This window comes from Streptomyces sp. BV286 (assembly GCF_019090165.1).
Lineage (GTDB): Bacteria > Actinomycetota > Actinomycetes > Streptomycetales > Streptomycetaceae > Streptomyces.
In genome coordinates this window covers 113,773-229,115 of record NZ_JAHRIB010000152.1, presented here as the reverse complement: position 1 = coordinate 229,115, position 115,343 = coordinate 113,773, and the positions used below count along the sequence as shown (strand labels likewise).

At 71.4% G+C, this 115,343-nt stretch carries 93 protein-coding genes and 2 pseudogenes (2 of these 95 only partly in view); 41 read left to right on the top strand and 54 right to left on the bottom strand.

Features of this window, described 5'->3' with window-relative positions:
- The 3 genes from KUF83_RS26865 to KUF83_RS26855 form a co-directional block, all read left to right on the top strand.
- Positions 1–257, top strand: the end of a protein-coding gene (locus tag KUF83_RS26865; RefSeq protein WP_217457500.1) for a glutamine synthetase family protein. 1,108 nt of this gene lie to the left of the window's left edge; 257 of the gene's 1,365 nt are visible here — the last part of the coding sequence; the start codon falls outside the window, past its left edge; it ends in the stop codon at positions 255–257.
- Positions 258–273: 16 nt separating this feature from the next.
- On the top strand, positions 274–1,557 hold the full coding sequence (locus tag KUF83_RS26860; protein ID WP_217457499.1) for a cytochrome P450: 1,284 nt from the start codon (positions 274–276) through the stop codon (positions 1,555–1,557).
- 213 nt (positions 1,558–1,770) lie between these two features.
- On the top strand, positions 1,771–2,886 hold the full coding sequence (locus tag KUF83_RS26855; RefSeq protein ID WP_217457498.1) for an acyltransferase family protein: 1,116 nt from the start codon (positions 1,771–1,773) through the stop codon (positions 2,884–2,886).
- A gap of 195 nt (positions 2,887–3,081) precedes the next feature.
- Here the strand turns inward: KUF83_RS26855 and KUF83_RS26850 are convergent, their stop codons facing one another.
- Complete coding sequence (locus KUF83_RS26850; protein WP_217457497.1) at positions 3,082–3,792, bottom strand: chaplin; 711 nt, start codon at positions 3,790–3,792, stop codon at positions 3,082–3,084.
- A gap of 327 nt (positions 3,793–4,119) precedes the next feature.
- Between KUF83_RS26850 and KUF83_RS26845 the strand changes: the two genes are divergently transcribed.
- Positions 4,120–5,712, top strand: coding sequence for an alpha/beta hydrolase (locus KUF83_RS26845; protein WP_217457496.1), 1,593 nt, complete (start codon positions 4,120–4,122; stop codon positions 5,710–5,712).
- Positions 5,713–5,802: 90 nt separating this feature from the next.
- Here the strand turns inward: KUF83_RS26845 and KUF83_RS26840 are convergent, their stop codons facing one another.
- Together KUF83_RS26840 and KUF83_RS26835 are read right to left on the bottom strand one after the other, a co-directional pair.
- Complete coding sequence (locus KUF83_RS26840) at positions 5,803–7,065, bottom strand: arginine deiminase (RefSeq protein ID WP_217457495.1); 1,263 nt, start codon at positions 7,063–7,065, stop codon at positions 5,803–5,805.
- Between the two features lie 64 nt (positions 7,066–7,129).
- A complete protein-coding gene (locus KUF83_RS26835; RefSeq protein ID WP_217457494.1) occupies positions 7,130–8,563 on the bottom strand; it encodes a basic amino acid/polyamine antiporter in 1,434 nt (477 codons plus the stop codon).
- Between the two features lie 128 nt (positions 8,564–8,691).
- Here KUF83_RS26835 and KUF83_RS26830 point away from each other — a divergent pair, with 128 nt between their 5' ends.
- From KUF83_RS26830 to KUF83_RS26815, 4 genes are all read left to right on the top strand, one after another.
- On the top strand, positions 8,692–9,789 hold the full coding sequence (locus tag KUF83_RS26830; protein ID WP_217457493.1) for a chemotaxis protein: 1,098 nt from the start codon (positions 8,692–8,694) through the stop codon (positions 9,787–9,789).
- A gap of 203 nt (positions 9,790–9,992) precedes the next feature.
- A complete protein-coding gene (locus KUF83_RS26825; protein ID WP_217457492.1) occupies positions 9,993–10,616 on the top strand; it encodes a hypothetical protein in 624 nt (207 codons plus the stop codon).
- A gap of 66 nt (positions 10,617–10,682) precedes the next feature.
- Positions 10,683–11,444: an HAD-IA family hydrolase gene (locus KUF83_RS26820; RefSeq protein ID WP_217457491.1), complete on the top strand. Its 762-nt coding sequence runs from the start codon at positions 10,683–10,685 to the stop codon at positions 11,442–11,444.
- A 400-nt stretch (positions 11,445–11,844) separates the two neighbouring features.
- The gene (locus KUF83_RS26815; protein WP_217457643.1) at positions 11,845–13,293 is read left to right on the top strand and encodes a PP2C family protein-serine/threonine phosphatase; all 1,449 of its coding nucleotides are present in this window, start codon (positions 11,845–11,847) and stop codon (positions 13,291–13,293) included.
- A gap of 224 nt (positions 13,294–13,517) precedes the next feature.
- Here the strand turns inward: KUF83_RS26815 and KUF83_RS26810 are convergent, their stop codons facing one another.
- On the bottom strand, positions 13,518–15,017 hold the full coding sequence (locus KUF83_RS26810; protein WP_217457490.1) for a hypothetical protein: 1,500 nt from the start codon (positions 15,015–15,017) through the stop codon (positions 13,518–13,520).
- 233 nt (positions 15,018–15,250) lie between these two features.
- On the opposite strand from KUF83_RS26810, the gene KUF83_RS26805 reads away from it, so the two are divergent.
- Together KUF83_RS26805 and KUF83_RS26800 are read left to right on the top strand one after the other, a co-directional pair.
- The gene (locus KUF83_RS26805; protein WP_217457489.1) at positions 15,251–16,393 is read left to right on the top strand and encodes an aminoglycoside phosphotransferase family protein; all 1,143 of its coding nucleotides are present in this window, start codon (positions 15,251–15,253) and stop codon (positions 16,391–16,393) included.
- A gap of 365 nt (positions 16,394–16,758) precedes the next feature.
- The gene (locus KUF83_RS26800; protein WP_217457488.1) at positions 16,759–18,750 is read left to right on the top strand and encodes an N-acetylmuramoyl-L-alanine amidase; all 1,992 of its coding nucleotides are present in this window, start codon (positions 16,759–16,761) and stop codon (positions 18,748–18,750) included.
- Positions 18,751–18,790: 40 nt separating this feature from the next.
- Here KUF83_RS26800 and KUF83_RS26795 read toward each other — a convergent pair whose 3' ends face one another.
- The gene (locus KUF83_RS26795) at positions 18,791–19,645 is read right to left on the bottom strand and encodes a (2Fe-2S)-binding protein (protein WP_217457487.1); all 855 of its coding nucleotides are present in this window, start codon (positions 19,643–19,645) and stop codon (positions 18,791–18,793) included.
- A 177-nt stretch (positions 19,646–19,822) separates the two neighbouring features.
- Here KUF83_RS26795 and KUF83_RS26790 point away from each other — a divergent pair, with 177 nt between their 5' ends.
- The 6 genes from KUF83_RS26790 (at position 19,823) to KUF83_RS26765 (ending at position 26,591) form a co-directional block, all read left to right on the top strand.
- Positions 19,823–20,152, top strand: coding sequence for a hypothetical protein (locus tag KUF83_RS26790; RefSeq protein WP_217457486.1), 330 nt, complete (start codon positions 19,823–19,825; stop codon positions 20,150–20,152).
- A gap of 69 nt (positions 20,153–20,221) precedes the next feature.
- A complete protein-coding gene (locus tag KUF83_RS26785) occupies positions 20,222–21,412 on the top strand; it encodes an acetyl-CoA carboxylase biotin carboxylase subunit family protein (RefSeq protein ID WP_217457485.1) in 1,191 nt (396 codons plus the stop codon).
- A gap of 35 nt (positions 21,413–21,447) precedes the next feature.
- Positions 21,448–23,256: an IucA/IucC family siderophore biosynthesis protein gene (locus KUF83_RS26780; protein WP_217457642.1), complete on the top strand. Its 1,809-nt coding sequence runs from the start codon at positions 21,448–21,450 to the stop codon at positions 23,254–23,256.
- The gene (locus KUF83_RS42850) at positions 23,253–23,480 is read left to right on the top strand and encodes a hypothetical protein (RefSeq protein ID WP_308403138.1); all 228 of its coding nucleotides are present in this window, start codon (positions 23,253–23,255) and stop codon (positions 23,478–23,480) included. The genes KUF83_RS26780 and KUF83_RS42850 overlap by 4 nt, the downstream gene beginning before the upstream one ends.
- A gap of 52 nt (positions 23,481–23,532) precedes the next feature.
- Entirely contained in the window at positions 23,533–25,347 is a 1,815-nt protein-coding gene (locus KUF83_RS26770) for an IucA/IucC family protein (RefSeq protein WP_217457484.1), read from the top strand.
- Positions 25,344–26,591, top strand: coding sequence for a type III PLP-dependent enzyme (locus tag KUF83_RS26765; protein ID WP_217457483.1), 1,248 nt, complete (start codon positions 25,344–25,346; stop codon positions 26,589–26,591). Before KUF83_RS26770 ends, KUF83_RS26765 begins: the two co-directional genes overlap by 4 nt.
- Before the next feature lie 199 nt (positions 26,592–26,790).
- Here the strand turns inward: KUF83_RS26765 and KUF83_RS26760 are convergent, their stop codons facing one another.
- The 9 genes from KUF83_RS26760 to KUF83_RS26720 all read right to left on the bottom strand — a co-directional run bounded on the left by KUF83_RS26760 (position 26,791) and on the right by KUF83_RS26720 (position 36,499).
- Positions 26,791–27,288: a hypothetical protein gene (locus KUF83_RS26760; protein WP_217457482.1), complete on the bottom strand. Its 498-nt coding sequence runs from the start codon at positions 27,286–27,288 to the stop codon at positions 26,791–26,793.
- A 334-nt stretch (positions 27,289–27,622) separates the two neighbouring features.
- Entirely contained in the window at positions 27,623–30,649 is a 3,027-nt protein-coding gene (locus KUF83_RS26755) for an AAA family ATPase (RefSeq protein WP_254644404.1), read from the bottom strand.
- Between the two features lie 125 nt (positions 30,650–30,774).
- Complete coding sequence (locus KUF83_RS26750; RefSeq protein ID WP_217457640.1) at positions 30,775–31,179, bottom strand: ACT domain-containing protein; 405 nt, start codon at positions 31,177–31,179, stop codon at positions 30,775–30,777.
- 27 nt (positions 31,180–31,206) lie between these two features.
- Positions 31,207–31,800: an ABATE domain-containing protein gene (locus KUF83_RS26745; protein WP_217457481.1), complete on the bottom strand. Its 594-nt coding sequence runs from the start codon at positions 31,798–31,800 to the stop codon at positions 31,207–31,209.
- Positions 31,801–32,099: 299 nt separating this feature from the next.
- Positions 32,100–32,342 (bottom strand): DUF397 domain-containing protein, encoded by a 243-nt coding sequence (locus KUF83_RS26740; RefSeq protein ID WP_055617755.1) that lies wholly within the window; start codon positions 32,340–32,342, stop codon positions 32,100–32,102.
- 83 nt (positions 32,343–32,425) lie between these two features.
- Positions 32,426–33,592, bottom strand: a complete 1,167-nt coding sequence (locus tag KUF83_RS26735) for a thiolase domain-containing protein (protein ID WP_217457480.1) — start codon at positions 33,590–33,592, stop codon at positions 32,426–32,428.
- Positions 33,589–34,653 carry a thiolase domain-containing protein gene (locus tag KUF83_RS26730; protein WP_217457479.1) on the bottom strand — a complete coding sequence of 355 codons (1,065 nt, stop codon included), beginning with the start codon at positions 34,651–34,653 and terminating at the stop codon, positions 33,589–33,591. Before KUF83_RS26730 ends, KUF83_RS26735 begins: the two co-directional genes overlap by 4 nt.
- Complete coding sequence (locus tag KUF83_RS26725) at positions 34,654–35,595, bottom strand: Zn-ribbon domain-containing OB-fold protein (RefSeq protein ID WP_217457478.1); 942 nt, start codon at positions 35,593–35,595, stop codon at positions 34,654–34,656. It abuts the gene before it with no gap.
- Positions 35,596–35,698: 103 nt separating this feature from the next.
- On the bottom strand, positions 35,699–36,499 hold the full coding sequence (locus tag KUF83_RS26720; protein WP_217457477.1) for a crotonase/enoyl-CoA hydratase family protein: 801 nt from the start codon (positions 36,497–36,499) through the stop codon (positions 35,699–35,701).
- Between the two features lie 187 nt (positions 36,500–36,686).
- Here KUF83_RS26720 and KUF83_RS26715 point away from each other — a divergent pair, with 187 nt between their 5' ends.
- Positions 36,687–38,306: an acyl-CoA synthetase gene (locus tag KUF83_RS26715; RefSeq protein ID WP_217457476.1), complete on the top strand. Its 1,620-nt coding sequence runs from the start codon at positions 36,687–36,689 to the stop codon at positions 38,304–38,306.
- 286 nt (positions 38,307–38,592) lie between these two features.
- Entirely contained in the window at positions 38,593–39,888 is a 1,296-nt protein-coding gene (gene paaK / locus KUF83_RS26710; protein ID WP_217457475.1) for a phenylacetate--CoA ligase PaaK, read from the top strand.
- 40 nt (positions 39,889–39,928) lie between these two features.
- Here the strand turns inward: paaK and KUF83_RS26705 are convergent, their stop codons facing one another.
- From KUF83_RS26705 to KUF83_RS26690, 4 genes are all read right to left on the bottom strand, one after another.
- Entirely contained in the window at positions 39,929–41,941 is a 2,013-nt protein-coding gene (locus KUF83_RS26705; protein ID WP_254644403.1) for a sulfatase, read from the bottom strand.
- 156 nt (positions 41,942–42,097) lie between these two features.
- Positions 42,098–43,624 (bottom strand): acyl-CoA synthetase, encoded by a 1,527-nt coding sequence (locus KUF83_RS26700; RefSeq protein ID WP_217457473.1) that lies wholly within the window; start codon positions 43,622–43,624, stop codon positions 42,098–42,100.
- Positions 43,625–43,817: 193 nt separating this feature from the next.
- Entirely contained in the window at positions 43,818–45,368 is a 1,551-nt protein-coding gene (locus KUF83_RS26695) for an acyl-CoA synthetase (RefSeq protein ID WP_217457472.1), read from the bottom strand.
- Positions 45,365–46,474 carry a nitronate monooxygenase family protein gene (locus tag KUF83_RS26690; RefSeq protein WP_217457471.1) on the bottom strand — a complete coding sequence of 370 codons (1,110 nt, stop codon included), beginning with the start codon at positions 46,472–46,474 and terminating at the stop codon, positions 45,365–45,367. Before KUF83_RS26690 ends, KUF83_RS26695 begins: the two co-directional genes overlap by 4 nt.
- Positions 46,475–46,655: 181 nt before the next feature.
- Between KUF83_RS26690 and KUF83_RS26685 the strand changes: the two genes are divergently transcribed.
- Positions 46,656–48,443, top strand: coding sequence for a serine hydrolase domain-containing protein (locus KUF83_RS26685; RefSeq protein ID WP_217457470.1), 1,788 nt, complete (start codon positions 46,656–46,658; stop codon positions 48,441–48,443).
- Between the two features lie 150 nt (positions 48,444–48,593).
- On the opposite strand, the gene KUF83_RS26680 is transcribed toward KUF83_RS26685, so the two are convergent.
- From KUF83_RS26680 to KUF83_RS26660, 5 genes and pseudogenes are all read right to left on the bottom strand, one after another.
- A complete protein-coding gene (locus KUF83_RS26680) occupies positions 48,594–50,156 on the bottom strand; it encodes an NAD(P)/FAD-dependent oxidoreductase (protein WP_217457469.1) in 1,563 nt (520 codons plus the stop codon).
- Between the two features lie 284 nt (positions 50,157–50,440).
- Entirely contained in the window at positions 50,441–52,681 is a 2,241-nt protein-coding gene (locus tag KUF83_RS26675; RefSeq protein ID WP_217457468.1) for a serine/threonine-protein kinase, read from the bottom strand.
- Positions 52,682–52,740: 59 nt separating this feature from the next.
- Positions 52,741–53,539 (bottom strand): annotated as a pseudogene (locus KUF83_RS26670) (oxygenase MpaB family protein).
- 69 nt (positions 53,540–53,608) lie between these two features.
- Positions 53,609–54,799 (bottom strand): acyl-CoA dehydrogenase family protein, encoded by a 1,191-nt coding sequence (locus tag KUF83_RS26665; protein ID WP_217457467.1) that lies wholly within the window; start codon positions 54,797–54,799, stop codon positions 53,609–53,611.
- A gap of 167 nt (positions 54,800–54,966) precedes the next feature.
- Positions 54,967–55,338: a four-helix bundle copper-binding protein gene (locus KUF83_RS26660; RefSeq protein WP_217457466.1), complete on the bottom strand. Its 372-nt coding sequence runs from the start codon at positions 55,336–55,338 to the stop codon at positions 54,967–54,969.
- A 521-nt stretch (positions 55,339–55,859) separates the two neighbouring features.
- On the opposite strand from KUF83_RS26660, the gene KUF83_RS26655 reads away from it, so the two are divergent.
- On the top strand, positions 55,860–57,200 hold the full coding sequence (locus KUF83_RS26655; protein ID WP_254644440.1) for an AbfB domain-containing protein: 1,341 nt from the start codon (positions 55,860–55,862) through the stop codon (positions 57,198–57,200).
- A 70-nt stretch (positions 57,201–57,270) separates the two neighbouring features.
- On the opposite strand, the gene KUF83_RS26650 is transcribed toward KUF83_RS26655, so the two are convergent.
- Positions 57,271–58,083 (bottom strand): pectate lyase, encoded by an 813-nt coding sequence (locus tag KUF83_RS26650; protein WP_217457465.1) that lies wholly within the window; start codon positions 58,081–58,083, stop codon positions 57,271–57,273.
- Positions 58,084–58,180: 97 nt separating this feature from the next.
- On the bottom strand, positions 58,181–58,378 hold the full coding sequence (locus tag KUF83_RS26645; RefSeq protein ID WP_217457464.1) for a hypothetical protein: 198 nt from the start codon (positions 58,376–58,378) through the stop codon (positions 58,181–58,183).
- Positions 58,379–59,129: 751 nt separating this feature from the next.
- Here KUF83_RS26645 and KUF83_RS26640 point away from each other — a divergent pair.
- The 4 genes from KUF83_RS26640 to KUF83_RS26625 all read left to right on the top strand — a co-directional run bounded on the left by KUF83_RS26640 (position 59,130) and on the right by KUF83_RS26625 (position 62,211).
- Positions 59,130–59,975, top strand: coding sequence for a hypothetical protein (locus KUF83_RS26640; RefSeq protein WP_217457463.1), 846 nt, complete (start codon positions 59,130–59,132; stop codon positions 59,973–59,975).
- Between the two features lie 125 nt (positions 59,976–60,100).
- Positions 60,101–61,093 carry a dihydroxyacetone kinase subunit DhaK gene (gene dhaK, locus KUF83_RS26635; protein ID WP_217457462.1) on the top strand — a complete coding sequence of 331 codons (993 nt, stop codon included), beginning with the start codon at positions 60,101–60,103 and terminating at the stop codon, positions 61,091–61,093.
- A gap of 76 nt (positions 61,094–61,169) precedes the next feature.
- The gene (gene dhaL, locus KUF83_RS26630; RefSeq protein ID WP_217457461.1) at positions 61,170–61,769 is read left to right on the top strand and encodes a dihydroxyacetone kinase subunit DhaL; all 600 of its coding nucleotides are present in this window, start codon (positions 61,170–61,172) and stop codon (positions 61,767–61,769) included.
- The gene (locus KUF83_RS26625) at positions 61,762–62,211 is read left to right on the top strand and encodes a PTS fructose transporter subunit IIA (protein ID WP_308403137.1); all 450 of its coding nucleotides are present in this window, start codon (positions 61,762–61,764) and stop codon (positions 62,209–62,211) included. The genes dhaL and KUF83_RS26625 overlap by 8 nt, the downstream gene beginning before the upstream one ends.
- Before the next feature lie 27 nt (positions 62,212–62,238).
- On the opposite strand, the gene KUF83_RS26620 is transcribed toward KUF83_RS26625, so the two are convergent.
- Positions 62,239–63,120 (bottom strand): glycoside hydrolase family 75 protein, encoded by an 882-nt coding sequence (locus KUF83_RS26620; protein WP_217457460.1) that lies wholly within the window; start codon positions 63,118–63,120, stop codon positions 62,239–62,241.
- A 361-nt stretch (positions 63,121–63,481) separates the two neighbouring features.
- On the opposite strand from KUF83_RS26620, the gene KUF83_RS26615 reads away from it, so the two are divergent.
- The 3 genes from KUF83_RS26615 to KUF83_RS26605 all read left to right on the top strand — a co-directional run bounded on the left by KUF83_RS26615 (position 63,482) and on the right by KUF83_RS26605 (position 66,172).
- Positions 63,482–64,480 carry a fibronectin type III domain-containing protein gene (locus KUF83_RS26615; protein WP_217457459.1) on the top strand — a complete coding sequence of 333 codons (999 nt, stop codon included), beginning with the start codon at positions 63,482–63,484 and terminating at the stop codon, positions 64,478–64,480.
- Between the two features lie 10 nt (positions 64,481–64,490).
- Positions 64,491–65,429 carry a LysR family transcriptional regulator gene (locus tag KUF83_RS26610; protein ID WP_217457458.1) on the top strand — a complete coding sequence of 313 codons (939 nt, stop codon included), beginning with the start codon at positions 64,491–64,493 and terminating at the stop codon, positions 65,427–65,429.
- Between the two features lie 203 nt (positions 65,430–65,632).
- Positions 65,633–66,172: a hypothetical protein gene (locus tag KUF83_RS26605; protein WP_217457457.1), complete on the top strand. Its 540-nt coding sequence runs from the start codon at positions 65,633–65,635 to the stop codon at positions 66,170–66,172.
- Between the two features lie 87 nt (positions 66,173–66,259).
- Here KUF83_RS26605 and KUF83_RS26600 read toward each other — a convergent pair whose 3' ends face one another.
- The 3 genes from KUF83_RS26600 to KUF83_RS26590 all read right to left on the bottom strand — a co-directional run bounded on the left by KUF83_RS26600 (position 66,260) and on the right by KUF83_RS26590 (position 69,830).
- Complete coding sequence (locus KUF83_RS26600; protein ID WP_217457456.1) at positions 66,260–66,814, bottom strand: PadR family transcriptional regulator; 555 nt, start codon at positions 66,812–66,814, stop codon at positions 66,260–66,262.
- Between the two features lie 31 nt (positions 66,815–66,845).
- A complete protein-coding gene (locus tag KUF83_RS26595; RefSeq protein ID WP_217457455.1) occupies positions 66,846–68,861 on the bottom strand; it encodes an NADPH-dependent 2,4-dienoyl-CoA reductase in 2,016 nt (671 codons plus the stop codon).
- A 195-nt stretch (positions 68,862–69,056) separates the two neighbouring features.
- Positions 69,057–69,830 (bottom strand): putative protein N(5)-glutamine methyltransferase, encoded by a 774-nt coding sequence (locus KUF83_RS26590; RefSeq protein WP_217457454.1) that lies wholly within the window; start codon positions 69,828–69,830, stop codon positions 69,057–69,059.
- Between the two features lie 282 nt (positions 69,831–70,112).
- Here KUF83_RS26590 and KUF83_RS26585 point away from each other — a divergent pair, with 282 nt between their 5' ends.
- Positions 70,113–70,568 (top strand): MarR family winged helix-turn-helix transcriptional regulator, encoded by a 456-nt coding sequence (locus KUF83_RS26585; RefSeq protein WP_308403136.1) that lies wholly within the window; start codon positions 70,113–70,115, stop codon positions 70,566–70,568.
- 65 nt (positions 70,569–70,633) lie between these two features.
- On the opposite strand, the gene KUF83_RS26580 is transcribed toward KUF83_RS26585, so the two are convergent.
- Entirely contained in the window at positions 70,634–71,353 is a 720-nt protein-coding gene (locus KUF83_RS26580; RefSeq protein ID WP_217457453.1) for a GNAT family N-acetyltransferase, read from the bottom strand.
- Positions 71,350–72,270 carry an NADP-dependent oxidoreductase gene (locus KUF83_RS26575; protein WP_217457636.1) on the bottom strand — a complete coding sequence of 307 codons (921 nt, stop codon included), beginning with the start codon at positions 72,268–72,270 and terminating at the stop codon, positions 71,350–71,352. Before KUF83_RS26575 ends, KUF83_RS26580 begins: the two co-directional genes overlap by 4 nt.
- A 213-nt stretch (positions 72,271–72,483) precedes the next feature.
- On the opposite strand from KUF83_RS26575, the gene KUF83_RS26570 reads away from it, so the two are divergent.
- Positions 72,484–73,089 carry a sulfite oxidase-like oxidoreductase gene (locus KUF83_RS26570; RefSeq protein ID WP_217457452.1) on the top strand — a complete coding sequence of 202 codons (606 nt, stop codon included), beginning with the start codon at positions 72,484–72,486 and terminating at the stop codon, positions 73,087–73,089.
- A gap of 118 nt (positions 73,090–73,207) precedes the next feature.
- Positions 73,208–73,927 (top strand): ferredoxin reductase, encoded by a 720-nt coding sequence (locus tag KUF83_RS26565; RefSeq protein ID WP_308403150.1) that lies wholly within the window; start codon positions 73,208–73,210, stop codon positions 73,925–73,927.
- A 129-nt stretch (positions 73,928–74,056) separates the two neighbouring features.
- Here the strand turns inward: KUF83_RS26565 and KUF83_RS26560 are convergent, their stop codons facing one another.
- Complete coding sequence (locus tag KUF83_RS26560; RefSeq protein ID WP_217457451.1) at positions 74,057–76,423, bottom strand: phosphoketolase; 2,367 nt, start codon at positions 76,421–76,423, stop codon at positions 74,057–74,059.
- Positions 76,424–76,740: 317 nt separating this feature from the next.
- On the opposite strand from KUF83_RS26560, the gene KUF83_RS26555 reads away from it, so the two are divergent.
- The 4 genes from KUF83_RS26555 (at position 76,741) to KUF83_RS26540 (ending at position 80,789) form a co-directional block, all read left to right on the top strand.
- Complete coding sequence (locus tag KUF83_RS26555) at positions 76,741–77,355, top strand: hypothetical protein (protein ID WP_217457450.1); 615 nt, start codon at positions 76,741–76,743, stop codon at positions 77,353–77,355.
- A gap of 170 nt (positions 77,356–77,525) precedes the next feature.
- Positions 77,526–78,494 carry an acetylxylan esterase gene (locus tag KUF83_RS26550; protein ID WP_217457449.1) on the top strand — a complete coding sequence of 323 codons (969 nt, stop codon included), beginning with the start codon at positions 77,526–77,528 and terminating at the stop codon, positions 78,492–78,494.
- Between the two features lie 156 nt (positions 78,495–78,650).
- Positions 78,651–79,805 (top strand): serine hydrolase domain-containing protein, encoded by a 1,155-nt coding sequence (locus tag KUF83_RS26545; RefSeq protein WP_217457448.1) that lies wholly within the window; start codon positions 78,651–78,653, stop codon positions 79,803–79,805.
- 237 nt (positions 79,806–80,042) lie between these two features.
- The gene (locus KUF83_RS26540; RefSeq protein ID WP_217457447.1) at positions 80,043–80,789 is read left to right on the top strand and encodes a GntR family transcriptional regulator; all 747 of its coding nucleotides are present in this window, start codon (positions 80,043–80,045) and stop codon (positions 80,787–80,789) included.
- Positions 80,790–80,864: 75 nt separating this feature from the next.
- Here KUF83_RS26540 and KUF83_RS26535 read toward each other — a convergent pair whose 3' ends face one another.
- Positions 80,865–83,063, bottom strand: coding sequence for an MMPL family transporter (locus tag KUF83_RS26535; protein WP_217457446.1), 2,199 nt, complete (start codon positions 83,061–83,063; stop codon positions 80,865–80,867).
- 118 nt (positions 83,064–83,181) lie between these two features.
- Between KUF83_RS26535 and KUF83_RS42630 the strand changes: the two genes are divergently transcribed.
- Entirely contained in the window at positions 83,182–83,760 is a 579-nt protein-coding gene (locus KUF83_RS42630) for a TetR/AcrR family transcriptional regulator (protein ID WP_302828546.1), read from the top strand.
- Between the two features lie 132 nt (positions 83,761–83,892).
- Here KUF83_RS42630 and corA read toward each other — a convergent pair whose 3' ends face one another.
- The 7 genes from corA to KUF83_RS26495 form a co-directional block, all read right to left on the bottom strand.
- A complete protein-coding gene (gene corA / locus KUF83_RS26525; protein ID WP_217457445.1) occupies positions 83,893–84,975 on the bottom strand; it encodes a magnesium/cobalt transporter CorA in 1,083 nt (360 codons plus the stop codon).
- A gap of 326 nt (positions 84,976–85,301) precedes the next feature.
- Positions 85,302–85,715 (bottom strand): VOC family protein, encoded by a 414-nt coding sequence (locus KUF83_RS26520; RefSeq protein ID WP_217457444.1) that lies wholly within the window; start codon positions 85,713–85,715, stop codon positions 85,302–85,304.
- A 135-nt stretch (positions 85,716–85,850) separates the two neighbouring features.
- Entirely contained in the window at positions 85,851–86,519 is a 669-nt protein-coding gene (locus KUF83_RS26515; RefSeq protein ID WP_217457443.1) for a potassium-transporting ATPase subunit C, read from the bottom strand.
- Between the two features lie 23 nt (positions 86,520–86,542).
- On the bottom strand, positions 86,543–88,648 hold the full coding sequence (gene kdpB / locus KUF83_RS26510; RefSeq protein ID WP_217457442.1) for a potassium-transporting ATPase subunit KdpB: 2,106 nt from the start codon (positions 88,646–88,648) through the stop codon (positions 86,543–86,545).
- A gap of 80 nt (positions 88,649–88,728) precedes the next feature.
- Positions 88,729–90,429, bottom strand: coding sequence for a potassium-transporting ATPase subunit KdpA (gene kdpA / locus KUF83_RS26505; protein WP_217457441.1), 1,701 nt, complete (start codon positions 90,427–90,429; stop codon positions 88,729–88,731).
- A gap of 7 nt (positions 90,430–90,436) precedes the next feature.
- A complete protein-coding gene (gene kdpF / locus KUF83_RS26500; protein ID WP_073491767.1) occupies positions 90,437–90,526 on the bottom strand; it encodes a K(+)-transporting ATPase subunit F in 90 nt (29 codons plus the stop codon).
- 332 nt (positions 90,527–90,858) lie between these two features.
- Positions 90,859–91,602: a class I SAM-dependent methyltransferase gene (locus tag KUF83_RS26495; protein ID WP_217457440.1), complete on the bottom strand. Its 744-nt coding sequence runs from the start codon at positions 91,600–91,602 to the stop codon at positions 90,859–90,861.
- Positions 91,603–91,869: 267 nt separating this feature from the next.
- Here KUF83_RS26495 and KUF83_RS26490 point away from each other — a divergent pair, with 267 nt between their 5' ends.
- Positions 91,870–93,453 (top strand): alpha-amylase family glycosyl hydrolase, encoded by a 1,584-nt coding sequence (locus KUF83_RS26490; protein ID WP_217457439.1) that lies wholly within the window; start codon positions 91,870–91,872, stop codon positions 93,451–93,453.
- Between the two features lie 52 nt (positions 93,454–93,505).
- On the opposite strand, the gene KUF83_RS26485 is transcribed toward KUF83_RS26490, so the two are convergent.
- Positions 93,506–94,789 carry a cytochrome P450 gene (locus tag KUF83_RS26485; RefSeq protein WP_217457438.1) on the bottom strand — a complete coding sequence of 428 codons (1,284 nt, stop codon included), beginning with the start codon at positions 94,787–94,789 and terminating at the stop codon, positions 93,506–93,508.
- Between the two features lie 543 nt (positions 94,790–95,332).
- On the opposite strand from KUF83_RS26485, the gene rho reads away from it, so the two are divergent.
- Together rho and KUF83_RS26475 are read left to right on the top strand one after the other, a co-directional pair.
- The gene (gene rho, locus KUF83_RS26480) at positions 95,333–96,475 is read left to right on the top strand and encodes a transcription termination factor Rho (RefSeq protein ID WP_217457437.1); all 1,143 of its coding nucleotides are present in this window, start codon (positions 95,333–95,335) and stop codon (positions 96,473–96,475) included.
- Positions 96,476–96,689: 214 nt separating this feature from the next.
- Positions 96,690–97,958, top strand: coding sequence for a D-alanyl-D-alanine carboxypeptidase family protein (locus KUF83_RS26475; RefSeq protein ID WP_254644402.1), 1,269 nt, complete (start codon positions 96,690–96,692; stop codon positions 97,956–97,958).
- A 287-nt stretch (positions 97,959–98,245) separates the two neighbouring features.
- Here KUF83_RS26475 and KUF83_RS42095 read toward each other — a convergent pair.
- The 11 genes and pseudogenes from KUF83_RS42095 to KUF83_RS26420 all read right to left on the bottom strand — a co-directional run.
- Positions 98,246–98,848: pseudogene (locus tag KUF83_RS42095) on the bottom strand (glycosyltransferase family 87 protein); the annotation flags it as partial.
- Positions 98,849–99,078: 230 nt separating this feature from the next.
- Positions 99,079–100,686, bottom strand: coding sequence for a polyprenol phosphomannose-dependent alpha 1,6 mannosyltransferase MptB (mptB, locus tag KUF83_RS26465; RefSeq protein ID WP_217457435.1), 1,608 nt, complete (start codon positions 100,684–100,686; stop codon positions 99,079–99,081).
- The gene (locus KUF83_RS26460; RefSeq protein WP_217457434.1) at positions 100,593–101,525 is read right to left on the bottom strand and encodes a glutaminase; all 933 of its coding nucleotides are present in this window, start codon (positions 101,523–101,525) and stop codon (positions 100,593–100,595) included. The genes mptB and KUF83_RS26460 overlap by 94 nt, the downstream gene beginning before the upstream one ends.
- A 154-nt stretch (positions 101,526–101,679) precedes the next feature.
- On the bottom strand, positions 101,680–103,077 hold the full coding sequence (gene aspA, locus KUF83_RS26455; RefSeq protein WP_217457433.1) for an aspartate ammonia-lyase: 1,398 nt from the start codon (positions 103,075–103,077) through the stop codon (positions 101,680–101,682).
- A 100-nt stretch (positions 103,078–103,177) separates the two neighbouring features.
- Positions 103,178–104,230 (bottom strand): asparaginase, encoded by a 1,053-nt coding sequence (locus tag KUF83_RS26450; protein ID WP_217457432.1) that lies wholly within the window; start codon positions 104,228–104,230, stop codon positions 103,178–103,180.
- The gene (locus KUF83_RS26445; protein WP_217457431.1) at positions 104,227–105,678 is read right to left on the bottom strand and encodes an amino acid permease; all 1,452 of its coding nucleotides are present in this window, start codon (positions 105,676–105,678) and stop codon (positions 104,227–104,229) included. Before KUF83_RS26445 ends, KUF83_RS26450 begins: the two co-directional genes overlap by 4 nt.
- Positions 105,675–106,418, bottom strand: a complete 744-nt coding sequence (locus KUF83_RS26440) for a FadR/GntR family transcriptional regulator (protein WP_217457430.1) — start codon at positions 106,416–106,418, stop codon at positions 105,675–105,677. The genes KUF83_RS26445 and KUF83_RS26440 overlap by 4 nt, the downstream gene beginning before the upstream one ends.
- An 83-nt stretch (positions 106,419–106,501) precedes the next feature.
- Positions 106,502–106,876, bottom strand: coding sequence for a fluoride efflux transporter CrcB (gene crcB, locus KUF83_RS26435; protein ID WP_217457429.1), 375 nt, complete (start codon positions 106,874–106,876; stop codon positions 106,502–106,504).
- A complete protein-coding gene (locus tag KUF83_RS26430) occupies positions 106,873–107,076 on the bottom strand; it encodes a hypothetical protein (protein ID WP_217457428.1) in 204 nt (67 codons plus the stop codon). The genes crcB (KUF83_RS26435) and KUF83_RS26430 overlap by 4 nt, the downstream gene beginning before the upstream one ends.
- Positions 107,073–107,549 carry a fluoride efflux transporter CrcB gene (gene crcB, locus KUF83_RS26425; protein ID WP_217457427.1) on the bottom strand — a complete coding sequence of 159 codons (477 nt, stop codon included), beginning with the start codon at positions 107,547–107,549 and terminating at the stop codon, positions 107,073–107,075. The genes KUF83_RS26430 and crcB (KUF83_RS26425) overlap by 4 nt, the downstream gene beginning before the upstream one ends.
- 48 nt (positions 107,550–107,597) lie before the next feature.
- Positions 107,598–107,993, bottom strand: coding sequence for a nuclear transport factor 2 family protein (locus KUF83_RS26420; RefSeq protein ID WP_217457633.1), 396 nt, complete (start codon positions 107,991–107,993; stop codon positions 107,598–107,600).
- A gap of 143 nt (positions 107,994–108,136) precedes the next feature.
- Here KUF83_RS26420 and KUF83_RS26415 point away from each other — a divergent pair, with 143 nt between their 5' ends.
- Entirely contained in the window at positions 108,137–109,648 is a 1,512-nt protein-coding gene (locus tag KUF83_RS26415) for an AMP-binding protein (RefSeq protein WP_217457426.1), read from the top strand.
- 107 nt (positions 109,649–109,755) lie between these two features.
- On the opposite strand, the gene KUF83_RS26410 is transcribed toward KUF83_RS26415, so the two are convergent.
- Together KUF83_RS26410 and KUF83_RS26405 are read right to left on the bottom strand one after the other, a co-directional pair.
- On the bottom strand, positions 109,756–111,324 hold the full coding sequence (locus KUF83_RS26410; protein ID WP_217457425.1) for an arabinogalactan endo-1,4-beta-galactosidase: 1,569 nt from the start codon (positions 111,322–111,324) through the stop codon (positions 109,756–109,758).
- A 76-nt stretch (positions 111,325–111,400) separates the two neighbouring features.
- Complete coding sequence (locus KUF83_RS26405) at positions 111,401–113,422, bottom strand: beta-galactosidase (RefSeq protein ID WP_217457424.1); 2,022 nt, start codon at positions 113,420–113,422, stop codon at positions 111,401–111,403.
- 186 nt (positions 113,423–113,608) lie between these two features.
- Between KUF83_RS26405 and KUF83_RS26400 the strand changes: the two genes are divergently transcribed.
- Together KUF83_RS26400 and KUF83_RS26395 are read left to right on the top strand one after the other, a co-directional pair.
- A complete protein-coding gene (locus tag KUF83_RS26400) occupies positions 113,609–114,934 on the top strand; it encodes an extracellular solute-binding protein (protein WP_217457423.1) in 1,326 nt (441 codons plus the stop codon).
- On the top strand, positions 114,931–115,343 hold the beginning of the coding sequence (locus KUF83_RS26395; protein ID WP_217457422.1) for a carbohydrate ABC transporter permease. Its footprint extends 559 nt past the window's final position; 413 of the gene's 972 nt are visible here — the first part of the coding sequence; its start codon is at positions 114,931–114,933; its stop codon lies beyond the right edge, outside the window. The genes KUF83_RS26400 and KUF83_RS26395 overlap by 4 nt, the downstream gene beginning before the upstream one ends.

Below are 115,343 nucleotides of genomic sequence, written 5' to 3'. Positions count from 1 at the left end.
CCGCGCTGCTCGGCGTACTGGCGGGCGACGAGCCGCCGGCGCCGCTGGAGGGCTACGGCTACGACACGACCCGCTCCGCGGTGCTGCCCATGGCACTGCCCGACGCACTCGACGCGCTGGAGGCGGACACCGCTCTGACCGAAGTGCTCGGCAAGGGCTTCACCACCTCCTTCCTCTCCTACAAGCGCAACGAGGTCGAGCGCTTCCAACGGCACGTCACCGACTGGGAGTTCACCGAGTACGCGTACCACCTGTGACGCCAAGGAGCCACCGATGACCGACACCCTGACCGCCGCCGCGCACGAGCCCCTGCCACTCGCGGACGTGAACCTCGCCGACCTCGACCACTTCACCGACGGCGTCACACCCTGGCGGATGTTCCACACCCTCCGCCACGAGGACCCGGTCCACTGGCAGCCCGAGGATGCGCCCAACTCCGGTTTCTGGTCGGTGACCCGGCACGAGGACATCTCCCGCGTCGACCGGGACTCCGAGACGTTCACCTCGACCAGGTTCGTGAACCTCGAAGAGGTCGACGACGACCAGATCAAGAAACGCGCCTCCATCCTGGAACTGGACGGCGTACGCCACAGGGCGCTGCGCAGCCTGCTGCAACGGCAGTTCGGCGCGAACGTCATCAGCCAGTACACGGACTTCCTGCGCGGCCTGACCGCGAAGACACTGGACACGGCCCTGGCGAAGGGCCGCTTCGACTTCGTCACCGACGTCTCCGCCGACTTCCCGATCAACGTGCTGGCGCGGCTGCTGGACGTACCGCCCGAGGACAACCAGCAGCTCATCGACTGGGGCAACCGCATCATCGGCAACACCGATCCCGACTACGCGGACGTCCTGCTGAACAGCGCGGAGAGCGAGAAGTACCGCGATCTGCCCTTCCGCTCCCCCGCCTCGCTCGAAGTCTTCGCGTACGGGCGGGAGGTGGCGCGGCAGCGCCGGGGCGGCGAGGGTACGGACCTGGTCTCCAAACTCGTCAACACCACCCCGCGCGACGGCGTCCCGCTGACGGAGCAGGACTTCGACAACTACTTCCTGCTGCTCGTCGTGGCAGGCAACGAGACCACCCGCCACGCCATCTCGCACTCCATGCTGGCCCTCATCCAGCACCCCGAGCAGCTGGCGAAGCTCCAGGAGGACCCTTCCCTGATCCCCACCGCGGTCGAGGAGTTCCTGCGCTGGGCCTCCCCCGTCTACCACTTCCGCCGCACCGCGACCCGCGACGTCGAACTCGGCGGCAAGCGGGTGAAGGAGGGCGACAAGGTCGTCATGTGGTACGCCTCGGGCAACCGCGACGAGGCGGTCTTCGAGGACCCGTACGCTTTCGACGTCACCCGGCAGGACAACGACCACGTCACCTTCGGCAAGGGCAGCCCGCACCTGTGCCTGGGCAATCTGCTGGCCCGCACCGAGATCCGGGTCATGTTCGAGGAGCTGATCCCGCGTCTCGCGGACATCCGGCTGACCGGCGAGGTGCCGCGGGTGCGGTCCAACTTCGTGAACGGCATCAAGAAACTGCCGGTCGAGGTCACTCCGGCCTGACGGACGGGACAGCCGGGCCGGAGTGAGGGCCGGATCGCGCAGGGCCGCGTCGAAGTCGATCACCGCGTCGTACTCGCCGCTCGTACGCAGCCGGTGGTTCGCACGCGGAGAGCCGGCGGAAACGACCCGCGGCGAACGGACGGCACGACTGCGCCGTACGTGAGGGGGCAGGCGGACGAGATCGGCTCACCGCCACCGAGGCCAGGAGATGTGGTGTCGCAAGACCTGTCAGCCCCCGCACCCGCCGCTCCGCGGGAACACCTGATCCCCACTCCGGCCAAGTCGGCGTCCGCGCGCAGAGACCCGTACTTCGACAACGCGAAGTACCTCACCATCGTGCTGGTGGCCTGCGGCCACGCGTGGGAACCGCTGACCCACGGGAGCAGGGCCGCGACGGCCGCGTATCTGACCGTCTACGCCTTCCACATGCCCGCGTTCGCGCTCATCTCCGGATACTTCTCGCGGAGTTTCGACATGGCCCCGGGCCGCGTGCGCCGGCTCCTGACGAGCATCGTCGTGCCGTACCTCGTCTTCGAGACGGCCTACACGCTGTTCTACCGGTGGGCCCAGGACGATCCCGGCTATCCGCTGAGCCTGCTGGACCCCTGGTACGTGATGTGGTTCCTGGTCGCGCTCTTCGTCTGGCGGCTGACCACCCCGATCTGGCTGGCGCTGCGCCACCCGGTGCCGGTCGCGCTGGGATTCGCCGTCCTGGCCGCCGTCTCGCCGGACCTGGGCGGGGACATCTCGATCCAACGGGTCCTGGGATTCCTGCCGTTCTTCGTGCTCGGCCTGACCCTGCGCGCCGAGCACTTCGAACGGCTGCGCACCTGGCGGGTCCGGCTGTGGGCCCTGCCGGTGGTGGCGACGACGCTGGTCACGGCGTACGCGGTGGCGCCCTGGTTCGGCGCCGGGTGGCTCTACCACCGGGGCAGTGTCACGGGCCAGGGCGTGCCGAACTGGGTGGGGCTCTTCACCACTCCGGCACTGTTCTGCCTCGCCCTGGTCCTGACCGCCTGCTTCCTGGCCTGGGTACCGGGACGGCTCCTGTGGTGCACGGCGCTGGGCGCCGGGACGATGTACGGCTACCTGCTGCACGGCTTCGTCATCAAGGCGTCCCGCTTCTGGGACTGGTACGACCACCCCTGGCTGCACACCCCGCTCGGCCAACTGGCCGTCACCGCGGCCGCCGTGGGACTCATCACCGCGCTGTGCTCCCGCCCGGTCCGCACGGTGTTCCGGTCCCTGGTCGAGCCACGACTGGAATGGATGTTCAGCCGCCGCGACGAGAGCACGGCGGCCGACGCACGACCGTCGGACCGGTCCTAGCCGAGTTCGAGCGTGTGGCAGCTCTGCGCTTGTGCCGTCGACGCCCGGACCGCGGCTCGGAAAGAGCGCTGACGGGCGGAGGCCCCGCCGACCGCTGGGCCGGCGGGGCCTTCAGTCCTCGGAGGTGCCGGTCGGCCGAGGACGACGAGCCGCGTACGACCCTGACGCGCGTCGGTGTACGCCCGTCGGTTCGGGTCAGCGCCCGCCCGTGTGCTCGGACCGCTGACCGGCGGCGGACCGGAACCGGCGGTACAGCGCGGCTCCGCCCAGCATCAGCGCGGCGCTCGCGGCGGCCGTCGGGCCCATCAGGTCCGTGCCGGTCTCGGCGAGGGAGGCGCCGGGCTCCTCCGGCACGGTCCGCGGCGCCTCGGGCTCCACCGGAACCGCCGGCTTCACGGGCGGCTTCGACGGCGGGGTCGGCTTCGGAGCGGGCGGCGTGGCCGGGTGGTGCGGCCGCTCGCCGGAGGTGTTGGTGGATTCGTTGCCGACGGCGGGGTTGCCGATGCCGACGACGTTCACCGAGTTGCCGGTGACGTTCACGGGGAGCTGGACCGGCAGGTGCACACCGTTGCCGGAGATCAGACCCGGTGAATCCTTTCCGCCTCCTTCGGCGACCGCCCCCGCGGAGCCGTCGTGTCCGCCGCCCTTGCCGCCCTTGCTGTCGCCGCCCACGTTGGCGCAGCTGTTGCCGGCCGCGGGGTTGAGGAGTCCGACCACATTCACGGTGTTCCCGCACGCGTTCACCGGAACGTGTACGGGGAGCTGAATGGTGTTGCCGGAGATCAGCCCGGGCGAGCGGGTCGTGACGCCGTCGGCCGCGGAGTCCGCGTACACCGGCATCGTCACGGCCACGGCGCCGGAGGCGGCGGCCGCGATGATCAAACCGTTTCGGGCAACCCGGTTCATAGGTTCCCTGCCTTCCAGACATGATGGCGGGCAGTCGCCCGCACCGTTTAAACGCGGGCAAACCACGCAGGTTATGGCCCACCCGTCATTCACCACCCTTCGAGCGGACGCCGGTCGAAGGGTGGTTCGAAGGGTCCGCTGCGGCGACGCGTCGCCACGGCGGGCGGCGCGAGGGCGCCGGGCAGATGGCCGGATCGCCCGCCGGGCGGTGCAGGGTAAGGCCTCCGCCGCCCGCGCGCTCGCCGGGAGGCGTGCTCGAAGGCGCCCCCTTATCGTGTTCGAGGGGGAATCCCCGGCTGCGGGCCGGGGCGTCCCGGGAGGCCTGTGATGCTGTCCACGCACCAACGCCACGCCTTCACCTGCGCCGTGACGCTGGCCCTGTTGGGAGCCGGGCTGCCGTCGGTGGCCGCGGCGGCCACCGACCGGCCCGACCTGTCCCGCTTCTACGACCAGCGGATCAAATGGTCGTCCTGCCCCGGCGACGGTCTGCCCGAGGACCTGCAGTGCGGCAAGGTGACCGTCCCCCTCGACTACGCGAAGCCCGCCGACGGGACGCTGGACCTCGCCATGGCCAGGTTCAGGGCGACGGGCGCGTCCAGAGGGTCGGTGCTGCTCAACTTCGGCGGGCCCGGCGGGCCGGGCGTCGGCGAACTCGCCGCCGGCGGCAAGGACTTCATGGGCCTCACGAACGGCTACGACGTGGTGACCTTCGATCCCCGCGGCGTCGGCCGGAGCTCCCCGGTGAGTTGCGGCGAGGGCACCGACGAGGCCATGGACGCCGCGGATCCCGAGGCGGAGGTGAGCGACGATCCGCGGGCCGCCCTGGAGGTGCTGCGGAAGGTCGCCGCCGAATGCGCCGAGCACTCCGGGCCGGTGCTGCCGCACATAGGCACGGTCAACGCCTCCCGCGACCTCGATGTGATGCGCCAGGCCCTGGGCGACAAGAAGCTCAACTACCTCGGCTTCTCGTACGGGACGCGGCTGGGAGCGGTGTACGCCGCCCAGTTCCCCGGGAAGACGGGACGCCTGGTCCTCGACGGCGTGGACACCCTCACCGAACCGCTGAGCGAGCAGGGCATCGCCGGTGCACGGGGCCAGCAGACGGCCCTTGAGGACTTCCTCGACTGGTGCGTCGAGGACATCAACTGCGCGTTCGGCCAGGATCCGCGCGCGGCCCGGCAGGAGGTGGTCCGGCTCGTCGGCTCGCTGGACGAGAATCCGGTGCCGGCCGACTTCGGCATACCGTTCTCCGGCCAGGACCTGGTGGGCGCCATAGGACAGGCCCTCTACAGCAAGGAACTGTGGCCGACCCTCTCGCAGGCGCTCACCTCGCTGGTCCAGGACGGGGACACCCGGGGCATCATGCGGTTCTCCACCGGGGGCAGCGCCGTCCCCGGCGTCCGCGGCCCCGCCGAGAACGCCGGGCACGCCAAGAATGGGGACACGGACGGGGGTCTCGTCGACGAGGGGGACGTCCCCCTCGACAACCTCCCGGCCGCCCTGATGGCCGTCAACTGCGCCGACGATCCCGACCGGCCCAGCGCCGACCAGGTCACCGAGGACATCCGCCGGCTGCGTGCCGAGTACGAGCAGGCGTCACCAGTCTTCGGCCGGTACCGCCTCGCCCAGGTCCTGATGTGCTTCGGCCGCCCCAGGGGCACCACGTACATCCGCGAGCAGGTGCGTGACGTGGACGCTCCGAAGATGCTCCTCGTGGGTACCCGCGGCGACCCGGCGACCCCGTACCGCTGGACCACGCAGACCGCCCGGCGGCTCGGCCCGTCGGCGGTCGTCCTCGACAACAAGGGCGAGGGGCACACCGGTTACGCCTCGTCGAAGTGCGTGCACCGCAAGGTCGACGACTTCCTGCTGTACGGACGACTGCCGGCCGACGGCAGCTCGTGCGGCTCGGAGGAGTGAGACCCGCCGAACCGCGGGCGGCCTGCCGAGCGGTTGATCCAGCGGGTCTGAGCGGGTTCGAAGCGGGTTCGAAGCGGGTTCGAAGCGGGTTCAGAAGTCGACCGGGTCGCGCACGATCGGGCACGTCATGCAGTGCCCGCCGCCCCGGCCCCGTCCCAGCTCGGCGCCGACGATCGTGATGACCTCGACGCCCGCCTTCCGCAGCAGCGTGTTGGTCTGCGTGTTGCGGTCGTAGGTGAACACCACACCGGGCTCCAGCGCGACGGCGTTGTTCCCGCTGTCCCACTGCTGCCGTTCCGAGGCGTAGACGTCGCCGCCCGTCTCCACGACCCGCAGCGCGGCGAGCCCGAGGGCCTTCGCCACGACATCCACGAAGGGGCGGGAGCCCTCGTCGGTCAGTTCGACGCCGGGCGCCCTGTCGCCGGGGCGCAGGGAGAAGGTGTGGACCGCGTCCATGATGGCCGGGTACAGGGTCACGAGGTCCCGGTCGGCGAAGGTGAACACCGTGTCGAGGTGCATCGCTGAGCGCAGTCTGGGCATGCCCGCGACGATGACGTGCTCGGCCGCCCCCTTTGCGAACAGGGCGGCCGCCACCTGGGTGATCGCCTGGCGGGAAGTGCGTTCGCTCATGCCCATGAGGACCACGCCGTGGCCGACGGGCATGATGTCACCGCCCTCGAACGTGGCCTGTCCCCAGTCGAGTTCGGGGTCCCCCCACCACACCTCGGAGCCCGCGTAGTCCGGGTGGAAGGTGTAGATCGCCTTCATGAGGAGCGTCTCGTCGTGCCGGGCGGGCCAGTACAGCGGGTTGAGCGTGAGGCCCCCGTAGAGCCAGCAGGTGGTGTCCCGGGTGTAGAGGGTGTTGGGAAGCGGCGGCATCAGGTACTCGCGTGCGCCGGTCGATTCGCGGGCCAGGGCCACGTAGCCGTCGCGGAACTCCTCGGGCAGGTCGACGGTGGCCAGGCCGCCGATCAGGTACTCGGCGAGCCTGCGGGGTTCCAGCGACTCCAGGAAGGCCCGGGTGTCGTCGATGAGGCCGAGGCCGACCTCGTTCGCGGTGATCTTGCGGTCGAGCAGCCAGGTTCTCGCCTCCGCGTCGGCCATGGTCCGCGCGAGCAGATCGTGCAGTTCGACGACGTCGACGTCCCGCTCACGCAACTTGCCGACGAAGTCTGCGTGGTCGCGCTGGGCGTTCTCCACCCACATGACGTCGTCGAAGAGCAGGTCGTCGGAGTTGGTGGGCGTGAGTCTGCGGTGGGCGAGCCCGGGTGCGCAGACCAGCACCTTGCGCAGTCTGCCGACCTCGGAGTGGACGCCGTACGCGGGCCGGGGTGGGGTGTCCTGTCTGGTCACGGTCTGCCTTTCGCGGAGTCGGCGGGTGAGGGGGCGGGAGGTCGGCCCCGGTCGGGCAACGGCGTCAGAGGCTGATCCAGCCCCGCGCCAGGGCGACCACCCCCACGACCGCTCCGGCGACCGAGACCGCGAGGATCACGAGTTCGCGGGGCGAGAAGAGCCGTCTGCCCTGCTCGCGGCGGGCCATCACGAACAGGACCGTGGCGGGCGCGTACACGATCAGGGAGACGAGGAGGAATTTCAGGCCGGCGGCGTAGAGGAGGAACGCGGTGTAGAGGGTGGCGAGGGCGGCGATGGGGAGGTCGGCCCGGCCCCCGCCGCCGGACCGCGCGACCTGCACGGCGAAGGCGGCGGCCAGCAAGAAAGGGATGAGGGTCAGTGCGCTGGTCAGGTCGAGCGCGAAGTTGAACGCGTCGTCCGAGAAGAGGGTGACGACGAGCACGACCTGGGTGAGGAGGGTGGTCATCAGCAGCGCGGGCAGGGGCACGTCGGCCGCGGTGGAGCGGCCCAGGAAGCGGGGCATGTCCTCGTCCTTCGCGGCGACGAAGAGAACCTCGGCGGCCATGAGCGTCCACGCGAGGTAGGCGCCGAGGACGGAGACGATCAGGCCGACGCTGACGAACACCTTTCCCCAGGTGCCGACCGCCTCTTCCAGGACGCCTGCCATGGAGGGCTGGCGGAGTTCGGCGATCTCGCTCATCGGCAGGATGCCGTACGAGATGATGGTGACCGAGGCGAAGATGGCGAACACGCTCAGAAAGCCCAGGACGGTCGCACGGCCGACGTCCTCGCGGCGCTTGGCGTGCCGGGAGTAGACACTGGCGCCCTCGACGCCCAGGAACACGAAGACCGTTGCCAGCATGGTGCCCTTGACCTGCTGGAACAGTGACCCGGCGTAGTCGGCGCCGGCGAAGTTCTCGGCGAAGACGTGGGGCTTGAGGCAGAACAGCGCGATGAGGACGAAGACCAGGATGGGCACGATCTTGGCGATGGTGACGATCCTGTTGATGGCCGCCGCTTCCTTGACCCCGCGGCTGATGAGCAGGAAGAACGCCCACAGACCGGCCGAGGAGAGCACCATGGCGAGGACGGTGTCACCGTCGCCGAGCGCCGGGGCGATCGCGCCGACCGTCGACATGATGAGCACCCAGTACGTCACGTTGCCGACGCAGGCACTCGCCCAGTAGCCGAAGGCGGCGAAGAAGCCGAGGTACTCGCCGAAGCCGGCCTTCGCGTAGGCGTAGACGCCGGCGTCGAGGTCGGGCCTGCGAATGGCCAGCCGCTGGAAGACGAAGGCCAGCATCAGCATCCCGGTGCCTGCCACCGCCCACGCGATGAGCGCGCCGGCCACTCCGGTCTCCTGGCCGAAACGCCGGGGCAGCGAGAAGACGCCCGCGCCGACCATGGAGCCGACGACCATCGTGGTCAGTGTGGGCAGGGTGAGTTTGGCTGCGGGCGCCCGGGGCTCGGTCCCGGCTCCGGTCTCGGCCTGGGTCATGTGCGTCCTAGGGCGTTGCAGGGAGTGCGCGGCGCGACTTGTCCGGTGACGTTAACAATCAATTGCCCTTTTTGCCCGATCACCTTCCCCCGAATGCCACACCATCAAATCGGTCATATCGTGCATCTATGGAGCATGTTCTGAGCCCCACCACACTCGTCGAACTGCGTCGGCCGCGGCCCTACCCGGCGGTGTCGGTCCTGACGCCGACCCATCGCAGGGAACCCGACAAGGCGCAGGACCCCGTCCGGCTGCGCAATGTCCTGGCTGAGGCGAAGAAGCAACTCGAGACCGACCCGGCGGTCACCCGTGAGCGGCGGATGGACGTCGTCGGGCAGCTCGAACAGGCGCTGGCGGAGGTCGACCTGAGCCACGCGGAGGACGGACTCGCGATCTTCGCGGCCCCCGGTGAGCACCAGGTGTGGTCGCTGGCCCGGACCGTGCCGGAGCGTGTCGTCCTCTCGGACACGTTCCTGACCCGCAATCTCGTCGCGGCGCAGGCCGCCGAGCGTCCGTTCTGGGTGCTGGCCGTCTCCGCCGACCGGATCTCCCTGTGGAGCGGCGGCGGAGGGCATGTCGTCGAGGCCGGGACCGCGGGGTTCCCGCTGACGCGGAGCCTCGACGATCCGGACGCCGAGCGCAAGGAGCGCGTCGGCGACCTGCCGAGCACCTTCCGCGACGAACGCACGCGACACTTCCTGCGGGACGGCGACACCGCCCTCGCCGGGGTCCTGCGCTCCGCCCCGAGGCCCGTGTACGTCGCCGGCGAACAGGCCGCGCTCTCGCTGCTCGACGAGGTCGGCACCGTCACCAAGGACGCCGTCCACGTCCCGCACGGCGGCCTCGGGCACGCCGGAGCCGACGCGGTGTGGCAGGCGGTCGGCCCGCTGGTCACCGCCGAGGACCTCAAGAGCGTCGACACCGTGACCCGCGAGCTCGAAACCGCCAAGGGCCGCCGGGAGTTCGCGGCGGGCGTCGACGAGGTCTGGCAGAACGCGACCGCCGGCCGGGTGCGCCTGCTGGCCGTCGAGGAGAACTACCGCGTGACGGTACGCGACGACGGCGGCGACCATCTCGTCCCTGCCGAGAGCGGTGACCTCGACGCCCGGGACGACATCGTGGACGAGATCGTCGAACAGTGCCTCGACACCGGCGCGCAGGTCCGCTTCGTACCGGACGGCGCACTCGCCGAGGCCGACGGCATCGCGGGAGTACTCCGCTACTGAGCACGACCGACGCTTCGTCGCGGGGCCGAGCCGGTCGGACCGGCTCGGCCCCGCGGCGCGACGCCCGGCGCAGGACGTCGGCGCGAACCGAGCGCCGGATGAGCGACCGGGGCCGGCTCGCCCGGAATGCCGCACTGAAATTTCCGGCATAAGGTTCATTTCGGTGACCGTTCCGACGTCCCCGACAGCGAGGACCGCACGCGATGAGCACACCCCAGGGATCCCGCCGACCGGGCCGTTTCCGCTCGGCTCTCCTCACGGCGGCGGTCGTGACCACGGTCGCGAGCGCCGCCGCGTCGTGCAGCACCGACAGCGACCCGGACGGCTCCAGCTCGTCCTTCAGCGAGCGGCCTTCACCGCCCGACACCGCGTCCTTCTCGGGCACGGCTCCCTCCGTGAACGAGTCGGTCGTCGAGTCCGCGCGCGCCGCCGCCTCCGCGGCGGCGTCCTCCGCCTCGGCCGCCGCGTCGGCCTTCGAGGCGTCCGTGTCGGCGGAGGTGTCCCGCGCCAACGAGGCGGCGGAGAACGCCCTCAAGGATGTCGACGGCCGGGGCAACGCGATGTCCGACGTCTCCATGACCGGCAAGCCCAGGTCGGAGACCGGCGGCCTGCTCGTCGTCCTCGTCAACATCACCAACAGGACCGACGACGAGGCCTCGTACGCCGTCCAGGTCGACTTCACCGACTCGTCCGGCAAGACGGTGGAGACCCGGTACGTCGGCGCCGAGGACCTCGCACCCGGCGAGAAGGCCCAGCCGCTCGCCATCAGCCGCAAGCCGGCCGAGCCGGCACTGACGCCGAAGCTGGCCAAGGCCCAGCGGTACTGACCGGCCGCGGACCGCGGGCGGCGCACGGGGCTTGCCCCGCCCGCCCCGTGCGGCTAGGAAGATCGAATGACTCGATCCCCTCTCCCGGTCTGCGGCCCCGAGGGTCCGTTGCGCGCCACACCCTCCGCACCGGGCCCGGCCCCCGTCCGGGCCGTGCTCTTCGACTTCGGCGGCACGCTCCTCCAGATCGCGACGTACGCGGACCGCATCCGCGGTGTCCTCCAACGGCCCGTCGGCGAGCGGGAGATGGACCGGCTGCTGGACGGGCTGGAGAGGGGACTCACCGACCCCGACGTGGTCGAGGCACAGCACGGGCGCGACGTGTCGTCGCGGGCACACCGGCACGCCTTCACCACGTGGTACGCGTCGGTGGGCGAGCTGGCGCCTCACGCGGACGCGCTCTACGCGCAGTTGCGGGCGCCCGAGCACTGGGTGCCGTACGCGGACACCGGGCCCACGCTCGCGCGGCTGGCCGGCGAGGGGATCGCGCTGGGCGTGGTCAGTGACGTGGGCTGGGATCTGCGGGCGACGTTCGCGCACCACGGGCTCGACCAGTACTTCTCGACGTGGGTGCACTCCTACGCGTTCGGTACGGAGAAGCCCGACCCGGTGCTGTTCGGGCACGCCTGCCGTGAACTGGACGTCGCTCCCGCCGAGACGTTGATGGTGGGCGACCATCCGGCGAAGGACGGCGGGGCGGCCGGTGCCGGACTGCGCGCCTATGTGCTGCCCGCCGGGGCCGCACCGGGTTCCCGGCGGGGCCTGGACGCGGTACTGCGACTGACCGGTACAAGCACTTCGGGCGACGGCGAGGTCAACGCCCGTTGATCCGACGGCTGTCGGCCCCGCGCGGGCGGTCACGTTCCGCCCCTTCAGCCACTTCCGCCCCACGTACCGGCGATGGCGACCCGGCAATCTCCGGGCGCCCGATTCCGCAGGAACGAGCGGGGCACAGAACACCCGCACATACGCTCGCCGAACGTATGATTGAAGAGCTCACCCACCACTGGGATCACTCCATCAACTCGCCTATGATTCCTACGACTTGGGCATCCGGTCGAGTACTGAATCCGTCCCACCCAAACCCTCCGTGAGGACTACGGCATATGCCGTGGGCACCACCGCGTCGTGTGTCGCCAAACCACTTACAGCGCGTCGCGGGCTGTGCAACAGTCGTAACGGTCCTTCCCTCTGCCTTGGTCGTACCGTGCCTGTATCGGAGTACGTCATGCCGTCCCACCTCTCGGCGGACCACCCTGCCGCCCAGCCGCCCCCGCGCGGCTCGGTCGACGCGCTCATTTCGCAGACGCGCCGACTGCGGGGCGAAATGGACGCCGTACGACGTGACGCGCCGGCCGACGGCACCGACCCGGAGGGACGCTGGCAGCGCGCCCTGTGCGATCTGGCGATGCATCAGCTCAACGACCTCGACGCGCACTTGGCACAACTGAGGGACGGCCCGCCACCCGTACCCGTCGAAGCCGAGACCGCACCGCCGGCCGCACCCCGCGGCTCACTGCTCAGCCGGGTCGGCAGCGCCGAGTGGAACCTGCTGACGGACGAGGCGAGTTGGTCGGGAGAGCTCTACCAGATCCTCGGCCGCGACCCCGCCGCTCCCCCGCTCACCCTCGACGAACTGCCCTCCGTCGTCGTCGACGAGGACCGCCCGAGACTGACGGCGATGGTCACCGACTGCCTGATCGACGCCAAACCGATCGACGGCGAGTTCCGTGTCATCCGGCCCGACGGCGGCGTACGGACCGTGCACATGATGGGCGAGCCCGTGCTCGACACGGACGGCAGCACCGCCTCGATGTGGGCCGTACTGCGGGACGTCAGCGAACTGCGCCGCAGTCAGCGCACCCTCGGCGAGACCCGGGACTCGCTGCAACGCCAACGGCACCTCGCGCAGACCGAGCACCGCCTCGCGGTCGAGTTGCAGGAAGCCGTACTGCCACCGTGGCGCGGCTCCCTGCTCCTCCCGCAGCAGGGCCCCGGGACACTCGACCTGGCCGCCCGCTATCTGCCCTCCTCGACCAGGGCACTGATCGGCGGCGACTGGTACGACGCGCTCGAACTGCCCAGCGGCGACACGCTGTTGAGCGTGGGCGACCTCACCGGCCACGGAGTCACCGCCACCTCTGGCATGGCGATGCTCCTCGGCGCCCTGCGCGGCATGGCCGTCGCGGGCACCGAGCCCGGCCAACTCATGGCATGGCTCAACCAGTTGCTCGACTCCTCCGTCCAGCCCACTCTGGGCAGCGCGGTGTGCTGCCGCTACCGGCCGCGGAGCCGGACCCTCGTCTGGGCGCAGGCGGGACACCCCGCCCCGCTGCTGTTCCGCAACGGGACGGGGCGCATGCTGACCCCGCCGGACGGCGTCCTGCTCGGCGCCACCTCGGGTGCCTCCTACGGGCAGGCCGAGGAGCCGCTCGAACCGGGCGACGTCCTCCTCCTGCACACCGACGGACTGGTCCCCTGGCGATGGGGCTCCCCTCACCCGGGAGAGACCGGGAGCGGGCAGGGCACCGGGGCCGTCAGCCGTCTCCTCGACCTGGCTCCCCGCTTCGGCGAGGCCCGCACCGCGCAGGACTGCGTACGGACGGTGATGGAGGAGTTCGGCGAGACGGAGCGCGAGGACGACGCCTGCGTACTCGTCGCTAGGGTCGCCACCTGAGTCGTCGCCAGGGTCGCCGCCCTGAACGGCTCAGGTCCGACGGCACTCGGCCCGACCGCAACACGTCGGCCCGCAACGGCCCGCATCAGCCACGACGATTCCGGTGTACCGGTGTACCGGCGTGAGGATCCATGTGACGGTGGCGCACAGCTACCGAGACCACGAGCGTCGTACAGCTGGCGTCTCCACGACCGCGGGGAGCGGTCGCAGCCGCCCAGGCCCCTCTACGCCCGTGCGCTGTTGCCGCCCTTCGCCTTCAAGGCGCCCTTGGGCAGCGACAGTTTGATCTCCTCACGTAGATCGTGGATCTTCGGATAGCTGGAGTACTGCCCCGTCAGTCGGTACATCTCACGAAGCCGGTCCCAGGTGCGGTGGGAGGAGTTCGACCCCATCGACGTCAGGGCGAGACGTGCGTACCGGTCGGCCTGCTCGGGGTCGTCCGCGATGAAGCAGGCGGACGCGAGGGAGATGTGGTCGAAGATCTTCGACCGGTCCCGGCCCTTCTCGCGCAGCTGCAGCGCCTCCTTGGCGTGGCGCTGCGCGACGGCCGCCGCGGAGGGGTCGTGCTCCGCGAGCGTCCGGTAGGCCAGGGCCTGCATCCCGTGCATGTCCGCCTCGTCGAACAGCTGCATCCAGCTCGGCGGCGGCACGTCACCCTTGTCCGAGACGAAGAGGTCCTCCGCCTCCCCGAGGGTGCGCCGCATGGCCTGGCCCTTGCCCATCGACGCCTGCGCCCAGGCCTCGATGGTGTACAGCATGGCCTTCGTGCGGGGCAGGACCTCGTCACCGGAGCCCGACTTGGCGAGCTTCATGAGGTCGAGGGCGTCGTCGGGCCGGCCGAGGTGCACCATCTGACGGGCCGCTCGGGAGAGCGCCTCGCCCGCGCGGGGCCGGTCACCGCTCTCCCGGGCCGCGTGCGCGGCGATGACGAAGTACTTCTGAGCCGTGGGCTCCAGACCGACGTCGTGCGACATCCAGCCCGCGAGGACGGCGAGGTTGGCGGCGACGCCCCACAGGCGCCGCTGCAGATGGTCGGGGTGACGGTAGGAGAGCATGCCCCCCACCTCGTTGAGCTGTCCTACGACAGCCTTGCGTTGCAGGCCTCCACCGCGGGCGGCGTCCCAGGCCCGGAACACCTCGACCGAGCGCTCCAGCTCCTCGATCTCCTGCGACCCGATGGGGGCGGCTTCGTAGCGGTCGAACCCAGCGGGGTCGGCGTGCAGGGGGTCGTCGGTTTCAGGGGCGTCGGCCGCGAGGGCCGGATCGGAATGCAGCCAGTCGTGCATGGAGCTGCTGAGGGCAGATCCTGCCGCGAGCGCGGCGCCCGCGCCCACCAAGCCGCGTCGGTTGAGCATGAGGTCCATTCCCGTGAATTCGGTGAGGACCGCAGCCGTCCGCTCGGGCGCCCACGGCACGCCGTCGGGATGTTCCACACTCCCGCCGCCCTGCCGTTTCCCCGTGCGCCCGTGCCGGACCAGACCGAGATCCTCAATGGTCACGACACGGCCGAGACGCTCGGTGAACAGTGCTGCCAGCACCCGAGGCACCGGATCGCGCGGGATCTCTCCCATGTCGATCCACCGCCGCACCCTCGAGGTGTCGGTCGCCAACTGGGGGTGGCCCATGGCCGCCGCCTGTCGGTTGACCATCCTCGCGAGTTCGCCCTTGGACCAGCCGGCCAGGCCGAACAGGTCCGACAGTCGGGTGTTGGGTTGTCCGCTCACGTCAAGCCCCCAGGTTCTCGGCTGAATCGACAGTAACCGCCTGTCAGTTGCTGAGCGACTATTCGCCAGGGTTCGCCAGGGCACGCCAGATGGTGTGCCAGTGGGCGACGGGTGTCAGGTAGGAACGCGCCACCCCGACCCGGTCGCCGAAGGAACACTCCCCAGGGTGCACCAGGGCGGCCGGGACGGGCGGCGCCGTAACTCTCAGGCACACGAAGGGATCTGTTTCGCCCATGTACACAGCATCGTCCTCCGTGTCCGCCCCACCCCGGTCGCTGCACACCCGCCCGGTCGGCGGCGGCCCCTACCTCGACCCCGCGCGCCCTGCCGCGGCTCCCCTGCTCGGTGGCGGTCGGACGCGGCGTATGCCGGGGCTCGGTACGCAACCGCTCAGCGGGAGACTCGACTTGTCCGGCCCTCAGGGCGCCCAGCTGCGCACGGCGATCGCCTCGGTGCACCGGATCTGTCCGGAGTTCGCTCCGGTGCAGGTACTGCGCCGCAGCGGACGCTCCGTGCTCCTTGTCGGTACCACGGGGCGCAGCACCGCCGTTGCCAAGTGCTTACTGGACCACTCGCCCGTGTGGACCGAGCGGATCCGCCATGAAATAGCGGCATACCGCTCGTTCGTGCGGCACCGGCCGCCGGTGCGAGTGCCCCGCCTGATCGCGGCGGACCCGGACAACTGCACGCTGGTGATCGAGCGGATGCCCGGGCGGGTGGCGGCGCTGAACCGTCACCCGGCGGAGGCACCGCCTCGCGCGGACATCAGGGCGGCACTCGGCGCGATCTGCCGACTGAACGCGTGGCGGCCGCCGGCGGGGACGTTCGACGCCCCGCTGGACTACGCGGCGCGGATCTCCCGGTACCACGAGCTGGGACTGCTCACCGACCGGGACCTGGGCGACCTGCAGAAGCTGGTGCACGGCATCGCGCACTCGGCGGGCCGCCAGGGCATGGGTCAGTTCTGTCACGGCGATTCCCTCCTGTCGAACATCCTCCTTTCACCGGCCGGTCCAGTGCTGGTGGACTGGGAGCACGCGGGTTGGTATCTGCCGGGATACGACCTGGCGACACTCTGGGCAGTCCTCGGGGACGCGCCCGTCGCCCGGAGGCAGATCAGCCAGCTCGCCCAGTCGGCGGGGCCCGCGGCACGCGACGCGTTCCTGGTGAACCTGATGCTCGTCCTCACCAGGGAGATCCGTACCTACGAGATGGCCGTGCAGCGTTCGATGCACGAGACGACCCCGGCGGCACCGGGACCGGCCCAGCCGGGTGCTGCGCCGTCCGGCGAGGAGCAGCGGCTGCTGCTGAGGCGGCTGCACGACGACTGCCAGATGGCCCGCAAGGCCGTTCGCGCGGCGGTCGGCACTCGCTGACGGGGATGGTGGTCCGTGGTGCGCCAGGGACAGCGGCGCACCGCGGACCTTCGTCGTGCCCGGTGGCGGGCGCCCGTTCGCGCCGCACCGCTGCGCCACACCGCTGCTGCTCACTGCTCGCCGCTCGCTGCTCGCTGCTTCTCGTTTTACTGGGTGAAGGACGTTCACCCGATCAGTTCAAAGGTCCACTCCACTGACGCCTCGCAGGCCGGGCCATCGGTGGACCGAGAGCGGCGACACCCGCCGCTGACGTGGGGAATCACCTGTCTCTGGGCATGATTGACGGATCGTCGGAGAGCCGGTACCACTGACGCACACCCGCTCCCGCACGCCCTGTCACGCTCGCTCGTCCCAGGAGGCCTGCCTTGCGAGGATCCCCCACCGGCCCCAGCCCTACCGCCCGGCACAGACGTGCCCGCCGGGCCGCAGGGGCCGCCGCCTCGGCCGCACTGCTGCTGCCCCTGCTCGGCGCCGCCCCCTCCGACAGCGGAGCACGGGAGTCCACGTCGTCCGCACGCCTGCAGAATGCTTTCGCCGACGCGGCCTCCACGTACGGCGTGCCGCAGAGCGTGCTGCTGGCCGTGTCCTACCTGCAGTCCCGCTGGGACGCGCACGGCGGGGCGCCCAGTGTCTCGGGCGGCTACGGTCCGATGCATCTGACCGACGCCCGCACCGCCATCGCCCGGACCGTGGCACCGCATCACAGTGACGGCACCGAGGACCCCCGCGGCGACGACTCGCGCGCGGCCCTCGTCCCCGACACGGAGGTTCCGGCGGACAATCGCTTCCCGGCCCGGCTCAGGACACTGACGAGGGCCGCCGAGCTGAGCGGCATTCCCGCGGAGCGGCTCCGTACGGACGCGGCCGCCAACGTGGCGGGCGGCGCGGCGCTGCTGGCCGCCGCCCAGAAGAAGCTCGGCGCGCCGCTCACCGACGACGCGGCCGACTGGTACGGCGCGGTGGCGCGCTACTCGGGTGCCGACGACACCGCTACGGCGGCGACGTACGCCGACGACGTCTTCGACGTGATCCGCCGCGGCGGGGCACGCACGACGGACGAGGGACAGCGGGTCGCGCTCGCGGCGCACCCACAACTGCGCCCGGCAGCGGCACAGTTGAAGCGGGCGGGACTGCGGGCACCCGTTGCCGGCGCCACCGAGTGTCCGACGACCGTGTCCTGCGAGTGGATTCCGGCTCCGTACAAGGAGTTCGGGGACGGCGACTACGGCAACCACGACCTCGGCGACCGGCCGAAGTCCCAGAGCATCGAGTACATCGTCGTCCATGACACCGAGGGCGCCTGGGAAGGTGTCCTGAACATGGTGCAGGACCCGACCTATGTGTCGTGGCAGTACACCCTGCGCTCCACCGACGGGCACATCGCCCAGCACGTGAAGGCCAAGGACGTGGCCTGGCACGCGGGCAACTGGTACGTCAACGCCAAGTCGATCGGTCTGGAGCACGAGGGGTTCCTGGCCGCGCCGGACTCCTGGTACACGGAGGCGATGTACCGGTCGTCGGCGCGCCTGGTGAAGTACCTGGCCGAGAAGTACGGCATCCCGCTGGACCGGCAGCACATCCTCGGTCATGACACCGTGCCCGGTCCGACCGCCTCGGCCGTCCCGGGAATGCACACCGACCCGGGCCCGTACTGGGACTGGCGGCACTACTTCGCGCTGCTCGGCAAGCCGCTGCGGGCCGAGCCCGGCCCGGCGGGCGGGCTGGTGACCGTGTTGCCGGTGTTCGACGCGAACCGGCCCGAGTTCACGGGCTGCGTCACCAAGGGCAAGCCGTGTGCGGAGCACGGGTCCAGCGCCGTACGGCTGCACACCGAGCCGCGCGGGAGCGCGCCACTCGTCAAGGACATCGGGCTGCGGCCCGCGGGCGGGGACTCCACGACCGACGTGAACGACATCGGCTCGCGCGTGTCCACCGGCCAGCGGTACGCGGTCGCCGGACGCGACGGTGACTGGACGGCGATCTGGTACCTGGGCCAGAAGGCCTGGTTCAAGAACCCGGAGAAGCAGCCGACGGCGGTGAACGCGACCGGTTCCGTCGTCACACCGAAGGCCGGCCTGACCGAGATTCCCGTCTACGGGCGCGCGTACCCGGAGAAGGAGGCCTACCCGGCGGGTGTGCCCGTCCAGGCGGTCTCCCCGCTGCCGTACAAGCTGCTCGCCGGGCAGCGGTACGCGGCCGGTGACAAGGTGCCGGGCGAATACTTCTACGCGCCGACCTTCGACACGAAGCCGCACCGGGTGGTGCGCGGTTCGGACACGTACTACGAGATCCAGTTCGGTCACCGGGTGGCGTTCGTGCGGGCCGCCGATGTGCGGGTGATGCCGTCCAAGTCGTAGAGGGGCGGGAGCCGGAACCGAGGGCGGGAGCCGGGCCCGGTCAGCCCTCGATCCGGCGCAGGCGTTCGGCGTCGCCGGTGCGTGGGCAGGTGGCGCAGGCCTCCGCGGGGCGGATCGTGTAGTAGAGGCAGCAGCCCATGCGCGTGCGGGTGGGGTGCTGCCGGCCGTCGCTGCCGGTGAGGTGGCGGAAGTCCGCCCCGCCGGGGAAGGGCGCGACGGCGGAGGGCAGCAGCGCGGTGGCGGCACGTACGGCGTCCGGTTCCCGGCCGAGCATGCGACCGAGGTACCAGATGCCGGAGACGAGGTCGTCGGTGACCAGGCCCCACAGTGCGCGCGGGCCGCGCCTGACGTGCGGGGCGATCGCGGAGAGCAACGGCTCCATGTGATCGGCGACGGCAACCCTCAACTCCGCACGCAGAGCCTCCTCGTGAGGGACGGTCAGCACGCCCGGGAGCGTGCTTGCCGGGTCCCCCGGGAGGCACGCCAGGTCCGGTCCGGGGCTGATCTCGAACATGCCGGACGCCAGATCGATCCGTACATCCTCCGGGCGGACACGCGGCACCCGGCCCGTGAGGTACCACACGCCACTCATCAGCAGTCCGACCGACCACGCGTAGTCGTGGAGGGCGCGGGACGCGGCGACATCAGGGCGCGGGGTGTGGTCGTAGCGGGTCCTGATGCGGGAGTGCTCCGCCAACAGGTAGGCGTCCAGTGCTCCGTGATCCTTCGTCAACTCCGCACCGCTGAGCCCCGTTCGGGTGAACGGCGCCGTGGGGTCGGCCACCCGCACCGTCAACGCTTCGCACACCTCCGCCAGTTGTCGGTACGCGGTGGTGAGGAGCCCGGACACGGTCGTGGCCGCACCGGTCGACGGAGTCTCCAGGGCCACGGTCATCGGTACTCCTGTGCGCGGGGGCGAAGCAAGAAGCTCAGGTAAGCCTTACCTTAATATAGAGATCACTGACAGCAGCGCGTGACGTCACTCCCCAAGAGACGATCAAGGGAGATACATGTCACGCACTACCACGGCTGGTTGAAACGTAAATCCATGCCTAACTTAAGCTCACGTACCGTGACTGCGATCGAACAGGCTTCCTCCGCGGGTGTGCCCTCGCGCCCCCGGCGCATACCCGTGTCGCCCTACGGCGTCGAGGCCCTCGTACTCCCTGCCTCGCTGAGGCTCTCCCCCGGAACCCGCTCCGCGCCCCCGTCGACCTTGACCGACGAACTGCTCGCCGACGCCCGGCGGCGGAGGCGGGGGCGGGGGCGAGACGCACGCGTGGTGACCGGGTTCCGACTGCCGCTTACCGCCACCGGGATCGTCGCGGGTGCCGCGCTCGAGGTCGCCGGGGTGATCGCCTACGAGGCCGGGGCCACCGGCGTGGCCCTCGCGAAGGTGTAGCTCCCGCTACAAGGGCGGCCCACCTCACGGCCACCCCACCCCCACCCACGAGCGGAAGCCGCTGCCCGCATGCGCATGTACCTGCTTGCCCACAACCCCACCGACTCCGTCACCGAGGGGTTGCTGCCCGCCGCAGCACGGCTCGGCCTCGAGGTCACAGTCCTCACCGACCAGCCGCACGCCCACCGGCGCGTGTATCCGGAGACCGAGATCCTGGAGTGCGACGTACGCGACTTCCGCTCCGTCGTCACCCGGATCTCGACCCTCCCCCGCCCCGACGCGGTCTTCAGCAACAGTGACCATCTGCAGACCCAGGCCGCCCTGGCCGCCGACTACTTCGGCCTGCCCGGCAAGGACTGGCGGGTCACCCTGCGTACCAAGGACAAGGCGGAGATGCGGCGCCATCTCGCCTCCGTCGGCGCGGACACGGTGTGGTCGACCGAAGTGACCGACGCCACCGATGTCGCCGATCTCGCCGTCCTCGACGTGCCGTACCCGTGCGTCGTGAAGCCGCGCGAGGGTGTGGCCAGCGAGGACGTCGTACGCGTCGAGAGCGCAGCCGAACTGGCGGCCTGCTGCGCGGAGATCCGCGGCCGTCGCTCCGGTGCCGCCCTGGTCGTCGAGGAGTACCTGCCCGGGGAGCTCCACACCCTGGAGACACTCGGTGACGGACACGTCCGCCATGTCCTGGGCGGGTTCCACACGCTGGTCTCCCCGCCGCCGTACTTCATAGAGGAGCGTCTGACCTTCGTCGCGGCCCATCCCGAACCGGTCGTCGCCCAGGTGCTGGCCCAACTCGACGCGCTCGGAGTGGGCTTCGGCGCCTGTCACACCGAATTCGTGGTGCACGAGGGCCGGGCGAGGATCATCGAGGTCAACTACCGTGCCATCGGCGACCAGTGCGATCTGCTGCTGGCGCGCCTGCTGGAGATTCCCCTCTTCGAGCACATCCTGCGTACGCACCTCGGTGAGCCGCTGCCCGCGAAGCTCGGGGCGAGCCGCGACCGCGCGGCTCGACTGGACTACCCGTACGCGAAGAGCGCCGGCACGCTGACAGCCGCCCCAGCCGCCACCGAACTGGACGTCGACGGCGTGCGGTTGACCTATCGGCCGCTGCGGGCGGTCGGCGAGCGGCACGAGGTGTACCGCACCAATCGCGACTACCTCGGCGTGCTGCGGGCAACCGGCGACGACCAGGAAACGGTGGACAGGGCGGTGACCGGGTTCCTGGCCGGGCAGCGCTGGGAGATCCAGCCGTGACGGCCCCGACCCTGCCGGCGGACGGCTCCGGACCCATCACCGGCACCGGCACCGGCACGGGCACCGGAAACGACGGCAGGCGACATTCGGACGCCGACGGCACCCGGAGCGAGCTGGTGATCCGGGTGCTCAGCGCGCTGCTGCGTGAGGACGTCGTCGGCCTGCGCTCGGCCGGCACGCTCGTGCACCGGCCGGACGGCGCCTGGCTGCAACGAAGCGCCGGTCAGGGGCGGTTGCTCCTGCTGCCCGTCGTCGAAGACGGGTTCCAGTGCGAGTACGCGGCCCGGCTGCCGTTGCTCGTCGAGGAGTCCGCCGACTCCGCACCCGTCGCCCACGAGACGTGCGACATGATCCTCGCGGCGCTGCGCGTCCTCGCCGACCCCGTCGACCGGGACGGGTTCGACGCCTTCGCCGAGGAGTGCCGCCAGACGCTGGCCACCATGCGGCTGCAGGCCTCGGCCCACGACGAGGTGACCGCCCATCTGGCAGAGCGTCATGGTTCCTCGCCGGCCGACTGGACCGGACTCGCCGAAGGGCTGGCGTTCGACACGCTCGCCGCCCACCTCGATCACCCCGTCTACCCGACCGCGCGGGGACGCTCCGGACTGGACGCGCGCCAACTGCGCGCCTATGCACCGGAGTTCCAGCCGCGTTTCGCGTTGCGCTGGCTCGCCGTGCCCCGGGACGCGGTGATCGGGTCACTTCCGGAGCACTGGCCCACGCCGGCGCTGCTCGGACTCACCGAGCTCGACCGCACGCATGTGGCCCTGCCCGTCCATCCGTTGACCCTCGGCGCACCGCTGGACGGAGCGCTGCGCGCCACCGGGCTGACGGATCGGGCGGTGCTCGCCGACCGCGCCCACCTCGAAGCCGTACCGACCCTTTCGATGCGTACCGTGGCGCTGTCCGCCGACCCGTCCCTGCATGTCAAACTCCCCCTGGCAACCGCCACGTTGGGTCTGCGCAACCGGCGCACCATCAAGCCGGGCACCCTCGTCGACGGAGCCGCAGGGCAGCGCCTGATCGAGCGGATCATCCTCCGTGAACGGCGCTTCCGGAACACGATCCTGCACGCCGACGAGACCGTGTACGCGCACGCCGGGCACGAGTTGCTCGCCGCGCTCTTCCGGCGGTACCCGGTCGGGCTCCAGGACTCCGTCGTCGTCCCCATGGCCGCACTGCTCGCCGAGGCACCGGGCGGACGGCTGGTCGTCGACCACCTCGCGGACCGCTTCTTCGGCGGGGACTGCGTCGCCCTGCTGGACGCCTGCCTCACCCTGCTCCTCGACTGGCAGACCACCCTGTTCGGGTACGGGATCGCGCTCGAATCGCACCAACAGAACGTCTCGCTGGTCCTTGACCTGCGGCCCGACGGCCGTACGCGGCTGCGGCTGCTCCTCAAGGACAACGACGGCCCGCGCATCAACAGCCGCCGCCTGCACGAACGGCTCGGGGCCGACGCTCCCGGAACCGCGGACTTCGACGACCCGCGGACGTTCGTCGAGAGCGACGGGCCGGTCGTCGACCTGTTCACCACCATCACGGTCCATCTCTGCGCGGGCGCCTACGCGTTCGGGCTCGCCCGGCACGGTCGCGCTCCGCTGCCGGTACTGCTGCGGCTCGTCCGCGACCGACTCGCCGAGGCGATCGAGCGGCTCGGGACGGGAGCGGGCGAACCCGGCGCCGTCCTGCGGGCGCAGGTCCTGGACGCGGCACGCCTCCCGGTCAAGGCGATGGTCACCGCGGGAACACTGCTCACCAAGGAACGTTCGGGTGCCTCGGACATCAACAAGCACTACACCACTGGCCCCAACTACCTCCTGGGGGCCGGTGGTTCGGCATGAGTGCCGAGGCCGTGCACGTACCTCGCCCCGGGTTCGGCCCCCGGCAGGTGCACGCTGTCGCGGGCCGCTGCTCGGTGGCGTCGTTCGCGGCGCCGGGTCTGCCGCCGTTCCTGACCGAGATCCTCCCCGAGCCCGGTGCGGTCGCCGCCGGCGTGGCCGCGGCGGCGGGCAGCGCCCGTCACGGTCCGGTCTCCCCCGTACTGATCGGCGCCCCGTCGCCATGATCACCGTATGCGCGACCGTCCTCCGCTCTCTTTGCACCCGCTGGAGCCACACATGCCCTCGCTGACCGAGTCGCTCGGTAGCATCCCCGCCCCCAGCCCCGCTCCCGGCATGACCGCGCGGGCCCAATTTCCCTCCGCGGACGAGGCTGTGGCGCACACGCTCCTCAACTGCCTGGTGCGCGAGGTGTCGGGGCCGGAGCACCAGACCGCGTTCGCCGACGGCCATCTGCTGCTACGGCTTCCCCGCCGCGGTGTACTGCTGCGCGTCGCGTTGCGCCGCACATCCCTGCTCGGGGCACACCGCTTCACCGGCCCGGTGAGCGAACGAAGGACCGACGACGGCTGGAACGTGATCGGCTGGCGGCGGCTTGCCGAACACACCCAAGGCGAGCTGTCATCGCGTAGCGGTGTGCACAACGAGGAGTTCCTGGAGCAGGTCGACTCCAGTCACCGGACCGTCGCCGCATCCCTCGTCGGACGGACCGGGACCGGCACGATCCCTCCGCCCGCGCGCACGAAGGCCGGCCCCGTTCCGGCCGACACGCCCGTCGCCGCCTACCTCGCCTCCGAGCAGTCGCTGCTGTTCGGGCACCGCTTCCACCCCACGCCCAAGGCCCGCACCGGGGACGCGGACTCGTGGCAGGCGTACGCGCCGGAGGCAGGCGCGACGTTCCCGCTGCGTCACCTCGCCGTACGCGAGGAGCTGATCGCGGAGGAGTGGGCGGAGCCCGGCGCACTCGACGCGCTCGACCGTCCGGGCCGGCAGGATGATGCCACCGTCCCCGACGGCTACCGGCTGCTGCCCGCCCACCCCTGGCAGTACGCGATGCTGCGCGGGCGTCCGGCGCTGCGCGCGGCTCTCGGCCGCGGGGACATCATCGACCTCGGCCCGCGGGGCAGGCCCTTCGCCGCCACCGCATCCGTACGGACGCTGTACGACGGCGAGTCGTTCCTGAAGTTCAGCCTGAACGTCCGCATCACCAACTGCCTGCGCAAGAACGCGAGTTACGAACTGTCGGGCGCCGTCGCACTCACCCGCGTGCTCGGTCCGGTGCTCGCCGACCTGGCCGACCGCTTCCCCGGCAGCGCGGTGCTCCGCGAACCGGCCTACCGCAGTCTGGCCCTCCCCGGCCCCGACGGGACACCGGACCGCGAGCTGCTCGAAGGCTTCGGCGTCATCGTCCGGGAGGGCCTGACCCGGCACCTTCTGCCGGGCACCACCCCGCTGCTGGCGGGGGCCGTGGCCGACGAGTACCCGACCGGCCCCGCGCACATCTCCCGGCTTCTCGACGGGGCCGGCCCGCGGGGCGCGCTCGACTGGTGGTCGGCCTACCTCAGGCTGCTCGTACCTCCGGTTCTGGCCGCGTTCTTCGATCACGGTCTGGTGCTGGAACCCCACCTGCAGAACGTGCTGATCTGCGTCGACGGCGACGGCATGCCCGCCCAGGTCCTGTTCCGCGATCTGGAGGGCACCAAGCTCCTGCCGGAGCGCCACGCCGGGACCCTCGCCTCGCTGCCGCCCGACGTCGCGGGCCCGATGACCTACGACGTACAGCGCGGCTGGGACAGGGTGGTCTACTGCCTGCTCGTGAACCACGTCGCGGAGCTGCTCGCCGCCCTCGCCGATCTGCATCCCCACATCGAAGCCGCACTGTGGGCGGAGGTCCGCGTCACCCTGCAGACGTACGCCGACCGGTACGGCTGCCCGCCTCCGCTGGCCGCGCTGCTCGCGGGAGTGCCTCTGCCCGCCAAGGCGAACCTCCTCACCCGCTGGGAGCGCAAGGCCGACCGTGAGGCCGGCTACGTCCGCCTGCCCTCGCCGCTCGGCGAGGACATCCGTCGCCACACGACCCGGAGTGCCCGATGACCAGCTCCCCGACCGACGCCGTACGAGACCGTGTGCTCTCTCTTTCGTCCGGCGAACTCCCCGCCTACGTCTACGACATGGCGGCCCTGCGCGAGCACGCCGCGGCGGTTCGGGCGGCACTTCCCGAGCGCGTCGAGCTCTACTACGCGGCGAAGGCCAACCCTGAGCCGGAGATCCTGGCCGCGCTCGGCCCGTACGTGGACGGCTACGAAGTGGCGTCGGGCGGCGAACTCGCCCACGTCGCCGCAGCGGTGCCGGGTCGCCCGCTGGCCTTCGGCGGTCCGGGCAAGACACCCGCCGAGATCGCGGCGGCGCTGGAGGTGGGTGTCGAGCGCTTCCACGTGGAGAGCGAGTACGAGCTGCACATGCTGGCCGAGCTGGCCCGGCAGGTCACGCCGGATGCCCGGGTGGCGGTGCTGCTCCGCTTCAACCTCCCTGTGGCGACTGGCTCGTTGGCCGCGAGCTCCCTCGCGATGGGCGGCCGCCCCACGCCTTTCGGTCTCGACCCCTCGCAGGCCGACACGGTCGTGGGCCTGCTGACCGACGGCATGTATCCGCAGCTCGAACTCCGAGGCGTGCACGCGCACTTGGCCAGCGGACTCCAGGCCGCCGAACAGCTGGCGATGGCCGGGTCCATCGTGAGCTGGGCCGTCGGTCTCGCGGAGCGGCACGGGGTGCGGCTCACGGAGGTGAACGTCGGCGGGGGCATGACGGTCGACTACGCCGCCCCCGAGGACCGTTTCGACTGGGCCGCATACGGCGCGGGTCTCGCCGAACTCCTGAGCCGGCACCCGGATCTGACGCTGCGTATCGAACCCGGGCGGGCACTCTCGGCGTACTGCGGCTGGTATGCGACCGAGGTGCTGGACGTGAAGAACAGTCATGGAGAGGAGTTCGCCGTGGTGCGCGGCGGCACGCACCACCTGCGCACACCGGCGACCAAGGGCCACGACCAGCCCTGCGCCTTCCTCCCGGTGGAGGGCTGGCCGCATCCGTGGCCCCGCCCTGTCGCCCGACGCGAACTCGTCACGCTGACAGGCCAGTTGTGCACTCCGAAGGACGTTCTGGCCCGCAACGTCCCCGCATCGGGTGTACGGGCCGGCGACCGCGTGGTGTTCGCGCTCGCGGGCGCCTACGCGTGGAACATCTCCCACCACGACTTCCTCATGCACCCACGGCCCGGTTTCCATTTCCTGGACCCCCAGGACGTGAATGCGGCGGGAAGCACGGGGTCGCCGGGCTAGCGATTCTCGTCGGGTACGTACTCCCGGCGCGCCGCGACCGGACCATCACGTCCGTGGTCCCACCGTCCGGCAGCAGATCGCTGCGGACGGTGAGATGCAAGGCGGGGTGCGGGGTGCGGGGTGCGGGAGACGGTCGGCGCGGAAGGAACTTCCGGTGCGAAGCACAGGGAGATACGACTTCCGGATTCCCCCGGCGGGTTCAGCCCTGCTGGAACAGCTCTGCGGGCAGCGGCTTCAGGAGCGCGTACAGGTCGTCGGTGATGGGGCGGTCCCAGGCGGCGATCGTCACCAGGACGTTGTCACTGCGGTCGAACTGCACGCAGGAGATGCGCGTCTCGGAGAGCTTGAGCCGCCGCACGATGAGGAGGTTGTCGCCCTGCATCACCGGCATGTCCTCGGCGCCGACGACCGTGACCTCTTCCTCGTTCTCCAGCGCCAGGAGCAGCTGTGCCACCTCGAACGGGACCTCCCCCTCCGCGATGTCGCGGGCCGGCGAGTTCTCCGGCAGATTGCCGATGATCATCGCGGGACCGCGGCCGCCGAACAGGTCGTAGCGCAGGAAGACACCCTGGCAGCTGCCGTCGGGTGCGGGCAGCAGGCCCGCGCCGAGATTGCCCGGCCAGTCGCCCGGGTCCATGGCCAGGACATCGAAGTCTGGCCCGGCGGGGGTGGCGCTGCGGCGGCGGAGGAAGGACATGCCGCAATGGTACGTGCAACGGAGGGCTGGTCGCCGTGGGGTGGACGGGCGGTTGCCCACGCCCGTGGGCAACCGTGCGTGGGCCACGAGGCATGGGCCACCGGGCGTAGGCCACCGTCCGTGGGCCACCGCGTGTAGGCCACCGCTCGCGGGCCACCGGGCGTAGGCCACGGCCAGCGGGTCGCCAGGCTCATGGCCACCACACGTAGGCCACCGCGCGTGGACCACGGCCCCGCAACCGCCCCCGTCGCTCGCCCCCGTCGCTCACCGCACACCTGCCGCCGCGCACCTGCCACCGCATACCTGCCATCACCTGTTGGCCAACACTCGTTGGCTATGCTCCCGGGCTCTCTCCGGAAACCGCGGCCAGGGCCGGTCCGAGCCCCGCCCGGTCCGTCCCCACCTTGCGGTACACCGCCGACAGCAACCGGACCACCGCCGCCTCCTCCGTGCGGAGCTCCTCGGCGATCGTCGCCATGGCGAGGCCGCGCACGGTCAGCTCGGCGGCCGTGCGTTCCCGGGCGGTGAGCACGTCCGACTCGGTGCTGCGCAGACGGCGCGGCCGCAACCCGGCGGCCGCCAGCTCGTCACGGGCGGACTCGGCCAGACCGTCGGCCCCGCACCGCACGGCCGCGTCGAGTCCGCGGTGGAGGTGCTCGGCCGCCTCCCCGGCTCGCCCGCCCCGGCGCAGCTCCGTGCCGAGGACGACGAGGGCGCAGGCCAGTTCGTACGCCGCCGGGGAGCGCTCCAGATGGTCGACCGACTCTTCGAGGAGCTTGACGCGGGCTGTGCCCGAGGACACGTCGGCCGCCGCGCGCAGCGCCTGGCCGACCGCCGACGGCGCACCGAACAGCTGGGCCCGGCTCACCGCCTCGAGCGCCGTGGCCACCGCGCGTTCCGGGGTTTCGTGGCTCTCGGCCCGGGCGAGATGGAGCTGCCACGGGCACCAGGAGGGATTGCGCATGCCGCGCGGGTCGAGGCGGCGTCCGGCCGCGGCGAGTTCGGCGACGGCGTCCTTCGTCAGCCCTCTGGCCAGGAGCAGTTCGCCGTGCACGGTCTGGGCGTCGGGGAAGACCACGGCGGCGGGGAACGGCTCCCCGAAGGCGTAGTCCTCGGCGGTCTGCGTGGCCTCGGCGAGCCGGCCGCGGGCGAGCAGGACCTCGATGAGGATGCCGACGGCGTACCAGTGGGCGGGGGTGCCGGGGCCGACCCGTTCGGCGAGCCGGAGCCCCATGCGGACGAAGTCCTCGGCCTCGGCGAGCCGGCCGCGGCGGAAGCGCACGTACGCGAGGAGGGTGTAGCCGAAGGAGAGGTGGGCTCCGTGCCAGCCCTGCCGTTCGAAGTCGGCGATCCCGGCGGCGAACAGTTCCTCGGTGCGTCCCGGGCGGTCGGCGTACATGAAGGTGAGGGCGACGAGGACGGGCACCTCGAAGCCACGGTCCGCCTCGGCCCAGCCGAAGCCGCCGGCGAGGGCGCGTTCCGCGTGCTGGACGGCGATGTGGGCGGGTTCGCCGCGCAGGGTGGCGTCCCAGGCGCGCAGGCCGATCACATAGCGCTCGGTGAGGTCGCGGCCGGTGAGCCGGTCGGCGAGCCGGGCCAGGCGGCGGGAACGGGCCGGCGAGTCGGGTTCGTCGGCGCGGAAGGCATCCCACATGAACTGCTCCGACTGCATCCGCAGCCGGACGCGCGCGTCGCCGGTCACCCTGGTCGCGCGGGCGAGCGTGTCGGAGGCCTCACCGAGGCGGTCGCTGTGGGCGAGGACCTGGGAGAGCCGGTAGACGATGTTGTGGCGCAGTCCGGGGTCGGCGATGGGCTCTTCCAGGGCCGCCCGAAGGTGGTTGACGGTGGTCGCCGGTTCGGTGAGCAGGGAGGCGCAGCCCAGTTCGTAGAGGATCGCGGCCCGTTCTCCGAGGGGTGGGGGTTCGCGCAGGGCCCGGGCTAGGTGGCGGCGGGCGGCGTCGGGGGCTCCGGCGCGCAGGGTTTCGCGGGCGGCGGCGCGCAGTTGCTGGACGACCCAGGTGTCGCCGTCGGGGTGGGTCTCCATGAGGTGCCGGGCCGCGGCGGCCGGGCCGAGTCCCGCGTCGATGACGCACCAGGCGGCCTGTCCGTGCAGGGCGACACGGACACTGCCGGGGATGGCGCGGTAGACGGCGGTGGCGATGAGGGGGTGGACGAATTCGAGGGTGTCCGCGTCGCTCGCCGCGCCGGTGAGGATCCGGGCTTCGCGCAGGGCGTCCGCCGCGTCGGCCGCCTCCTCGGAGCCGAGGCCCGCGACGGCCGCGGCGAGTGCCGGGGAGATCTCGGTGCCGAGGAGTGCGCAGGCCCAGGCGAAGCGGACGGTCGAGGTGCCGAGGCGTTCGAGGCGGGCGACGAGTCCGCTGCCCTTGACCGCGGCGGCCAGATCGCGGAGCAGGTGCGCTCCGGGCTCGGTCGGGGCCAGACCCCGGTCGCGTACTTTCGCCGTGAGTTCCACGGCCTCGAACGGATTGCCCGCGGTGACGGCCCAGCACTCGCGGCAGAAAGCGTCGTCGGCCCGGGTGCCGAGGGTCTCGCGTACCAGCCGGGCGACCGCCACGGCACTCAACGGCTCCAGGTCGAGGGGTCGTCCGCCCGCACGGCCGGGCAGGCTTCTGAACGGCTCGGCGTGGTCGGGGAGTTCGTCGGGTCGGTACGCGACGACGATCAGCAGGGGCAGTTGTTCGGCGCGGGGCGCGAACGCGGCGAGCCACTGCAGCGACTCCGGGTCGGCCCAGTGCGCGTCGTCGAGGACGAGCACCATCGGGGCGCGGCGCACGGCGAGGTGGGTGAGGACCCAGTCGAGGCCGTCGCGCAGGCCCTGCTGGTCGGGGGGCGGCCCGTCGGCGGCGGCGCACAGCCCGAGTGCGGGTCCGACGATGGCGTACCAACTGCCCAGCGTGGCGCGGGCTTCCGCTTCGGGGAGGCCCGCGAGCTGGGGCTGGAGGAGTTGGCGTGCGACGTGGAAGGCGACGGCCTGTTCCTGGTCGCCGCCTCGTGCGGACAGGACGGCGCAGCCCTTGGCGGCGGCACGCCGGCGCACTTCGGTGAGGAGGCTGGTCTTGCCGATGCCGGCCCGTCCGGCGAAGACGAGCAGTCCGCCCCGTGGCCGGCCGGGCGGTTCGGCGTCGTCCCCGAGAAGCTCTGTGTCGTCCGTGTGGGACAAGTGGCCCTCGCGGTGGCGGCCGGGGGTGTCCAGAAGTGTCCCGGTGACGACCGCGCGGAGTCCGAGGCTGTCCATGCCGGCTCCGCGGGTGTCCGTGCGCAGGCCGGTGACTTCGCTCAACGCCTCGTCGACAGCGGCGAGTTCGATCTCGCGCTCGAAGAGCGTCCTTCTGCTCCGCATGCCGTTCCGCCCCATGGCGCACCCCCTGCCACGATGGTGCAGCCGCCGCGGGGAGACGGTGCGCACCGTGACCTACAGGCACCTCAGCGTACGCCGGGAGCGAGGGCCGCGGGCCCGTCCGGCGGTTACTGACCCGCGCGTTCGGCCAGCTGTTCCAGCAGGGCAACGGCCTCGGCGGCCCGTGCGTGCGGCACGAAGAGGTGGTCGTGGTGGAAGCCCGCGACGACGTTGCAGCTCAGGCCCGCCTCGGCGAGTGCCTGGGCGACGGCGGCCGTGAGACCGACGGCGTCCAGCGCCGAGTGAATGCGCAGGGTGATCCAGCCGGCCACGTAGTCGTACGTCAGGCGGGCGGCGTCGGCGTCCTCCTGTTCGACGACGAGGGTGAGGCCCTCGTCCTCGAGGACGGTGACGACCGGCGAGAGCCCTGGGGGCGCTGTGCTGCCGGGGACGGTGGTGAAGACGTAGCGGCCGGGATGGAGGGCGGGTTCCATACCGCGCAGCAGCCGACCGAGATCACGTTCCGCGCTCATCTTGCCGCTCATGCTCATGGTCGGAGGCTATGCCGTTTTCTTGTGCCGTTCGTGATGGCGGGCGACACGGGCGCGGTTGCCGCACGAGGGTTTGCACCACTCCTGGCGCGGATGGTCCTTGAGGAAGTAGCGCACGCAGCGCGGCGCGTGGCAGGCCCGCAGCAGCAGCCGGTCGGGGCTCGCGAGGAAGGCGATGGCTGCGCGGGCGAGTGCCGATGCCGGTTCGGTGGCGCCGCGTACCGGTTCCTGGCGCAGGACGGGGTGGGCGTCCTCGGTCCACGAGAGTACGGGGACGGTCGGGGCCATGGCCGCCCGGGCGTTCAGCCGTTCGACGGCGTCCTGTACGGGCATGAGCCGGGCGGCGTCGGCCGGGCTCGGCTCGCCGGGACGCACGGCACGGGCGAACAGGGCGCGCACGGCGGCGCGTACGTCTCGTACGGCGGCCAGGTCGGCGTCGTCGGCGTGGAAGGGGCCGGTGCCGGTCTGCGGGTGCTCGCGCAACCACGCGGTGAGGCCCTCCACGGTGGCGAGGTCGTCGGCCACTCCTCCCTGACCGTCGTGGCGGACGGTCAGGGCCAGGTCCAGGGCGAGCCGTGCTTCGGCACTGATGGTGACGCTCATGAGCTAATGATATGTCTCGATGCAGCCATTAGCGGGCGGGCGGCGATCGCACCGCACGAGCCCGCATCGAACGGAGGGAGAAGTGAGGGAGAACGGAGAAGAGAGGAGGCTCAGGCATCCCACCGGACCACACCGGCAGGAGCGGAGGCAGCCGCGCACCGGGACGCCGCCCGGCCGCCACCCCTGCGAGTGATGGCCGGGCCATAGGCGCCGGTGCTGCTTCCCGCGACGGTCCGCGCGGGGCCGGCCGTCGAGCGGGCCTCACACCTGGGAAGTGGCCGCTGCGGGAACCGACCTTCTCAAGTGAGGTCGAACTCCCCCTCCCGCGCCCCCGACACGAACGCGCCCCACTCCGCGGGCGTGAAGATCAAGGAGGGGCTTTCCGGGCGGCCACTGTTGCGCATCGCGATGAAACCCTCGACAAAGGCGATCTGGACATCACCCTGCCCACGGCTGCTGGAATGCCAGTCGGCGCTGCTGAGGTCCAGCTCCGGCTTGTCCCAGCCCGCGAGCGGGTGCTGCTGGATGGTGCTCTCGGCCACGTCCGTGCTCCTCCCGGTTCGTCGTCCGCGGCCAGCCTAGCTTTCGGTCACTGCCGCGCACAGGCCACGTGAGGGGGACAGCTTCAGGAGGTGGGCGGCTCGGCCCCCACCAGCCACATCGAGAAGAACTGGGACCCGCCGCCGTAGGCATGCCCGAGGACCCGGCGGGCGCCGTCGACCTGGTGCTCTCCGGCCTGCCCCCGTACCTGGAGGGCGGCTTCGGCAAACCGGATCATCCCGGAGGCCCCGATGGGATTGGTGGACAGCACCCCGCCCGACATGTTCACCGGCAGGTCGCCGTCCAGTTCCGTCACCCCGGACTCGGTGAGCTTCCAGCCCTCGCCCTCGTCGGCGAACCCGAGGTTCTCCAGCCACATGGGCTCGTACCAGGAGAACGGGACGTACATCTCGACCGCGTCGATGTCCCGGCGCGGGTCCGCGACGCCCGCCTGCCGGTACACGTCGGCCGCGCAGTCCTTGCCCGCCTGCGGGGAGACGAAGTCCTTCCCCGCGAAGAGAGTCGGCTCGCTGCGCATCGCGCCGCCGTGCATCCAGGCGGGCGGCCGCGGTGAACGGGCCGCTCCCGCACGGTCGGTGAGGATCATCGCGCAGGCGCCGTCGGAGGACGGGCAGGTCTCCGAGTAGCGGATCGGGTCCCAGAGCATGGGCGAGGCCTGGACCTTCTCCAGGGTGATGTCGTGCTCGTGGAGATGCGCGTAGGGGTTCTTGAGCGCGTTGCGGCGGTCCTTGTAGGCGACCAGGGCGCCGACCCCGTCGGGGGCGCCCGTGCGTCGCATGTAGGCGCGCACGTGCGGGGCGAAGAAGCCGCCGGCTCCGGCGAGGAGGGGCTGCTGGAAGGGGATCGGCAGGGACAGGCCCCACATGGCGTTCGACTCGGACTGCTTCTCGTAGGCGAGGGTCAGCACCGTGCCGTGGACGCGGCCCGCGATCAGGTTCGTGGCGACGAGCGCGGTGGAGCCGCCGACGGAGCCCGCGGTGTGGACGCGCAGCATCGGTTTGCCGACCGCGCCGAGGGCGTCGGCGAGGTAGAGCTCGGGCATCATGACGCCCTCGAAGAAGTCGGGGGCCTTGCCGATGACGACGGCGTCGATGTCCGACCACGTCAACTCCGCGTCGGCGAGCGCACGTTGGGCCGCCTCGCGGACGAGTCCCGCGATCGACACGTCCCTGCGGGCCGCGACGTGTTTGGTCTGGCCGATCCCGACGACGGCCACGGGCTCCTTGCTCATCGCGGGTCTCCTTCCAGTACGGCGACCAGGTTCTGTTGCAGACAGGGACCCGAGGTGGCGTGCGCGAGCGCCCGGTCGGAGTCACCGCGCTGGATCCGGGCTGCCGCCTCGCCGATGCGGATGAGGCCCGCGGCCATGATGGGGTTGGCGGCGAGCGGCCCCCCGGACGGGTTGACGTCGACGGCGTCGCCGAGCCGCAGGGCCTTGCGCAGGACCACCTCCTGCGAGGTGAACGGAGCATGCAACTCGGCTGTGTCCACCGGCCGTTCGAACAACCCCGCCCGCTCCGCCGCCAGCCGGGTCGACGGTGAGTCGGTCAGGTCCCGGACGCCCAGGCCGTGGGCCTCGATGCGGTGGTCGATGCCCCGTATCCAGGCGGGGCGCTCGCACAGTTCGCGGGCCCGCTCCCCCGCGGCGAGGATCACGGCGGCCGCTCCGTCGCCGATGGGCGGGCAGTCCCCGGTCCGCAGGGGGCGTACCGCGTAGTCGCCCCGCGGCACCGAACCGCGCAGCTGGGCATGGGAGTTGCCGGTGGCCGAGGTGCGGCTGCGGGCGGCGACCGCGGCGAGCGCCGGCTCGTCCGTGTCGCCGGAGTCGATGAGTGCCTGCGCCTGGAGGGCGGCCAGGGCCACGGAGTCGGGCCACAGGGGCGCGACGTAGTACGGGTCGAGCTGCCGGGTCAGCACGTCCCGCACGGACCCGGGGGACGACTTGCCGTACGCGTACACGAGCGCGGTGTCGGCCTCGCCGGTGAGGAGTTTCGTCCAGGCCTCGTACAGCGCCCAGGCCCCGTCCATCTCCACGTGGGACTCGGAGATCGGCGGCCAGGCTCCCACGCCGTCGAGTGCCATGGTGAAGGAGAAGGCCCGGCCCGCGAGGTAGTCCGTGGAGCCGGAGCAGGTGAAGCCGATGTCACTGGTCCTCAGCCCGGTCTGCGCCAGGACCTGGTGCAGGATCGGCATGAGCATCTCCACCTCGGAGAGCTCGTCGCTGGTGCGCAGGTGGTCGGTCTGGGCGAAGGCGACGACGGCGATGTCCCTCAGCGGCCTCGGTGCGGGCATCTACAACAGCTCCTTGTACGTCTCGTAGTCCGCGTCGGGTTCGCCGGTGGGCCGGTAGTGGTCGGGGTGACCGCCCCCGTCGGGCCACACCGGCTCGACGCGCAGCCCCATGCGCACCTGGTCGTAGGGGATGCCGCCGATGCGTCCGTGCAGGGCGAGGTCGGCGCCGTCGAGGGCGATGTGCGCGTAGACGTACGGCACTTCGATGTCGAGGTTCTTCGCCTTGATGTTGACGATGCAGTAGGTGGTGACGGTGCCGCGCGGGCCCACCTCGACCTGTTCCGATGTGGCCACACCACACGTGGGGCAGGCACCCCTCGGCGGGACGTACACCTTGCGGCACGACGGGCAGCGCTCTCCGACGACCCTGCGATCGCCGAGTGCGTGAAGGTAGCCGGACTGGGCGCGGCCGGGCGAGTAGGTGTAGTCGAGGCGGGCAGGCGCGACGATGCCGGTCACCATGTCCTCGAACCGGCCGTCGCTGCCGGTGGGTTCGGCGCCGGCGCCGTCGTACGGTTCGAAGCAGGCGATGTCGGTGATGGCACCCGACCGTTCCCCGGCCCACCGGACACGGACCCGCATCCCGGTGTGCACGGCGTCGGGGCCCGGGGCGTCGAGGGCGTGCAGGAGGGCGGTGTCGGCCCCGTCCAGACGCACCAGGACCCAGGCGAACGGGGTGTCCAGCGGCTGGCCCCGGCGGGGTTCGTGGTTCCAGGCCCAGGTGCTGACGGTCCCGGTGGGCGCGACCTCGACGAGCTCGCTGAGTTCTTCGGAGGTCTCGGGGTCGTACTCGACGGGTGGCACCAGCACCCGCCCGTCCCCGGTGTGTACTCCGAGCACGACCCTCTCCCGCAGGCCTGTGAGAAAGGCGCTCTGAACGGGGCCGAGGGAGCGGGTGAAGGGAAACTCGACGACCAGGGGAGCTTTGAGGACTTCGGGCACGGGATTCTCCTTGCGGGACGGTGGGGCCGCGCCCTGTCGGGGGCGCGGGCAACGGTGCGGCGGGCCACGACGGCGCCATGACCGCGCGCCGGCCGCAGCGGGCTCACTCCCGCCGGAAGACCGGCGGGCGGTGCTCGGCGAAGGCCCGCGCCCCCTCCTTCGCGTCGGCCGTGTCGAAGATCGGCCACCCCCGCTTCAGCTCGGCCGCGAGCCCGTCGGACTCGGCCATCTCGGCGGTCTCGTACACCGACGCCTTGACGGCCTCGACCGCCAGCGGTCCGCAGGCGTTGATCTGCCCGGCGACGGCGAGGGCCTTCTCCAGGGCCGTCCCGTCGGGGACCACCTGGCCGATCAGCCCGATGCCGGCGGCCTCCCGGGCCGAGTACGCGCGGCCGGTGAGGAGCATCTCCAGCGCGTGCGTCCGCGGTATCTGGCGCTGGAGGCGGACCGTGGAGCCTCCGATCGGGAACAGACCGCGCTTGACCTCGAAGAGCCCGAAGGTGGCCGACTCCCCGGCGACCCGGATGTCGGTCCCCTGGAGGATCTCGGTACCGCCGGCCACGCAGTGGCCCTCGACCGCGGCGATCACGGGTTTGCGTGGTCGGTGATGGCGCAGCATCGCCTTCCAGTGCAGATCGGGGTCGGCCTTGAGGCGGTCCCGGTACTGCTGTCCCTCCATCCCCTTGCCCGCGAGGGCCTTGAGGTCCATGCCCGCGCAGAAGGCGCCGCCCGCGCCGGTCAGGACGATCGAGCGCACGGAGTCGTCCGCGTCGGCCTCGACCCAGCCGTCGTACAGGCCGACCAGCATCGCGAGCGAGAGCGCGTTCTTCGCCTCGGGCCTGTTGAGCGTGAGCACCAGTGTGGCGCCTTCGCGCTGCACGGTGAGGTGTTCCGTCCCACCCATTGCCGTCCTCCCGTCTCAGGAACGAGAACAGGTTGCAGGAGTGGAGGGACCAGTTCAAGGGTTTTCTGACAGGCAGTCAGATTTCTTCTGCGCGGACCCTTCACAGTTGTGGCGGGCTTTGCTCTGATGACCGGCGAAGCGATGACGCACGTCCATTCGTCGATGCTTGCCGGGGTCAGGAGGAGCGGTGGAGTACAACCTTGCCGACCTGTTCGAGTCGGTGGCCGACGTGGTCCCCGACCGTGAGGCCCTCGTCCACATCGACCATCCCGGTACGGGAGCCGAGCGCCGCCTCACGTACGCGGAACTGGACGCGGCGGCGAACCGGATCGCGCACCACCTGATCGACAGCGGTGTCCGCCCCGGCGAGCACCTCGGGCTGCACCTCTACAACGGCATCGAGTACCTGCAGACCGTCCTTGGCTGCCTGAAGGCGCGGATCGTGCCGGTCAACGTCAACTACCGCTATGTCGAGGAGGAGTTGGTCTACCTCTACCGGGACGCGGACCTGGTGGCGCTGGTGTTCGACGCGGAGTTCACCGAGCGGGTCGCGGCGACCCTGCCACGGGCCGCGACCCTGCGGCATCTCGTACGGGTGGGCGTCCCCGCACCGGACGCGCCCGCCCTGCCCGCCGTGGACTTCACCGACGCCGAGGCCGCCGGATCACCCGGGCGCGACTTCCCGCCGCGCTCCGCCGACGACCAGTTCATCATCTACACCGGCGGCACGACCGGGATGCCGAAGGGTGTGATGTGGCGTCAGGAGGACTTGTTCTTCTCGGGGTTGGGCGGCGGCGCCCCCACGGGAGAGCCGGTGAAGACACCGGAGGAGCTCGCCGAGCGGGTCGCGGCCGGGGGTGACGGGATCACCTTCTTCCCCACGGCCCCGCTGATGCACGGCACCTCCACCCTCACCGCCTTCATCGGCTTCTACTTCGGCCAACGCGTCGTGATCCACAGCAAGTTCGTGCCCGCCGAGGTGCTGCGGACCGTCGAGAAGGAGAAGGTCACCAGCATGTCCCTGGTCGGCGACGCGATGCTGCGGCCGCTCATCGACGCGCTGAACGGGCCCATGAAGGGCACCGACTGCTCCTCCATGTTCAGCGTCTCCTCGTCCGGAGCGATCATGTCGGAGACGGTGCGCGCACAGTTCCAGGCCCTGGTGCCGAACGTGATGCTGCTCAACAACTTCGGTTCCTCGGAGTCGGGCTTCAACGGCACGGCGACGGCCGACTCCGGCCCAACCCGCGGATTCCGCATCCAGGTCAACTCCCGTACCCAGGTGGTCGATCCGGCGACGTACGAGCCGGTCGCCGTCGGCGAGCCCGGCCGCGTCGCCCAGCGCGGGCACGTACCTCTCGGCTACTACAACGACCCGAAGAAGACAGCCGAGACCTTCTTCGAGAAGGACGGCGAGCGGTGGGTGCTCCTCGGCGACATGGCGACCGTCGACGAGGAGGGCGTCGTCACCGTCCTGGGCCGCGGCTCGCAGTGCATCAACACCGGCGGGGAGAAGGTGTATCCGGAGGAGGTCGAGCAGGCACTCAAATCGCATCCGGACGTCTACGACGCGCTGGTGGCCGGAGTGCCCGACGAGACCTGGGGCAACCACGTGGCGGCCGTGGTGCAGTTGCGCGAAGGCGCGGGGCGGCCCTCGCTGGGCGACATCCAGACCCACTGCCGTACGCATCTGGCGGGCTACAAGATCCCGCGCCGACTGGTGATCACGGAAGCCATCCAGCGCTCCCCGAGCGGCAAGGCGGACTACCGGTGGGCGCGCTCGGTGGCGGCGGAGGCCGCACAGTAGCCGCCGCGGCGGAGGCCGCACAGTAGCCTCCCCCGCTCCTGCCTCTCCTGGTCGTCACCCCCGCGTTCCGCCCACCGGCGGCGAGATGCGGGGGCCCGGCCCACGGGAGACGGCTCCACGACACCCACCGGACTCCGCCGAACGGCCGTACAGCACCACGTGCACTCCCCCGCGACGTCCCGCCCACCCTTGACGACCTGCCCGCACCTTTGCCTTACTGATCCCGAACGGGGCGACCGAATGATCGGTCGTCCGCAAGGGCGCGGCTGGTGAGGGAGCGGTCCCGATGGCGGATGCGACGGACCTGCTGGACGCGGGCGAGAGGCTAGACGCGGACGGTCTGCGCGCACTGCAACTGCGGCGGCTGACAGCATCCCTGCGGCACGCGTACGAGAACGTGCCGTTCTACCGCGCCTCCTTCGACAAGGCCGGGCTCCGCCCCGAGGACTGCCGCTCGCTCGCCGATCTGGCCCGCTTCCCCTTCACCACCAAGGCGGACCTGCGCGACAACTACCCGTACGGGATGTTCGCCGTGCCCCGCGACCGTATCCGCCGCATCCATGCCTCCAGCGGCACCACGGGACGCCCCACGGTCGTCGGCTACACCGGGAACGACCTGTCCATGTGGTCCGACATGGTGGCCCGTTCGATCCGCGCGGCCGGCGGCCGGCCGGGCGACATCGCGCATGTGGCGTACGGCTACGGGCTGTTCACCGGCGGGCTCGGCGCGCACTACGGCGCCGAGCGCCTCGGCTGTACGGTCGTCCCCGCGTCCGGTGGCATGACGGCCCGCCAGGTCCAGCTGATCCAGGACCTGGAGCCCGGCATCATCATGGTGACGCCCTCGTACATGCTGACGATCCTCGACGAGTTCGAGCGGCAGGGTGTGGACCCGCGCCGCACCTCGCTGCGCGTGGGCATCTTCGGTGCCGAGCCGTGGACCGAGGAGATGCGCCGCGAGATCGAGGAACGGTTCGCGATCGACGCGGTCGACATATACGGGCTGTCGGAGGTGATCGGCCCCGGAGTGGCCCAGGAGTGCGTGGAGACGAAGGACGGACTGCACGTCTGGGAGGACCACTTCTACCCGGAGGTCGTCGATCCGCTCACCGGCGAGGTGCTGCCGGACGGCGAGGAGGGCGAGTTGGTGTTCACCTCCCTCACCAAGGAGGCGATGCCCGTGATCCGCTACCGGACCCGGGACCTGACGCGGCTGATGCCCGGTACGGCCCGTGTCTTCCGCCGGATGGCCAAGGTCACCGGCCGAAGCGACGACCTGGTCATCGTGCGCGGCGTGAACCTCTTCCCCACCCAGATCGAGGAGATCGTGCTGCGCACACCGGGCGTCGCCCCGCACTTCCAGCTCCGGCTGACCCGCGAGGGCCGCCTCGACTCGCTCACCGTGCGGGCCGAGGCACGCGCCGGTGCCACGCCGGAACTCCGCGAGACGGCCGCACGGGCCATCGCGGCGGCCGTGAAGGACGGCATCGGTGTCTCGGCCGAGGTCGAGATCGTCGAACCGGAGTCGCTGGAACGGTCGGTGGGCAAGATCAGGCGCATCGTGGACCTGCGCCCGCGCTAGGCCTTCCCGCCGAGCCGTCCAGGTTCGTCCACGACACCCGCTACGGCCTGGGCGTCGAGCCGTACGCGGTCAGGAACCGGTCACGGAAGGAGTCCATCCGCCAGACCGGAGCCTTGGAGCCGGGCTTCAGCCCTTCCGTCCAGCCCCAGTCGTCGATCTTGTCGAGTACGGACTTGTCGCGGGCGACGATCGAGATCGGCACGTCCCAGTCGGCCTTGTCGCCGCTGACCCGGGCCAGGGGCTGGTGATCGCCGAGGAAGACCAGCACGGTGTTCTTGTTGCCGTACTTCACCACGTAGTCGATGAGGCTGGTCACCGAGTACTCGATGGATTTGCCGTACTCCTCCTTGACCTTCGTGGAGTCGTAGAAGACGTCCGAGGCCCTCTTGCCCTCCTTCTCGATGTCCTTGTAGACGGAGCCGTCACCGACCTCGTCCCAGGGGATCGTCCTGGGGATGGGTGCCCACGGCTGGTGGCTGGAGGTCAGGATGATCTCCGACATCAGCGGCTTGTCGTGCTTCTTGCCGTGCTCCAGGCGCTCGAAGGCACTCAGGGCGTACTGGTCGGGCATGGTCGACCAGCTGAACTTCGGTCCCTGGTAGCCGAGTTCCCGCGAGTCGTAGATGTTGTCGAGGCCGTAGAACTTCCCCTCGGGCCAGCTCTTCTGCACGCCGGGCATGATGCCCACGGTCCGCCAGGCGCCTGTGCGCTTGAAGGCACCGGTGAGCGTCAGGTGATCGCCCGCGGTGACCGTGCGGTAGCGGGCCTGGTTGCTGATCCACAGACCCGACAGGAAGGTGGAGTGGCCGAGCCAGCTGCTGCCCCCGTACGTCGCCGACGTGAGCCAGCCGCTCTTGGCCGCGTACCCGGCCTTGGTCAGCTCCTCGGTCTTGTCGGCGAGCGTGGCGTCCACGCCGGGGGCCGTGACCGGGTCCTCGATGGCGCTGCGGCCGTAGCTCTCGATGAAGCTGAAGATGACGTCCTTGCCGCGCAGGTCGGTGAGCAGTTGGTCGCCGGGCGTCCTGGCGAAGGTGTCCCGCCTGGCCTCCTTGGCGAACTCCGCCTCGTCCTTGAGGGTCGCCTGTACCCGGTCCACCCGGTTCTGGACGGCCCCCGCGGTGCTGCGCGCCGCGAACTGCACCCCCGCGAACTGCACGCCGAGCGCCGAACAGGCGACCCAGACGGTGCCGGCGACGAGAGTGGCCCGCGTCGCCCGGCCGCTGTGCCGGGCCAGCAGGTTGGCGAGCCGGACGACGGAAAGGATCATCAGGACGAGCACGGCGAGGACGAGCACGACGACCGCGATCACGACAGCGATCGCCCCGGCCCTGCCCATCGAGTCCTCGAGGTACGACTGGGCGTCGTCGAACAGTATCCAGTCGAGTACGACGTTGAAGCCGCGCCCGAGGAATTCGTTGAAGCCGATGTCGAGAAGGTTCAGGAGGGTCAGCGCGCCGAGCGCCAGACCGGCGAGGGCCGCCGTCACCAGCCGCAGTGTCTTCGGCAGGACGATGAGGACGGCCGCGCCGAATATCGCCTCGACCGGCAGACGGGCGAACACGGCCGGCCGGAAGCGGTCCGGGTCGTTCGGCATGAGTAGCGCGAAGAGTACGAGCACGGCGGCGAGTGCGGTGATCGTGTGGGCCACGTTCCGGGCCGCGACGGGGTGCCTGGCACGCCAGCCACGGCGGGCCGCGGGCTCTTCACTCGCCACTTCCCCGTCGGCGGGCGCGTCCTTGCCGTCGGAGGCGACCGCGGCGGACTCGGCTGCGGATGCCCCGGTGCCCTCGGGCTTCCTGGGGCCGCCCTCGCCATCGGTGTCCTTGGGGTCCTCGGTGTCCCTGGGGTCCTCGGTGTCCTCAGTGGGGGCGTCCACGCCCTCGGTTCCAGCCGACGCGAGCGCACCCTCGGCCGGCGCTTCCTGCTCCTCGGCGGGCGTGTCCGTCTGCTTCCCGGTGGGCGTGTCCGCCTGCTCGACGGCCGGGTTGTCCGCCGGTGGCAGTGCCTCCGGCGTCTCGGGTTCCTCCGGGGCTGCCTGATCCGGGTCCGGCAACTGGCGAGAGTTCGTGGTGCGAGACAACCCGAAGGTCCTTCCGTGCGAAACCCGGTGGCGACTCGGCGGACCAGGCTCGGGTGGTCGGGCCGCCGTTACTGGTACGGCTCACCGGCGGGTTCAGTTCAACCCGGCGAGGATCCCGCCACCAGGGATTCAACCACCGGCCCCGCTCGCGGGGGAATCCGCCCCGAACCGGTCCCGCAGTTCCCGCTTGAGGATCTTCCCGCTCGCGTTGCGCGGCAGCTCGTCCACGAACAGCACCCGCTTCGGTGCCTTGAAGTGCGCGAGCCCCTCGCGCACGTGGGCGACCAGTTCGTCCTCCGTGACGTCACCGCGGGGAACGACCACCGCGGTGACCGCCTCGATCCACCGCTCGTCCGGAAGGCCGATCACCGCGGCCTCGGCCACCTCGGGATGGGTGTAGAGAGCGTCCTCGACCTGCCGCGAGGCGACCAGTACGCCGCCGGAGTTGATGACGTCCTTCACCCGGTCGACGACGGTGAAGTACCCCTCGGCGTCCCGCACCACGAGATCACCGGAGTGGAACCAGCCGTCCCGGAAGGCCGCGGCCGTCTCCTCGGGCTTGTCCCAGTAGCCCTCGCAGAGCTGCGGCGACCGGTAGACGACCTCGCCCGAGGTGCCGTCCGGTACGTCCTTGCCCTCCTCGTCGACCACCCGCGCGTCCACGAACAGCACCGGGCGTCCGCACGAGTCCATGCGCTTCTTCCGGTGCTCGTGCGGCGAGAGGACCATGGACAGCGGACCGATCTCGCTCTGGCCGAAACAGTTGTAGAAGGCCAGCTTCGGCAGCCGGGACCGCAGCCGTTCCAGTACGGGCACCGGCATGACCGAGGCCCCGTAGTACGCCTTGCGCAGCCCGCTGAGGTCGCGTGTCGCGAAGTCGGGGCGGTTCGACAGACCGATCCAGACGGTGGGCGGCGCGAAGAGGCTGTCCGCCCGGCCTGCCTCGACGAGGTCGAAGAGCTGGTCGGCGTCGGGAGCGTCGAGGATGGTGTTCCGGGCGCCGACCGCCAGGTACGGCAGCAGGAAGACGTGCATCTGCGCCGAGTGGTAGAGCGGCAGCGAGTGCACGGGCAGGTCGCCGGCGCTCAGGTCGAGAGCGGTGATCGCGCTCAGGTACTCGTGCACCAGCGCGCGGTGGGTCATCATCGCGCCCTTGGGCAGCGCGGTCGTGCCCGAGGTGTAGAGCAACTGCACCAGGTCCTCGGTGCGCGGCTCCGGGCCGTCGTACGCGGGCGTCGAGTCCAGCCGCGCGAGCAGCGAGTCCTCGGCGTCGCGCAGCGGCAGCACCCGTACGCCGTCGGGGAGCCGGTCCGCGAGGTCCGGGTCGGCCAGGACGAGCGCGCTGCCGGACTGGCCGACGATGTACGCGAGGTCGTCGCCCGTCAGGTTCTGGTTGACCGGCACGTGGACGAGCCCGGCGCGGGAGCAGGCCAGGAACCCGATGAGGTACGCGTCCGAGTTGTGCCCGTAGGCGCCGACGCGGTCGCCGGGGGCCAGGTCCGAGGAGCGCAGCACCTGGGCCGCCCGTGAGACGGCCTCGTCGAGTTCGGCGTACGTCCAGGAGCGCTCGCGGTAGGTGACCGCGACGCGCGCCGGGGTGCGCCGGGCGCTGCGCCGCAGCACCCCGTCGACCGTGCTGCCGTGTCCAGGCGTCATGGCACATGATCCTCGGCCCGTCCACGCGGCAGGTCAAGCCGGACGGGCACGAGGCTTGGGCGGCCCTCGCCCCAGGCCGCCCCACATGGATCCGAACCACATAGGGCGGACCGACATGGGGCGGACCTACATGGTGCGGACCTACATGGAGACGGGCCACATGGAGTGGGGCCACACACCTCTCCCCCAGACCTCACACGGCCCGTGTGCGGCCCTCCCAGTACGGGTCCCGCAGGCGCCGCTTGTACAGCTTGCCGTTGGGGTCGCGCGGCATCACCTCGATGAAGTCGACGCTCCCGGGCCGTTTGTATCCGGCCAGTTGCCGCTCGCAGTGCCCCAGGATCTCCACCGCCAGCGCCTCGCCCGGTTCGAAGCCGGGGGCGGGTTCGACGACCGCCTTCACCGTCTCGCCCCAGTCGTCGTGCGGTATCCCGAAGGCGGCCGCGTCGGCGACGGCGGGGTGGGTGAGCAGCGCGGCCTCGATCTCGGCGGGGTAGATGTTGACCCCGCCCGAGATGATCATGTCGATCTTCCGGTCGCGGAGGAAGAGATACCCGTCCTCGTCGAGATATCCCAGGTCTCCGACGGTGAAGAAGTCCCCGATGCGGTTCTTTCTCGTCTTGGTCTCGTCCTTGTGATACGAGAATCCGCCGGTGCTCATCTTCATGTAGACGGTGCCGAGTTCACCGGGCGGCACCTTGTTCCCGTCGTCGTCGAAGACGGCGAGTTCGCTGATCGGCCAGGCCTTGCCTACCGTGCCGGGCTTCTTCAGCCAGTCCTCCGCGGTGGCGAAGGCGCCGCCGCCCTCACTGGCCGCGTAGTACTCCTCGACGCTGTGGCCCCACCACTCGATCATGGCGCGTTTCACGTGGTCCGGGCAGGGTGCGGCGCCGTGGATGGCATGCCGCATGGACGACACGTCGTACGCCGCCCTGGTGTGCTCCGGCAGCGCCAGCAGGCGGTGGAACTGCGTCGGGACCATGTGGGTGTGCGTGCACCGGTGGGTGTCGATGAGCCGGAGCATCTCCTCGGGCGTCCACTTGTCCATCAGCACCAGCCGGTGCCCGATGTGCAGGGACGCGCCCGCGAACTGGAGGACGGCCGTGTGGTAGAGCGGCGAACACACCAGATGCACGTTGTCGTCGAACGGCTTGATGCCGAAGATGCCGAGGAATCCGCCGAGATACGTCTCCTCGGGGAGCTTGCCGGGCAGCGGGCGCCTGATGCCGCGCGGACGGCCCGTGGTGCCGGAGGTGTAGTTCATGACCCAGCCGAGCGTCCGGTCACCGGGCACCGATCCGGGCTGCCCGTCGAGGAGTTCGCCGTACGGCCGGAAACCCTCGACGGAGCCGACCGCGTACCGCCGGTTCTCCGGGAGCTTCGCCTCGTCGGCCGCGTGGCGGGCGGCGGCGCCGAACCGCTCGTGGGCGATCAGCACCTTGGCCCCGGAGTCGGCGACGATCCAGGCGATCTCGGGCCCGACGAGATGGTGGTTGACGGGCACGAGGTAGAGACCGGCCTGGGAGGCGGCGAGGTACGCGGTGAGGAACTCGACGCCGTTGGGCAGGACGACGGCGAAGGCGTCACCGCGTTCGAGGCCGGCGGCGCGCAGCGCGTGCACCAGGCGGTTCGCCTCGGCGTGCAGGCGGCCCGCGGTCCACTCCTCTCCGTCGGTCGCGACGAGGACGGTGCGCTCGGGGTCGGCGGTGGCCTGGGCCCAGAAGCCGCCTGGGGGCTGACTCACTCGTGGCTCCTTCCGGCGATGCGGTTGAGTCGGTCCACGGCCTTCTCGAAGTCGCGTGTGAGGTCGTCGACGACTTCCTGGACGCCGCGTTCGGTGTTCATCCGGCCGACGATCTGTCCCACGGGCGTGCCGAGCAGTGGCTCCACCTCGTGCTTCTGGATCCGTGAGACGGCCTCGGCGACGAGCAGGCCCTGCAGGGGCATGGGGAGCGTCCCGGGTCCGTTCGGGTCGTCCCAGGCGTCGGTCCATTCGGTGCGCAGTTGCCGTGCGGGTTTCCCGGTCAGCGCGCGCGAGCGGACCGTGTCGCCGGACCCGGCGGCCAGCAGCTTCTGGGTCAGTGCGCGCGAGTGCATGTCGGCCTCTGTGGTGGTCAGCCATATGGAGCCGAGCCACACACCCTGGGCGCCGAGTGTGAGCGCGGCGGCCATCTGCTGACCGCTGCCGATGCCACCCGCCGCGAGCACGGGCAGCGGCGCGACGGCTTCGACGACCTCGGGGGTGAGCACCATCGAGGCGATCTCACCGGTGTGGCCGCCGGCCTCGTAGCCCTGGGCGACGATGATGTCGATGCCCGCCTCCGCGTGTTTGCGCGCGTGCCGGGCGCTGCCCGCGAGCGCGGCGACGAGGACGCCCTGCTCGTGGGCGCGCTCGATGACGTCGGCGGGCGGTGAACCGAGCGCGTTGGCCAGCAGCTTGATCGGATAGTCGAAGGCGACGTCCAGTTGGGTGCGGGCGACCTGTTCCATCCAGCCGGTGATGCGCCAGCCGGAGACCTCGCCCTCGGCGAGTCCGGGCACGCCGTACTTGGCCAGGGTGTCCTTGACGTACTGGCGGTGCCCCTCGGGGATCATCGCCTCCACGTCGGCCTCGGTGACGCCTTCGACCTTCTTGGCGGGCATGACGACATCGAGCCCGTACGGCATTCCGTCGACATGCGCCTCGAGCCAGTCGAGGTCGCGCTTGAGGTCGTCGGGGTCGGTGTAGCGGACCGCGCCGAGCACGCCGAGTCCGCCGGCCCGGCTGATGGCAGCGGCGACGGCGGGGAACGGCGTGAAGCCGAAGAGGGCGTGCTCGACTCCCAGTTTCTTGCTCAGCTCCGTCTGCATGGGCGCAGGATGCCGCAGTCCTCCGGACGAAGGAAGACCTTTTCTGATGCACCGTCAGTTTTCTCGGTCCGCGAGGAGTCGGAGCGGCACCGTTGACACCGGACTCGCCCGACACAAAAGTTTCATCGGGCACGGCGAACCCGGAAAGATACTTTCAGGCGGCGCGACAGGAGGCTCTTCGATGGCGGACAGAGCGGGCGGCGGGCCGTCCCGTCGGCAGGTGGGCCGAGGCCTGACGGCGCTGGGCGGCGCACTGATCCTGGCGCCCCTGCCGGCCGCCTCGGCGGCCCCAGGCGCCACGGAGAGCAACGGCGGCCGCGGCCGACACCCGACCCTGCGGCGCGGCTCCGCCGAACGCGCCGGGCTGCTCCCCGCCTCCCTGCGCCAACTGGTCGACGACGCCGAGACGTTCCTCGGTCCCTCCCCCGAACACCCTTGGTACGCGGGTGCGGTGCTGCTCGCGGGTCGCGGCGGCACGGTCGCCCTGCACCGGCCGATCGGCAAGGCGGTGCGCTACTCGGCGTACGACGAGAAGACCGACACGGCCGTGGAGTTGCCCGCCGAGCAGCAGATCCCGATGTCCGAGGACACGGTCTTCGACCTCGCCTCGGTGTCGAAGCTGTTCACGTCGATCCTCGCCGTGCAGCAGATCGAGCGCGGCACGCTGGAGTTGGAGGGCAGAGTCGCCTCGTACCTCCCGGACTTCGGCGGCGCGGGCAAACAGGACATCACGGTCCGTCAACTCCTCACGCACACCTCGGGTTTCCGCGCCTGGATCCCGCTCTACAACGCACCGACCCACGAGGACAAGCTCCGGCTCATCTGGAAGGAGGCACCTCTCAACCCGCCGGGCACCACGTACCTCTACTCGGACCTCAACCTGATCTCGCTCCAGCTCGTCCTGGAAAAGATCACCGGCCGCTCCCTGGACGCCCTGCTCCGCGACGGGATCACCGCGCCGCTCGGCATGCGCCGCACCCGCTTCAACCCACCGCCCTCCTGGAAGCCGAAGATCGCCGCCACCGAGGACGCCCGCAAACCCTGGTCCGGCCTCGACCGCGGCCTCGTATGGGGCGAGGTGCACGACGAGAACGCGTACAGCCTGGGCGGCGTGGCGGGTCACGCCGGTGTCTTCTCCACCGCGTGGGACCTCGCGGTCCTCGGCCGTACGCTGCTCAACGGCGGTGTGTACGGCAGCGCGCGCATCCTGGAACCCGAGTCCGTGGACCTGATGTTCACCGACTTCAACACGGCCTTCCCCGGGGACGAGCACGGTCTCGGCTTCGAGCTGTACCAGCACTGGTTCATGGGAGCCATGGCCACCCCGCGCACCGCCGGTCACACCGGATTCACGGGGACGTCCCTGGTCCTCGACCCGACGACGGACTCCTTCCTCGTCGTGCTCGGCAACTCCGTCCATCCCGTGCGCAGTTGGCGATCGGGTTCCGCTCCCCGGGTCGCCGCCGCCAACAACCTCGCCCGCGCGGTGCCGGTCCGGCCCGCCCGAGGGCGTACGGCCTGGTTCTCCGGCATGGCGGCCGGCACGTCCGCGACACTGACCCTGCCCGCGCTGGACGTCGGGGCCGGAGGTCGTTTTCGGTGCGCCCTGTGGTGGGACGTCGAACCGCAGGCGGACGCCCTCTTCCTGGAGGCCTCGGCGGACGGTGGCACGACCTGGCAGCCGGTGCCGTTCCGCACCGTGCGCCGCGGGCAGGCTCCGCGGGAGCATCCCGCCGGGTCGGTGACGGGCTGGTCGGGCCGGACCTGGCACCGGCTCGACGCGGATCTCCCCGGGGCCGGCCGGTTCGTCCTGCGCTGGCGGTACACGACGGACCGGCTGTACGTGGGCCGGGGCGTGTACGTCGACGCGCTGCGGGTGCGGGACGACGGCCGGGTCGTGTTCGACGAGGCCCGGCCGGCGGACGCCACGCGCGTCGAGGCCGTGGGCTGGGTGGCGTCCTCGACCTGAGTACCCGGCGGCGGCGAAGTCCCCCTGCCGCAAGCCGCTTTCGGCGGTGTGCCGTCCGTGGCGGACGCGTCTGCGCTTCGCAACGTCAGGGGTGTCGCTCGCGCGGATTCCCTCGCCCCTGACGGGGGCTCTACGAGGCCCTGCCAGGCCCTACGAGGCTTCCAGGAGTGCCATGGCCGCGTTGTGCCCAGGTACTCCGCTCACCCCTCCTCCGCGTACCGCACCCGCACCGCAGAGCAGGACGTTGGCGTGCCGGGTCTCGACGCCCCAGCGGCCGGTGCCCTCCTGGACGTGGGGGAAGGCCAGGTCGCGGTGGAAGATGTTGCCGCCGGGCAGCCTGAGGTCGCGTTCCAGATCGAGGGGCGTCTTCGCCTCGATACAGGGGCGGCCGTCCGCGTCGGTGGCCAAACAGTCGGCGAGCGGTTCGACGAGGTGTGCGTCCAGTTGCGCCAGGGTCGACTTGAGGAGTTCCTCGCGTACGCCGTCGTTGTCACGCGCGAAGAGCCGGGCGGGCGTGTGGAGGCCGAAGAGCGTGAGGGTGTGGCAGCCCTGCTGGACGAGGTCGGGTCCCAGGATCGTGGGATCGGTCAGCGAGTGACAGTAGATCTCCGAGGGCGGCGCCTCGGGCAGCGCACCGGACGCGGCCTGCGCGTGCGCGGTGGCGAGTTGCTCGTAGCCCTCGGCGATGTGGAAGGTGCCGGAGAAGGCCTCACGCGGGTCGACGGACGTGTCGCGCAGCCGGGGCAGCCGCTTCAGCAGCATGTTCACCTTGAGCTGGGCGCCCTCGGCGGGGGCCGGCGGCTCGTCGCCGGTCAGTCGCGCGAGCTCCTGCGGGGAGGCGTTGACGAGGACGTGCCGGGCCGCGACGGTCCCCTCGCCCTCCGCGCTCCGGTAGGTGACCTCGGCGGAGCGTCCGTCGGTCTCCACCCGGAGCGCCTCGTGGCCGGTCGCGAGGACCGCGCCGGCGCCTCGCGCCGCGCCGGCCAGTGCGTCGGTGAGCGCCCCCATGCCGCCGACCGGCACGTCCCAGGCTCCCGTGCCGCCGCCGATCACGTGATAGAGGAAGCAGCGGTTCTGCCGCAGGGAGGGATCGTGGGCGTCGGCGAAGGTGCCGATGAGCGCGTCGGTGAGGACGACCCCGCGGACGAGGTCGTCGGCGAAGGTGTCCTCGACGGCCACCCCCAGCGGTTCCTCGAAGAGGATGCGCCAGGCCTCCTCGTCGTCGATACGGCGGCGCAGTTCGTCGCGCGTGGGGAGCGGTTCGGTCAGGGTGGGGAACACCTGCTTCGCGACGCGGCCGGTCATGCCGTAGAAGCGCTGCCAGGCCTGGTACTCGCGGCCCGAGCCGGTGAGCCGGGCGAAGGCCTCCCTGGTGCGCCGCTCACCACCGCCGATGAGCAGTCCGGCGGGCCGCCCGTCGCGTTCGGTGGGCGTGTAGGAGGACACGGTCCGGCCGCGCACCCGGAAGTCCAGGCCCAGGTCCCGGACGATCTTCCGGGGCAGCAGGCTGACCAGGTAGGAGTAGCGCGACAGCCGCGCGTCAACCCCGGCGAACGGCCGGGTCGAGACGGCGGCGCCGCCGGTGTTCCCCAATCGCTCCAGGACGAGGACGGACTTCCCCGCGCGGGCCAGGTAGGCGGCGGCGACCAGACCGTTGTGGCCCCCGCCGACGATGACGACGTCGTGTTCCCGATGTCCCTCGTGTGCAGCCATGCTTCTTGGTAACACGCGATGATCTAGGTCGGCCAGGCATACGCGGCACCCGGCGGGCACCCGACCGAGCACCGGAGAGCCCCGGCCGCGCCCCGCAAGGGGCGCGGGGAACTGCGCGCCCGGCCCCACACGACCCGCGGCCGAGAACCGGGCGCGGGCGGTGGCTGTGCCGGACGCGGACGGGCAGCACAGCCCCGCCCAGAGCCCCCTGCCCCTCAGCCATCAGCCCCAGAGGCAGGGGCAAGGGGCAGGGGCAGGGGGCATCGGCAGAAGAGCCCGGGGCGTCACCGCGCCCCGGACGCCCGCTGCTGCCGCAACGCCGCCACCCTCCGGTACAGCTCGACCGCCTCCGCCCCTCGGCCGAGCTGCTCCAGGCAGTGGGCCTCGTCGTTGCGGCTGGCCAGCGCGTCCGGATGGTCGGCGCCGAGGACACGTTCCCGTGCGCCGGCCACCTGCCGGTACTCGGTGAGGGCGTCGGTCCAGCGCCCGAGCCAGCCGAGACCGACGGCGACCTCACGACGGCTCACCAGGGTGTCCGGGTGGTCGGGCCCGAGGACACGCTCCCGGATGGCGCACACGTCGCGGGACTCGGCGAGGGCCTCCTCCCAGCGGCCGAGCCGGCCCAGGTTGACCCCGAGCCCGTGCCGGGCGCGCAGGGTCTCCGGGTGGCCGGAGCCGTGGACGCGGACACGGTCGTCGATCAGGCCCCGGTACAGCTCCAGGGCCTGGGCGCTGCGCCCGAGCCTGCCGAGACTGATGCCGACCTCGTAGCGGGCGGCGAGCGTGTCCGGATGGTCGGGGCCGAGCGCCTGCCCCCTGGCCGCGGCGACCTCCTGGTAGGTCTGCAGCGCCTCTGGCCACCGACCCAACTGACCGAGCGCGTACGCCACTTCGTAGCGGGTGACGAGCGTGTCGGGGTGGTTCGGGCCCAGTACCCGGGCGCGGGCCACAGCCACCTCGCTCGCCATGCGGTACGAGTCCTCCAGCCGCCCGAGCCTGCTCAGGTTGAAGGCGAGGTTGTGCCGACAGCGCAGGGTGTCCGGGTGGTCGGGTCCCATGGCCTGTTCCCGGGTGGCCAGCACGGCCGTGTAGACCTGGTGCGCCTCGAAGTGGCGCCCCAACTGACCCAGCACGTACGCCATTTCCTGGCGGGCGGCCAGGGTGTCCGGGTGGTCGGGGCCGAGGACGTGTTCCCTGGTCCGCGCCACGTGCCCGTATTCGCGCAGCGCGTCGGCGGGGCGGCCCGTGCGGCTGAGGGTGAAGCCGACCTCGTAGCGGCTGGCCAGTGTGTCGGGGTGGTCGGGTCCGAGGGCGTGTTCGCGTTCGACGGCGACCGCGCGGTGCACCTCACCGGCCTCCGCCCAGCGGCCCAGCCGTCCCAGACTCAGCCCCGCGTTGTGGCGGCCGGTGAGGGTGGCGAGCAGGTCCGGTGACGGGGCGGGCCGCTCGGCGGTCACGGGCTCATGGGCCCGGCGGGTGTCGGTGCGCGCTATCCAGTCGCCGGTGAGGCCCGCGGCGGCGTCCGGCGGCGTGGTGCGCAGTCCGGCCCCGGTCGCCTTGTGACCGGTGGTCATTCCGCGGGTCCAGGACGGCAGGCGCGCCTCGCGCGGCGCGGGCCGCTCCGTCGTCCCGCGCCCCAGCGGGGCCGACACCACGGTCGGCACGTACGCGGGCGTGGTGCGGCCCTCGCCGATACGGCGGCCCAGCTCACGGGCATCGTGCGGGCGCTGCCCGGGCTCCTTCGCCAGCAGGTCGAGGATGATCCCGTCCAGGTACTCCGGGAGTTCCGACCGGTGGCTGCGCGGTGGTTCGGGGAGCGTGTCCCGGTGGCCGACCAGGACCGCCCACGCGTCGTCGAGGTCGAACGGCGGGGCGCCGGTGGCGATCTCGTACAGCACGCAGCCGAAGGAGTAGAGGTCGCTGCGCTGGTCGACGTGGACCCCACCGATCTGCTCGGGCGACATGTAGTGCGGGGTGCCCATCGCGATGCCGGTTCCGGTCAGGCGCGACGTGAAGCCGATGTCGGCGCCGAGCCGGGCGATGCCGAAGTCGCAGATCTTCACCGTGCCGTCGTCGAGCCGCATGATGTTGGCGGGCTTCAGGTCGCGGTGCACGATGCCCTGTTGGTGGGTGTAGGCGAGGGCGGCGGCCACCTGGTCGGCGACCTCCACGATGTCGGCGACGGGCAGCGGGTGGTTCTTGTTGTCCTCCAGGAGCTGGCTCAGGTTGCGCCCGTCGAGCAGCTCCATCACGAGGTACAGGACGCCGTCGGACTCCCCGAAGTCGTGGACGACCGTCACCCCCCGGTGCTGGAGGGCCGCGGCCACCCGCGCCTCGCGGCGGAACCTCTCCCGCAGGACACGGGTGAACGAGTGGTCGTGATGATGCCCCAGTGGTTTGAGGCACTTGACGGCGACCTGTCTGCCCAGCGACTCGTCCCGGGCACGCCACACCTCCCCCATGCCGCCTCGACCGATCAGGTCGAGCAACCGGTACCGGCCCTGGATGAGCCTGGTGTCCCCCATCTGCTGCGATCGCCCCCGTCGTCCGACCCGCCCTCCCCTGGCTCGTCCAGTATGGCGAGCTATGGTCCGACTTTGTACGGCGCGGGGCGCGAGCCGGGGCCGAGCCGTGACATGGCGCGCACAATGTGTTTGGGCGGCAGTTGCCAGCGCAGACGTGCGGGAACACAGCGCAGCACGGTGCCGGTGAGACGCAACCGCAGGGTCACGGCACGGGGCGACCGTACGGATCTTCCGTACAACTCATGGGCGTACGGCGGCAGTGAGGCGTACGCCGACTGCGCCACCCACCGCCACAGCAGTGCGCGCGCCGGGAACCAGCAGCGGGTGGACGGGCGGTCCGCGCAGGAAGTCGTCGACGTCCCGCGCCTCCGCTCCCGCGGCCAGTTCCGGCCGCACCTTCTCGAAGTACGCGGCCAGTTCCCGCTGGTCGGACGGTACTCCGGCGGGGTCGAGGCCCACCAGCCGTGCGCTGACGCGGTGTTCGCCGATGTACCGGTCGGCCTGCGCGTCCGTGAGGCGGAAGCCTGACCGGCGCAGGACGTGCAGGTAGGAGTCGATCTCGGCGCAGTGCACCCACAGCAGCAGTTCCGGCTCGTCGATCCGGTAGCGCTCCCCGGTGTCGGGGTCGGTCGCCGTGAGCATCGTGTGAATCTTCCGCACCCTCGCACCGGCCTCCTCGGCCGCCTCTTTCGTCCCGTACGTCGTGGTGCCGACGAAGTGGGCTATACCCATCAGGCGACCCCAGGCGTCCTTGCGGAAGTCGGAGTTCTGCATGACGCCGCGCACCGCTCGCGGGTGCAGCGCCTGGAGGTAGAGCGCGCGGACGCCGGCGACCCACATCATGGGGTCGCTGTGCATCTGCCAGGTCACGGACTTCGGACCGTAGAGGCCGGGGTCCGCGGCGCGATCCACGTCCACGCTGCCAGGCTAACGCCGTACCCGCGGCATCCCCAGGCCGATCCACGAGATGATCTCCCGCTGGATCTCGTTGTTGCCGCCGCCGAAGGTGAAGATGACGGCCGACCGGTAACCGCGCTCCAGTTCGCCGTGGAGTACCGCGCCCGCCGAACCCTCCTTGAGCACACCCGCGACGGCGACGATCTCCATGAGCCAGGCGTACGCGTCGCGGCGGGCCTCGGACCCGTAGACCTTGACCGCGGAGGCGTCCTGGGGGGTGAGGGTGCCCTCCTGGACGGCGTTCACCATCTGCCAGTTGAGGAGTTTCATCGCGTCGAGCCTGGTGTGGGTGCGGGCGAGGTTCCGGCGCACCCAGGGGAGGTCGACGACGCGGCGGCCGTCCGCGAGTTTGGTCTCCATGGCCCAGCGCTGGACGTCGTGCAGGGCGCGGATGGCCATGGTGCCGTGGGCGGCGAGGGTGACGCGCTCGTGGTTGAGCTGGTTGGTGATCAGCCGCCAGCCCTTGTTCTCCTCGCCGACACGGCGGGAGGCGGGTACGCGGATGTTCTCGTAGTAGCTGGCGGTGGTGTCGTGCGAGGCGAGGGTGTTGATGATCGTGCAGGAGTAGCCGGGCTCGGTGGTCGGCACGAGGAGCATGGTGATGCCCTTGTGCGGCGGCGCTGCGGGGTCGGTGCGGACGGCGAGCCAGACCCAGTCGGCGGTGTCGCCGTTCGTCGTCCAGATCTTCTGCCCGTTGACCGTGTAGTGGCCGGTGTCCTCGTCGCCCTCCCGGACCGCCTTCGTCTTCAGGGCGGCCAGGTCCGTGCCCGCGTCCGGCTCGCTGTAGCCGATGGCGAAGTCGATCTCGCCGGAGAGGATCTTCGGGAGGAAGTACGCCTTCTGCTCGTCGGTGCCGAACCGCATGATCGTCGGTCCGACCGTGTTCAGCGCCATCAGCGGCAGAGGCGCGCCCGCCTGGGCGGCCTCGTCGAAGAAGATGAACTGCTCCATCGGCGTCAGTCCGCGCCCGCCGAACTCCTTCGGCCATCCCACCCCGAGCCAGCCGTCGGAGCCGAGGCGGCGGATGGTGTCCCGGTAGAAGCGCTTCTGCGCCGCCGGGTCGTCGTAGCGGGCGTGCACGTCGTCCGGGACGAGTTCGTTGAAGTAGGCGCGCAGTTCGGTGCGCAACCGCTGCTGCTCCGGCGTGTATTCGAGATGCACGGCGCCTCCCTGGTTCCCCTGGCCCGCTGTCGGCGGCCACCCGGACCTGACGGCGCACACCGTAGAACGTGTTCCAGAAATTGGGAATGCCAAAGGGGGAATGCCGGTGCCGTGCCCGGGTCGCGTACGGGCGACACGCGCCGCCGCGGCAGGGCAGGCGGGGCGGATCAGCGCAGCAGGGTGAGGAATTCCGAACAGGCACGCGCGCAGTCCCGGCAGGACCGGGCGCTCTCCTCGGATCCCGGGCTGCGCTCGAAGACGTGGGCGGTCTCGAGGCAGACGGCACGGCACCACTCGACCTGTGCGCGCATCGAGTCCTCGGACTGCGTCTCCTGTTCGGCGAGGACACGGCAGGTCGCGTCGCAGACCTCCGCGCACAGGATGCCCTTGCGCCGCACCAGTTGCTGCTCTTCGGGGCCGTCGAGGTCGGCGAGGCTCGCTCGCAGGGCGCACACCCGGGCGCAGTCGGTACAGGCCTGCGCACAGGCGAACCGATCCTCGAGGAAACGGACGAGTTCCTGTAGCTCTGTCACTGACACGTGGTCCGGGTAGCCGGACACCGCCCCGCCAAACCATGGGCGTACGGGACTTCACCGCGGGTCGGCCCGGAGTGGGGGCGGGCGCGCGACGCGTACGTGACACCCCTGGCACAGCAGAGGCGCAAGTGACTGAGCGTGTCGAAGTTATTGACGTGGCCACAACTGCGCCCTACGTTCTGACCGCTTTACCGAACCATGTTCGACATATCGACCAGTTGGGGTGGTGCGCACGACCCTGCCCAGGACGCCGTTCGCCGGTCGGCGGCGCGTGAGGGCAGTCGGGCGGACGGCGAGGCACCTCGGTTCCCGGGACGGACGACCCCGGCGCCCGTAGGCCCGGCACCAGCACCACCGAGCACGACACGAACGGCACGACGGCAGGAACGCAGGAACGCAGGAAGCACCAGCAAGGAGAGCCGCACATGATGACGCCAGACAGATCCGCCGGACCCGCTGCCACGCCGGACGCGATCGGCGCGTACCGGACCTTCGCGCCCTCGCGCCGGAGTCTGCTGCGGGCGATGGCCGCGCTGCCGGCCTCGGCCCTCGTCGTGGGCGGGGTGCCGGGCCTGCTCGGTACCGCCTCGGCGGCCGCGCCGCCCAGCGGCTCCGCCACCCGCTACACCATCGTGCCGTTCCTCAACAGCAACGACGGCACCGTGAACGTCTACCAGTCGGACGACGCAACGGACTTCCGCCTCGCCAGGGCCTCCGCGTACACGCCGCCCGCCAACCGCATCCGCGACGCCAGCATCTTCAAGCACACCGACGGCTACTACTACATCACCTACACCACGCACACCTGGCAGGACACCAGCACCACCATCGGCTTCGCCCGCAGCTCGGACCGCACCAACTGGACGTTCCTGTACGACTACACCGTCCCCATCGCGAACCTGTCGCGCGCCTGGGCGCCGGAGTGGTTCGTCGACAGCGACGGCAGCGTGAACATCCTCGTGTCCTGTTCGACCACCAACGACGAGTGGATCTTCACACCGTACCGGCTGCGGGCCACCAACTCGGCGCTCACCGCATGGACTTCCCCGGTCGCGATGTCCGGCATCGGCGCCAACCACATCGACACGTTCGTGGTGAAGACCGGCTCGACCTACCACGCGTTCACGAAGAACGAGACGTCGAAGTACATCGAGTACGCCACGGCCACCTCGCTCGCCGGCCCGTACACCATCAGCAGGACGGGCAACTGGGCCGGCTGGGGCAGCACACGTGAGGGCGCCGCGCTGATACAGCTCGACAACGGTGCCTGGCGGATCTTCTTCGACGGCTACGGCGACGGCAGTTACTACTACAGCGACAGCTACGACTCGTTCGCCACCTGGAGCGCTCCCCGGGCACTGCCGGGCATCTCCGGCACCGCGCGCCACTTCACCGTGATCAAGGAGACGGTCTCCGGCGGGGTCTCCCTGCCGACCGGGGTCACGCGCTCACTCCGGTCGGGCAACTTCACCACCCGCTACTGGCAGGACCAGTCCGCCCTGCTCAACCTTCCCGTGGTGACCGCTTCCAGCACGACCGCGGAGAAGCAGGCGTCCACGTTCACCATCGTGCCGGGACTCGCCGACGGCAACGGCTACTCGTTCCGCAACGCGGCCGGCAACTACCTGCGCCACTGGGACTTCCGGGGCCGTTTCGACGCGAACAACGGCTCGTCCACGTTCGCCAGGGACGCCACCTTCATCGCCCGGACGGGCAGTTCGTCCGGGTCCGTGCGCCTGGAGTCGTACAACTACCCCGGCCACTACCTGCGCCACTACAACTACCAGCTCCGCGTGGACCATGCGGACGCCACCGACCTCTTCCGCCAGGACAGTTCGTTCGTCGTCGCCACCGCCTGGGCCTGACACGCAGGCGCCCGGCGGCCCGGCGAACCCCGAGCAAGGTGGGGGTTCGTCCGGCCGCCGGGGCCACGGCTCACCTGTAGGTGATGTCCGAGGTGGCGTACTTGCAGTTGGTGCTGTCGGGTCCGGTGCCGACCGCCGTGTTGTTGTTGTACTTCTGGCAGGGAACGACCTTGCGGCTCGCGTCGCTGCGGATCGTGATGTTGCGCAGCGTCGCCACGTCGTTGCGGTTGACGTTGATGCCGACGATCCTCGCCGTGGAACCGGTCCCGGTCACGTCGATGGTGTTGAGGTTCACCTTCCGCGTGTACGACGTGGAGCAGTCCCCGCAGGAGCGGTAGAGCGTCTTGAACTCCTGTACCGCGAAGTTCGAGATGTTCAGTGTGCCGCCGCCGTTGTGCTGGAAGACCTTGTCCGCGGCCTTCTTCGCGCCTCCGCCGCTCACCGTGTACGTGGCGCCGTTGCCGCCCTTGAAGGTGGCGGCGTCCTCGCCGACGTCCTCCCACCAGACGTTCTGCAGGGTGCAACTGCCCGAGCAGTGGATGCCGTCGGCGCCCGGAGCCCCGATGATGACGTTCTTCAGCACCGCGCCGTCGGCGAGCTTCAGGATCGGGTCCTGGCCCTCCTCCTGGCCGTCACCGGCCAGATCGCCGGTGCCGTAGAAACGCTTCATCCCGTAGTCCTTGGTGCCGGACACGTCGATGGTGGCGGAGACACCCTGACTGCTGGAGGGTGTCGGCCAGGTGGCGGCATTCGCCGCGGGAAGCGTGAGACCTGTCATGATCATGCCAACAGTGAGACCGAGGGCGCCGAGGCCGCCGGTCAGGGTCTGCCGCGCGGGATTGCGCAGACGCTGCCGCGTCCGCGGCTGTGCCTGAGAAGTCATGTCCCGTTTCCTTCTCTCCTGGTGGGGGTTCAGCGACTGCCGGCGGTACCGGCGGCCGTTGGTGGGGGTCAGAGCTTTCCGGCGCCCGCTCCGGAGGTCACCGGGCCGACGATCGAGTGCCGCCGGTGACCGCCGCCTCGAAGGCGGGGAACGTGGCCACCGTCACGGCGCCCGCGCCGTCACCGCCCGTGACGCCGCCGCCGAAACCGATGGGGGTGGCTTCGGCGGCGCCCGCGGACCACGGCAGGGTCACGGCGGCGGGGATCGCTCGAGCGGCTGCCGCGACCGTGGCCACGGCCAGTCTCCTGGGGTGTGTACGTGGGGGGCGAGTACACATGCGGGTGCGTCCCTTCGAGAGCGTTCCATTTTTCAGATACGTGAACTACGTACGTCATGTGGATCGCCTTGCGAGTGTGGCGCCTCTCCGTGCGGCTCCTGGCGGCATCTCGGGAAGTGCACGTTCCCAGGCCATACCGCCTCCGGCATCTGGCATCTCATATACGAGCTGCCGGCGCCGGGTCACGCTGCTGAACGGGAACGTAAGGGGCAAGCGCTTTCTAGTCAACGCTTCGCGCAGAACACGTCCGTGTCGCCTCCCCCGCCCGGCACGGACCGGCACCTCAGCGGCATGGTCATCTCCCGGGCCCGCGGAGACCCGCCGCCCGGATCCCGCGAACGGCCGCGCGGTACTCCCCGGCTCACCCGGGCCGCGCGGGTCGCGCGGGTCCGTTGGCCCAGCGCCGGGTACGCGGCCGACGGTTCACGGAGCTGACCGAAGCCCTCCGGGGAGGGCGAGCCACGCGGCCGTTGCCCGCCACCGGCTTCCCGGGGGAACGGGTGACGGCCGGGGCACCGGGCCCGGGCATCGAGGGTCTCACCGGCCTGTCGGGCCTCACCCGGACCGCATCCGAGCCCGACCGGCCCGCATCCGGGCCGCATCGGGCCGGTTCCGCGCCGGTTCCGGCCCGTGGGACCTGCCCGGAGCCGACCCGGTGGGCAATGCCCGGTGTGTAATGGAGGCCGAAAACCGATCTTCGGGAGTGCCCATGGCGTCCGTCCGGCCCAGGCTGCTGTTCGTGACCGACCTGGCCTATCAGGCCAAGGGGCGCCGGTACTGCGACGAGGACATCTTCCTGACTTCCCGGCTCCGCGCGGACTTCGACATCGCGCTGTGCCATCCACTCGACGCCGCCGCGTTCATGGACGCCCTGGCCGTCGACGCGATCGTGGTCCGCAACAGCGGACCCGTCCTGCGGTACCAGGCCGCGTACGACGACTTCCGCGACCGGGCGCTCCGGCGGGGCGCCCGGGTCTGCACCCAGCTGACGGGCAAGGGGGACCAGGCCGGAAAGCAGTACCTTCTCGACCTGACCGCGCAGGGTTTTCCCGTGATCCCGACCGTCGACCGGCCGGAGGACCTCGGGCTGCTCCCGGACGCGGCCGAGTACGTCGTGAAACCGAAGTTCGGCGCGGACTCGACAGGCCTGGAGTTCGTCACCCGTGAGCGGTTGAGAGCCCAGCAGTACGAGATCGGCCCCGGCATGCTGGTTCAGCCGCGGATCGGCTTCCGGTACGAGGTGTCGTTCTACTACGTCGACCACAGCTTCCAGTACGCCCTGTACGCGCCCCGCCCCGACCGGCGCTGGGCCCTCGAACGCTACGAACCCACGGCTGCCGATCTGGACTTCGCCGGGCGTTTCATCGACTGGAACGACATCGACCACGGCATCCAGCGAGTCGACGCCTGCCGTGCCCCGGACGGCGAACTGCTGCTGGTCGAGCTGGAGGACCTCAACCCCTATCTGTCCCTGGACCTCCTCGACGACGGGACCCGTGACTCCTTCGTGGCGAGCCTGACGGCGTCGCTGCACCGCCTGCTCGGCCGGCCGTGATCTCCCGCCGCCGCACGGCAGCAAAGGTGCGACCCGCGCGTCCGGGACGTCGGTACACGTGACCATTCGGCGTCACAGGACTGATACTGCCCAGAGCAGGCTGCCAGTCTCACCAGGAGGTACCCATGAAGATGCTCATCAACGTCGCGGAGACGGTTGTCGCGGACGCACTGCGGGGCATGGCCGCCGCGCATCCTGAGCTGACCGTGGATGTCGAGAACCGGGTGATCGTACGGCGGGACGCCCCGGTGGCCGGAAAGGTGGGGCTCGTGTCGGGCGGTGGTTCGGGGCACGAGCCGCTGCACGGTGGGTTCGTGGGTCCCGGAATGCTGTCGGCCGCCTGTCCCGGTGAGGTGTTCACGAGCCCGGTGCCGGACCAGATGGTGCGGGCCGCGGCCGCCGTGGACAGCGGCGCCGGGGTGCTGTTCATCGTGAAGAACTACACCGGAGACGTCCTCAACTTCGACATGGCGGCGGAGCTCGCCGAGGACGAGGGCATCCAGATCGCCAAGGTCCTCGTGGACGACGACGTGGCCGTCACGGACAGCCTCTACACGGCCGGCCGCCGCGGCACCGGCGCCACCCTGTTCGTGGAGAAGATCGCGGGCGCCGCCGCCGAGGAGGGCCTGCCGCTGGAGCGGGTCGAGGCGCTGGCCCGCCAGGTCAACGAGAACTCGCGCAGTTTCGGTGTCGCCCTCAGCGCCTGCACCACACCTGCCAAGGGCAGTCCCACCTTCGATCTGCCCGCCGGGGAGCTGGAGTTGGGCGTCGGGATCCACGGTGAGCCGGGCCGGGAACGGCGGGCGATGATGACCTCGCGGGAGATCGCCGACTTCTCGGTGAACGCGATCCTGGAGGACCTGAACCCGCGCAACCCCGTCCTGGTCCTGGTGAACGGCATGGGCGCCACTCCCCTGTTGGAGCTGTACGGCTTCAACGCGGAGGTACAGCGGGTCCTGACCGACCGTGGGGTCCCGGTGGCGCACACCCTCGTCGGCAACTACGTGACCTCGCTCGACATGGCCGGGGCCTCGGTGACCCTGTGCCAGATCGACGAGGACCTGCTGCGGCTGTGGAACGCGCCGGTGCGTACGGCGGGTCTGCGCTGGGGCGTGTAGGGCGCGGCTTCTCCGCTCGCGCCCGACCGGCCCCGCCGGAGCGGCGGTCAACACCCTTACCACGCAAGGAGATCCAGTGCTCGACGCCGACTTCTTCCGCCGTTGGATGACGGCGACCGCCGCGTCCGTGGAACGCGAGGCGGAACGGCTCACCGACCTCGACTCACCGATCGGTGACGCCGACCACGGCAGCAATCTGCAGCGCGGGTTCCGGGCCGTGGCGGCCACGCTGGAGAAGGAGGCGCCGGGCACACCCGGCGCCGTACTGACGCTCGCCGGACGCCAGTTGATCTCGACGGTGGGCGGCGCCTCGGGGCCGTTGTACGGAACCCTGCTGCGCCGCACGGGCAAGGCGCTCGGCGACGCGGCCGAGGTCGGCGAGCAGGACCTCGCGGACGCGCTGCGCACCGGTGTGGACGCGGTGATGCAGCTCGGCGGCGCGGCGCCCGGCGACAAGACGATGGTCGACGCGCTCGTGCCGGCGGTCGACGCCCTCAGTGAGTCCTTCGGCGCCGCGCGGGCCGCCGCGCAGGAGGGCGCTCTCGCGACCACGCCGTTGCAGGCACGCAAGGGACGGGCGAGCTACCTGGGCGAGCGCAGCATCGGGCACCAGGACCCGGGTGCCACCTCCTCGGCCCTCTTGATCGCGGCACTGGCGGAGGTGGCCGGTGAGTGACGTCGTGGGTGCCGCGGCGAACACGGCGGAGGGAGGCGGCGACAAGCTCGTGGGTGTCGTCCTCGTGTCGCACAGCGCGGCGGTGGCGGCCTCGGTCGCCGAGCTGGCGACGGGGCTCGCGGGTGGCGGTCCGACCGCTCCGGTGGCACCGGCGGGCGGTGACGGGGACGGCGGCCTGGGCACCAGTTCCGAGCTGATCTCCGCCGCGGCGGCCTCGGTGGACCGGGGGGCCGGGGTCGCGGTGCTCACGGACCTCGGCAGCGCGGTCCTCACCGTGAAGGCCCTGCTGGCCGAGGGCGACGAACTCCCCGCGGGCACCCGTCTGGTGGACGCGCCGTTCGTCGAGGGCGCGGTGGCGGCGGTCGTCACGGCCTCGGCGGGAGCGGACCTGGCGGCGGTGGAAGCGGCCGCGGCGGAGGCGTACACGTACCGGAAGGTGTGAGGCGGGCCGCCCGGCCCGGCCCGGGCGTCAGTTCCTGCGGACGAACTGCCGGGCGAGCCGCTCCCCCTGGGCGGCGGCCGCCCGGCGGCTCTCGATGGGCGAGGCGCCGGAGCCCTTGAACAGGATGTAGGTGACCCCTGAGGCCACTCCGCCGCCCTGCGGGTCGGGGCGGATCCCCAGACCCCGCGCCGTGGCGTACGACGCCTCGCCGATGATGTCGTCGGGGCCGACGTCGCCCACGACGGCGTACCGCACACGGTCGCCGTGGACGACGGCTGCCACCGTGCCGCGCCGGACACCGTGGGCGCGGTGGTTCCAGCGACGACTCGGTGCGGGCACGACGACGTACGGCAGCCGCTCGGCGCTCAGCTGGCGCCCGTCGGACTGCTGGTAGGCGGTGGCGCCGGAGAAGAGGGGGTCGGTACGCCTGTTGCAGTGCCGGCCCGGCCGGCCGTCGCAGTCGATGTCCATGTCGGCCTTCCAGAAGACGGCGCCCCGCTTGCCGCAGACCGGGATGTCCGCGGGTGCCCCGTCGTCGCTGCGGAAGCGGCCCCGTGAGACGGGCGCGCAGTCGCGTACCGCGGCCAGGAGTTCCGCGGCCCGGACATGCCCTGCACCCGGGGCACCCGCCGCCGCCGGGGTCTTCCCCGCGGCCAGGGTTTTCCCGGTGCCCGAGAGGCTCTGACCCGGAGCGTTCACCGGGCCTCGGACGGTCCCCTTGCGCGGCGGGTTTCCGCTGTCCCGAACACCCGGCGTGTTCCGTGCGCTTGCCTCGCCATGGGCGTTCGTCTCAGCCGGGGTGTGCCCGGCACGCTCGGGCACGGGGTCGGGCAGCGGGGTGGGCGTGGGAACGGTGGGGGCGAGCAGGGCGACGCCGGCCACGGCCAGCGTCAGCGACCGGACACGCACGATGAGAGACCCTCTCCTGGGGCGGGCACTGACGGACACTCAGCCCAATCTGGTGGGGGTCCGGCCGTGCGGCCACCGTTGGGGGGCCGTACGGTGCACGCCCGATGACGGTCCGTCGGCAGCCGGGCGGCCGGAGCGTCATCGGCTCCGACCACCCGGCCACCCTCGCCGGCACGGGATCAGCGACGACAGCGGTCCGCGCCAACGGCATGAACTCCCCTGCGACGAGGGCGAGTTCGGTTGCCAGGAGGATCAGCATACGTAATGCGCGGTCGATATCGCGAACGGCAGCCCCCTTGATGCGACCGCACCAGCGGCGCCATATTGGTCCGGACCAATCCCGTCGAGGGAGGGCTGGGCTGTGCGACGCGTATGCATACGAGCCGCCGCCGTCTGCGGCGCGCTGCTCACACTGGTGTCCTGCGGCTGGGGCGGGCAGAGCACGGGTGTGAGCGGACGGCCACCGGCGGCTCCCGACGGTGTCACCGCGGCGGCGGGCAGTGCGACCAGCGTGCACGTCATGTGGAACCGGGCCTCCGGAGATTCCGAGGTCGACCACTATGAGGTGTATCGCGGCACCACCAAAGTGAAGGAAGTACCTGGTTCGCAGCACATGGTCGACGTCACCAGGCTCAAGCCGTCGACCGAGTACGCCTTCTCCGTACGGGCGCAGGACGCCGACGGACGGCTCGGGCCGGCGAGCGAGCGGGTACGGGCCACCACCCCTGCCGCGACCGCCGCCGACGAGCGGGCTCCCGGCCGGCCGGAGCATCTGCGCGGCAAGGCGGCCGGAAGCCGGGCGGCTCAGCTGTCCTGGACCCGGTCCGCCGACGGCGGGGACGTGGCCTCGTACGACATCCACCAGGGCGACACAAAGATCCACAGTGTCGGCGGTGCGCAGACGGCGACCGTGGTGACCGGGCTGCGGCCGGGTACGCGCTACTCCTTCACGGTCCGGGCGCGCGACGCCGCGGACAACGTCTCGCCCGCGAGCGAGACCGTCCAGGTCACCACCCCGGCGGCCCCCGGCGGGAACGGCGCGGCCGGCGGAACGGGCCTGGCACCCACCGCGTTCCGCGCCACCACCCACCGCACGGACGGGGCCCACTACCTCGACCTGTCGTGGACCGCGCCCGACGTGGACGGGGTGATCACGGAGTACCAGATCCAGCTCGACCGGCAGCCGGTCACCTCGCTCGTCTGGGGCGGGACGCCGCCCCGCGGCAGGGCGACGTACAGCTTCTACGTGGGGAGGGAGGCCGGCGTCACCCAGCGGGTGCGGATCCGGGCGAAGCTGCCGGACGGGACCTGGGGCGCCTTCTCGGCGGAGCGTACGGTGACGACCATAGGCGGAGCCTAGGATCATCCCCATGCCCCATAGGGAGTCCGATGGCATCGTGCCGGCCGCGCCGCTCGACCTCTCGCTGCTGCGCACCTTTCTCGCCGTGCACCGGGCGGGCTCGTTCACGGCGGCGGCCCGTCTGCTGGGGCTGTCGCAGCCGACGGTGACGACGCAGATCCGGTCCCTGGAGGACCGGCTGGGGAGGGAGCTGTTCGAGCGGCAGCCACGCGGTGTGGTGTCGACCGCGGTCGCGGACGAACTGGCCGCACGGGTCGCGGCCCCGCTGGACGTGCTCGCGACGGTCACGGACCGCGGCGGTTTCGGGGCCGGCCCGGTGCCCGAGCCGGTCCACGTGGCGGGCCCGGCGGAACTGCTGTGCACCCGGGCGCTGCCCGCCCTCGCCCCGCTCACCGCGCAGGGCGTCCGGCTGCGGGTGGCCACCGGGCTGACGGACGACCTGCTGGAGGGGCTGCGCGGTGGCCGCTTCGACCTGGTGATCGCCACGTCACGGCCGCGCGGCCGGACGCTGAGCGCGGTCCCGCTGGCGGACGAGGAGTTCGTGCTCGTCGCCGCGCCCGCGTGGGCCGAGCGGATCGGGCCGGACCGGGTGGCCGCGGACGGGCCCGCCGCACTGCACGGAGCGCCGCTGATCTCGTACGCGGAGGACCTGCCCATCGCCCGGCGCTACTGGCGGCACGTGTTCGGCGTACGGCTGAACGGTCCGGCCGCGATCACGGTGCCGGATCTGCGGGGTGTCCTCGCTGCGGTGGCCGCGGGCGCCGGGATCTCCGTTCTCCCCCGGTATCTGTGCCTCGACGCGCTGGCCTCCGGCGCACTGGTCCCGCTGCTCACCCCCGAGGACCCGCCGATCAACACCGCGTATCTGGCGCAGCGCCCGGGCGGGTCGGACAACCCCCATGTCGCGCTCGTGCGGGAGCGCCTGCTGGCGGTCGGCCGCACCTGGTGAGCGCCCGGCGGAAACCCGCGGGCCTCTTCGGGTGACGCGCCTGCGGTGGTCGGCCGGACGAAGGAATTGTTCACCTGCACGGTCCCGGTCCGCGTGCGGAACCTGTGGCCGTCGCATTGGCTCGGTCCGAAGGCAGCACGGGCGTTCCCCACCCTCGGCGGCTCATGGGATGTACCGCCACCGTGCCGCCGGAGGGCAGTCCTATGCGTATCACTCAGACATTCGTCCGCTCCGGCCTGACCGTGGCGGCCGCCGCGCTGCCACTGGCCCTGACCGCCGGCGTGGCCTCCGCGCTGCCAACGGCCATCAACGTGACCACCAGTGGCACGACGGTGCAGGTGTCGACCACCTCGTGCGTCACCAGGTCCGATGGATCGATGGGGAACGCCTCACTGCTCTCCAGCGGCCAGGCGAACTTCGCGCAGGGCCGCCAGGCCGCCCTGTCGGGGACCAGCAGCAGTCAGTCCGCCGCCTGGTCGAACGTCAGTTCCGGCACCTACACCGTGATCGTCGTGTGTGCCGACGGTTCGACGGCGGGCACCCAGTCCGTCACCGTCTCGCCGGTCACGACACCCACGATCTCCGCGACGGCGTCACCGTCGCGCGGGGTGATGGGCGGCATGGGCAGCACCACGAAGGACTACGGAGCCATCACCTACTCGGTGGGCGGGGTCCTGGTGGCGGCCGGTGTCGGAGCCACGGTCTGGGTGCTGCGCCGGCGCGCCAAACCGCACCGGCTGTGAACGCGGCGGTGGCCCGGCCCCCGGCCGAGGCCGGACGCCGGGCCACCGCCGAACCACCGAGGGCTCGGAGCCGTCGTACGGTGCTGATCAGGACGAGGAGTCCTCGGCCGGCAGCCGCTCGAACTCCTCCAGCGCGGTCGTCAGCCAGCCCGTCCAGAACGTCTCCAGGTCGATCCCGGCACGCAGCACGAGGTGCTGGAGCCGGTCCGGGAGAGCGTCCTTGCCGGGCGGGAAGTCCCGCGCCTGGATCTCCTCGTACTCCGCCAACTGCCGCCGGTGCAGATCGAGATGGCGGCGCAGATCCCCCTCGATCCCCGTGGTGCCGACCACCGCCGCAGCCCTCAGCCGCAGCAGCAGCGTGTCGCGCAGGGGCTTGGGGTCCTGGGACGCGGCAGTCCAGCGGGCCAGTTCGGCGCGGCCCGCGGACAGGACCTCGTACCGCTTCTTCTGCCCGCGGGCCGGCTGCTGCGGGGCGAGGGCCCTGATGGAGCCCTCCGCCTCCAGTTTCCCCAGCTCGCGGTAGATCTGCTGATGCGTCGCCGACCAGAAGTAGCCGATGGACTTGTCGAAGCGACGGGTCAGCTCCAGCCCTGACGACGGCTTCTCCAGCAGGGCGGTGAGGATGGCGTGCGGGAGTGACATGGAATCATCCTAGGGACGGGTCCGAGGCCGGTCACAGCGCCGCTGCCAGCTCTGTGCCCTGCTTGATGGCCCGCTTGGCGTCCAGTTCGGCCGCCACGTCGGCGCCGCCGATGAGGTGCACGCTGTGTCCCGCCGCGCGCAGGGCCTCGTACAGGTCACGGCGGGGGTCCTGGCCCGTGCAGAGCACGATGGTGTCGACGGGGAGGACGGAGCTCTGTCCGTCGATGGTGACGTGCAGCCCGGCGTCGTCGATGCGGTCGTACCGCACGCCCGGGACCATGGTGACGCCCCGGTGCTTGAGTTCGGTGCGGTGGATCCAGCCGGTGGTCTTGCCCAGCCCGGCGCCGACCTTGGACTCCTTGCGCTGCAGGAGATGGACGCTGCGCGGCGGGGCCGGCCGCTCGGGGGCGCCGAGGCCGCCGGGCGCCCGGTAGTCCATGTCGACGCCCCAGTGCCGGAAGTACGTCGCCGGGTCCTCGCTCGCCTTGTCGCCGCTGTCGGTCAGGTACTCGGCGACGTCGAAGCCGATGCCGCCCGCGCCGAGGATCGCGACCCGGTCCCCGACGGGTGCGCCGTCACGCAGCACGTCGAGGTAGCCGACGACGCTGGGATGGTCCACGCCGGGGATCTCCGGCGTGCGCGGGCTGACCCCCGTGGCGACGACGACCTCCTCGTAGGCGGAGACGTCCTCGGCGGTGACCCGGGTGTTCAACCGGACGTCCACACCGTGCAGTTCGAGCTGCGTGCGGAAGTAGCGGATCGTCTCGTCGAACTCCTGCTTGCCGGGCACCCGGCGGGCCACGTTGAGCTGGCCGCCGATCTCCCGCGCCGCGTCGTACAGGGTGACGTCGTGGCCGCGCTCGGCGGCACTGACCGCGCAGGCGAGGCCGGCCGGGCCCGCGCCGACCACGGCGACCCGCTTGCGCCGGCGGGTCGGGGCGAGGACGAGCTCCGTCTCGTGGCAGGCGCGCGGGTTCACCAGGCACGAGGTGATCCTGCCGCTGAAGGTGTGGTCGAGGCAGGCCTGGTTGCAGCCGATGCAGGTGTTGATGGCCTCGGGCCGCCCGGCCCGCGCCTTGTTGACGAAGTCGGGGTCGGCGAGCATCGGCCGGGCCATCGACACCATGTCGGCGCATCCCTCGGCGAGCAACTGCTCCGCCAGCTCGGGGGTGTTGATGCGGTTCGTCGTGACGAGCGGGACCGACACGGCGCCCATGACCTTCTTGGTCACCCACGCGTACGCCCCGCGCGGGACCGAGGTGGCGATGGTCGGGATCCGTGCCTCGTGCCAGCCGATGCCGGTGTTGATGATGGTCGCTCCGGCGGCCTCGACGGCCCGGGCCAGGGTGATCACCTCGTCGAGCGTGGAGCCGCCCGGGACCAGGTCCAGCATCGACAGCCGGTAGATGATGATGAAGTCCTCGCCGACCGCCTCGCGCACCCGGCGGACGATCTCGACGGGGAACCGCATGCGGTTCTCGTACGAGCCGCCCCACCGGTCGTCGCGCGTGTTCGTCCGCGCGGCGATGAACTCGTTGATCAGATAGCCCTCGGAGCCCATGATCTCCACGCCGTCGTAGCCGGCGCGCCTGGCGAGGCGGGCGGCCCGGGCGTAGTCGTCGATGGTCTGCTCGACCTCGTCGTCCGTGAGGGCGTGCGGCTGGTAGAGACCGATCGGCGCCTGGATCGCGCTCGGCGCGACCAGGTCCGGGTGGTAGGCGTAGCGGCCGAAGTGGAGGATCTGCATCGCGATCCGCCCGCCCTCGCGGTGCACCGCGGCGGTGATCCCGGCGTGCTGCTCGGCCTCCGCCTCGGTGGTCAGCTTGGCGCCGCCCTCTCCCGGCCGTCCCGCCTCGTTGGGGGCGATGCCACCGGTCACGATGAGGCCGACCCCGCCGCGCGCCCGGGCCGCGTAGAACTCGGCCATGCGCTCGAAGCCACGCTCGGCCTCTTCCAGACCCACGTGCATGGAGCCCATCAGCACGCGGTTCGGCAGGGTGGTGAAGCCCAGGTCGAGCGGGTTCAGCAGGTGCGGGTATCGGCTCATCGGGCCCCTCCGTACGCGGTGTCGTCCTCCTTGTTCTAGACGACGGCAGACCCTTTATGCAACTAGTTGCAAAAGGATGGCGGGCCCGTGTGACGAGGAACTCAGAGCCGCTGCACTCCCGGCGTCGCGAGCCGAACCCGGCCGGCCCGCCGGTCGGCCCGCGGTGCCGGAACCGCGGCGCCTGAACCGCACCCCTCAGGGAGCCCTCGTGCCGACGACGACGTTCGCGTACAACTCGTCGGAGACCTCCAGACGAGGGGCCAGGCCGGCATCGGCGAAGACTTCGAGGGCGAGGCCCGTCTGCCGCTCGCTCGTCTCGACGAGCAGACTGCCGCCGGGCGCCAGCCACCGGGGCGCCCCGGCGGCCACGCGGCGCAGGACGTCGAGCCCGTCCCCTCCCCCGTCGAGCGCGACGAGGGGCTCGTGGTCCCGGGCTTCCGGCGGCAGGAACTCCACCTCCCCGGTGGGGACGTACGGCACGTTGGCGGCGAGGATCCCGACCCGCTCGCGGAGGCCGGGCGGCAACGGTGCGTAGAGGTCACCCTCGTGGACACGGCCGCGCGCGCCGACGTTGTGGCGGGCGCAGCGCACGGCGGCCGGGTCGATGTCCACGGCGTGCAGTTCGGCACCGGGGAGGGAAGCGGCGAGTGCCGCGCCCACCGCGCCCGAACCGCAGCACAGGTCCACAACGACCTGAAGCCCGGAGGCGAGCGCGAGGGCCTGTTGGACCAGGAACTCGGTACGTCTGCGGGGCACGAAGACGCCGGGCTCGACCGCGATCCGCAGGCCGCTGAACTCCGCCCAGCCCAGGACGTGTTCGAGAGGCAGGCCCGCGACGCGGCGGTCCACCATGGTGGCGAGTTCGACCGGGGTGCGGGCCGTGGAGAGGATCAGTCGCGCCTCGTCCTCGGCGAAGACGCAGCCCGCGGACCGGAGCGCGGTGATGACATGTGCGTGGGAAGGTGGCATGGAAGCCGGGGGCCTTTCGGGAAGCCGAAGGGCGCCCTCCAGGTCACCTGATGCCGGTGAGGTCCTGAGGCGAGAGCACCCGCGCTGACACAGCGGTGATGGGGCTCACCTCCTCGGTCCGTCCACGGCCGGGGCGGTCCTCAGCCGGACGGCAACATTACACGGCGGCCGCCTTCGGCCGGGCGTGGACCCCGAACGGCACCACCGCACTCCCGGAGCTCCTCTAGTTGCCTAAGACAACCACTGGTTGTAATCTACATCTAGAAGAGAAGGGAAGATCCCGTGACCGCAGCCGACATGGCCATCGAAACCATCCACCACGAGATGACGGCCTTCGCCCGCCGCGCCCGGGCCTCGGCGGGACGACTGCACCCCGAACTGTCCCTCGTCTCGTACACGCTTCTCGGCCATCTGGAGGAGAGCGGCGGCTGCCGCGCCACCGACCTGGCCGCGCACTACGCCCTCGACAAGTCCACGGTGAGCCGGCAGGTGTCGGCCCTCGAAGCGGCCGAGCTGATCGAGCGGCGCTCCGACGCGCAGGACCAGCGCGTCCAGGTACTGCACCTCACCCCGGCCGGCCGGGAGATCCTCGCCCAGGTGACCGCGAGCCGCAGGGTCGCCTTCCGCGAGCGGCTCGCGGGCTGGCCCGAGGACGACCTGCGGCAGTTCGCGGGATATCTGCGGCGGTACAACGCCTCGGGCGGCGGACCGGCCGTCACCGCCCTCGCGAACGACTGAGGCGTTTCGCCCCGCGTCCACCGCGGACGGCCCGGACAGGCCCGCCCTCCCCTGCCGCCGGGCCGTCAGCCGGCCACCACCTCCCGGCCGTCCTCCAGACGCTCCGGCACCCGCGCCGCCAGGAACCTCGTCCTGCGCCGCAGCCGGAAGCCCAGCGACTCGTAGAGCCGGACGGCGCCGGTGTTGCCCGCCCCGGTGTGCAGGAACGGGGTCTCCCCCCGGGCGCGTATGCCGTGCGCGACCGCCAGGGTCAGCCGGCTGGCCAGCCCCTCGCCGCGGAAGCCGGGGTCGGTGCAGACCGCGCTGATCTCGGTCCACCCCGGCGGGTGCAGCCGCTCCCCCGCCATGGCGACCAGGGCGCCCTCCCTGCGTATGCCGAGATACGTGCCCAGCTCGACCGTACGCGGCAGGAAGGGGCCCGGTGCCGTGCGTTCCACGAGGGCGAGCATCTCCGGGACGTCGGCGGGGCCCAGCCGGACGGCCTCCGGGTCCGGCGCGGCGGCCAGGCCGTCGTCCACGTACTGCACGCCGTCCACCCGGAACGTCACGTCCCAGCCTGCCGGGATCTCGCCGCGGAAGCCGGGCAGCGCGATCTCCTGCCCGGGACCCGCGAGCGCCGCGACGTCCGCCCAGTCGTCGGCGTCGGGGTCGTCGGGCAGGGCCAGCCAGGGCGACACGTCGACGGGGTAGCGCAGCACGCGTCCGCGGCGCTCCGCGAAGTGGGCGTGCGGGCCGGTCAGCGAGGCCCGGGCGGGATAGTCCAGCGGGTGGGGCACGCCACTCATGCGGTGACCTCGATCACGACCTTGCCGCGGGCGTGGCCCTCTTCGACGGTACGCAGCGCCTCGGCGGCCTGTTCGAGAGGGAACGTCCGCGTCACCAGGGGGTCCAGCCTGCCGTCGACCACGAGCCGGGCCACCTCGTCGAGCACCGCGGCGCTGCGGGCCCGCACGACGGGTGAGCCGCCGAGGCCCACCACGAGGTCCTTGCCGCCCGCGGTGATCAGCTTCGTCCGGTCCGTCACCAGCTCGGCCGCGGCTTCCAGGACCTCACCGCCGACCAGGTCGTACACGGCGTCCACGCCGTCCGGCACCACCGCCCGGACGTCCTCGGCGAAGTCCCGGCCCGAGGGCACGTGCACCGCGCCGAGCGACTCGACCAGGTCCTTCTTGCCCGCGCTCGCCACACCGATGACGTTCAGCCCCTCGGCGCGGGCGATCTGGGCGACCGCGACGCCCACACCGCCGCCCGCGCCCGTGACCAGCAGGGTCGCGCCGGCCGGCAGGGCCAGCTGACGCACCCCGTCGTAGGCGGTGGCCGCCGCCACGGGCAGGGCCGCGGCGTCGGTGAACGAGACCGAGGCGGGCTTGTGCGCCGTGACCGCCACCGGGAACAGCGCGTACTGGGCGTATCCGCCGGCGACGGGGTTGCCGAAGACCGCGTCCCCGACCGTGAACTCCGTGACGCCCTCCCCGACCTCCTCGACGACGCCCGCGGCCTCGTTGCCGAAGACGGCGGGCAGCTCACGCCGCTGCTGGCCGGGCCGCTGGTAGCCGGTGCGCTGCTTCCAGTCGACGGGATTGACGCCCGCCGCCCGGACCGCGACCAGCAGCTGGCCGGGCCCGGGGCTCGGCCGGTCCTGCTCGACCAGGGACTCGGTCTCCGGACCGCCGTACTGGGTGAAGACGTACGCCTTGGGCATCGCCTCGTCACTCTCCTTCACGCCGATGTGGGCACGGGTGCGGTGGCACTCACCAGCAGCAAGGATGATCGCGCGCGCCGCTATTCCCGGTACCGCCGAGTGTTCATACGGCCGCAACGATGCCGGGGCGGGGCTCCCGGCCGGGCCCGGTACCGTGGAGGACGTACGCAACGATCAAGGGCCGCCGTCCGGACGGCCTGGAGGCACCACTCGATGAACGTGACCCGAGACTTCGCCGGGCGTCCGCGTGTCCGCAACGACGGGCTGCCGCCCGGCCAGTACGACGCCGGCGACGACTGGCCCGTCCTGTCCGCGGAGGTCACGCCGGAGCTGGCGCCCGCGGAGTGGACGTTCACCGTCGACGGGCTCGTGGCCGAGCCGCGCACCTGGACCTGGGACGAGGCGCACGCGCTGCCGCCGTCCGCCTACGAGGGCGACATCCACTGTGTGACGAGCTGGTCCAAGTTCGGGGTGCGCTTCTCGGGCGTGTCGCTCGACGCGTTCCTCGGCCCCGTCCGTCCGGCGGCGGAGGCCACCCACGCGGTCGCCTACTCGCACACCGGCTACACCACGAATCTGCCGCTCGCGGACCTGACGGGCGGGCGGGCCTGGATCGTCTGGGAGTACGGGGACGAACCGCTGCCGGCGGAGCACGGTGGCCCGGCGCGGCTGCTCGTGCCGCACCTGTACTTCTGGAAGAGCGCCAAGTGGATCGCGGGCATCCGGCTCCTCGACCACGACGAGCCGGGTTTCTGGGAACAGAACGGCTACCACCCTCGCGGCAACCCCTGGGAAGAGCAGCGCTACTCCGGTGACTGAGACCCCCCTGCAACCGACGACCTCCGCAGCTGCGGCGGCCACCACCTCCTCCGCGTCCACCGCGCCTTCGCCAGTCGCGGCGGCCCCGCCGGGCTGGACGCCGCCGACCCGGTTCGCCGTGCCCGGCCGGATCGCCGTGAGCAACCGCGCCGCGGCCACCTGGCAGCGCGCCACCCTCACCGAGATCCGCCGGGAGACCCCGTACGCGGCGACCTTCCGCTTCGCCGTGCCCCACTGGGCAGGTCACCTGCCCGGCCAGCACCTGATGCTGCGGCTGCGGGCACAGGACGGCTATGTCGCCCAGCGGCACTACTCGATCGCCTCTCCCCCCGACGACAGCGGGTACATCGAGCTCACCCTCGACCACGTCGACGACGGTGAGGTCTCCGGCTGGTTCCACACGGTCGCCGAGCCCGGTGACGAGGTCGAGGTGCGCGGACCGCTCAGCGGCTTCTTCGCCTGGCCCGGGGACCGGCCCGCCCTGCTGGTCGGCGCGGGTTCCGGTGTCGTACCGCTGATGTCGATGGTCCGCCACCATCGCGCGAGCGGCCTGACGGTGCCGCTGCGGCTGCTCGTGTCGGCGCGCGGCCCCGAGGAACTGATCTACGCGTCGGAGTACGGCCCCGAGACCACCACGGTCTTCACCCGCACCGCCCCGGAGGGTGTGGCCGTGGGCCGTGTGTCCGCCGCACATGTGGCGCGGCTCCTGGCCGATGGGCCCGATGGTGGGTGGGAAGCCTATGTGTGTGGCTCGAACGGCTTCGCCGAGCATGCCTCGCGGCTGCTGGTGGACGCGGGCCAGCCGGTCGACCGTATCCGGATCGAACGCTTCGGCTGATCGTTCCCGGGGCGCGTCCGGCGGCGTGGCCGCCCTCGGCCCCCAGTGCACCACGACGACCGGGCGGACGGCGTGGTGCACCGGGGCGCATGCGGCAGGTGCGGGCGCCGCGAGCGGGTGTTCCCGCCGTCAGCCGGACCAGGTCCACTCGGCGACCTCCGGCAGGTCGGTGCCGTGTTCGCGGATCCAGGCGTCGCGGCGGGTGCGCACGTCGGCCATCCGCTGGCGCACGGCCGCGGCCCGGACGGCGAGGCCCGGGACCCGGTCGATGACGTCCATCACCAGCCGGTACCGGTCGAGGTCGTTGCGGACGACCATGTCGAACGGGGTCGTGGTGGTGCCCGACTCCCGGTAGCCCCGCACATGGAGGTTGCCGTGGCCGGTGCGCCGGTAGGCCAGCCGGTGGATCAGCCAGGGATAGCCGTGGTAGGCGAAGACCACCGGCTTGTCCGCGGTGAAGAGGGCGTCGTACTCGGAGTCGGCCATGCCGTGCGGGTGTTCGCCCGGCGGCATCAGCCGGGCGATGTCGACGACGTTGACGACGCGGACGGCCAGGTCGGGCAGGTGGGTGCGGAGCAGCCCGGCCGCGGCGAGCACCTCCTGGGTGGGCACGTCTCCGGCGCAGGCGAGGACCACGTCCGGATCGCGCTCTCCGTTCTCCGTCCCGGCCCACTCCCAGATGCCCGCGCCCCGGGCGCAGTGGGCGCGGGCCTCTTCCATGGAGAGCCAGTCGAAGCAGGGCTGCTTCCCGGCGACGATCACGTTGACGTGGTCGCGGCTGCGCAGGGCGTGGTCCGCCACGGACAGCAGGGTGTTGGCGTCCGGCGGCAGATAGACCCGGACGACCTCCGGGCTCTTGTTGAGGATGTGGTCGACGAAGCCCGGGTCCTGGTGGGAGAAGCCGTTGTGGTCCTGGCGCCAGACGTGCGACGTCAGCAGGTAGTTGAGGGAGGCCAGCGGCGCCCGCCACGGCAGTCCCCGTGATGTCTTCAGCCACTTGATGTGCTGGTTGACCATGGAGTCGACAATGTGCACGAACGCCTCGTACGACGAGAACAGACCGTGTCGGCCGGTGAGGAGATAGCCCTCCAGCCAGCCCTGGCAGAGGTGTTCGGACAGGACTTCCAGTACGCGTCCGTCGCGGGCCAGGTGCTCGTCGGTGTCGGTCACCGACGCCTGCCAGGCCTTGCCCGTCACCTCGAACAGCGCGCCCAGCCGGTTCGACTCGGTCTCGTCGGGGCCCACGACACGGAAGTCGCGCCGCTCCGCGGTGTCGGCCATGATCCGGGCGAGCAGGCCGCCGAGGACCCGGGTGGGTTCGTGCGTGCTCGTGCCGGGTTTGTCCACGGGGACCGCGAAGTCCTCCAGGCGTGGCAGGGGCAGGGAGCGCAGCAGCAGACCGCCGTTGGTGTGCGGGTTGGCACCGAGGCGGCGGGCGCCCTCGGGTACACAGTCGAGGACGAGACGGCTGGGACGGCCCTCGGCGTCGAACAGTTCCTCCGGACGGTACGAGCGCAGCCAGGCTTCCAACTGCCGCAGGTGTTCGGGGTTCTCGCGAACCCCGGCGAGCGGGACCTGGTGGGAGCGCCACGTTCCCTCGACGGGCTCCCCGTCGACCTCGGCGGGGCCGGTCCAGCCCTTCGGGGTCCGCAGGACGATCACGGGCCAGCGGGGGCGCTCGCCCTTCGTCGCCTTCCCGCTCGTGCCGTTGCGGGCTTCCCGCTGAATACGGGCGATGCGGTCCAGCGCCTGGTCCATCGCCTTCGCGAGCTCCTGGTGGACGCGGCGGGGGTCGTCACCGCCGACGTGCAGCGGGTCGTGGCCGTAGCCCCGCAGGAGTTCGTCGAGTTCGGCGCGCGGTAGCCGGGCGAGCACGGTGGGGTTGGCGATCTTGTAGCCGTTGAGGTGCAGGACGGGCAGGACCGCGCCGTCGTGCACCGGGTCGAGGAACTTGTTGGAGTGCCAGGACCCCGCGAGGGGACCCGTCTCCGCCTCGCCGTCCCCGATCACGCAGGTGACCAGCAGGTTCGGGTTGTCGAAGGCCGCCCCGTACGCGTGGGCGAGCGAGTAGCCCAGCTCGCCGCCCTCGTGGAGGGAGCCCGGCGTCTCGGGGGCGACGTGGCTCGGAACCCCGCCGGGAAAGGAGAACTGCCGGAACAGCCGCTCCATGCCGGAGGCGTCCCGGGTGATGTCCGGGTACGTCTCGGTGTAGCTGCCCTCGAGCCAGGAGTTCGCGAGGACGGCGGGGCCGCCGTGGCCGGGTCCCCACACACAGATCGTGTCGAGGCCACGCTCGCTGACGACACGGTTGAGATGGGTGTGGACCAGGTTGAGACCGGGCGAGGTGCCCCAGTGGCCGAGCAGCCGCGGCTTGATGTGCTCGGGTTTCAGGGGCTCGGTCAGCAACGCGTTGCCGAGCAGGTAGATCTGACCGACGGCCAGGTAGTTCGCGGCGCGCCAGTGCGCGTCGAGCGCCGCCATGCGGTCCTTGGCCATGGTGAGGACTCCTGTTCCGATGTTCCGGGGGATGGGGACACGAGTGCCACACAGGGCGCCGATCAGTCGTGAACGGGCGGGTCGTTCGACCGTTCGGGGGGCGGTGACGGCCGGCGGGAGCGGCGGGCGTCATGACCCTCGCGCCTCGCGCTGCGCGGACCGTCCGAAGGGAATGACAGAACCGGCCTCCGGAGGGTCCGTTCGGTCCGCACGGGGCACCCGGAACGACATACGGCGGCCGGACGACCGCCGGAAGGCCTGGAACGGTCGGCAGCGGTGGTGCGGGAGCGGGGCCGGGAGCGCTGAGGAGGCGCAAGATGCGAACGCGGGCGATCGGGCGGCGGGAGACACGGACACGGGTGTTCGGGCGCCGATGGCGGCACAATCCTCTGCGCCGCCGCTCAGACGTGATGGAGGTGTGGACCGTGCTGGCCGTCGCCGTCCTGCTGTGCGTCGGCGTGCCCTCGGCCGGGTTCGTCGCGGGCTGGTGGGCGTACGACGGAGCGCGGGACACGGCGGCGCGGCAGCGGGCCGAACGGCACCAGGTGCGCGCCGAGGTCGTCGAGGGCGCGCCCGCCTCCCCGACCGGCAGCGAGGGAGACCGGCGGCCGGCCCACCGGGTGAGCGTCCGCTGGACCGAGCCGGGTGAGCGGGCGCGCACGGGTGAGGCCACGGTGCCCGCCGGGACCCGGGCCGGCGAGCACACGTACGTCTGGCTGGACAGCCGGGACCGGATCGGGCCCGCCCCGCTGGACGGCACGGTCGTGTGGCAGCACACGCTGGCGATGGGGGCCTGCGGTGCGGGGCTGGCCACGGCAGGCGTGCTGGCCGCACACGCTCTGGTACGGCGGATCGCCACGCGGCGTCGCCTCGCCGAGTGGGAGCGGGAGTGGGCCCGTACGGGACCCGAGTGGGCGCGGGACCGGGCCTGACCCGGCCGGGGCCGGGGCGGTGGTCGAGCGGCGCGGGGTGTGGAAGCCGAACGGGGTGCGGAAGCCGGACGGGAAGGCCGGCCGGTCCGTGGAAACGGTCTGGCGGCCCTCGGACGGCCACCGTACGGTGTGATCATCCGCACCCTTCCTCGTAGCAAAGGCGGTCCTCCGTGGCCTTGTTCGACCTTCCTCTCGATCAGCTCCGGGACTATCGCAGCGCCTCCGTCGAGCCCGAGGACTTCGACGCCTTCTGGGACGGGACGCTGCGGGAGACCCGTGAACACGGCCTGGACGCGCGCTTCGAGCCCGTCGAGACGCACTTGACGAACGTGCGCGTGTACGACGTGACGTTCGCGGGGTTCGGCGGTCACCCGGTGAAGGGCTGGCTGACACTGCCGGCCGGGGCGGACACACCGCTGCCCACCGTCGTGGAGTTCATCGGGTACGGCGGTGGACGCGGGCTCGCGCACACGCATCTGCTGTGGGCCTCGGCCGGCTTCGCGCACTTCGTGATGGACACCCGGGGCCAGGGCGGCGCGTGGGGCGGCGGCGGTGACACCGCCGACCCGGTGGGCAGCGTGCCCGCGTATCCCGGGTTCATGACGCGGGGCATCGACGCCGCCGAGAACTACTACTACCGCCGGGTGTTCACCGACGGGGTGCGGGCCGTGGAGGCCGCCCGCTCCCATCCCCTCGTCGACGCGTCACGCACCGCGCTCGTCGGATCCAGCCAGGGCGGCGGCATCTCGATCGCGGTGGGCGGTCTGGTGCCGGATCTCGTGGCGGTCGCGCCGGACGTGCCGTTCCTGTGCGACTACCCGCGCGCGACGAGGCTCACGGACCGCGATCCGTACCGGGAGATCGGCAACTACCTCAAGACGCACCGCGGGCGCACCGAGCAGGTGCTGCGCACGCTGTCGTACTTCGACGCGGTGCACTTCGCGGCGCGCGGCCGGGCGCCCGCCCTGTTCTCGGCGGCCCTGGAGGACCAGACCTGCCCGCCGTCGACGGTCTTCGCGGCCTTCAACGCCTGGGAGCACGACGACAAGACGATAGAGGTGTACGACTTCAACGACCACGAGGGCGGCGGCCCGTACCAGGAGGCGGTCAAACTGGCCTGGCTGCCCAAGTACGTCTGAGGCACGCGGGACAGCGGCGCCGGGACTGACGGGGGCCGCTGTTCTCCGCGCTCGCACGTGAACCGTTCTGCCACTTCCGCCCAGTCCGACCAGTCGGTACGTTCAGGGGTGCCGGGCCTCGCGCGCCCGGCCTTCCCGGCGAGCGACGGAGGACCCATGACCCTCACCCAAGGCCACTGCGACACCCGCTTCGAGGCGGTGCGAACCGCGTTCGAGGAGAACTTCCGGGACCGCGGGGAGCTGGGCGCCGCCGTGTCCGTCACGGTGGACGGCGTGACCGTCGTCGACCTGTGGGGCGGCTGGGCGGACGCGGCCGGGACACGCGCCTGGGAGCGGGACACGCTCGTCAACGTGTGGTCCACCTCGAAAGGGCCGACGGCCCTGTGCGCGCACATCCTGGCCGACCGGGGGCTCCTCGACCTCGACGCGCCCGTGGCCGCGTACTGGCCGGAGTTCGCGGCGGCGGGCAAGGAGTCGGTGCTCGTACGGCATCTGCTGTCGCACCGGGCGGGCCTGGCCGGACTGCGCGAACCGCACTCGCTGGAGCAGCTCTTCGACTGGGAGCTGACCACTAAGCGGCTCGCCGCGACCGAACCCTGGTGGGAGCCGGGGACGGTCTCGGGCTACCACGCGCTGACGTACGGCTTCCTGGTCGGCGAAGTCGTGCGCCGCGTCTCGGGGTTGCTGCCGGGCGCTTTCCTGGAGCGCGAGGTGACCGGGCCGCTCGGTATCGACTTCACCATCGGGCTGCCGGAGAAGGAAGCGGGGCGCGCGGCCGAGCTGGTGCATCCGCCGGCCGCCGCGTCCAGCGAACAGGCGGCGATCTTCAGCCAGTTGACGCCGGTGGCGCTGGCCTCACTGGCCAACCCCCTTGCGGGTGCGACCGAGGCCGGAACGGCGGCGTGGCGGGCCGCCGAGATCCCGGCCGCCAACGGGCACGGCACGGCCCGGGCGGTCGCCGCGCTCTACGGGATCTTCGCCGGCCGGGGATCGTACGGGGAGCGTCGCGTCCTGTCCCCCGGGGCCGCCGAGCGGGTCCGCGAGGGGCAGGGAGCCTGCCGCGATCTGGTGCTCGGCGCCGGCTTCGAAAGCGAGACGGAGATCGGCCTGGGCCTGTGGCTCAGCGGTTCCAACCGGTCCTACGGGCCCAATCCCCGGGCCTTCGGGCACGACGGCTTCGGCGGTTCGTGCGGGCTGGCCGACCCGGAGGCGGGTGTCTCGCTGGGCTACGTCATGAACCGCATGGGGCCCCGCATCGCCGACGACCCACGCAAAATGGCGCTCGTCGACGCCCTCTATGCCGCACTCTGACGTCCGGACGCGCAGGGCGCCGCGGGGTGGTGTCAGGGCACCGCGCGGCCGACGGACGCACGGGCTGTATTCGGCCTGAAATCGGCCGACCCGGCAGGACGCCCTTCCAGCATGGTTTAGACCAATGCTAGAGATGGTCGCGTACGAGGGACCCGCGCCCTCCGGCCCCACGACCAGGGTGCCGAGGCGCGGGCCCACACCCGCACGGCTACGTCTTGTCACAAGGGGAGCGCGGACATGGCCCGCAGCACCACGCACGACGACCCTCAGCCTCTGTACTCGCGGATCGCCTCGGAGTTGCACGGTGAGTTGCGCGACGGAACCATCGCGCCCGGTGAACGCCTGCCGGGCGAGCGGCAGTTGGCCGCCCACTTCGGAGCCAGCCGGGAGACGGTCCGGCAGGCGCTGGACGTCCTGCGCCGGGACGGCCTGGTCTCCACCGACCGGCGCGGCACCCACGCGACGCTGCCCGGCCTCCCGGTCGGGCACCTTCCGTCGCTCGGCTTCCCGATCGGCGCGCAGGCGACCCAGGCCTGCGCGGTCGACCGCGCCACCGTGACCTGGGAAACGCCCCCGCCGGAGCACGCGGCGGCGCTCGGACTCGCCCCGCGGCGGCCCACGCTGGTCCACCGCTACGAGTCCACCGCACCGGACGGGTACGGGCGGCGGACGGCCGTGACGTCGTTCTCGGCGGTCGCCCTCTCCGAGGTCGAGGAGCTCGCCCGCTACCGCGACCGCGCGGACGGCAGGTCGTCGGCCCAGCTGCGGCGCGTGTACGACTGGATGCGCCGGGCGGGGCTGACCCTGCATCACCGCGACTCCATCAGCGGGCCCGGCGACGCGGCCTCGGTCCGGGTGACGCGTCGCGTGCACGACCAGTACGCGCGTCCCCTGGAGATCACCGACCTGGTGGTGGACGCCCAACAGGACGCGCTGGTCTACGAGTTCACGCTGCCGGCGGTGGCCGAGCCCGACTGGTCGTAGCTCCCGGTAGGCCGGTGCGTGGGTCCGGGCCGGGCATGCCCCGGCGGGCACGGGGCCCGGACCCGCGCCCGTCGGTCAGCGGGAGGCCTGGGCGCCGACCTCCTCGCGGCGCTCCTCCTCCTGCGCGGCGGTGGCGCGCTCCGGGAGTTTCGCGCCCTCGATGTCCACGTCCGGAGTGACACGGTCGAGCCAGCGGGGCAGCCCCCAGGCGCGGCGGCCGATCAGGGCCATGGCGGCCGGGACGAGGGTCATCCGGACCACGAACGCGTCGATGAAGACGCCGAAGGCCAGCGCGAATCCGATGGACTTGATGATCGGGTCGTGGTTGAAGACGAACCCGCCGAAGACCGCGACCATGATCAGTGCGGCCGCGCTGACCACCCGGCCACTGCGTGCCACTCCCTGGACGACGGCCTCGGCCGCGTCGCCCGTGTGCTCGTGGTGCTCGCGCATGCGGCTGACGAGGAAGACCTCGTAGTCCATGGCCAGCCCGAAGAGGACTCCGATGAGGAGCACGGGAAGGAAGCTGGTGACGGGCCCGGCGGAGGGGATGTCGAGGACGCCGTTGAGGTGGCCTTCCTGGAAGACCCACACGGTGGCGCCGAGGGAGGCGGCGACCGACAGCAGGAATCCGAGTGCGGCCTTGACCGGGACGAGAAGCGACCGGAAGGCGATGGTGAGCAGGATCAGCGCGAGGATCACGATGATGGCGATGAACAGCGGCAGCGCGCCGGACAGTTTGCCCGCGACATCGATGGCCGCGGCGGTGGCGCCGGCGATGTAGAGGGTGCCGCCCGCCTTGTCGACGGCCGGCGCGTTGTCCCGCAGCCGGTGCACCAGGTCGGTCGTGGCCCGGGCGTCGGGGCCGGTCCTGGGGACGACCGCGACGACGGCGAGGTCGCCGCCCGGGTTGCTCACCGGCGGGGCGACGGCGGCGACTCCGGGGTCCTGGGCCAGGCTCGTACGCAGCCGGGTCACCGTCGCGGTGCGCTCGGCGGCCGGTATCCCGCTGGTGTCGACGACAGCGGTGACGGTCGCGTTGAAGCCGGGGCCGAAGCCCTCGCTCAGCAGGTCGTAGCTCTTGTGCTGGGTGCTGTCGGCGGGCTGGGAGGCGTAACCGGGCAGCCCCAGGCGCAGATCCCGGGCGGGCAGCGCGAGTGCGAGCAGACCGACCACACCCACCAGGAGAACGATCAGGGGCTTGCCGGTGACGACACGGGCCCAGCCGAGAGCCCATGAGCCGGGAGCGCGCTCGGAGCGGCGCGGTCGCGGGCGCAGCCTCTCGCCGAAGAATCCGAGAACCGCGGGAACGAGGGTGACGGCGACGAGCACGGCGAGCAGGACCGTCGCGGCGGCGGCGAGCCCCATGATCGTGAGGAACGGGATGCCGGTGACCGCCAGCGCCGCCAGGGCGATGATCACGGTGGCTCCGGCGAAGACGACCGCGCCGCCCGCGGTCGCGACGGCCCGCGCGATCGAGTCCTCGACGTCCGCCTCCGGATCGGCGAGCTGCTCGCGGTGGCGCGACAGGATGAACAGGGCGTAGTCGATGCCCACAGCCAGGCCGATCATGAGGGCGAGCACGGTGGCGGTGCTGGTCATCTCCACGAAGCGGGAGACGAACTGGACACCCAGTACGCCGATCGCCACCCCCACGACGGCGGTCAGCAGCGGAAGTCCGGCTGCGATCAGGGAGCCCAGGGCGAGGGCCAGCACGGCGAAGGCGATGACGACGCCCACGATCTCCGCCGGACCGCCGACCTCGGTCTTCGGCTGCATCGCCGAGCCGCCGAACTCGACCTCCAGACCGGCGTCCCGGGCCCGTTCCATCGCCTTCGACAGGGCGTCCTTGGACGTCTCGGGTACGTTGTCGGCCGACTGACGGAACAGGACGTCGGAGTAGCCGATGCGCCCGGCCTCGGAGACGGTCCCGGCCTCGGTGGGATCGGAGACGTTCACGACTCCCGGCACCGCGGCGGCCTTCTTCAGGCTCGCGGCGACGGCCTTCTCGGCGCCGGTCTCGGTGAGCGTGCCGCCCTCGGGGGCGGCGAACACCACTCGGGCCACCCCGCCGGCGGCCGTCGGGAACTTCTCCTCCAGCAGGTCCTGGGCCTTCTGGGACTCGATCCCCGGCACCGAGAACTCGGTGGCCACCTTGCCGTGCAGTGTGACGCCGAGGCCTCCGACCACGGCGAGCAGCAGCAGCCAGACGGCGAGGACGCCACCGCGGCGGCGTACCGCCCAACGTCCCCAGGTGTACAGGTGTGACGCCATACCCGTCTTCCTCCCTCTTTCCGTGTCCCGCAGCTCCTCGGCCGGACCACGGCCTCTCTGCACTCTAAGGCATTTTTACAGCCCAATGTAAATTCTCTATGGATGGTAAAGTGCGCCCATGATGAGTGACGGCCTGCGGGAACGCAGCAAGGCGCGGCGCAGGGAGGCGATCCTCCGGGCGGCCTACGAGCTGTTCGCCGACCGCGGGTTCGAGGCGACGACCATCGCCGACATCGCCGCGGCGGCCGAGGTCTCACCCCGCACGGTCACGCTGTACTTCCCGTCCAAGCTGGACCTGGCGATGTCGGAGTTCGACTCCTTCGCGGAGCGGCTCACCACCGCGCTGCGGGGACGGGGTGCGGACCGGACGATCCTGGACACGCTGGAGCACTGGCTGCGCGACGAGATCGCCGGCCGGGGCGAGCTGGACGACCTCGCCGACCGCATGCTCGACCTCGATCCGCAGCTGCGCGCGGTCGCCGGGGCTCGACTGGCGGAGGCCATCCAGGACGGCGCGCGGATCTTCGCCGAGGAGCGGGGCAACGACCCCGACGACTTCGGGCCGCGCATGGTGGCGGCAGCCGCGGCGGCGGTGATCGCCGAGGTGTGCCACCGGCCCCAGGAGTCGAGCATCGAGACCGCGATGGCCTTCCTGCGCGGCGGTATCGCGTCCCTGCCGCCCGGGCCGGCCTCCTGAACCGAGGGTCGGCTTTGCCGGAAGGTCCGCGCCGCGACCGACCTGCCGGACCTCGTCAGAAGCTGAGGCTCCGCCTGCTCTTCCGTGGGGCTGCGGGTCCCCCGGTGTGACGGGGCGGGCGCGCCGGGGCGGTCAGAGCCAGCCGTTGCGCCGGAATCCCCGGTGGATGACGAAGCAGAGGGTGGCGATGACTCCCAGGACGGCGGGGTAGCCGTACGTCCAGCGCAGTTCGGGCATGTGGTCGAAGTTCATGCCGTAGAGGCCGCAGATCATGGTGGGCACCGCGACGATGGCGGCCCAGGCCGTGATCTTGCGCATGTCCTCGTTCTGGGCGACCGTGACCTGCGCCAGGTGGGCCTGGAGGATCGAGTCGAGCAGGCCGTCGAAGGCGTTGATCTGCTCGGTGACCCGGGCCAGATGGTCGGCGACGTCACGGAAGTACGGCTGGATGTCCTGGGAGACGGCGGTCGACGACGCCTGGGCGAGGAACTGCAGGGGCCGCGCCAGCGGGACCACGGCCCGCTTGAGCTCCAGCAGTTCCCGCTTGAGCTGGTAGATCTGGCCTGCGTCACCACGCGCGGTGTGCTCCGTGAAGACGGCCGTCTCAACGGCCTCTATGTCGCTCTGCACGGCGTCCGTGACCTCGAGGTAGTCGTCGACCACATGGTCCGCGATGGCGTGCAGGACAGCCGAGGGACCTTTCACGAGCTGGTCCGGCAGGCTCTCCAGGGCTTCGCGCAGCGGGCCCAGGGAGCCGTGCTGGCCGTGCCGGATGGTGATGACGAAGTCGCGGCCGATGAAGACCATCAGCTCGCCGGTGTCCACCACTTCGCTCGTCGAGGTGAGCCGCTCGTGCTCGACGTAGCGCACGGTCTTGAAGACGGCGAACAGCGTGTCGTCGTACTGTTCCACCTTCGGCCGCTGATGGGCGTTGACAGCGTCCTCGACGGCCAGCGGATGCAGGCCGAAGAGTTTGGCGAGGCCCGCGAACTCCTCCTCGGTGGGCTCGTGCAGCCCGATCCACACGAAGCCGTCCCGGCCCTTGCGGGTCCGTCGGATCGCCTCGTCCGGTGCCCAGTCGCCGGGCTGCCGTTCGCCCTTGCCGTAGACGATGCAGTTCTCCACCGCGCTGCCGAGCGGGGACCGGGCGGGATGGCTGAGGTCCACGGTGTGGCGGTAGGCGCGGCGAACCGCTCTGCTCAGGTTGCGGATCATGGGCACGGGCTGGGCTCCTTCGGTGACCGGGTCAGTGTGCCACCGAATCGTGTCCACTCCGTATACAGGTCACCGGGCACCTGACCGGCGGGAACGTCCGCGGTCGAGCCGGGCCGAGCCGTCACCCAGCCGGGCGCTGCCCACGGGCCGATGACGCGTCGGCGGACGCCCGCCCGGGCCCCGGCGGACGAGGAGCCGTGCGCGGCCGTGCAGGGCTCCGGCCGCGGGTGGTCGTCACACCAGGTCGTGGCGCAGGTCCCGCCGGCCGTTCGGTGGGCGGGACCTGGGACACGGGCACGGGGCGGATTCCGGCCGGACGCTGCGGCTCAGCCCTGTGCCTCGCTGATGTTGACCATCCAGGGGATGCCGAACCGGTCCGTGCACATGCCGAACACGTCGCCCCACATCTGCTTGTCGAGCGGAACGACCACCGTGCCGCCGGCGGACAGCTTCTCCCAGTAGCCGCGCAGCTCGGCGTCGTCGTCACCGCTGAGGCTCACCGAGAAGTTGGTGCCCGGTGTGTGGTCCATGCCCGGCGGGGTGTCGGCGCACATCAGGGTGAAACCGCTCGGGGTCTCCAGCATGCCGTGCATGATCTTGTCCGCTTCGGGCCCGCCCGGCGCGCCGGACTCCCCGAAGGTGTTGAGCGCGAGCGTGCCGCCGAAGACCTCCTCGTAGAACTCCATCGCCTGGCGCGCGTCGCCGTCGAAACTGATGTAGGGGTTGAGTCGTGAGGCCATGAAAACCTCCCAGATCGGGCCGGACAACCGGATTTCCGAGACTAGCGCGGGGCACTGACACCGGCCCGTCGTGACCAAAAGGCCCAGGCCAGGGGCCCCGGACCACCGGGCCCCAACCCCCGACACACGGGTCCGTCAGCTCCTCGCCACGGCGTCCTTGAGCGCGATGTTGAGTTCGAGGACGTTGACCGTGGGCTCGCCGATGAAGCCGAGGGTGCGGCCGTCGGAGTGTTCTTCGACGAGCTTTCGCACCTGCGCGACGGGCAGGTCGTTCTTCTCCGCGATCCGGTGGACCTGTAGGTCCGCGTAGGCCGGGGAGATGTCCGGGTCCAGACCGGAACCCGACGAGGTGACCGCGTCCGGGGGCACGTCCGAGGGCCTGACCGTGTAGCCGTCGACGGAGTTGTCCTTGATGACGGCGGCCTTGGCGGCCCGCACCCAGTCGATCAGGTCCTTGTTGTCGCCGGAGCGGTTGGTGGCCCCGGAGAGGATCAGTTTGTACTGGGTGTTGACGCTGTTGGTGCCCAGACCGTTCTGCGGGCGCCCCTGGAACCACTTCAGGTCGGGCTCCGGGGTTTCCTGGCCCTTCTTCAGCGGCAGGTTGTACGCCTGCCCGATCAGGGACGAGCCCACGACCCTGCCGTCCGACGTGATCTCCGAGCCGTTCGCCCGGTCCGGGAGGACCCCCTGGGCGACTCCGGTGACGGCGAGGGGGTAGAGGACGCCCGTCACGACCGTCAGGACGAGAAGGGCCCGCAGCCCCGCCCACAGCAACCGGGCCGTGTTCGATACCGAGTTGTTCATGGGATCAGCACGCTTTCGAGGAGTTACACACCGGGGATGAGGGAGATCAGCAGGTCGATGACCTTGATGCCGACGAAGGGCGCTATCAGTCCGCCGAGGCCGTAGACACTCAGGTTGCGGCGCAGCATCCTGTCCGCGCTCATCGGCCGGTACCGCACACCGCGCAGGGCGAGCGGGACCAGCACGACGATGATCAGCGCGTTGAAGACGACGGCGGAGAGGATCGCGGAGTCGGGCGAGGACAGCCGCATGATGTTGAGCCTGTCCAGGCCCGGGTAGACCGCCGCGAACAGCGCCGGAATGATCGCGAAGTACTTCGCGACGTCGTTGGCGATCGAGAAGGTCGTCAACGCACCCCGGGTGATGAGGAGTTGCTTGCCGATCCCGACGATCTCGATGAGCTTGGTCGGGTTCGAGTCGAGGTCGACCATGTTGCCGGCCTCCTTCGCGGCCGATGTGCCCGTGTTCATCGCCACGCCGACGTCGGCCTGCGCGAGGGCGGGTGCGTCGTTCGTGCCGTCCCCGGTCATCGCCACGAGCCTGCCGCCCGCCTGTTCCCGCTTGATGAGGGCCATCTTGTCCTCGGGCGTGGCCTCCGCGAGGAAGTCGTCCACCCCCGCCTCCTCGGCGATCGCCTTGGCCGTCAGCGGGTTGTCACCAGTGATCATGACGGTCCTGATGCCCATGCGGCGCAGCTCGTCGAACCGCTCACGCATGCCTTCCTTGACGACGTCCTTGAGATGGATCACGCCGAGCACCCGCGCGCCCTCGGCGTCCTCCACCGCCACCAGCAGCGGGGTGCCGCCCGCCTCGGAGATGGAATGGGAGATGGTGTCGGCGTCGTCGGCGACGGTGCCGCCCTGCTCCTCCACCCAGGCGAGCACCGAACCGGTGGCCCCCTTGCGGACCTTTCGGGCGGTGCCGTTCTCTGTGAGGTCGACACCGGACATGCGGGTCTGCGCGGTGAAGACGATCCACTCGGCTCCGTTCAGCTCTCCCTGGTGACGTTCACGCAGCCCGTACTTCTCCTTCGCCAGTACGACGATGGAGCGGCCCTCGGGCGTCTCGTCGGCCAGCGACGACAACTGGGCGGCATCCGCCACCTCGGCCTCGGTGGCGCCCCGTACGGGTACGAACTCGGCGGCCTGCCGGTTGCCGAGCGTGATGGTGCCGGTCTTGTCGAGCAGCAGTGTCGACACGTCACCCGCGGCCTCGACGGCCCGGCCCGACACGGCGAGTACGTTGCGCTGCACCAGCCGGTCCATGCCCGCAATGCCGATCGCGGACAGCAGCGCGCCGATGGTGGTCGGGATCAGGCAGACCAGGAGCGCCACCAGCACGACCATGCTCAGCTGCGTGCCCGCGTAGTGGGCGAACGGCGGCAGGGTGGCCACCGCGAGCAGGAACACGATCGTGAGGGACGCGAGCAGGATGTTCAGCGCGATCTCGTTGGGCGTCTTCTGGCGCGCGGCGCCCTCGACCAGGCTGATCATGCGGTCGATGAAGGTCTCACCGGGCTTCGTCGTGATCTTGATGACGACACGGTCGGACAGCACCTTCGTGCCCCCGGTGACCGCGGACCGGTCGCCGCCGGACTCGCGGATGACCGGTGCGGACTCACCGGTGATCGCCGACTCGTCGACGGACGCCACGCCCTCGACGACGTCACCGTCGCCGGGGACGACGTCGCCGGCCTCGCACACCACCAGGTCGCCGACGCGCAGCCCGGTGCCGGCCACCTGCTCCTCGCGGTCGCCCACGAGCCGCCGGGCCACGGTGTCCGTCCTCGCCCTGCGCAGCGTGTCGGCCTGCGCCTTGCCACGGCCCTCGGCCACCGCCTCGGCCAGGTTGGCGAAGATCACGGTGAGCCACAGCCAGGCGCTGATCGCCCAGCCGAACCAGTCACCCGGCGCCCTGAAGGAGAACACGGTCGTCAGAACCGAGCCCACCAGCACCACGAACATCACGGGTGACTTGACCATCACCCGCGGGTCGAGCTTGCGGAGGGCGTCCGGCAGCGACCTGACCAGCTGCTTCGGGTCGAACAGGCCCGCACCGACGCGCTGTGGGTCCTTGTGGCCGGGCGATGCCTCGCTGTGCGGCGCCCGGGTCGGAGTGGCTGTGGACATGGCGTCCTCTTGCTTCTCTGTGTGCTTCTCTGTGTCCTGCGCTGTGTCCTGCGCGGTGTGTTTCGCTTCTGCGCGCGTGGTCATGACGCCAGCCCTTCGGCCAGCGGACCGAGCGCCAGCGCCGGGAAGTAGGTCAGACCGGTGATGATCAGGATCGAGCCCACCAACAGCCCGGAGAAGAGCGGCTTTTCGGTGCGCAGCGTGCCCGCCGTCGCGGGCACCGGCGTCTGCTCGGCGAGCGAACCGGCCAGGGCGAGGACGAACACCATCGGCAGGAAACGGCCGAGCAGCATCACGAGACCCAGCGTGGTGTTGAACCACTGCGTGTCCGCGTTCAGCCCCGCGAAGGCCGAACCGTTGTTGTTCGCGGCCGACGAGTACGCGTAGAGGATCTCGGAGAAGCCGTGTGCCCCGCTGTTGGTCATCGAGTTGCCGGGGGTCGGCAGGGCCATCGCCGCGGCGGTGAAGACGAGTACCAGCGTCGGGGTGATGAGGATGTAGCAGGCCGCGAACTTGATCTCACGGGTGCCGATCTTCCTGCCGAGGTACTCGGGTGTGCGGCCGACCATGAGTCCGGCGATGAACACCGCGATGATCGCCATGACGAGCATGCCGTAGAGGCCGGAGCCGGTGCCGCCGGGCGCGATCTCGCCGAGTTGCATCCCCAGCATGGTGATGCCGCCGCCGAAGCCGGTGAACGACGAGTGGAAGGAGTCCACCGCGCCGGTCGAGGTGAGGGTGGTCGACACCGCGAAGATCGACGAGGCGCCGACGCCGATACGGGTCTCCTTGCCCTCCATCGCTCCGCCGGCGATGTCGAACGCCGGACCGTGGTGGGCGAACTCGGTCCACATCATCAGGGCGATGAAGCCGATCCAGATGGTGGCCATCGTGGCGAGGATCGCGTATCCCTGCTTCAGGCTGCCGACCATCCGGCCGAACGTCCGGGTCAGCGAGAAGGGGATCACGAGCAGCAGGAAGACCTCGAAGAGGTTGGAGAACGCGCTGGGGTTCTCGAAGGGGTGGGCGGAGTTGGCGTTGAAGTAGCCGCCGCCGTTGGTGCCCAGCTCCTTGATCGCCTCCTGCGAGGCCACCGCACCGCCGTTCCACTGCTGCGGACCGCCCGTGAACTGGCCGACCTCGTGGATGTCGGCGAAGTTCTGGATCGCGCCGCACGCCACCAGCACGAGGGCCGCGACGACGGACAGCGGCAGCAGGATACGGACGGTGCCGCGGACCAGGTCGGCCCAGAAGTTGCCGAGTTCGCCGGTGTGGGCGAGGGCCCCGCCGCTCGGACGAAGCCGTGAGCGGGAGAGGGAGAAGCCGCGTACGAGCGCGACGGCCACGGCGATGCCGACGGCCGCCGAGACGAAGTTCTGCACCGCGAGGCCACCGGTCTGCAGGACGTGGCCCATGGCCTGCTCGCCGTAGTACGACTGCCAGTTGGTGTTCGACACGAAGGAGGCGGCGGTGTTGAACGCCTGGTCCGGGTCGATGGAGGAGAACCCGAGCGAGCCGGGCAGGCTGCCCTGGAATCGCTGCAGCAGGTACAGGAAGACGACGCCGACCGCGGAGAAGGCAAGGACCGCGCGCAGGTAGGCGGGCCAGCGCATCTCGGTGTCCGGGTCGGCACCGATGCCCTTGTAGATCCACTTCTCGACGCGCAGGTGCTTGTCGGAGGAGTAGACGCGGGCCATGTAGTCGCCGAGGGGGCGATGGGTGAGAGCCAGTGCCGCTGCCAGAGCGAGCAGCTGGAGCACACCGGCGAGGACGGGGCTCATGGGGTGCTCAGAACCTCTCCGGGAACACGAGGGCGAGGACGAGATAGCCCAGCAGGGCGACGGCCACGACCAGGCCGACGATGTTTTCGGCGCTCACAGCTTCGTCACCCCCTTGGCGACAAGAGCCACCAGCGCGAACACCGCGATCGTGGTGACGACGAAGGCCAGGTCGGCCATCGCATGCTCCTAGATGAGGTTCGGATCGAACGGACGATTCGAGGAAACCTCCCCGGCGACCGGATGCGGCCGCCGTTGACACCTCCCATACGGCGCTCCGTCCGCCCTTGACGCATCCCTGACGCCCGGTGCGTCCACCTGTACGCCTGATGCGCCCGCCTGGCGAAAGCCCTGCTCAACGCTCGGCCGGGAGACGGCCCGGGCGGTGTTCACGTCCCCGGACCGGAACAGTCACAGCATGCGAGAGCCCGACTACGTCAGGTGATCCGTGTGCCCGGGGGCCGTGGCCACCACCATGCGGCAGCGCGGGCTGCCGTCGCTCCTGCGGCCGAACTCGGGCAGGGCGTACAGCTCGACCGCGAGGCCGGCACGGACCAGTTCCCGGCGTACGTCGCCGAGCCGGAACTCCCGGTAGTACATGACGAACGGCGGACGCCACACCGCGTTCCGCACCCGCATCGCCGCGTCGAATCCGAGCATGGCCCAGTAGCCGGGCGACCCGGGGCGGGCCGGAGCCACGATCGGGAAGGCGAACCGCCCGCCGGGCCGGAGCACCGAGCGGACCTGGGAGAACAGTCCTGGCAGTTCCCGGGGCAGGAAGTGCCCGAACGCCCCGAAGCTCACGACCAGATCGAAAGCCGGGCCGAACGGCAGGGCGCGTGCGTCCCCGCGCACCCACGTGGCGGCGGGCCCGCCGGGGCGCGCGCCTTCCCTCGCCACCGCGAGCATGCCCGCGCTGATGTCGACGCCGGTGACGCGCTCCCGGCAGACCGTCCGCAGCACGTCCATGCCCGCACCGGTGCCGCAGCACAGGTCGAGCCCGCTGTCGAACGGCCCGATTCCCCCAAGAACCCGAGCCGCGGACCGGAGGAACGGGTCCGGGGTCCGGAACGGGGTGTGGTCGAACTTCGGTGCGAGCAGGTCGTAGCCGTGCTCGACGGACGACAGCGCCTGCACGGCGAGTTCGCGGAACGTGGGGCCTTGCGGGGTGAACATCGCCGATCAGCTTAGAGCCTGCGCGGCGGGACGCGGCGCGCCCGGGCGACGACGGCTACGGGTCGGGCGACCTGCACGACGGCACCCTCCGGGCGGCGGCCGGAAAGCCGCCTCCGCGGGCCATGGCCATGGCGCGGCCTTCCCGGACGTTCCCCTGCCCTGTCACCCTCGACAGTGCCGATGCCATGCCGACGCCGGTCCGTCACCCGGTGTCGCAGGTGCCGTCACGCGTCCGACGTATCGCCCAGGGAAAGGCTGTACCGGTCCATGACCTCCTTCCGACCCGCTCCCGCCTGGCTGGCCGACGCCGTGTTCTACCAGATCTACCCGCAGTCGTTCGCGGACTCGAACGGCGACGGGATCGGCGACTTCGACGGCATCGCCGAGCGGCTGGATCACCTGTCCTGGCTCGGGGTGAACACGGTCTGGCTCAATCCGTGCTTCGTCTCCCCCTTCGGGGACGCCGGATACGACGTCGCCGACTACCTGAACGTGGCACCCCGCTACGGCTCCAACGACGACCTTGCGAAGCTCGTCGACCGGGCGGGCCGCCGCGGCATCCGCGTACTCCTCGACCTGGTCGCGGGGCACACCTCCGACCGGCACCCGTGGTTCACCGCGTCGGCGAACGACCCCGACGACCACCGCTACATCTGGGCACCCCAGGGCTGCCCGGACGGCTTCGTGGCCTCGCCGGGCAGCCGGCCCGGGGCGTATCTGCCGAACTTCTTCGCCTTCCAGCCCGCCCTCAACTTCGGTTACGCGCGCGAGAGTCCGGACGAGCCGTGGCGTCAGCCGGTGGACGCGCAGGGCCCGCGCGCCAACCGCGAGGCGCTGCGCACGATCATGGATCACTGGCTGGGCCTCGGGCTGTCGGGCTTCCGCGTCGACATGGCCTCGTCGCTCGTCAAGGATGACCCGGGCAAGGCCGAGACGAGCAGGATCTGGACGGAACTGCGCCACTGGCTGGACCGCACGCACCCGGAGGCGGTGCTCCTCTCGGAGTGGGGCGAGCCGGAGATCTCCGTCCCGGCCGGGTTCCACACGGACTTCTTCCTCCAGTTCGGCGGACCCGCCGACGGCCTCGCGCTGCGCTCGCTGTGGAGCAACGGCTCCGGGACCGTCAATCTCGAATGGGACCCGCTCGACTGCTTCTTCGACGCGAGCGGCAAGGGCTCACCGCGCCCCTTCGTCGAGGCCTGGCAGCGGGCGTCGACGGCTCTCGGCAGCAGCGGCTTCATCTCCCTGCCCACGTCCAACCACGACTTCTCCCGCCTCAACTGCGGCCCACGCTCGGCCGATCAGCTCCCGGCGGCCTTCGCCTTCCAGCTGACGTGGCCCACCCTGCCCGCCATCTACTACGGCGACGAGATCGGCATGCGGTACGTCCCCGGCCTCCCGGACACCGAGGGCAGCGTGCTCGGTCCCCGCTACAACCGCGCCGGCTCGCGCACACCGATGCAGTGGGACGACGGCCCGAACGCCGGGTTCTCGACGTCCGAGCACCCCTATCTGCCGGTCGACCCCGCCCCCGACCGCCCCACCGTCGCCGCCCAGCGCGCCGACGACACCTCTCTCCTCCATCTCGTGCACCGTCTCATCGCGCTGCGCACCGCGACTCCCGAGCTGGGGCCGAACGGCTCGGTGGAGGTGGTGCACGCGGGCTACCCCTTCGTGTACGTGCGCGGCGGGCGGTATCTCGTCGTCGTCAACCCTCAGCAGGGACAGGCGAGTTACCCCCTCGGGAACATCAGGCCCGGCCGGGCCCTCGAAGTGTCCGGCGTCGCCGCCGACGGCGGGACGATCACCGCCGAGGGGTTCGGGTACGGGATCTTCGAGCTGCCTGGCTGACCGGGCAGCCCCGACCGATCGACGGTGGGGCGGGTCGGTACGCCGGCGGGGATCACTTCCGTCGTGACACCCGTACGGGAAGCTCCCGGACACTGTTGCCCACGAAGCTGGAGTGGCGGGACAGGTCCGCCTCCCGCGTGGCGAGGTGGAGGTCGGGGAAGCGCGCGAACAGCCTCTCCAGGGCGATGGCGGACTCCATGCGGGCCAGCGGGGCGCCGAGGCAGTAGTGGGCACCGTGGCCGAGGGACAGATGCCGGGTGGTCCCGGCCCTGCCGGGCCTGGTGACGTCGAAGCGGTCGGCGTCGGGACCGTGCGCGGCCGGGTCACGGCCCGCGGCCGAGTAGCCGGCGAGGACGGGCGTGCCCCGGGGGATGACGGTGCCGTCGACCGTCAGGTCCCCGACCGGGTAGCGGAAGGGGAAGTAGCTGACGGGCGCGTCCCAGCGCAGCGTCTCCTCGACGACGTCGGCCCAGGCCACCTCGCCGCGCGTGACCCTCTCCAGTTGGTCGCGGTGGCCGCACAGGGCGCGCACGGCGTTGGTGATGAGGTTCAGCGTCGTCTCGTGCCCGGCGATGATCATCAGTACCAGGGTGCCGATGAGCTCCTCGTGGGTGAGCCGGTCGCCGCCCTCGTCGCGGGCGGCGATCAGGGCGCTGGTGAGGTCGTCGCCCGGCCGCCCGGTCCTGGCCGCGACGACCTCGCCCAGCACGGCCACCAGCTCCCGGTTGGCGGCGAGAACCCGGTCCGGGCCCATGTCCGTGGCGACGACCTGGTTCGACAGGACGTGGAGCCGGTCGCGGAACTCGGCGTCGACACCGAGCAGTTCCCCGATGACGCCCATCGGCAGCGGCAGCGCGAAGTGCGCGCGCAGGTCGGCGACTCCCCCGCCGTCCTCCGCCGCCTGCTGCAGGCCGTCGAGCAGATCAGCCGTCAACTCCTCGATGCGCGGCCGCAGTTCCTCCACCCGGCGGGCCGTGAACGCCTTGCTGACCAGTGAGCGCAGCCGCCGGTGGTCGTCGCCGTCCGCGGTCGTCATGCCCCGTACGGTCGCGAAGGTCGCCAGCGGCCACCCGGCACCCAGGCGGCCCTCCCGCAGTGCCGTGAAGTGCCCTGCGCCCTTGGCGACCTGGGGATGCGCAAGGAACTCCTTCAGGGCCTCGTGGCCCAGCACGGCCATGCCGTCCACCTCGCCGGGCAGGACGACCGCCGCGACGGCGCCCCGCGCGAGCAGGCGCGCGTTGTCGGCGTGCGGGCAGCCGCCCGCCGGGTCCAGGCGGTGCGGTGCGCCGGACGAACCGGGCGCGCTGTTCGACGGTTCGGCGGCCGTGCTGTCCAACACAATCTCCTGACTGCCGTCGACGGCCGTCGGAGGCCGTCACAGGAACGGGGTGCCCGGGTCGGCACGGAGCGCGTTCTGCCCGATCAGCGGCCTCAGTTCCCGTACGTGTTCGACGATCGAGGCATCGGCCATGGCGACCACCGTGACGTGAGGCGTCACCTCTGTCAACGCCGCGAAATCCGGCCGATCCCTCCTCACCGGACCAGGTAGTGCTACAGTTCCCTCAGCACTTGTGTACGCCTTCTCATGGCGCCGGTGCAGATTTCCTTCTCATCCTGCTGATCGGCCCGTCGACATCGACCGGCACAGCAACATCTCCGCACCACCTCTCTCGGCACGGCACGGGCTCCGCGTAGCACCGCGGATGCCTCGCCGTACGGCACGCACGAGTGGTACAGCCGTGGGCCTTCGCCCCGGCGTACCGCCACCCGAGAGGTGACGCATCCGCCGTGCGGGCGTGACGAAACCGCCCCCGCCCCGGCCTCTCCCCCCATCTCGCACGACCACACACACGAACCCGTCCGCGAAAGGACACCCCTCATGACCACCACACTCGAACGCCCGCCCGCTCCGGTCACACAGGAGCAGGCCACCGGCGTACTCGACATCACCTCGAACGGGCAGGGCCACCTGCGCACCGAGAACCTGCTCCCCCAGGCGGCCGACCTCCAGGTCCCCGCCGCACTGATCCGCCGCCACGGCCTGCGCAAGGGCGACCTCGTCGAAGGCGTACGCGGCCGACAGCGCGCCCTCACCGAGGTCGAGCGCGTCAACGGCCGCCCCGCCGACGAGGCACAGCGCCGCCCGCACTTCCGTGACCTCACGCCACTGCACCCCCGCGAGCGGCTGCGGCTCGAACACCCCGCGGGCGGCCTGTCCACCCGCCTCGTCGACCTGGTCGCACCGATCGGCAAGGGCCAGCGCGGCCTGATCGTGGCCCCGCCCAAGACCGGCAAGACCGTACTGCTCCAGCAGTTGGCCGCCGCCGTGGCAGGCAACCACCCCGAAGCCCATCTGATGGTGGTGCTCCTCGACGAGCGCCCCGAGGAGGTGACCGACATGCGCCGTTCCGTACGGGGCGAGGTGCTCGCCTCCACCTTCGACCAGAGCCCGAAGCAGCACATCGCGCTCGCCGAGCTGGCCGTGGAGCACGCCAAGCGACGGGTCGAGGCGGGCCAGGACGTCGTGATCCTCCTCGACTCGCTCACCCGGCTGTGCCGGGCGCACAACAACGTGGCCGCCGCGGGTGGCCGCACCCTCAGCGGCGGTGTCGACGCGGCCTCGCTCCACGGGCCCAAGCGGCTCTTCGGCGCCGCGCGGCTCGCCGAGGAGGGCGGCTCCCTCACCATCCTCGCCACGGCGCTCGTCGAGACGGGCTCCCGCGCCGACGACTTCTACTTCGAGGAACTCAAGGGCACCGGCAACATGGAGCTCCGCCTGGACCGCGCCCTCTCGTCCCGCCGTGTCTATCCCGCCGTCGACATCACCCCGTCCGGCACCCGCCGCGAGGAACTCCTCCTCCCGGCAGCCGAGTTGACTGCCCTGCGAGGCCTGCGGCGTGCCCTGATCTCCCGCGGGGAGGGCCAGGCCGGCCTGGAAACCCTGCTGGAGCGGATGCGGCAGACCCCGAACAACGCGGCGTTCTTGAAGCAGGTCCAGCAGACGGTGCCGGGCGGTCAGTAGACCGTGCCCGCACCACGCGCTCCCCGCCACCGCCGCCGTGAAGATGCCGGGCTCCTGCCTGGGGACGCCGGGCTCCGGGAGGCGCCGCCGGACTGCGCTTCAGGGCTTCGCCGACGATGGACAGACGAACGGCCGTTGCGGCATCCGGGTGTTCGACGGCTCCGTTCGGCCGGGGCAGCCCGCTGTGCGACCTGGGCGTTCCTACGTTTGCGGTATGACCATCGGATTCTCTGCCCGCACGGCTGTCTCCTGCTCCGCCCTGTGTGCCGTCGGGGCGCTCGCCCTCGCGCCGGGACCGGCCGCGGCCCTCGGCGGAGCGGACACGACCGCCACCGGGTCCCGCGCCGGCACGGGCAGCGCACACGCCGGACCCGCTCCGAGCACCGCGACCCCTCCCCCCTCGACACTGGACCGCCCCGGCACGCACGTCCGCCCCCGGGCGGGGGCGCCCAGGATGCCGCAGGGCATCTCCGCCCGGTCGTGGCTGGTGGCCGACGCCGACACCGGCGAGGTGCTCGCGGCACACAACGCCCACCTCAGGCTGCCTCCCGCCAGCACGCTCAAGACGCTCTTCGCGGTGACCGTGCTGCCCGTGCTGCCCGCGGCGGTCCGGCACACCGTCACCGAGCAGGACCTGGCGGGCATCGGCGCCGGCAGCAGCCTCGTCGGAGTCGCCGCCGGGCGGACCTACCGGGCCGCCGACCTGTGGCGGGGCGTCTTCCTGAACTCGGGCAACGACGCGGTCCACGTCCTCGCCGAGATGAACGGCGGCTGGCGCAGCACGGCTGCCCAGATGCAGGCCAAGGCGCAGTCCCTGGGCGCCCGTGACACCCGGGTCGTCTCCCCCGACGGCTACGACATGCCGGGCCAGGTGTCGTCCGCCTACGACCTGGCCGTCTTCGGGCGCGCCGGGCTGCGCAACACCGACTTCGTCCGCTACTGCGCCACCGTCCGCGCGAAGTTCCCCGCCGGGGGCTGGGCGTACGAGATCCAGAACACCAACCGGCTGCTGACCGGCGCCGACGGGGTCGCGCCCTATCGGGGGCTCATCGGCATCAAGAACGGTTACACCTCGCGGGCGGGCAGCACGCTCGTCTCCGCCGCGCGCCGAGGTGGGCGCACCCTCGTCGTCACGGTGATGAACCCTCAGTCGGGCAGCCGGTTCGCCGTGTACGAGGAGACCCGCTCGCTGCTCGACTGGGGATTCGGGGCCGCCGGGCGGGTCGAGCCGGTCGGGTCGCTCCTGCCGCGGCCCGTGCCACAGGCCGCCCCGGCGCCGGCGGCAGCGCCTCAGCCGGGTCCCGGATCGGCGACGGCACCGCAGGCGGGTCCGCCGGCACCCGGGGACAAGGCCGACGACGAGTCCGGCGGTCCGGGTGACTGGCTGGCGGAAGCGGCGACGCTGGCGGGCGCCGCCGGTCTCGGCGCGGCCGGCGTGTGGCTGGTCCTCCGGCTGCACGGTGGGCGCTCCGCGCGGCACTGACCGACGGGCAGGCCGAACAGCAGACCCAGCGTGATCCACACGTATGTGTTGCCGCCGACGAAGCCGTCGATGCCCGACGCGTCGTCGAACCACAGCCAGACGACGCTGCTGCACAGCAGGACGTACAGCGCCCCGGCGACCCACAGCAGCCGTCCGCGCCGCAGGCCCGCCCCGGCCAGGATCGCGAGCGCGGGCAGCAGCCAGACGAGGTGGTGCACCCAGGTGATCGGGCTGACGAGGCAGGCGGCGAGCGCGGTCAGGGCGAAGGCACCGAGGACGTCGTCCGCGGCGAGGGCCCGGCGTACGCGCCACACCCACACCGCGAGGACGGCGAGCACCGCCAGCGCCCAGGCGGCGCGACTCGGTTCCGCGGGGTCGGCGAGCCGGGCCAGTACGCCCTGCAGCGACTGGTTGGAGACGTAGGCGAGGCGGCCGATGCGTGTCGTGTCCCAGACCGCCTCGGTCCAGTAGAAGCGGGAGGCGTCCGGGGCGGCCCAGGCCGCGAGGGCGGTGGCGGCCGCGGCGACCGCCGTCGCCGTCCCCGCCGCACGCGGGCGCCGGGCGAGCAGCAGCAGAACGATGAAGATCGTGGGCGTGAGTTTGACCGCGGCGGCGAGGCCGATCCCGACACCCGCCCAGCGGCCCCGGCCTGTCGCCAGCAGCCGGGCGTCGCCGAGGACGAGGGCCAGCAGCACCAGGTTGACCTGTCCGAAGCTGAACGTGTCGCGGACCGGTTCGAGGAGTGCCAGCAGGCAGACCGTCACGGCCAGGCCGAACCACCCGTACCGGCGCAGCCTGTGCCCGGCCAGCACGTGCAGGACGAAAGCCGTCGCGGCGAGGTTGAGCAGCAGGCATACGGCGATCGCGGCAGGCAGTCCGAGCAGGGCCATCGGGAGCATGCTGACCGCCGCGAACGGCGGGTAGGTGAATCCGTACGCCGTCCCCGGCACCCGGTAGTCGTAGAGGTGGCCGCCGTGGTGGACCCACGCGTCGACCGCCCCGTGGTACACCCGCAGGTCGAACCAGTCCCGCAGCAACGGCACGGTCGCGGTGAAGAGGGTCACGGCGACGGCCAGGGCGACGACGAGAAGCAGCCGCCGCCGGTCGGTGCCCGACAGCCTCATGCCGCCCGCCCCAGGACGGGTGTGCCCGACGTCCGATGCGCCTGCCAGAGGACGACCAGCCCGAGCATCCCGCCCGACACCGCCAGGGCCAGTTGCTCGCCGTCCGGCGGGCCGCCGCTCGGCAGGACGGCGAGGGCGAGGGCGCCGGTCACGGCCGCCATCCGGTGGCGTACGGACGCACTGGGCGCCGCCGCGGCAATGAGGAACAGGCCCCACAGCGCGTACCAGGGGCGGACGGCCGGACCCAGCACGGCCACCGTCGCCAGGCTGAGGCCCAGCGCGTAGACGGGACTGGGGCGTGGGCGGCGCAGCCAGATGACGAGGACGGCCACCGCGGTCACCGCCAGTCCCAGGGCGTGCCAGGCAGGGAGAGCGAACGGCGCGAGATCGCTGCCCAGGTCCCGCAGGAGCGCGCCGGTGGCCCGGCCCAGGACGCTGGTGGGCGACCAGTTCTGCGGGGACACGGGCGTCCTCAGCGCGCCGATCCAGCCGTATCCCGTACCGGCCGCGGCGGTCACGCCGAGGGTGGTGGCGAGCGCGGCGGCCCCGGTCGTGACCGTGGCCTTCATCAGGCCCCGGCCCGCACGCGCCTGGAGCGCGACGACGGCCGCGAGCCCGAGTACGGCAGGAGCCTTGACCAGCGCGGCCAGGGTAACCAGGACCGCGCCGAGGACGGGCCACCGGCCGAGGGCCGCCACCAGACCGGCGCCGAGCAGGCCCAGCATGATGGCGTCGTTGTGCGCACCGGCCACCAGGTGCAGCAGCACCAGGGGGTTGAGCGCGCCGAGCCACAGCGCGGCGGCGGGGTCCGCGCCGCTGTGGCGGGCGAGTTTCGGCAGCGAGGCCGCCATCAGCGCCACGCCGAGCAGCGCGACGACCCGCATCCCGAACAGCCCGGCCGGGACCTCGCCCCGCGTCAGCCCGGACAGCGCGGACGCGACGGCGAGGAAGACCGGGCCGTACGGGGTCGCGGTCCGCCGCCACACCGGTGCCACCTCGTCCGCGAGCGGCCCGCCGAGTATCGCGGGGCCGTGCGTGTACACGTCGAGGTGCGCGTCGACCATCGCGCCCTGGGCCAGGTAGCTGTACACGTCCCGGCTGAACAGGGGCGGCGCGAGCAGCAGCGGCGTGGCCCACACGGCGAGCACGACGAGCAGCGACCGCGGCCCCGGCGGCTCGGGCCCGCGGAGCACGCGCCCCAGCAGGGCCCAGGCGGCGACGAGCAGGACCACTCCGAAGTACACGCCGACCAGGCCGAGTGCCGCGCGCCCGGAAGCGAGCGACGGCAGTTCCCGCACGGGCAGCGCTCCGGCCGTCTCGCCTCCCGCCGCGAGGACGACCGAGCCCGCGAGCCCGAGAAGCCGGCAGTGACGCAGATCGACGGAGAAGTCCTTGGCCAACACCCGGTCAGCGTGGCAACGCGGGGTGGCCGGAAGACGACGCGCCTGTCTCCGCACGGCGGCCGCGGCATGGCCACCGGCCGACCGAACGGCCGCCCACGGGGCGGACCCTAGAACACGGACACGCCCGTGAGCGTCGTGAAGCGGTCCAGGGCGGCGACGCCCGCCACCGAGTTGCCGCGCTCGTCCAGGCCGGGGCTCCATACGCAGAGCGTGCAGCGGCCCGGGACGACGGCGATGATGCCGCCGCCCACGCCGCTCTTGCCGGGCAGGCCCACCCGGTAGGCGAACTCGCCGGCCGCGTCGTACGTGCCGCAGGTGAGCATGACCGCGTTGACCTGCTTGGCCTGGCTCTGCGTCAGGAGGCGGGAGCCGTCCGCCCGGATGCCGTGGCGGGCGAGGAAGCCGGTGGCGAGGGCGAGGTCGGCGCAGGAGGCCTCGATGGAGCACTGGCGGAAGTACTGGTCGAGGAGCACCGGGACCGGGTTGTCGATGTTCCCGTACGCCGCCATGAAGTGGCCCAGCGCGGCGTTTCGGTCCCCGTTGGCGGACTCGGAGGCGGCGACGTCATGGTTGATGGACAGGTGCTCGTTGCCGCTCTCCGCGCGCAGGAAGTCGAGCAGGGTGCCCGCGGCGTCGCCGGTCTGGGAGTGGAGGCGGTCGGTGACGACCAGGGCGCCCGCGTTGATGAAGGGGTTGCGGGGGATGCCGCTCTCGTACTCCAGCTGGACCAGGGAGTTGAAGGGATTGCCGGACGGCTCGCGGCCGACGTGTTCCCACAGCTCGTCGGCCTCGCGGGCCAGGTCCAGCGCGAGGGTGAAGACCTTGGTGATGGACTGCGTCGAGAACGGCTGCCGCCAGTCGCCGACGCCGTACACCGTGCCGTCCAGTTCCGCGACGGCCATGCCGAACCGGTGCGGGTCGCAGGCCGCCAGCGCCGGGATGTAGTCGGCGGGGCGGCCGCGGTCGGGGGCGGCCGCGATCTCGGCGGCGATGCGCTGCAGGACCGGTTCGAAGGTCAAAGGCGAGCTCATGATCACCATAGTGACGGAGTGGGGTGGTCGTTTTTCGATGACGGGTGGTTCGATGACGGGTGGTTCGATGACGGGTGTGGGTGGGGTGTGGCTGGTGGCGCAGTTCCCCGCGCCCCTGAAGGCGCGCCGGCCGTTCGTCGTCGGGTCGGGGCCGCGACGGGGCTCAGACCGTCCGTGAGCCCGCCAGGACTTCGGGGCGGAGCAGCGTCGCCAGGCGGTCCGCCGGCAGCAGCCCCTTCTCCAGGACCAGTTCGGCCACGCCGCGCCCCGTCGCGAGGGCCTCCTTCGCGATGTCCGTGGCCGCCGAGTAGCCGATGTACGGATTGAGCGCGGTCACCAGCCCGATCGAGTTCTCCACGGTCACCCGCAGCGCGTCGGTGTTCGCCGTGATCCCGGCCACGCACCGCTCGGCCAGCGTGACGCAGGCCGCCCGCAGATGCGTGATCGACTCCGACAGCGAGTGCAGGATGATCGGCTCGAACGCGTTCAGCTGGAGCTGCCCCGCCTCCGCCGCCATCGTGATCGTGACGTCGTTGCCGATCACCTCGAAGGCGACCTGGTTGACCACCTCGGGTATCACCGGGTTCACCTTGCCCGGCATGATGGACGAACCGGCCTGCACGGGCGGCAGGTTGATCTCGTTCAGCCCGGCCCGCGGCCCGGAGGACAGCAGCCGCAGGTCGTTGCAGCTCTTGGAGAGCTTCACCGCGATCCGCTTCAGCACCCCGGACATCTGGACGAACGCCCCGCAGTCCTGCGTGGCCTCGACGAGGTTGGCCGCGGTGACCAGCGGCAGCCCGGTGATGTCCGAGAGGTGCCGGCGTGCCGCCTCGGCGTACCCGGCCGGTGCGTTGAGCCCGGTACCGATCGCGGTCGCGCCCAGGTTGATCTCGTGGATCAGCTGGACGGCCTCCGCGAGCCGGCTCCGGTCCTCGTCCAGCATCACCGCGTACGCCGAGAACTCCTGCCCGAGCGTCATCGGCACCGCGTCCTGCAACTGCGTACGGCCCATCTTCAGCACGTCGCGGAACTCGACGGCCTTGGCCGCGAAGGCGTCCTGCAGGACGGACATCGCGTCGAGGAGCCCGCGCACCGCGAACACCGTGGCGACCTTCACGGCCGTCGGGTAGACGTCGTTCGTCGACTGTCCGAGGTTGACGTCCTCGTTCGGGTGCAGGAACGCGTACTCGCCCTTGGCGTGGCCGAGCAGTTCCAGCGCCCGGTTGGCGACGACCTCGTTGGCGTTCATGTTGGTCGAGGTGCCGGCCCCGCCCTGGATGACGTCGACGACGAACTGGTCGTGCAGCTTGCCCTCGCGGATCTCCCGGCAGGCCTCGACGATCGCGGCCGCCTTCCGGGGCTCCAGCAGGCCGAGCTCCTCGTTGGCACGGGCGGCGGCCTCCTTGACCGCCGCGAGCGCCTCGATCAGGTGCGGGTACGCGGAGATCGGCATACCCGTGATGGGGAAGTTCTCCCTGGCACGCAGGGAGTGGACCCCCCAGTACGCCTCGGCGGGGACGTCACGGTCGCCGAGGAGGTCGTGCTCGCTGCGGACGCTCATGTCGGTGCTCGTCTTCTCTCTGATGTCTCTGATGTCTCTGACGGCTGAAGCGGATGGCACGGTGTTCTCGGTGGCCCGAGGTGTACGCGGCGCTGGTCGGTCAGGTGTGCCGGGCCGGTCGCTCCGGCGTCCCCGTGAGCGGGTCGAGGGCCCGCGTCGGCCTGATGTGCCCGACCACCGCCCCGCCCCCGAGGAGCGGCGCCCCGGCGAACTCGGTGAGCGCGGCCGGGTCGACGCCGCAGCGGGCGAGGGCCGCCGCGGTGACCGGTACCCGTGCGCGGTCCGCCCCGTCGGAGATCTTCACGGCGACGGCACGGCCGTCCGGCAGCGCCGCCACCTGCACACCTTCGAAGCCGTCCTTGGTGAGCAGCCCGGGTACGGCACGCATCAGCGCGGCGACGTCACGGCCGGAGCCCGACGCCATCTCGGCGTGCTCGCGCATCGCGTCGGCCACCCGCGCCTCGGGAGTGCCGGGCGGGGCCGCGGTGATCCGGGAGACGGCCCGCGCGAGGCCGTGCAGCGAGACGGCGAACAGCGGAGCGCCGCAGCCGTCGACCGTGACCTGCGCGACGGCCTGTCCGGTGAGGTCCTCGACGATCTCCGCGATCGCCTGCTGGAGCGGGTGCGCGGGGTCGAGGTAGTCGTCGAGCGACCAGCCGTTCAGCCGCGCCGCGTAGAGCATGGCCGCGTGCTTGCCCGAGCAGTTCTGCGCAAGCCTCGACGGCAGCCGGCCGGCCCGGATCCAGTCCTCCCGGACGACCGGGTCGAAGGGCAGGTCCGGGACGTTGCGCAGGTCCTCCTCGGCGAGTCCGGCGAGCTCGAGGATCTGCCGGGTGCCGGCGAGGTGGCGCTCCTCGCCGGAGTGGCTGGCGGCGGCCAGTGAGAGCAGGTCGCCGTCGAGGGGCAGTCCGGCCCGCAGCATCGCCACCGCCTGCACCGGCTTGAGCGCCGAGCGCGGGTAGAAGGCCGCCTCGACGTCGCCGATCTGCAGCTCCACGCTTCCGTCGGCGGCCAGCACGACCACCGATCCGTAGTGGATTCCCTCGATGACACCACCGCGTACGAGATGGGCGACGGGCGCGTGCAGCGGTTCCCGGACCGAGGGGGCCGCGGCGAGCGAACTCCCGCAGCCGGAAAGGGCGTCGGGGCTCACGCGTCCACCCCGCCCTTGCGTACGGCCGAGACCCGGCCCCGGACGCCGTACCAGCCCGCCACCAGTGCCGCCACGATCAGCGGGAGACACAGGACCGTCGTACGGCTCGCTCCCCCGTCGGCGTACATGAGGACCAGCACGGAGACGAGGAAGACGAGGGTGACGAGCTCGGTCCAGGGCGAGCCCGGCAGCCGGTAGCTCGGGCGGTCCAGCTCGCCGTCCTCGGTCTTCCGCCAGAACTGCAGGTGGCAGACCATGATCATGCCCCAGGTGGCGAGGATGCCGATCGCCGCGAAGTTGAGGACGATCTCGAACGCGTCCGCGGGGACGACGAAGTTGAGCCCGACGCCGAGGACGCAGATACCGCTGGTGAGCAGGATTCCGCCGTACGGGACCTGGCTGCGGCTCATGACGCCGGTGAACCGGGGCGCGGAGCCGGACATCGCCATGGAGCGCAGGATGCGGCCGGTCGAGTACAGACCGGAGTTCAGGGACGACATGGCCGCGGTGAGCACCACGAGGTTCATGACGCCGCCGGCCGCGGGGATGCCGATGTTGGAGAGGACGGTGACGAAGGGGCTCTCCCCGCCGGTGTACTTGTTCCAGGGCAGCAGCATCGACAGCAGCAGCACGGAGCCGACGTAGAAGAGGCCGACGCGCCACATGATCGAGTTGATGGCCTTCGGCATGATCTTCTCGGGGTTCTCGGTCTCGCCCGCCGCGACGCCCACGAGTTCGACCGACGCGTACGCGAAGACGACGCCCTGGATGATCAGCAGCATGGGCAGCATGCCGTTGGGGAAGACGCCGCCGTTGTCCGTGATCAGGGACGGGCCGGGGGAATGGCCGTCTACGGGGTGCTGGGTGGCCAGCAGGAAGATGCCGATGAGCATGAAGGCGACGAGCGCGCCGACCTTGATGATCGCGAACCAGAACTCCAGCTCACCGAACATCTTGACCGAGATGAGGTTCACGGTGAGGACCACGGCGAGCGCGATGAGCGCGATCACCCACTGTGGGATGTCGGAGAACATGCCCCAGTAGTGGGTGTAGACGGCCACGGCGGTGATGTCCGCGATGCCGGTGGTGGCCCAGTTGAGGAAGTACATCCAGCCCGCGACATACGCGCCCTTCTCGCCGAGGAACTCCCGGGCGTACGACACGAAGGCGCCGGAGGACGGCCGGTACAGGACGAGTTCGCCGAGGGCCCGGACGACGAGGAAGGCGAAGACTCCGCAGACCGCGTACGCGATGAAGAGGGACGGGCCCGCTTCGGCCAGCCGGCCGCCGGCGCCGAGGAAGAGGCCGGTGCCGATGGCCCCGCCGATGGCGATCATGTTGACGTGCCGGGCCTTCAGGGACTTGCTGTACCCCGCGTCGCCGACGTCGACATGACCGCCCGTCTTCCGTGTCCGCCCTGTCTCTTCTTCGAGGAACTGCTCGCTCACGCCGGGGGTTCGCTTTCCGTGGGGGATACCGCGGGGTCGGTGCGCTCGGGGCGCACGATCGCGGTGAGGGTCGTCTCGACGCGGTCGAGGTGGTGTGCCATGGCCTCGGTCGCGTCGTGTGCGCTGCCGTCGATGAGGGCTTCGACGATGGCGCGGTGTTCGCGGTTGGACTGCTCGCGGCGGCCGCCGAGTTCGTTGAGGAACGCCGACTGACGGGCCAGTGCGTCGCGGATCTCCTCGATCACCCGGCGGAAGACCGGGTTCTGGGCGGCCTGTGCCACGGCGAGGTGGAAGAGCGTGTCCATGGCCACCCATGCGGTGGTGTCGGTCTCGCGCTCCATCCGTTCGAGCAGGTGAGCCAGATGGTCGAGGTCCTCGGGCGTCCTGCGCACGGCGGCGTAGCCGGCCACCGGGATCTCGACGTGCCGCCGGACCTCCATGAGGTCACTGGCCGCGTAGTCGCCGAAGGTGGGGTCCTCGACGGGTCCGCTCGACACGACGAACGTGCCCTTTCCGGTCCGGGACACGGTCAGCCCCATGGTCTGCAGCGCCCGCAGGGCCTCCCGCAGCACGGGCCGGCTGACCTCCAGCCGTCGGCACAGCTCCGCCTCGGAGGGCAGCTTGTCCCCCACGGCGTAGTCACCGCGCTCGATGGCACCACGAAGGTGCCCGAGCACGGCCTCCATGGCACTGATACGCCTGGGCACGGAGCCAGCTGTCTGGCTGTCTGACAGGTTCACGGGGGTGATCCTGCGGGGAACGAGAGGTGACTGTCAAGGGTTTGGGGCCGGCGACCACCGGTCCTCCCCGGGCTGACCGGTGGCTACGCCCAGAGAGCCTCGGCCACCGAGACCCCCGCGAAAGCCGCGCCGAGTCCGGCGGCCAGGCTCGCGAGCACGTTGACCGCGGCGAGGAAGCGGGCTCCGTCCTCGGCCAGGCGCAGTGTCTCGTACGAGAACGTCGAGTACGTGGTGAGGGCGCCGCACAGGCCCGTGCCGAGCAGCAGCTGAAGGTGGGAGGAAGCCGCTCCCGCCGCGGCCGCGCCGGTCAGGGCGCCCAGGATCAGGCAGCCGGCGACGTTCACCGCGAAGGTGCCCCAGGGGAAGGCGGAGTCGTGCCGGGAGCGCACCGCGCGGTCGGTGAGATAGCGCAGGGGTGCGCCGACCATGCCGCCGGCGATCACCAGGACCCAGTTCATGGCGCCTTCCCGCCCTTCCCGCTCGCGTCATCCGGTTCGCCGGCGGCCTCGTCGTGGCCGACGTGCCGGATCGCCTCGCAGTCGTCGAGGAGCAATGCCCCCTCCCCCACCGGTTCCGCGGGCGCCGGCAGCGCGGCCCGCGCACGGTCCGCGGTGTCGACGACGGCGGCGGCCGTCGGCAGGGCCTCGTCCGGCTTCACCGCCGCCGCCCGCGGGCCAGGGCGCGACGCGTCGAGAACACCGCGAGCCAGACCGCCGCGAGCGCCGCGAGGAGGGTGCCGGCGAGGTAGGCGAGCGCGGTGCGGGGGTGTCCGGCCTCGACCAGTTTCTGGATGTCGACGGCGTACGTCGAGAAGGTGGTGAAGCCGCCGAGGACACCTGTGCCGAAGAAGGGCCGCACCAGCGGGTGGGCCGCCCACGCCTCCGTGACGACGACCATGAAGACGCCGATCACGAAGCACCCGACGACGTTGACCCAGAACGTCGTCCAGGGAAAGCCGTCCGTCCGCCAGGGCCAGAGCAGTGCGGCTCCGTAGCGCGCCGAGGCGCCGATCGCGCCGCCCGCCGCGACCACCGCCACGGCCGGCCCCTGCCCTCGCCACACCGAGGGCCGCCGGGCGGGCGCGCAAAGGCCCGCGGGTTCGTCCGCCGCCTCGGAGTGGGGGCTGGTCATGGCGTGTGTCTCCTGGTCGTGGCAGGAGATCAGACTAGCTTCAGCAGGTCAGGACGCGCCCGACGCCTCCTTCGCGATGGCGTCGAAGCGGGCCGCCATCGCCGCCTGGAGCGCCTGGGCCGCCGACAGGGGGCGGACCATGACGGTGAAGTCGTCGATCCGGCCGCTCTCGTCGAAGTGCAGGAAGTCACATCCCTGGAGGGCACGGTCCCCCACGCGCGCCTCGAAGACGAGGGCGAGGTCGCGGCCGTCGGGGTTCGCGATCTCGCGGATGTAGCGAAAGTCCTCGAACACGTGCATGACGGCACCCAGGATCGCCGAGGTGATCGGCTTTCCGGCGTACGGCTTGAAGACCACGGGGCTGGTGAACACGACGTCCTCGGCGAGCAGGTCGACCACGGCCGCGTGGTCGCCGTCCTCGACCGCCTTGCGGAAGGGGTGCATCATCCACCTCATACTCAATATGTTGATTAGGTGTGTCGGACAGTACTCCGGGGTTCCGGCCATCCGCAACGGGTGCGGGGACACCGGGGATACGGAGGCGGCCCGGCGCGGTAGGAAGGAACCACCGACCCGGAGGTGCGCTCGTGTACTACCCGCTGACCGTCCGTGACTTCCTCGACCGCGCGGCCCACGTCTATCCGGACCGCGTCGCCGTCGTCGACGAACCGGAACAGCCCGGGCCCGGCCTCGGCGAGCCCACATACCGTGAACTGGCGGCGCTCGCCCGCGCCCAGGCGGCCAGACTCGACCAGCTGGACGTCCCGGTGGGCGGCCGGGTCGCGGTGGTCTCACAGAACTCGGCACGGCTGCTGACCTCGTTCTTCGGGGTCTCCGGCTGGGGGCGGGTCCTCGTTCCGGTGAACTTCCGGCTCACCCGGACGGAGATCGACTACATCGTCCGGCACTCCGGTGCCTCGGTCGTCTACGCGGACCCCTCCTGCGCGGGCGTCCTCGACTCGCTCGACGTCAAGCACAGGTTCGTACTCGGTGACGACGAGAATCTCTTCCTGCACGGGGCCGAGCCGCGGGAGTGGGCGGAGCCGGACGAGGGCGCGACGGCCAGCGTCAACTACACGTCCGGAACCACCGCCCGCCCCAAGGGGGTTCAGCTCACGCACCGCAACCTGTGGCTGAACTCGGCCGTGTTCGGTCTGCACACCACGATCAGCGACCGTGACGTCTATCTGCACACGCTGCCGATGTTCCACGCCAACGGCTGGGGCATGCCGTACGGCGTCACGGGCGTCGGCGGCCGGCACATCGTGCTGCGGCAGATCGACGGCGCCGAGATCCTGCGCCGCGTCGAGCGGCACGGCGTCACCCTGATGTGCGCGGCGCCCGCCGTCCTGAACGCCGTGCTCGACGCGGCGGCCGACTGGGACGGTGAGATCCCCGGCCGCGACCGGGTCCGCATCGTCTGCGCGGGCGCCCCGCCACCGACACGCACGATCGAGCGCGTGACGGTCGAGCTGGGCTGGGAGTTCATCCAGATCTACGGCCTCACCGAGACCTCGCCGCTCGTCACGGTCAACCGCGGGCGCGCCGAGTGGGACGACCTCGACCCCGCCGACCGGGCCCGCAGGCTGGGGCGGGCCGGCGTGCCCGCCCTCGGCGTACGCGTCGACGTGGACGCGGACGGCGAGGTGCTGACCGCCTCGAACCACAACCTCGACGGCTACTGGGAGCAGCCCGAGGAGACGGCGAAGGCCCAGGCGGGCGGCTGGTTCCACACCGGGGACGGCGGATACCTCGACGACGAGGGGTACCTGGTGATCTCCGACCGCAAGAAGGACGTCATCATCTCCGGGGGCGAGAACGTCTCGTCGATCGAGGTGGAGGACGTCATCACCTCGCATCCCGCCGTGCGTGAGGTCGCGGTGATCGGCATCCCCGACGCCAAGTGGGGCGAGCTGGTGACCGCGCTCGTGGTGACGGACGGGTCCGGTGTCACCGCCGAGGAGCTGATCGCCCACTGCCGTACGCGGCTCGCCGGATTCAAGACACCCAAGCGGGTCGACTTCGTGGAGTCGCTGCCCCGTACGGCGACCGGGAAGCTGCAGAAGTTCAAGCTGCGCGAGACGTTCCGGCGGGACTGACGGCGGGGTCCGCCACCGGGATCCGCCGTCCGCGACCGGGGCCGGCCGTCAGGAGAGGAACGGGGCCCGCCGACCGGCGGGCCCCGCGTCCGTCACACCTCAGGCCGTCACCGGTGGCTGAACCACGCCATCGCGGGCAGCGCCTTGTTGTCGTAACCGAACAGGGCCTGGTTCTCCCAGCCGTTGCCCGAGGAGGGGTCCGCCGGGTCCCAGCCGTTGCCGGTCACCGCCGTCCAGGTGGACTCCCAGTAGAAGATCCCGAGACCGCGGCCGTTCGGCACGGCCTCCACGATGCTCGCGACGTCCTTCATCCACTGCGTCTGGCCGGCCGTCGAGGCCGCGTAGCCGGGGACGAGCTCACCGGAGAGGTCGATGATGTTCTCGTGCGAGTCCTTGCTGTCCAGCCGGAACGGGTAAGCCGTCTCGGCGAGGTACACCGGCTTGCCGTAGCGGGCCGCCGCGTCGTCCAGGGTGGTCTGGAAGTCGGCGAGCGTTCCGTGCCAGTAGCCGTAGTAGGACAGGCCGATGACGTCGAACTTCACACCGTTCGACACCGCGCTGTCGAACCACCAGCGGGTGCCGGACAGGTCGCCGCCCTTGGCGAGGTGCAGGGCCACGGTCGTGCCGGAGCTCACCGCCTTGACCGCGTCGTAGCCGGAGTTGAGAAGCCCGGCGAGCTGCGGCCAGTTCGAGGTCGAGCCCTCGTTCCAGAGCATGCCGCCGTTGATCTCGTTGCCGACCTGCACCATGTCGGCCGTGGTGCCCTGCGCCTTCAGCGCGTTGAGGACGTCGTACGTGTGGTTGTAGACGTCGGTCTTCAGCTGGCTGTAGGAGTGTCCTGACCAGGCGGCGGGCTTGGACTGGGCGCCCGGGTCGGCCCAGGTGTCCGAGTAGTGGAAGTCGACAAGGAGCTTCATGCCCTGCGCCTTGACGCGCTTGGCCATGGCAAGGACGCGCGCCTTGTTGTTGTAGCCGTCGGCCGGGTTCACCCACACCTTGAGGCGGGCGTAGTTCTGCCCGGCGGACTTGAGGATGGCGAGGGCGTCACCGGTCGTGCCGGCGCTGTTCCTGTAGACGCCGCCCTTGGCCTCGCTCTTGGCGAGCGACGACACGTCGGAGCCCTTGACGGGCAGGCCCGCCGTGCCGGAGGTGAAGGTCAGGTCGTCGACGTTGATCCAGTTGCCCGCCTTCGCATCGGAGTTGATGCTGATCGTGCACTGGTTGTTCGTCACGGCGACCGGGGTGACGATCCGTATCCAGCCGCTGGAGGAGACCGGTATGTCGGTGCGCTGTTCCGCGCCGCCGCAGTTCTTGAGCGCGATGTGGGCGGAGTTCTGGCCACCGCCCGAGCGCACCCAGGCGGTGAGCTTGTACGAGCCGTTCGTGAGGCCCGACAGGTACTGGTAGGTCTCGACCTTGTAGGCGGAGGCCGAATAGTGCGTCAGCCGGTAACTGCCGCCGTGGCCGCCGGACTCCGTGAAGGAGGCGGCGTTCTGGCCGCCCGCGGAGTAGGTCGACCAGCCGGCCGGACTCGCCGTGCCGGTTCCGTTCGACTCGAAGCCGGGGTTGGTGAGGGTACTGGCCGCGCTCGCGCTCTGCGCGGGCAGGGCGGTGAGGGCCAGTCCGGCCGCCAGCGGCAGGAGCAGGGCCTTGAGTGTGCGTCTGGGATGGAACATCGTCGTCCGTCGTCCCTTCGACGTGGTGGGGATCCGTACCCCGGTTGTGGGGCGGGGGTGAAATCGGCGGACCGGCTCAGGCGTCGAGACGTACGACCCGTACGCCTCCCGCGGGCACCGCGAGGCACCCCGCGGCCCGTTCACCGGTGAGCAGTTCGGTGCCGGGCGCGTCGAGCGGCACCTTGGCGTCGGCGCCGGAGTGGTTGACCGCGAAGAGGAACGAGCCCGACTCGCCCTCCCGCCGCACCACTTCGACATCCCGCGGCAGCTCGGCGCGCGGTGCGATGCCGGCGTCGTCGGCGGCCCAGCCGAGGAGCGCGTCGAGCCCCTGGGCGGCCAGTCGCGTGGACACGTACCAGGCCGAGCCCTCACCGAGGCGGTGCCGGGTGACGGCCGGGTGCCCGGCGGTCAGCCCGTCGGCGTACGTCCACACGGTCTCGGCTCCGCGCGGCACCACGAACTCGCTCCACACGTCACCGGAAAGGTCGGAGCCGTCGAGTCCGGCGATACGGACCTGTTCGCCCGCGAGCAGCGGGGAGAACTCCTCGACGGTCAGTCCCAGTACGTCCCGCAGCGGGCCGGGGTACGGGCCGTCGTGCACGGCGTCGTGCTCGTCGACGATGCCGGAGAAGTACGAGACGACGAGCGTGCCGCCCCTCTCGACGTACTCCTTGAGGTTCAGCCCGGCGGCCTCCGTCATCAGGTAGAGCGCGGGCACGACGACAAGGGGATAAGCAGACAGGTCGGCTTCCGGGTGGGCGAAGTCGACCGTGAGGTGGCGGTCGTAGAGGGCCTCGTAGAACGCGTCGGCGCGCTCGCGCGGATCGTGGTCCTCGCTCGGACGCCACTGGAGGTTCTGGGCCCACCAGGAGTGCCAGTCCCACAGCACGGCGGCGTCAGCCCGGGTGCGGGTGCCGCGCACCGCGCTGAGCGAGTCGACGGACGCGCCGAGTTCGACCACCTCACGCCAGACGCGCGAGTCGGTGCCGGCGTGCGGCAGCATCGCCGAGTGGAACTTCTCCGCGCCGCGCCGCGACTGCCGCCACTGGAAGAACATGGCGCCTTCGGAGCCCCGGGCCACGTGGGCGAGGGAGTTGCGGGCCATCTGGCCGGGCGCCTTCGCGGGGTTGCGGCTCTGCCAGTTGACACCCGACGTGGAGTGTTCGAGCAGCAGCCAGGGGGCGCCGCCCGCCACGGACCGGGTGAGGTCGGCGGCCATGGCGAGGTTCACGTGCGTACGGCGGCCGTCGGTGATCAGGTAGTGGTCGTTGCTGACGAGGTCGACCTCACGGCCCCACGCCCAGTAGTCGACGGAGTCGCACTGGCTGAGGGCGGTCATGAAGTTCGTGGTGACCGGGATCCCGGGCGAGAGGCGGTGCAGGATCTCCCGCTCGGCCACGAAGTTCTCGCGCATGGTGGCGTCGGCGAACCGCTTGTAGTCGAGTGCCTGGGCCGGGTTGCCGACGGTGGGGGTCACGCGCGGCGGGTTGATCTGGTCGAGATCCGCGTACCGCTGGCCCCAGAACGCCGTGCCCCAGGCCTCGTTGACCGCGTCGATGGTCCCGTATGTGCCGGTGAGCCAGCGGCGGAAGTGGGCGGCGCAGCTCTCGCAGTAGCAGGCCGACACGGGGACGCCGTACTCGTTGTGGACGTGCCACATGGCGAGGGCGGGGTGCTCGGCGTACCGGGTGGCGAGCCGGGTGGTGATGTTCGCGGCGGCCGACCGGTAGTGGGGGTTGCTGTGGCAGATGGCGCCGCGTGAGCCGAACGCGTAGCGGGTGCCGTCGGCGGCCACGGGCAGGGCGTCGGGGTGCTCGCGGTAGAACCAGGCGGGCGGCGCCACCGTCGGCGTACCGAGGTCCGCGCGGATTCCGTTCTCGTGCAGCAGGTCCAGCAGCCGGTCGAGCCAGCCGAAGTCGTACGTGCCCGGCGAGGGCTCCAGCAGCGCCCAGGAGAAGATGCCGACGCTGACCATCGTGACGCCGGCCTCGCGCATCAGCCGGACGTCCTCCGGCCACACGTCCTCCGGCCACTGCTCGGGGTTGTAGTCCCCACCGAAGGCGAGCCCGGTGAGGCCCTTGGGGTTGGTCTCCGGCATGGATTGTCTCCCGCAGTGATTCGATCTGTTGGGAACGTGCACACACAGCGCCGGCGGCGCGGGCCCAACATAACCGCACAGCAACAACCATTGACAAGTGTCCTGGATGTTTCTCTACTGTGAACGCTCACAGAAGCATGGCAGGCCTCCGCAGCAGGCGGTGGCCACGGTCAGGGAGATACATCCATGCCACACACGAAGCTGCGTCGCCTCGTGACCATCTCGGTCGCCGTCACGCTCGGCGCCACCTCTCTTGCCGCCTGCGGCTCCTCGGACGACGGCTCCGACGACGGGGCCGGTTCGGGTCCGGTCTCGCTGACGTACTGGTCCTGGACGCCGGGCATGGACAAGGTCGCCGACCTGTGGAACGAGGGCCCGGGCAAGAAGGACCAGATCAAGGTCACGGTCAAGAAGCAGGCGTCCGGCGACACTCTGGTCACCAAGATCCTCACGGCGCACAAGGCCAAGAAGGCCCCGGACCTGGTCCAGGCCGAGTACCAGGCCCTGCCGACACTGGTCAGCAACGACGCACTCGCCGACATAGCCGGCGACGTGGACGGCGTGAAGGACAAGTTCGCCGAGGGCGTCTGGCAGCAGACCACGCTGGGCTCGGACGCGGTGTATGCGATCCCGCAGGACTCCGGGCCGATGATGTTCTACTACCGCCAGGACCTGTTCAAGAAGTACGGCCTCGAAGTCCCCGAGACCTGGGAGCAGTTCGCGCAGACCGCCCGCGCGCTGAAGAAGAAGTCGCCGGGCACGGACCTGACCACCTTCTCCGCCAACGACTCCGGTCTCTTCGCCGGACTCGCCCAGCAGGCGGGCGCCAAGTGGTGGACGACCGAGGGCCAGAAGTGGAAGGTCGGCATCGACGACGCGCCCACCCAGAAGGTCGCCGACTTCTGGGGCGGCCTCGTCGAGGAAGGCGCGATCGACAACCAGCCGATGTACACGCCGGCCTGGAACAAGGCGCTCAACACCGGCAAGCAGATCGCCTGGGTCAGCGCGGTCTGGGCGCCGGGCACCCTCACCACCGCCGCCCCCGACACCAAGGGCAAGTGGGCGATGGCCCCGCTGCCGCAGTGGTCCGCCACCGACGACGTCACCGGCAGCTGGGGCGGCTCGTCCACGGCCGTCACCACCGACTCGAAGCACAGGTCGGCCGCCGCGAAGTTCGCCACCTGGCTGAACACCGACCCCCAGGCGCTGACCGCGCTCGCGAAGGAGGGCGGCATCTACCCGGCCGCCACGACCGCGCAGACCAGTGACGCCTTCGCCGAACCGCCGGCGTTCTTCTCGAACCAGCCGGACTTCTACACCCGGGCGTCCGCCATCGCGAAGACCACCGCGCCCTCCGCGTGGGGCCCGAACGTGAACGTCGCGTACACCACGTTCAAGGACGCCTTCGCCTCGGCCGCGAAGAACAAGTCGGACTTCGGCGCCGCTCTGAGGACCATGCAGGACGACACCGTCGCCGACCTCGAGAAGCAGGGCTTCGAGGTCGCGGAGTGACAAGCGCACGCCGGAGGTCGTACGGGGTCAAGAGGGCCCCGTACGCCCACCCGTCTCCCACCACCCGCGAACGAACGCGAAGCGCCCCCTACCTCTTCCTCCTCCCCGCGACGATCCTGTTCGCCCTCTTCTTCGCGCTGCCCATCGGCTACGCGGTGTGGCTCAGCCTGCACAAGGTCCAGGTCAAGGGCCTGGGTCTCGGCGCGGGCGCCCGGAGCGAGGTCTGGGCGGGCCTGGAGAACTACACCGACTCCCTCACCGACTCCGAGCTGCTCGACGGAGCGCTGCGCGTGCTCGGGTACGGCGCCATCGTGGTGCCGGTGATGCTCGGGCTCGCCCTGCTGTTCGCGCTGATGCTCGACACCGACCGCGTCCGCCTCGCGCCGTTCACCCGGCTCGCGGTCTTCCT

Bases quoted from the DNA above. Each gene is read 5' to 3' on its own strand.
- KUF83_RS26835 (WP_217457494.1), bottom strand. From the start codon at position 8,563: ATGACCCAGGCCGAGACCGGAGCCGGGACCGAGCCCCGGGCGCCCGCA.
- paaK (WP_217457475.1), top strand. From the start codon at position 38,593: ATGGCGGATGCGACGGACCTGCTGGACGCGGGCGAGAGGCTAGACGCG.
- KUF83_RS26785 (WP_217457485.1), top strand. From the start codon at position 20,222: ATGCGCATGTACCTGCTTGCCCACAACCCCACCGACTCCGTCACCGAG.
- KUF83_RS26475 (WP_254644402.1), top strand. From the start codon at position 96,690: ATGACCATCGGATTCTCTGCCCGCACGGCTGTCTCCTGCTCCGCCCTG.
- KUF83_RS26605 (WP_217457457.1), top strand. From the start codon at position 65,633: ATGCGTATCACTCAGACATTCGTCCGCTCCGGCCTGACCGTGGCGGCC.
- KUF83_RS26730 (WP_217457479.1), bottom strand. From the start codon at position 34,653: ATGCCCGCACCGAGGCCGCTGAGGGACATCGCCGTCGTCGCCTTCGCC.
- KUF83_RS26580 (WP_217457453.1), bottom strand. From the start codon at position 71,353: ATGAGTGGCGTGCCCCACCCGCTGGACTATCCCGCCCGGGCCTCGCTG.
- KUF83_RS26540 (WP_217457447.1), top strand. From the start codon at position 80,043: ATGGCCCGCAGCACCACGCACGACGACCCTCAGCCTCTGTACTCGCGG.
- KUF83_RS26600 (WP_217457456.1), bottom strand. From the start codon at position 66,814: ATGTCACTCCCGCACGCCATCCTCACCGCCCTGCTGGAGAAGCCGTCG.
- KUF83_RS26745 (WP_217457481.1), bottom strand. From the start codon at position 31,800: ATGAGCGTCACCATCAGTGCCGAAGCACGGCTCGCCCTGGACCTGGCC.
- corA (WP_217457445.1), bottom strand. From the start codon at position 84,975: ATGATCCGCAACCTGAGCAGAGCGGTTCGCCGCGCCTACCGCCACACC.
- KUF83_RS26685 (WP_217457470.1), top strand. From the start codon at position 46,656: ATGGCGGACAGAGCGGGCGGCGGGCCGTCCCGTCGGCAGGTGGGCCGA.
- kdpB (WP_217457442.1), bottom strand. From the start codon at position 88,648: ATGTCCACAGCCACTCCGACCCGGGCGCCGCACAGCGAGGCATCGCCC.
- KUF83_RS26680 (WP_217457469.1), bottom strand. From the start codon at position 50,156: ATGGCTGCACACGAGGGACATCGGGAACACGACGTCGTCATCGTCGGC.
- KUF83_RS26700 (WP_217457473.1), bottom strand. From the start codon at position 43,624: ATGACGCCTGGACACGGCAGCACGGTCGACGGGGTGCTGCGGCGCAGC.
- KUF83_RS26675 (WP_217457468.1), bottom strand. From the start codon at position 52,681: ATGGGGGACACCAGGCTCATCCAGGGCCGGTACCGGTTGCTCGACCTG.
- KUF83_RS26795 (WP_217457487.1), bottom strand. From the start codon at position 19,645: ATGACCGTGGCCCTGGAGACTCCGTCGACCGGTGCGGCCACGACCGTG.
- KUF83_RS26410 (WP_217457425.1), bottom strand. From the start codon at position 111,324: ATGTTCCATCCCAGACGCACACTCAAGGCCCTGCTCCTGCCGCTGGCG.
- KUF83_RS42630 (WP_302828546.1), top strand. From the start codon at position 83,182: ATGATGAGTGACGGCCTGCGGGAACGCAGCAAGGCGCGGCGCAGGGAG.
- KUF83_RS26575 (WP_217457636.1), bottom strand. From the start codon at position 72,270: ATGCCCAAGGCGTACGTCTTCACCCAGTACGGCGGTCCGGAGACCGAG.
- KUF83_RS26820 (WP_217457491.1), top strand. From the start codon at position 10,683: ATGACTCGATCCCCTCTCCCGGTCTGCGGCCCCGAGGGTCCGTTGCGC.
- KUF83_RS26595 (WP_217457455.1), bottom strand. From the start codon at position 68,861: ATGAGCCGATACCCGCACCTGCTGAACCCGCTCGACCTGGGCTTCACC.
- KUF83_RS26460 (WP_217457434.1), bottom strand. From the start codon at position 101,525: ATGGTGATCATGAGCTCGCCTTTGACCTTCGAACCGGTCCTGCAGCGC.
- KUF83_RS26760 (WP_217457482.1), bottom strand. From the start codon at position 27,288: ATGTCCTTCCTCCGCCGCCGCAGCGCCACCCCCGCCGGGCCAGACTTC.
- KUF83_RS26830 (WP_217457493.1), top strand. From the start codon at position 8,692: ATGGAGCATGTTCTGAGCCCCACCACACTCGTCGAACTGCGTCGGCCG.
- KUF83_RS26515 (WP_217457443.1), bottom strand. From the start codon at position 86,519: ATGAACAACTCGGTATCGAACACGGCCCGGTTGCTGTGGGCGGGGCTG.
- crcB (WP_217457429.1), bottom strand. From the start codon at position 106,876: ATGAACTGGGTCCTGGTGATCGCCGGCGGCATGGTCGGCGCACCCCTG.
- KUF83_RS26640 (WP_217457463.1), top strand. From the start codon at position 59,130: ATGGCGTCCGTCCGGCCCAGGCTGCTGTTCGTGACCGACCTGGCCTAT.
- KUF83_RS26765 (WP_217457483.1), top strand. From the start codon at position 25,344: ATGACCAGCTCCCCGACCGACGCCGTACGAGACCGTGTGCTCTCTCTT.
- KUF83_RS26690 (WP_217457471.1), bottom strand. From the start codon at position 46,474: ATGCAGACGGAGCTGAGCAAGAAACTGGGAGTCGAGCACGCCCTCTTC.
- KUF83_RS26805 (WP_217457489.1), top strand. From the start codon at position 15,251: ATGTACACAGCATCGTCCTCCGTGTCCGCCCCACCCCGGTCGCTGCAC.
- KUF83_RS26570 (WP_217457452.1), top strand. From the start codon at position 72,484: ATGAACGTGACCCGAGACTTCGCCGGGCGTCCGCGTGTCCGCAACGAC.
- KUF83_RS26655 (WP_254644440.1), top strand. From the start codon at position 55,860: ATGGCCGCGCTGCCGGCCTCGGCCCTCGTCGTGGGCGGGGTGCCGGGC.
- KUF83_RS26755 (WP_254644404.1), bottom strand. From the start codon at position 30,649: ATGCGGAGCAGAAGGACGCTCTTCGAGCGCGAGATCGAACTCGCCGCT.
- KUF83_RS26520 (WP_217457444.1), bottom strand. From the start codon at position 85,715: ATGGCCTCACGACTCAACCCCTACATCAGTTTCGACGGCGACGCGCGC.
- KUF83_RS26490 (WP_217457439.1), top strand. From the start codon at position 91,870: ATGACCTCCTTCCGACCCGCTCCCGCCTGGCTGGCCGACGCCGTGTTC.
- KUF83_RS26555 (WP_217457450.1), top strand. From the start codon at position 76,741: ATGCGAACGCGGGCGATCGGGCGGCGGGAGACACGGACACGGGTGTTC.
- KUF83_RS26770 (WP_217457484.1), top strand. From the start codon at position 23,533: ATGCCCTCGCTGACCGAGTCGCTCGGTAGCATCCCCGCCCCCAGCCCC.
- crcB (WP_217457427.1), bottom strand. From the start codon at position 107,549: ATGACCAGCCCCCACTCCGAGGCGGCGGACGAACCCGCGGGCCTTTGC.
- KUF83_RS26495 (WP_217457440.1), bottom strand. From the start codon at position 91,602: ATGTTCACCCCGCAAGGCCCCACGTTCCGCGAACTCGCCGTGCAGGCG.
- KUF83_RS26850 (WP_217457497.1), bottom strand. From the start codon at position 3,792: ATGAACCGGGTTGCCCGAAACGGTTTGATCATCGCGGCCGCCGCCTCC.
- KUF83_RS26815 (WP_217457643.1), top strand. From the start codon at position 11,845: ATGCCGTCCCACCTCTCGGCGGACCACCCTGCCGCCCAGCCGCCCCCG.
- KUF83_RS26720 (WP_217457477.1), bottom strand. From the start codon at position 36,499: ATGGGTGGGACGGAACACCTCACCGTGCAGCGCGAAGGCGCCACACTG.
- dhaK (WP_217457462.1), top strand. From the start codon at position 60,101: ATGAAGATGCTCATCAACGTCGCGGAGACGGTTGTCGCGGACGCACTG.
- KUF83_RS42850 (WP_308403138.1), top strand. From the start codon at position 23,253: ATGAGTGCCGAGGCCGTGCACGTACCTCGCCCCGGGTTCGGCCCCCGG.
- kdpA (WP_217457441.1), bottom strand. From the start codon at position 90,429: ATGAGCCCCGTCCTCGCCGGTGTGCTCCAGCTGCTCGCTCTGGCAGCG.
- aspA (WP_217457433.1), bottom strand. From the start codon at position 103,077: ATGAGCGTCCGCAGCGAGCACGACCTCCTCGGCGACCGTGACGTCCCC.
- KUF83_RS26545 (WP_217457448.1), top strand. From the start codon at position 78,651: ATGACCCTCACCCAAGGCCACTGCGACACCCGCTTCGAGGCGGTGCGA.
- KUF83_RS26560 (WP_217457451.1), bottom strand. From the start codon at position 76,423: ATGGCCAAGGACCGCATGGCGGCGCTCGACGCGCACTGGCGCGCCGCG.
- KUF83_RS26590 (WP_217457454.1), bottom strand. From the start codon at position 69,830: ATGCCACCTTCCCACGCACATGTCATCACCGCGCTCCGGTCCGCGGGC.
- KUF83_RS26860 (WP_217457499.1), top strand. From the start codon at position 274: ATGACCGACACCCTGACCGCCGCCGCGCACGAGCCCCTGCCACTCGCG.
- KUF83_RS26735 (WP_217457480.1), bottom strand. From the start codon at position 33,592: ATGAGCAAGGAGCCCGTGGCCGTCGTCGGGATCGGCCAGACCAAACAC.
- KUF83_RS26535 (WP_217457446.1), bottom strand. From the start codon at position 83,063: ATGGCGTCACACCTGTACACCTGGGGACGTTGGGCGGTACGCCGCCGC.
- rho (WP_217457437.1), top strand. From the start codon at position 95,333: ATGACCACCACACTCGAACGCCCGCCCGCTCCGGTCACACAGGAGCAG.
- mptB (WP_217457435.1), bottom strand. From the start codon at position 100,686: ATGGAGCCCCGGCCTGGACGAGCGCGGCAACTCGGTGGCGGGCGTCGC.
- KUF83_RS26610 (WP_217457458.1), top strand. From the start codon at position 64,491: ATGCCCCATAGGGAGTCCGATGGCATCGTGCCGGCCGCGCCGCTCGAC.
- KUF83_RS26845 (WP_217457496.1), top strand. From the start codon at position 4,120: ATGCTGTCCACGCACCAACGCCACGCCTTCACCTGCGCCGTGACGCTG.
- KUF83_RS26420 (WP_217457633.1), bottom strand. From the start codon at position 107,993: ATGCACCCCTTCCGCAAGGCGGTCGAGGACGGCGACCACGCGGCCGTG.
- KUF83_RS26405 (WP_217457424.1), bottom strand. From the start codon at position 113,422: ATGCCGGAGACCAACCCCAAGGGCCTCACCGGGCTCGCCTTCGGTGGG.
- KUF83_RS26400 (WP_217457423.1), top strand. From the start codon at position 113,609: ATGCCACACACGAAGCTGCGTCGCCTCGTGACCATCTCGGTCGCCGTC.
- KUF83_RS26825 (WP_217457492.1), top strand. From the start codon at position 9,993: ATGAGCACACCCCAGGGATCCCGCCGACCGGGCCGTTTCCGCTCGGCT.
- KUF83_RS26750 (WP_217457640.1), bottom strand. From the start codon at position 31,179: ATGAGCGCGGAACGTGATCTCGGTCGGCTGCTGCGCGGTATGGAACCC.
- KUF83_RS26650 (WP_217457465.1), bottom strand. From the start codon at position 58,083: ATGACTTCTCAGGCACAGCCGCGGACGCGGCAGCGTCTGCGCAATCCC.